Here is a 114281-nt window from a genome sequence, read left to right as displayed (position 1 = left end):
CAGGAAGGCCGAGGACTGGAAGCCCGAGGCTTCGCCGAAGACCGAGCGGAAGGCGTTGAACTCCTGCGGCGTCATGGTCGCCAGTAGGCCCCAGGACTCCACCAGCACGTCCTGGGCGTGGGTGCCCCGGCGCAGCGCGGCCAGCGCCTGCGGCAGGTCGTCCTCGCGCAGCGCCTGCTGGGCCAGCGTCCACTCGTGCCGCAGCAGGCCGAAGAGCAGTTCCATCACCTGGGTGGTGACGATGAACGACAGCTCGGCCGGCACCTTGCTGCGCGGGTTCTGCAGGCTGTGCAGTTCCGACAGCCGGGCGTAGCGCGCGTACGGGGTGCCGTGACCCGGCTCGCCGCCCCGAACGAACGACAGGTTGGGTGTCTCCACCGAGTCGTGCCCCATCCCGATCCCTCCTGATGACCCCGTCCCATGCGGGGGCCCCATTGTGCGGCGGTCACGGCCTGCTCTTGAATGGGTTCCGGGCACGGCAACCGCGCCCGAACCTGTCGTTCGCGAGGTCTTCTGGCCGATCGGCTTTACGATCGTGAAATCGCCGCCGGACGGCCGCTCCGACGGCCGCCGGAGCCCCGCGGACCTGCACCGAGAGGCCGGCCGGAGCGCCGGCCGGCCGAGACCTTCCGGGAGCCGCCATGGACGCCGTCGACCGCCGCCTGCTGGCCGAGCTGCAGGCCGACGCCCGGCTCTCGTACAACGAACTCTCCCGCCGGGTGAGCCTCTCCGCACCCGCCGTCGCCGAGCGGGTGCGCCGTCTGGAGGCCGACGGGGTGATCACGGGCTACCACGCGCACGTCGACCCCGCCCGGGCCGGGCTGCCGATCACCGCGCTGGTCCAGCTCCAGTGCTACGGGCCGCGCTGCGTGTTGCGCGATCCCGAGGTCGCCACCTGGCCGGAGGTGCTGCAGCTGCACCGGGTGACCGGTGGGGCCTGCTGCATCCTGCTGGTCGCGGTGCCCGCGATGGCGGCGTTCGAGGCGCTGATCGACCGGCTGGGCGCCCACGGGCAGCCGGCCAGCTCGATGATCCTCTCCAGCCCGGTGCCCTGGCGCCCGGTGGTCGCGCCGTAGCCCCGCGGGCGCCGTTCAGTGGCCCCCGTTCGACGGCCCCCGTTCAGTGGCCCCCGTTCGACGGCCCTCGTTCGACGGCCCGGTTCAGTGGCCCTCGGCGATGTGCACGCCGAGACCGGCCAGGCCGTTCAGGAAGAGCTCGACGCCGACCGCCGCGAGCAGCAGGCCGAGGAGCCGGGAGAGCACCTCCAGCGAGGTGCGGTGGGCGCGCTGCATCAAGGGCGCGAGCGCCGCCACGCAGAAGTAGTTGATCACCACGACCGCGACGTAGGCGCCCACCACGGTGGTCCGCCAGCCCCAGTCGTCCTTGAAGAGCGAGGCCACCAGTACCGCGGTGATCGCCAGCGGGCTGGCGATGTAGGGCAGCAGCAGTTCGCGGAGGCCGTCCACCATCGGGTTGCGCAGGTGCTCGTCCTCCTCGTCGTCGCCGGCGCCCAGGTGGATGCCCAGGACCAGCGCGACGGCGTAGATGAAGAAGATCACGCCACCGGCGAGCTGGAGCGACTGGTCGCTGATGTGGAACAGCGAGGTGACGAAGTCCGCGGTGTAGGCGAGCACCAGCCCGATCACCGCCGAGATCACGGTGGACCAGGCCGCCAGCCGGCGCAGTTCCCGGGTGGTGCGGGTGCCCGCCAGCCGGGCGAAGGAGAGCAGGACCTTCGGCGGTCCCACCACGGCGAAGAAGGCGATGAAGGCGCTGCTCAGGTTGAAGACGAACATGTGCCAAGGATGGCCGGGATGATCATCGGAGCTGGACTGCCACGCCCTCGGAGCGCAAGGTGGCCAGGATCGCGTCGAAGTAGTCGAGCCGCCGCTCGCCGATGACGACGCTGCCGGTCAGGTGGCGCCGGGCCGTCCCGGCGTCCTCCCAGACCAGCGTGAACGGGGGCGCGGGGCCGAAGCCGCCGTGCAGGCAGTCGGCGAGGGCGTCGAGGTTGGAGCCGTAGTAGCCGCCGGGGCCGTTCAGCGCGGAGCCGAGGGCGGTGTAGAAGGCGGCGCGGTCGGTGATCCCGCTGCCGTCCAGGACGTAGACGGGCGGTTCGGGCCGGGTGACGCTCATCGGCTCGCTTCCTGGTTGCGGCGGTATTCCTCGATGACTCGATGTTCGCCCGGATGGCGGTCCCGGGTCGAACCGGCACGCCCTTTCGGCTGCTATGGAAACCGGATCACCCTCCGCTGGAACGAGGATTCGACATGTGTCTCAACCGTAAGGACCTGGGCCTGCTGGCCCTGCGCGGCGCCGTCGGCGGGGTGCTGATCGCGCACGGCACCCAGAAGTTGTTCGGCTGGTTCGGGGGCGGCGGCCTCGACGCCACCGCCCAGGCGATGGAGCACATGGGCTTCCATCCGGGGCGCCAGAGCGCCGTCGCGGCGGGCCTCGGCGAGGCGGGCGGCGGCGCCCTGCTGGTGGTCGGGCTGGCCACGCCGGTGGCCGGCTCCGTGGTGGCCGGGACCATGGCCGGCGCCGTCGCGGTGCACGCCCCGGCCGGCTTCTTCGTGACCTCCGGGGGCTACGAGTACCCGGCCTTCCTGGGTGCGACCGGCCTGGCGCTGGGCCTGGCCGGTCCGGGACGGTACTCGCTGGACCACTGGAGCGGGCACGCCTTCGACCGCCCGTGGCTGGGCGCGCTGGCCTTCCTCTCCAGCGCGGCCGGGGCCTACGGCGTGGTGGCCCGGCGCCGGCACGTGATGCGGCTGCGCGAGGAGCGGGCCGCCGTGGAGTCGGAGGCGCAGGAGGGCTCCGGGCTGTCCTGATGCCGCCCCGGAGGGCGGGGAGGCCCCGGACGGGCTCCGGGGCCTCCCGCACGGTCCTGTCCGGCCGGACAGGACCACGTCCCCGGCCGGTCCGCCGGGCCGCCTCACCCGGATGCGCCGCCCTGCTGGCGGACCCGGCCGGGGGCCCCGAGGGTGGGGCGGGAGGCGTGCCGGGCACCCCCGGCGCCGAGCAGAGACGAGGACCCGATGGACCGCCAGCCGGACCGCCAGACGTTGACCGGGGCGCCCCGCCCCGCCCGCACCACCGTCGCCGACGTGACCGCCCCGGTGGTCCGCCGCCCGCGGCGCGCCGTGGCCGGCGTGCTGGCCGCCGCCGTGCTCGGCGCCGCGGCGCTGGCGGGCTGCTCCTCGGACGGCAAGGCGAGCAGCGCCGTCTCCTCAGTCGCCGGCGCGGTCGAGTCCGGCCTGTCCGCCGCCGCGTCGGCCGCCGCCTCCGCCGCGGCCTCGGCGGCCTCCTCGGTGGCGTCCTCGGTGGCGAGCGGGCTCTCCTCGGCGGCCGCGTCCGCGGCCGCGTCGGCCGAGGCGGCGGCCTCCTCGGCGGTCGCGAGCGTCAAGGGCGGGCTGGACGCCAAGGGCGACGTCACCGCAGGCGCGGTGACGATCGGCTCGGACGGCAAGGCCTCGGTGCAGCTCACCGTGAAGAACAGCGGGCAGCAGGCCAACCGGTACGTGATCCAGGTCAACTTCACCGACGGCTCCGGCAACGTGCTGGACGCGACGGCGGTGACCGTTCCGGACGTGGCGGCCGGGCAGAGCGCCCAGGCCACCGCGACCAGCAACCGCAACCTCACCGGCACGGTCAAGGCGGAGGTGGCCAACGCCGTCCGGTACTGAGCCCGGGAGCGGTGGAGACCCGGTGCGGTACCGGACCCGGCGCGGTACCGCACCGCAGGTCGGCGGGGGGGCCGGGGAGCGGGGCGGGGGAGCGGGCCAACCTTAAGGGCGGCTCAAGGCGGACCGGCACCCCTTGACGGGGTAGTTGGTCTAGTCCATTTTAGTGCCCAGGTGCAGGGAGCCCCTGAACCGGCGTCAGCGGTCCGCCGCCGGCGCCGGTTCGGCATATCCCGGTGTCCGTCAAGGCATGTACCCGCTCGATTCCCTCCCCCGTTCTGTCATGTCCTGGTCGTGCGGCCCCACCCCGTACGTGTCCCCCAGGGCCGACGGAATCCCCCACAGACCAGGAGTCACGCACCCATGCTCCGTTCACGCATCGACCGGGCCGGCAGCCCGGCCCCGGAGCCCGGCCGCCGCCGGCGCCCGAAGAGCCTGGCCGCCCTCGCGGCCGGGACCACCGCCTCCCTGCTGCTCGGCGCAGGCCTCGCCCTCGGCGGGGGCGGCGCGGCCAACGCGGCCGTCACCAACTCCACCGGCGCGCCCGCCACCAGCGGCGGCATCAAGGTGGCCTACTTCGACCAGTGGTCGATCTACGCGAACGCGTACTACCCCAAGACGATCCAGGACACCGGCGTGGCCGGGAAGCTGGACTACCTGATCTACTCGTTCGCCAACATCCACCCGACCGACCTGGGCTGTTTCGAGGCCACCAAGGCCGCCAACCAGGACGACAACAACCCGAACGCCGGCGACGGCGCGGGCGACGCCTTCGCGGACTACCAGAAGAGCTTCGGTCCGGACATCTCGGTGGACGGCGTCGGCGACGTCTGGGGCCAGCCGATCGCGGGCAACTTCAACCAGCTCAAGAAGCTGAAGGCGAAGAACCCCAACCTCAAGATCCTGATCTCGCTGGGCGGCTGGACCTACTCCAAGTACTTCTCGGCGGCGGCCGCCACGGACGCCTCGCGCAAGCACCTGGTCTCGTCCTGCATCGACATGTTCATCAAGGGCAACCTGCCGACCGACGCCGGCTACGGCGGCCCGGGCTCGGCGGCCGGCGTCTTCGACGGCATCGACATCGACTGGGAGTACCCGGGCGGCGGCGGCCACACCGGCAACCTCTCCAGCCCGAACGACAAGCAGAACTTCACCCTGCTGCTGAAGGAGCTGCGCGAGCAGCTCGACGCCCAGGGCAGGGCCGACGGCAAGACGTACGCCACCGCGGCGGCGGTCGGCGCCGGCCAGGACAAGATCCGGAACGTCGAGACCGACAAGATCGGCCAGTACCTGACGTTCCTGGACATCATGACCTACGACATGCACGGTGCATGGGACGCCAAGGGGCCGACCAACCACCAGGCCCCGATCTACTCCGGCCCGGACGACCCGATGACCCCGGCCGCGCCGGGCCACGGCAAGTACTCGGTCGACGCCGCGATCAAGGCCTACACCGCCGGCGACGCCGACTACGGCATCCCGGGCGGCTTCCCCGCGAAGAAGATCAACGTGGGCGTGCCGTTCTACTACCGCGGGTGGACCGGCGTCCCGAACAACGGCCGCAACGGCCTCTTCCAGTCCGCCACCGGCCCGGCCGCCGGCGCCTCGATGTCCGGCAGCGTGCCCGGCATCCAGATGTACAAGGAGCTGGCCGGCTTCGTCGACAACCCGGCGAGGACGTTCTGGGACGACACCGCGAAGACCACGTACTTCTACGACGGCACCACGTTCTGGAGCGGTGAGGACGCCCGCTCGATCCAGGCCAAGGTGGACTACGCCCACTGCAACGGCCTCGGCGGCTCCTTCGCCTTCTCGCTCTACGACCTGGGCACGAAGACCGCGCTGTTCGACAAGATGGTCGAGGCGACCAACGGCTCCGCCGCGGGCTGCCCGGCCGCCCCGACCACGCCGCCGACGACCCCGCCGACCACCCCGCCCACCACGCCTCCGACCACGCCTCCGACCACGCCTCCGACGACCCCGCCGACCACGCCGCCGACCACCCCGGCCGGCTGCGCCGGGGCCCCGGGCTGGGACGCGGCCGCCACCTACGCGACCGCCGGCACCAAGGTCTCCTGGAAGGGCCACTACTACACGAACAAGTGGTGGACCAAGGGCGAGGACCCCACCACCACCGGCCAGTGGGGCGTCTGGACCGACAACGGTTCCTGCTGACGCGGCACTGAGCCGATGAGGGCCTGACGGACCCTCGCACCGAACGAGTCCGGCCCGCCGGGGAGCTGCTCCCCGGCGGGCCGGACCGCTGTCGTCCCCGGGCTCCGCAGCGTCGCCGGGGTCGGCCCCGGCAGGACGGTCAGTCCAGGTCCGCGGTGCGCCCGAGGGCGTCCGGCTGGGACTCCTCGATCCGCCGCAGCATCCGGGCCAGCTGGTGGGAGAGGACAGCGCGCTCCTCGCCGGCGAGGTCCTGGAGCAGCTCCTCCTCGAAGACGGCGGCCATCCGCATCGACTCCAGCCACTTGTCGCGGCCGTTCTCGGTCAGCTCGATGATCACCCGGACCCGGTTGGTCTCGTCGCGCTCCCGGGTGACCAGGTCCTCGGCGACCATCCGGTCGATCCGGTGCGTCATCGCCGCCGGGGTGAGCCCGAGCCGCTTGGCCAGCTCGCCCGGACCCAGCCGGTACGGGCTGCCGGCGACCACCAGGGCCTTGAGCACCTCCCACTCCGCGGAGGTGATTCCGAGCACAGTCAGCTGCCGGTCGTAGGCGACGCCCATCCGCCGGGCGACCCGGGAGAGCGTCTGCACGATGGTCTCCACCTGCGGGTCCACGGTGGGGAATTCCCGCTGGTAGACGGCCACCTGCTCGGCGATGCCCAGCTCTCGGGCGGTGGCCGGCGCGGGCTTCTCTGCAGTCATGCGGACCAGTGTCGCACGCGGGGTGCACCCCTTAAGCCTTTGACTCCTCACTCTTCCGGTGCTAAGACTATATCTCGCAAGACTTTAGCTCTTAAATCTTCTGGTCTTAAGAGTGTCCAGTGAAACAGTGAAGGGGTGTGCACGGTGGCCGGCACGGTGAAGCAGCAGAGGCAGCAGACGCGCGGGGCGGGCCCGCTGCGCCGCGTCCAGATCGGGAACGCACTGAGCGCGTTCGGCAGCGGGTTCACGATGCCGTACATGTTCGTGTACGTGGACCAGGTGCGGGGGCTGGGCTCGCTGGCCGCGGGGATGGTGTTCACCGTCTTCGCGCTGGCCGCGCTCGTCGTGCTCCCGTTCACCGGCCGCGGCATCGACCGGTACGGCCCGCGCCCGGTGCTGCTGGCCGGCGCCGCCCTGGCCGCCACCGGTGCGTTCGCCTTCGGCCACGCCACCGGCACCCCGGCCCTGCTGGTCTCGTCCTTCCTGTTCGGCGCGGGTGTCACCACCTGCCAGCCGGCGCTGGCCACGATGATCGTCCGCTGCTCGACCGCGGCGACCCGCGCGCACGCCTTCGCGCTGCAGTTCACCCTGGTCAACCTGGGGATGGGCATCGGCGCGCTGGTCGGCGGCCAGATCGTCGACGTCGCCGACCCGGCCAGCCTGACCCGGCTGTTCACCATCGAGGCCGCGACCTTCCTGGGGCTGGCCCTGGTCACCGGCACCGCACGGATCCCCAACGCCGCCCCCGTCCTGGTCCAGGAGAAGGCGGACGGCCCGCAGGGCCTGCGCGCCCTGGTCGCCGACAAGGCGATGCTGCGGCTCTGCGTGCTCGCCGGTCTGATCTTCTTCACCTGCTACGGCCAGTTCGAGTCCGGCGTCGCGGCCTTCGCCACCGACACCGTCGGCACCGCGCCCTCCACCCTGGGCATCGCCATCGGCGCCAACGCGCTGACCATCGTGGTGCTGCAGATGTTCATGGTGCGGATCACCGCGCGCCGCCGCCGCACCACCGCGATGGCCGCGGCTGGCGTGGTCTGGCTCGGCGCCTGGGCGATGGCCCTGGTCGCCGGCCTGATCCGGACCGAGACCATGGCCGCCACGGTCGCGATCGTCTCGATCTACGCCCTGTTCGGGGTCGGCGAGTCGCTGCTCGCCCCCACCATGGGCCCGATCGTCGCCGACCTCGCCCCGGCCCGCCTGCTCGGCACCTACAACGCCGGGTACGCCCTGGTGAAGCAGATCGCGATCGCGGTCGGCCCGGCCGTCGGCGTGCTGCTGGTCGGCTCCGGCACCTGGCCGCTCTACCTGGCGGCGATGGCCGGCTCCACCCTGCTGGTCGTCGTCCTGGCGCTGCGCCTGCGGCCGCACCTCACCGCGGCCCAGGACAACGCCCCGGCCCCGGCCCCGGCCCCGGTCCGCGCCCTCCCGATCCGGGAGCTGCAGACCGCCGCGTGACGGCCGCCGCGCCACGCCCCGTACGGCAGTGCGACGGGCGCCCACCAGGTCACCTGGTCGGCGCCCGTCGCGCTTGGTTTCCCGACGAGCGGCACATAGTGTCGGTTGCTGTTGACCGCCCGGCCCCGGCCGGCACAGGCGAGACAGGCGAATCGGCGAGGCAATGACGCAAGCGGCGCTCACGCACCCACCCGCACCCCCGGCCCCCGCAGCCCCCGTACCGGCTCCGCGGGGGCTGCTGCGCCGGGCGGCCGACTGGTCCGGCTGGCTCGGGCCGATCGGGGTGGCGCTCTTCGCCGGACTGCTGCGCTTCTGGAACCTCGGCTACCCCAACGCCTTCGTCTTCGACGAGACGTACTACCCCAAGGACGCCTGGTCGCTGCTCCGGCAGGGCTACGAGGGCACCTGGCCGGACAGCGCCAACGCCGACATCCTCGCCGTCCCGCAGCAGATCCCGCTCACCTCCGCGCCCGAGTTCATCGCCCACCCGCCGCTCGGCAAGTGGGTGATCTCGCTCGGCGAGTGGGCGTTCGGTCTTCACCCCTTCGGCTGGCGGTTCATGACCGCCCTGCTCGGCACCGTCACCGTGCTCATGCTCGCCCGGATCGGCCGCCGGCTCTTCGGCTCCACCCTGCTCGGCTGCACCGCCGCCCTGCTGATGGCGGTCGACGGCCTCCAGCTGGTGATGAGCCGGATCGGCCTGCTCGACGGCGTCCAGATGTTCTTCGTGCTCGCCGCCTTCGGCAGCCTGCTGATCGACCGCGACCACACCCGCACCCGGCTCGCCGCCGTCCGCGACGGCCGCGGCGGTGACACCGTCCGGCTCGGGTGGCGGCCCTGGCGGATCGCCGCCGGCGTCCTCATCGGCGCCGCCGCCGCGGTCAAGTGGAACGGCGCCGTGGTGCTGGTCGCCTTCGGACTGCTCACCGTCCTGTGGGACCAGTCCGGCCGCCGCTGGGCCGGCGCCCGCCGCCCCTGGCGCTCGATGCTGCGCCGGGACGCGCTGCCCGCCCTGCTCGCGGTGGCCGGCTCGGCCCTGGTGGTCTACGTCGGGGCCTGGGCCGGCTGGCTGGCCACCACCGGCGGCTACGACCGGCAGTGGGCCGACGACCGCGCCGGGCTCTCCCCGGCGAGCTTCCTCGGCGTCCCGCTGCCGCAGGTGCCGATGACCTGGGTGCCCGCGCCGCTGCGCAGCCTCTGGCACTACCACTCGCAGATGTACGACTTCAACACCGGGCTGAGCACCCCGCACACCTACCAGTCCAACCCGTTCAGCTGGCTGGTCCAGGGCCGCCCGGTCTCCATGTACTGGGAGCAGGTGCCGGCCGGCCAGCAGGGGTGCACCGCCTCCGGCGGCTGCGCCGCGCAGATCCTCGGCCTCGGCACCCCGCTGCTCTGGTGGACGGCCTGCTTCGCCCTGGCCTACCTGCTCTGGCGCTGGTTCTTCCGCCGGGACTGGCGCTCGGGCGCGGTGCTCTGCGCCGTCGCCGGCGTCTACCTGCCGTGGTTCCGCTACCAGGAGCGGACCGTCTTCTCCTTCTACATGGTCGTCCTGGTGCCGTTCCTCTGCCTCGCCGTCGCCCAGATGCTCGGGGCCATGCTCGGCCCGGAGGGCTGCCCGCCGCGGCGGCGGCGGATCGGCGCGGCCGGGGCCGGGTTGATCGTGCTCGCGATCGTGGGCTGCTTCGCGTTCTTCTACCCGCTCTACACGGCGGAGGTGATCCCGATGTCGTCCTGGCAGGACCGGATGTGGTTCACCAGCTGGATCTGACCGCCGTGACCCGGTCGGCGGCCGACCAGCTGCTGCCGGTCACCCCCGGGCTCGCGGTGGTCACCGCCGTCCTGCTCGCCGCCGCCGTGGCGGTGGCCGGCCGGGGTCTGCTCGGCCACGGGCACGCGGTGCTGCGGGCCGGGCTGCGTGCGGTGGTGCAGCTGGCCGCCGTCGCGCTGGTGATCACCTGGGTGGTCGGTTCGCTCTGGTGGTCGGCGCTGTTCGTCCTGCTGATGTTCGCGGTCGCGGTCCGGACGGCGGGGCGGCGGATGACCCGGGGGCCGGCCTGGGTCTGGGCCGCCGCACCGATCGCGGCCGGGGTGGTCCCGGTCCTCGGTCTGCTGCTGGCCGTCGGGCTGCTGCCCCCGAAGGGCCTGTCGGTGATCCCGGTCGCCGGCATCCTGATCGGCGGCGCGCTCACCGCGACCTCGCTGGCCGGCCGGCGCGCGCTGGACGAGCTGCGGCAGCGCCACGGCGAGGTGGAGGCGGCACTGGCGCTCGGCTTCGAGGAGCGCGACGCCCGGCTGGAGATCTGCCGCACCGCGGCCGCGACCTCGCTCGTCCCGGCCCTCGACCAGACCCGGACGGTGGGCCTGGTCACGCTGCCGGGCGCGTTCGTCGGCATGCTGCTCGGCGGGGCCACCCCGGTGCAGGCGGGTGCGGTGCAGCTGTTCGTGCTGGTCGCGCTGCTCGCGGTGGAGTCGGCGGCGATCGTGGTGGTGCTGGAGCTGGTGGCCCGGGGCCGGGTGACCGCCGGACCGCCGACCGGCGGGAGGCCGGGCGGCATCGGGTAGGCTGGCAGGCGTTGAAGGGGAGTAGCCCTCCACCGGACCGTCGACATACTGGCCCCCGCGCGGGGCCCGGCGCCCGGGGCACGCGTCTTTCGGGGCGGTGCCGGCGAGACCTTCGGCCGCAGTGCTGTGACTTCTGACCAGTGCTGTCGGGCCGGAGCGACCCCTGACGGAGCTGCCGAGGCCGGACAGCCCGACCGAGGGATACCGATCTCCCCATGAGCCTGACCGTCGCCGTCATCACGTTCGGCATCGTCTTCCTGGCCGAACTGCCGGACAAGACCGCACTGGCCAGCCTGATGCTCGGCGCCAAGTACCGCGCGAGTCACGTCTTCGCCGGCATCGCCGCCGCCTTCGCCCTCCAGGTCGGCATCGCCCTGGTCGCCGGCCACCTGCTCTCGCTGCTGCCGCAGCGCTGGGTGGAGGGCGTCACCGGCGTGCTCTTCCTGGCCGGCGCGGCCATGCTGCTCTTCCACGGCGGCGGGGACGAGGACGGGCACGCGGCCAAGGAGCCGTCCTCGAACGGCTTCTGGAAGGTGGCCGGGGCCAGCTTCGTGGTCGTCGCGGTGGCCGAGTTCGGCGACCTCACCCAGATCATGACCGCCAACCTGGCCGCCAAGTACGCCGACCCGCTCGCCGTCGGCCTCGGCGCCTGGCTGGCGCTCTGCGCCGTCGCGGGCATCGCGATCCTCGGCGGTCAGAAGCTGCTGAAGCACGTCCCGATGAAGGTGATCATCCGGGTGGCCGCCGGCGTGATGATCCTGATGGCCGGGGTCAGCATCGTCCGCGCCGTCACGGGCTGACGCCCGCTCGACGGTCTCCCGGGGCGCTCGGCAGTCGCCCGCTCAGCAGTCGCCCGGGTCGCTCTCCAGGGCGGCCCGGGTCTTGGGGCCGTAGACCGGGGAGCCGGCGCTGACCTCGCCCTTGATCTTGTAGCTGCGCTGGAAGTCGGCCAGCACGTTCTGCGTCCACCAGTCGAAGGTGCCGGTCGCGATCGATTTATCGACGAATCCGCAGGAGGCGACGGAGAGCCGCAGCTGCATGTCCTTGACGTCCGGTCCGCTCATCCCGCGCTCCAGCACCCGGGTGGTGGGCGTGGGGGTCGGCGTCGGGGTGGTGGCGGTCGGTGTGGGGGTCGGCGTGGGGGCGGGCGCCGGCGGGGTGGTGGGGGCCGGCGCCGGCGGAGCCGCGGGGGGAGCCGCGACCGTGGTGGGGGTGGCCGCCGGGGTCGCGGTGGCGGTCCTGCTCGGCTTCGCCGTCCTGCTCGGGGTCGGGCTCGGCGCCTCACTGCTGGACGGCGGCGCGCTCGGGCTCGGGGGCGGCGCGGGCGTGGTCGGGTCGACCGGCGCCGGGGCCAGGGTGCGGGACGGCAGCGGCTGCGCCTGCCGCTCGGGCTCGCCGGATGGCGTCACCGCGTAGGCGAGGCCGACGGTGACCGCCAGCAGGCCGGCGCCGGCCGCGACCACCAGACCCCGGCGCCGGGTCAGCGGGCTCCCCGCGGCCTGCTCCTGTGCGCGCCGGGCGGCCCGGCCGCCGGTGCGGGCGGAGCCGCCGTGGGCGTCGGGGGTCGCGCCGGCGAAGGCGAACAGGCCGATCTCGTCGCCGCCGTCCGCCGCCGGCTCCTCCGCACCGTCGTAGGGGTGCTGCGGGTCGTGCGGGTGCGGCGCGTCGTAGCCGTGCGGCTCGTCGTAGGGCTGCTGACCGTACGGCGGCTGCTGACCGTACGGCGCCTGCCCGCCGTGCGCCTGCTGACCGTACGGCGGCTGCGGTACGGGCGGGGCCTGCTGAGGCACCGACATCACCGGGGGCAGCACCGTGGTCGCGTAGGCGTCCGCGTCCGGCCCGGCCGGCGCCCGGGTCGGCGCGGGCTGAGCCGGCGGCAGCAGGGTGGTGGCGAACGGATCCGCCGTGGCGCCGACCGCCGTGGCGCCGACCGCCGTCGCGCCGGCCGTCGGGGCTTCCGCCACCTGACCGGCGGCCAGCGGCACGTACGGGCGCACCAGCGGCGGGCCCTCCAGGTGCGGCAGCACGGCCGTCTCGGTGAGCGCCGGGTCGGTGAGTGCCGGGTCGGGGAGGCACCTGCACCCGGCGGAGCGTGCGGTCCCGCACGTCGGGCAGTGCTGGTCCGGCATCGGCCGGCCCTCCTCGGTCTCGGATCTGGCCCCGTGTGGTGTGCTCGGACGCGTGTTCCCGGGGGCGAACGCGCCTGATTATGCAGGACGTCTCTGTGGGTGGACAGGGGCGTCCGGCCCGGTCCGGGGGTGTTGTGCCGGTTGGTGGTGTTTGTTGCCTGATGAACGGTCGGTGCTCCGGGGGCGTCCCCCGGGCGGCGGCCGGAATGACGTTCGGCTCAACTGAACGGCGCAAACCAGGGCATTTCTGACAGCATGGTGAGTCGGGAGTGATCGTCCGCACGGACCCGGGCCCGACCGGGGCCCGCGACCCCTACGGAGACCCCATGACGGATCCGATCGCCGCGTCCGACCGGAGCCCGGCGAGCGAGCCGGGTCCGCCGCAGGTCACCGTCCACAACCTCTGGGTGCCCATCAGCGCCCTGCTGCTGGCGATGCTGCTGGCCGCGCTCGACCAGACCATCGTCTCCACCGCCCTGCCCACCATCGTCAGCGACCTCGGCGGCCTGGAGCACCTCTCCTGGGTGGTCACCGCCTACCTGCTCGCCTCGACCGCGGCCACCCCGCTCTGGGGGAAGCTCGGCGACATGTACGGCCGGAAGCGCTTCTTCCAGGCCGCGATCGTGATCTTCCTGGTGGGCTCGGCGCTCTGCGGCGTCGCCCAGAACATGGGTGAACTGATCGCCTTCCGCGCGCTCCAGGGTCTCGGCGGCGGCGGGCTGATCGTGCTCACCCAGGCCATCGTCGGCGACCTCGTCCCGCCCCGGGACCGCGGCAAGTACCAGGGCCTCTTCGGTGCGGTCTTCGGCGTCACCAGCGTGCTCGGGCCGCTGCTCGGCGGCGTCTTCGTCGACCACCTCAGCTGGCGCTGGGTCTTCTACATCAACCTGCCGATCGGCGTGGTGGCCCTGGTGGTGATCGCCACGGTGCTGCACGGCGTCGAGGTGAAGCGACGCCACCGGATCGACTACCTCGGCACCGTGCTGATCGCCGCGGTGGCCACCTGCCTGGTGCTGATGACCTCGCTCGGCGGGACGACCTGGGCCTGGAGCTCCTGGCGGATCATCGGCCTGGGCGTGCTGGGCGCGCTGCTGCTGGTCGCGTTCGTGCTGGTCGAGCGGACCGCGGCCGAACCGGTGCTGCCGCTGCGGCTGTTCCGTTCGCGGACGTTCAGCCTGGTCGCCGTCATCTCCTTCGTGGTCGGGTTCGCCATGTTCGGCGCCCTGACCTACCTGCCGACCTTCCTCCAGGTGGTCATGGGCGTCTCGCCGACCCTGTCCGGCATCCACATGTTGCCGATGGTGCTCGGGATGCTGGCCACCTCGATCGGCTCCGGCCAGGTCGTCGCCCGGACCGGCCACTACCGGGCGTTCCCGATCGCCGGAACGGCCGTCACCACCATCGGCCTGGTGCTGCTCTCCCGGCTCGACGAGAACACCAGCACCTTCGAGATGAGCTGCTACTTCCTGGTCTTCGGCCTCGGTCTGGGGCTGGTGATGCAGGTGCTGGTGCTGATCGTGCAGAACTCCGTCGGCTACCAGGACCTCGGCGTGGCCACCGCCGGCGCCACCTTCTTCCGCTCCATCGGGGCGTCCTTCGGCGTCTCCGTCTTCGGGGCGGTCTTCGCGAGCGGCCTGACCGACCGGCTGCGGGACGCCCTGGCCGGCGTGCCGCTGCCGCCCGGCTTCGACCCCGGGGCGATCACCGCCGACCCGCGCGTGATCGACGGGCTCCCGGAGGCCACGCAGAACGCGGTCCTGCACGCCTACGCCGAGTCGATCACCCGCGTCTTCCTCTACGCGGTGCCGATCGCGGCCCTCGCCTTCGTGCTCTCGCTGTTCCTGCGCGAACAGCGGCTCCGGGAGACGGTGACCGCCCCCGACCTGAGCGAGTCGATCGGCGTCAACCCGGTGGAGCGCTCCTCGCTGGACGAGATCGCCCGCGCGCTGTCGGTGCTGAACAGCCGTGAGGCCCGGCGGGACCTCTTCCGCCGGATCACCGCCACGGCCGGGCTCGACCTCAAGCCGGCCTCCAGCTGGATGCTGCTGCAGATGTACCACCACGGCTCGGTCGAGCCGGCGGAGCTGGCCGAGCGCCGGATCGTCCCGTTCGCGGTGATCGACGAGGCCGTCCGAGAGGTGGAGGGGCGCGGTCTCGCCTCCCGCACCGGCGGGCTGCCGCTGCGTCTGACCGAGCCGGGCGAGGCGGTCGCGCTCCAACTGGTCGCGGCCCGCCGCAAGCAGCTCGCGGAGCTCCTCGGCGACTGGGACGAGAAGCAGTTCGACGACCTCGCCGCGCTGCTGACCCGGCTCTCCGCGACGCTCTGCGCCGACCGCCGGGACCGGCCCGACCCGACCGGCCCGGAGCCCCCGTACCGGGGCGAGGGCCGTTCGTTCTGACGCCGCGGGGGAGCCCGGCCGGGGCGCGGCCGCACCGGCGGTCGGGGTGTGACGCCCGGGGCCACTGAGGCCGTTCGGGTTCGGGAGGTGCCCGGGGCCCGTGGGGCCGGAGTCGACCGGTGTGGCGCAAGTCATAAGCATGGCCCGGCGTCCATCGGGGGAGAGAGTGCATGACAATGCGTCGGCGACGCCGACCGGTTCACGACGCGGGCTCAGGACGATTGCTAAGCCATCCCGGCCGGATTCTCATCGACGGCACCCCGGGAGTCCACCAGGATGGGTGAACAGTTGTTCGTCGAACCTTTGGGGGAGGTTCGCTATGACCTGCACATCATCGTGGACCGTGCGCGGACCGGTCGCGGCGGTCGCCGCGGCGGCGGTGCTCACGGGTGGTTCGGTGGCGGAGGCACAGCCTGCCGCCGCCGGTGACGCGGTGCCGGTGGTCGAAGCGGCGGTGCCGGCGGCCGAAGCCGGGGCGGGCGGCGGCCTGAGCGCCGTGGCCCACTTCTACGGGGCACTGAGCACGGGGAACACCGGCCTGATGGCGCGGGCGGTCAGCCAGGACTGGGTCGACATCCCGGCCCACCCGGGCCTGGGCACCGGCGTGGCCGGGGCCCAGCAGCTCGTCCGTGAGATCCGGGCCGTCTTCCCCGATCTGGTGGAGGCCGTCACCGGCATCACCCGCAGCGGCGACCGGATCCACGTGTCGCTGCAGCACTGCGGTACGCACGCGGCGGAGTTCGCCGGCGTCCCGGCGACGTACAAGTACGTCTGCTTCCGCGGCGAGGAGACCCAGACCGTCAGGAACGGCCTGATCTCCACCACGGAGCACTGGGAAGACATCGACGGATTCCTCAAGGAGGTCAAGAAGTGACCGCGGACATCACCCCGCGCCGGGCGGACGACTCGGGCGACCTGAAGAACTACGTGCTGGACAGCACGGACCTGGTGAAGATACCCGGCCTGGTCCGCAGCGAGACGGTCAGCCAGGAGGAGTGCTACCGCCTCATGGTGGAGGGCACCAAGGAGACCTACTCGCACGAGGAGGTCTTCGGCCAGTACTGCTCGCTCGGCGAGTACATCGACGTCCCCTACGACGTCGTGTTCGAGTACGCGGCCAACGTCCACTCGATGGAGGAGTGGACGTTCAGCGTGCGGGACCTGCGCCACGTCGGCGGCGGCCTCTACCGGGGCACCGAGGCCATCCAGCCGAACACCGAGATCTTCATCCGCGCCGACGTGATGAAGGGCCCCGAGCACGGGCTGGTGTTCTACCCCTGCGCCTGGGACCAGGGCAAGGAGCTCTGGATGCGCTACTACTTCACGTTCATCGACGCGAACAAGACGCTCGGCCGGCCCGGCACCGTGGTGCTCTGGACCAACTGCAAGCACCCGTACTACGACCGGTCCGTCACCGACGTCCCGGACTACATCGCCGAGGGCCGCGCCCGCACCGACCGCTACTGGGTCGGCGACATCTGGCCGAACTTCGACGCCATCCACCGCATCGAGACGGCCAACCTCAAGCGGATCCTGGAGCACCGCTTCGGCAACGGCCGGGCCAGCGGCTGACACCATGACGACGGAACCGATGGGCCGCACCACCGGCCCGCAGGCACAGCTGATCGACGTGGTGAACCTCCTGCCCGAGCGCGTGGTCTCCAACGCCGGCGGCCCGGGGGCCGAGGACGACCTCGGCGACCACGAGTTCTTCCGCGGCGTCGCGGAGCGCAGGTTCGCCTCGCCGGACCAGACCTCGGCCGAGCTGGGGGCGGCGGCCTGCGCCAAGCTCCTCGACCGCACCGGGCTGGCCGCCGACGAGGTCGACCTCATCATCTACAACTGCATCTTCAACGACACCTTCTGGCCCGGGATCGGCTCGGCGGTGCAGTCGGCGATCGGGGCCACCCGGGCCACCGTGCTCCAGCTCGACACCAGCTGCTGCTCCTGGCTCTCGGGGCTGCGCACCGCCAAGGCGTTCGTGGAGTCCGGCATCCACCGGAACGTCATCGTGCTGACGGTGACCAACTTCGTCTCCCGGCTGCCGGAGTTCCAGAGCTCCAAGCGCTCCCGGGTGCTCGGCGACGGTGCCACCGCCACCCTGGTGGCACCCGGCCGTCCGAGCATCCTCTCCACCTACGAGCGCTCGCACGGCGAGAACTACGGCCTGCTGCGGTTCGAACCGGAGCTGGTCGACGGGGTGTTCCGCAACTACTGGGAGCGCGGCTGCGGGCCGATCACGGTGAACTTCACCAAGGAGCGGCTGGCGGCCATCCGGGAGAACTCCATGTCCCTGGTGCCGGAGGCGGTCGCCGCCAGCCTCGCCGAGGCCGGTCTGACCAGCGACGACGTCGACTACCTGATCACGCACCAGCCGAACGAGGACTTCCTCTCCGAGTGGCGCAAGCGGTGCGGGATCGAGGAGTCGCGGACGCACGACACGCTGGCGAAGTACGGCAACCTCTTCGCCGGCTCCATCCCGGTGACGGTCGCGGACGCACTGGACCGCGGCCTGATCAAGGACGGCGACATCCTCGCCTTCGGGACCTTCGCCAACGGCGGGGACCTGGTGAGCGCCATGACCGTCCGCTGGCACGCGGGCCGGTGACGGGCAGCGCCGCCCGGCCGGGGGCGTGATCCCCGGGGCGGCGCGGAACGGAGCGGGACGGCCGGCCGGACCGGTGGGGACACGGGGACGGCCGGCTGTTCCGGCATGCACGGGAAACGACGGGGGAGGCCGGCCGGACCGGCCTGACGGGGGACCAACGGGGAGAGAAGGCAGGGGGAGAGATGGCAGGGGCAACGACGACAACGGGGGCCGCGGCGTCGGACCGGGCCGGGTCGGCCACGGCGTCGGGCCGGGTCGGGTCGGCCGCGGCGTCGGAGCAGGCGGGACCGGCCGCGGCGGCCGATCGGGCCGGGGCGACCGCGTCGACGGTCGCCGACGCGCTGGTCACGTCGCTGCGCGACTGGGGCGTGCGGTACGTCTTCGGCGTCAGCGGCGCCAACATCGAGCATCTGCACGACGCGGTCCACCGCCTCGGCCGCGGCCGGCTGGCCTCGGTGCTGGCCCGCCGCGAGGACGGCGCCGCCTTCATGGCCGACGGGCACGCCCGGGTGCACCGCACGCTCGGCGTCTGCTGCTCGACCTCCGGCGGCGCGCTGGTCAACCTGGCGGTCGGGCTGGCCGAGTCCTACGCGGAGTCCGTCCCGGTGCTCGCACTGGTCGGACAGCCGCCGCAGGCGCTGGCGGGCAAGGGTGCGTTCCAGGACGGCTCCGGCATCGGGCGGACGGTGGACTCGGCGCTGCTGCTGTCCGCCGTCACCAAGCGCACCGTGACGCTGACCGACCCGGAGCGGCTCTGGGAGGAGCTGGCGGAGGCGGCCCGCACCGCGCTGTCCGGGCGGCCCGGGCCGGTGGCACTGCTGGTGCCCCGGGACGTCTTCGAGCGGCCGGTGCCCGAGCGGCCGGCCGACTGGCCGTCCGCGCCCGAGGAACTGGTCGAGCGGCCCGAGGTGGACGAGGACGAGGTGCGGGCCCTGTTCGACGCGCTGCGGGAGGCGAAGCGGCCGGTCGTGCTGCTGGGGCACGGCGTGCGCCGCAGCGCGGACCGCGACGCGGTGGCGGAGTTCGTCCGGGAGGCGCGCATCCCGGTCGCCACCACGATGTCGGCGCGCGCCGAGTTCGCCAACTCGGACCCGCTGTTCCTCGGCGTGGCCGGCGTGGTGGGCCACCCCTCCGCGCACGCCGCGGTGCAGGACTCCGACCTCGTCGTCGCGATCGGCGCGGGCCTGAACGCGATGACCCGGGGCCCGCTCGGCGATCTGCGCGGGGACCGCCTCGCGGTGGTCAACATCGACCCCGGGGAGGCGTCCCGCGCGGCCTCGCCCGGGCTGGTGGTGCGGGCGGACGCCGGCGCGGCGGCCCGGCGGCTCCTGGAGCTGCTGCGCAAGGAGCCCTTCCAGGCCGAGGAGTTGGCGGGCTACCGGCGGACCAGGTTCCGGCCGCGGCCGGCACCCGGGCTCGACCCGGCGCCGGTCGGCGGCAGCCTGCTGCAGAGCGAGGCGATCGCCGCGCTGACCGCCTTCCTCCCGGCCGAGGGGCACCTGGTGCTGGACGCTGGCAACTGCGCGTCCGCCGCGATCCACCTCAGCGACGTGCCCGACGGGGCCAGCTCGACCATCGCGCTGGGCGCGGGCGGCATGGGCTACAGCCTCGGCGCGGCCGTCGGCGCCCAACTGGGCTCCGCCGCCGGCTCCCGCACCGTGGTGATCCTCGGCGACGGCGCGTTCCTGATGAACGGCCTGGAGGTGCACACCGCGGTCGACCTGCGACTGCCCGTCCTGTACGTGGTGTTCAACAACGCCATGCACGGGATGTGCGTGACCAGGCAGCAGACCTACTTCGACTCCCGGATCGAGTCGGTGCGCTACGCGCCGGTGGACATCGCCACGGTGGCGCGTGGTCTCGGCGGCCCGGACCGCCTCTGGGTGGCGAGCGCCGACAGCCGGGAGGAGCTCGACCGGGCCCTCGCCGAGTACGCGGCCCGGAGCGCCGCAGCCCCCGACGGGACCGGCCTGCCGGGGCTGCTGGAGCTGCGGCTCGCCCGGGAGGAGGTGCCCCCGTTCACGCCGTTCCTGCCGCTCGACGAGCCGACCTACTACGTCGACGAGGCGGCGCCGGCGGAGGTCACGGTGCCGGCACCGCGTTCGGCGGCGGCGGACCGGCCGGCAGTGCCGGGCCGGGCGGGGGTGTCCGCGTGAGCGGGGGAGCCGGCGGGGGCGGGACCGGGAGCGCCGGGGGCGGGGGCGAGGGAGCCGGCGGGACGGGTGGGCTGACGCGGGCCGAGCTCGACGCCGTCCCGTCCTACGTGGTGAACCCGATCCCCGAGCGGAAGATCAACCTCAGCACCAACGAGGTCCCGTTCGGCCCGCTGCCCGGCGTGGCCGAGGCCGTCGCGGCGGCCACCGCCAAGGTGCACCGCTACCCGGAGATGGCCGCGACCGGGCTCCGCGACGCCCTGGCCGCCCGGTACCGGGTCGCCCCGGAACGGCTGGTCACCGGCGCCGGATCCGCCGCGCTGATCGAGCACCTGGTCCGGGCGACGGCCGCCGGCGGCGGCGAGGTGGTGCACCCCTGGCGCTCCTTCGAGGCCTACCCGATGCTGATCGCCGGGGGCGGCGGGCGCTCCGTCCCCGTCCCCTGCACGCCCGACCACCGGCACGACCTCGACGCCATCCTCGCCGCGGTGACCCCGGCCACCCGGATGATCCTGCTCTGCCACCCCAACAACCCCACCGGCGTGGGCCTCACCGGTGCCGAGCTCGCCGCCTTCCTCGACGCCGTGCCCCCGCACCTGGTGGTGGCGGTGGACGAGGCGTACCGGGAGTTCGTCACCGACCCGGCGCTGCCGGACGCCCTCGTCGAGCACGGGCATCGCCCCAACGTGGTGGTGCTGCGCACGTTCTCCAAGGCCTGGGGGCTGGCCGGGATCCGGCTCGGCTTCCTGGTGGCGAGCGCGGAGGTGGCGACGGCCGTCCGCAAGGTGGTGACCCCGTTCTCCACCAACGCCCTCGCCCAGGCGGCGGGTCTGGCGGCCCTGCGGGCCGAGCCGGAGATGCTGCGCAGGGTCGGCCTGGTGGTGTCCGAGCGCGACCGGCTGGCCAAGGCGCTGTCCGCGTGGATCGACGGGATTCCGGCCGCCCAGGCCAACTGCCTCTGGCTGCCGGTCGGGGAGCGGGCGGTCGAGCTCGCCCGGGCCTGCGAGGAGCGCGGGGTGCTCGTCCGGCCGTTCGCGGGCGAGGGCGTGCGGGTGACGGTCGGGACCGGGGAGGAGAACGACGCCTTCCTGGCGGCGATCGCCGAGGTGCTCGCCTGATCGGTCCGCGGGATCCGGACCGAGGTGGACCGGTGGGGCCGGTTGGACCGGTGGACCGGTGGACCGGTTGGACCGGTTGGACCGAACCGAGCTGAACCAGCTGAACCGTACTGAACCGAGCTGAACCGAACCGATGTCGACCCGACGCGATCCCGCGGCCGGTCGGCTCACTCTGCCGTGAAACTGTGAAGGGAAGGAACGAGGAATGACTGTTCTTGTCATCGGCGCGACGGGGTTCCAGGGCGGTGCCGTGGCCCGGCTGCTCGCCGAACAGGGCCGGCCGGTGCGCGGCTTCGCCCGGACCGCCCCGACCGCGGACAAGGCCGTCCCCGGTGTGGACGTCGTCACCGGCGACCTCGGGGACGCGGACTCCGTGCGCAAGGCCTTCGCGGGCGTCACCCGCGCGTCCGTCGTGATCCCGCAGGTCTACGACCGCGACACGGTGGTGCGCTTCGCGCGGAACGTCGCCCGGGCGGCCCGCGAGGAGGGCGTCGAGCGGCTCGTCGTGAACGGCAACACCCGCGTCCCCGTACAGCGCACCGAGTTCACCGGCTTCGAGACCCGACGGGAGGCCGAGGAGATCCTGCTGGAGTCCGGTGTGCCGACGACCGCACTGCGTCCGCCGATCTACCTGGACAACCTCTACAGCCCGATCGCCGGGCCGTCGCTGGTCAACGACGGCGTGCTGGCCTTCCCGGTGCCGCCGTCGGTGCGGATCGCCTGGCTCTCCCACGAGGACCTCGCCAAGGCCACGGTGGCCGCCCTGACCACCGCCGACCTGGCGGGGGAGACGATCGACCTGGGCGGTGCCGAACTGCTGACCGGCCCCGAGCTGGCCGAGCGGTTCTCCGCCGGCCTCGGCCGCGAGGTCCAGTACATCCCGCTGCCGCCCGAGCAGTTCGAGGCCGGGCTGGCGCAGGCCTTCGGCCCGGAGGCCGCGGCCGGGATCGCCGGCGGCTACCACTGGGTCGCCACCGAGGAGGGGGCCGGCCTGCTGGAGTCCGACCCGGCGGCGGTGGAGTCGACGCTGGGCATCCGGCTGACTCCGGTGGCCGACTGGATCGCCGCCCGCGACTGGCAGGTCTGGGCGGCGCGCTGAGGCGCATGGAGGCGAGCTGAGGCGCACGGAGGTGCCCGGACGACCCGCGGACCCCGAGCACACCGGTGCTCGGGGCCCGCGGGCCCTTCCTCCGGGCGGTCACTCGCCCCTGGGGCCCTTCGTCGGCTGGGCATGAGTCCTGCACCGTACCTGCACAAGGCCGGGGCCCGTACGGGAGCCCGGACGGTGCGGGGAGCCCCGGTCAGGACACCGCGCAGACCGCCGGTCCGTGGAGGCCGGGCCCGCGGTGGCCGGGGCGACTGTCCCGGTACTCGCCCGGCGGCATCCCGAACCACTTGCGGAAGGCGAGGTGGAATCCGACGCTGCTGCGGTAGCCGACCGCCTCCGGAATGACGGACAGCGCCCGGTCGGTCTCCGTGAGCAGCCGGGCCGCCTCCCGCATCCGGCGCGCGGTCAGATGCCGGCCGGGGCTCTCGCCGACCAGCTCGCGGAAGGCCGCGGTGAACGCCGTCCGGGACATCCGCGCCTCGCGGGCCAGTCGTTCGACCGTCCACGGCTCCCCGAACCGGCCGTACACGGCGAGCAGCGCGCGGCTGATGCCCGGGTGGTTCAGCGCCCGCATCGCCGGATAGTCGTCGGCCAGGCGCTTGGCCGCCTCGCCGCGCAGCGCCAGCCCGAGGGCCAGCACCAGCGCGGTCTCGAAGCCGCGCACGCTGATCAACCGCCGTTCGCCGGGGTCCCCGTCGGGCTCCGCGGACAGTGCGGCCAGCGTGTGGTGCAGCAGCGGCTGGCGCCGGACGAGGCTGCGGTCCAGCACGATCATCGGCGGCAGCGCCCGGTACAGCGCGGACTCGCCGACGGAGTTGTAGGACAGGCCGCCGCAGAGCATCCGGGTCTCCGGCCCGGGTCCGGGCAGCCGCACCACGCCGAACCCCTCGGACGCCCCGGGCGGCCGCGGGGTGGCCGGGGCCGCGGTGGCCCCGGCCGCCGTGGCGCGCCCGGTCGCCCGGCCGGCCAGGACGGTCGGCAGCGGCACGACCTCCCGTCCGGGCCGGTCGCTCAGTGCGTGCGGCGCCCCCCACGGGAAGATCGCCAGATCACCCTCGCGCAGCACCGAGCTGCGCAGATGGAGTGCGGCGCCGGGCAGTTCGACCTCGTCGGCGAGGGTCGCCCAGCACGAGCCCTCGACGATGTAGTGCAGCACCGCGCAGTTCTCGGCCGGGCCGCGGATGCCCCAGGGCGCCCGAACGCGCCAGTGGGTGTGGAACGCCCCCTCCAGACGGAGCGAGCCGAGCAGTTCGCCGAGTACGTCGTCCATGAGTCCAGTCCCCCCGGCCACAGGCTACTGCGGTCGGGGGCCGCTCCTCATTGCGGAGGCTTTAAAACCCGGCCTGCGCGGTGTTGCGAGATGTGACATAACGTCAAATCGGCTCACCGGAGCGTCTATTGCCGCCACGGAGTCGCTGCTGGTCCGGGGTTGTGCTCCGGGGAGCGCCCCGGGAGCGCGCCCGCCTGCACCGCGGCGGGGTGCCGCGGTGCAGGCGGTTGTGGTGCAGGTGCGGGGTGCCGCCCGGCCGACCTCAGTCGAGGCGGACGTGGCCGCCGCGGTTCAGGTAGTCGACCATGCCCCAGGAAGCCTCGTTGTTGCGCAGGTTCGAGGTCAGGCTGCCGCCGCGGCCGGCCGGGACGTAGTTGGCGTCGCCGTAGAACCACGGGTAGACCCAGACGCCGATGGTCCCGCTGCTGGCGTTCTCGACGGAGGCGGCGTTGTTGCGCACCTTCTGGCCGTAGCCGGCCGAGCCGTACTGGTCCTTCTTCCAGAAGGTCTCGTCGATCTGGCCGTCCTGGAGGCTGTACTCCATCGTCATCGCGCCTTCGGCGCTCGGCGAGTAGTAGATGCAGAAGGTGACGCTGGCGCCGTTGCTGTCCTGGCAGCGGACCGGCGAGGACCAGGTGCTCCACCCGTTGATCCAGGTGACGCTGTCGGCGTTGGCCTGGCCCGCGCCGGTGAGCATGGTGGTGCCGGCGACGGCGAGGGCGGCCGCGCCGGTGGCCAGGCGGCGGCCTGCGGACTTGAGCTTCATCGGTGTGTGGCTCCTTCACTCGGTGGTGGTGTCGGACGGTCCGCGGAATCGTTCCGCGGGCCGGGAAAGGTGGTCAGAGGGTGGGCGGCGCGGGGGAGGACCAGTCGTGGTCCACCAGCCGCCCGAGCGAGCGGACCTCGGAGTCGAGCGCCGCCTTGACGGCCGCCAGGTCCTTGGCGTGCCGGCCGATCGCGGCGTTCTGCAGGGTCGACTCGGTGGCGAACCAGACGCCGGTGAGGTTGGTGCGGCGCTTGCACTCGACGTCCGCCACGGCCTGGGCGATCTCCGTCGCGCTCGGCACCGGGTCCTTCATCGACGGCACGGCGGCGGGCGCCTGCAGCGGATCCGGCAGGTCGAAGCCGTGGTCCTTCATGCAGCCGGTCCAGGCGGCGATCGCCGCGGCCACCTCCGGGGCGGACTTCGACTCGGTGAAGCTCCCCGACTTGATCTCGGTCACCGCACCCTGCGGGCCGTTGCCGGGCCCCTGCGGGCCGCCGGCCGCGCCCGGCATGATCCGGTCGAGCTCCGCGAAGCAGCCGCCCTCCGGCAGCGGCTTGCCCTGGTACGAGGTCGCCCGGGTGCCCTGCGCCTGGTCGACGCCGAGCAGGACGGTCCGCGTGGCGGCGGGCAGTGCGGACAGTGAGGCCGGCTGTTCGCCCGCGGCGGGCGCGGCCGCCGTCTGGGGGACGTGGTAGCCCCAGCGGGCGGCGCCGTCCGGGTCGGTGATGCCGTAGCGGCGGTTCATCGGGGTGTAGGTGCGGACGGCCGAGCTGTCCGGCCCGGGCTTGGCCGGCACCGGGTAGTCCAGCCCGTACCGCTTCATGCAGGAGCCGGTGGCGGCCTTGCGGACCCATTCGAACTGGACGGACTGAAGTGGCGTCAGCATGTACTGTTCAATGGGAAGATGGAGCTCGTCCACGCCGGTGCCCGCCGACGGCGTCGCCACCGGTGTGGTCGGCGGCACGACGATCGGCGCCGCCGCGGGCGGGCCGCCCGCGCAGCCGCTCAGCGTGGTGAGTGCGGCGAGGACGGCGAACGTCGCGAGCAGCCCGGTGCCCGGGCCGACGGCGCCCGGCGCGCGGCCGGACGTCCGGCCGCGGGCAGTCCTTCCGCTGCGGCTCAAGGGCATGGCGGATCGCTCCTCGGTTCTGGGGGCTGGGGTGCGGCCGGGCGCGGCTCGATGCGTCGCGACGCGGCGGGGCCCGGCTCGACGCCGGGCGGTGGCCCAGCCTAGGTGCCCGATCGGGGCCGATCGCCGCGTTCAATCCCGTGGGACGGACCAGACTTCGTCCCACCGCCGTGACCAGCACTTTGAGACGTCACGCAGCTCCGAAGTGGAGACGTCCCACGGTCGTCGGCGTCAGGTGTAGGAGACTGCTCGCATCTCTGCACGTCACTCCGATGGGTGAACGATGGAAGGCTGCGGGGTGAGTGATCGGAGATCGGCGCCCTAGGAAGTGTTTGAGATGTGCTCGTAGAGGCTGATGGGGTCTGGCTCGGTGCTTCCCACCCTGTGCGGGTGGTCATCGGGTGTGGCGGTTACCGTTCCCTCGTGGCAGAGGAACCGATAACCATCAAGTTCACGCGCGATCAGGCTCTTGTGCTGTCGGACTGGCTCTATCAGGCGACGTACCAGTCCGATGTGCTGGATGACCTGTTGAAGACGGACCGAGCGGTCTGGTCTCCGATTTACACGATCTCTGGGGCGCTGGAAGCGACGCTAGCTGAGATCTTCATGCCGGACTACGACGAGCGCCTCAAGGCGGCGCGGCAGCGTCTGCTGGTCGAGATGTACGGCTCGGATGAGGAAGCAGGGACAGGGGGGACAGCGTTCTGAGACGGGATTGAGCGGTCGGCCATGCTCGTGGAACGATCTTGGTGTGGCTCGTGGGGATCTGACGGATAAACAGCGGGAGCGGCTGGAGCCGCTGTTGCCGCCGGTACCGAGGATGGGGCGGCCGCCAAGGGGTCACGTCCGCTGGAGTGGTGTATCGACGGCCACTCGGTGATCCGATTTCAGGCTATGCGGTGAGTGCGGTCGGGATGGTCTCGTCGGGGGTTTCTCCCTCGATCGGGTGGAGGCGGCAGCGGCCGAGGATCTCGGAGCCGATGTAGCGGCGCTGTTCGGCCCATTCGTCGCTCTGCTCGGCCAGGACCGCGCCGATCAGGCGGATGACCGAGCTGCGGTCGGGGAAGATCCCGACGACGTCGGTGCGGCGCCGGATCTCCTTGTTCAGTCGCTCCTGCGGGTTGTTCACCAGATCGACTTCCAGACCGTCCGGGGGAAGACGGCGAAGGCGAGCAGGTCCTCGCGGGCGGCCTCCAAGTGCTCTGCGGCTTTGGGGAACTTCTCGTCCAGTGCGGCGATCACCGACGCCATCTGTTGCCGGACGGCCTTCGCGTCGGGCTGTTCGAACACCGTCCGCAGCAGGGTGGCGACCCAGGGCTGGGCGGACTTCGGGACCTGCGAGAGCAAATTGCGCGCGTAGTGCGTTCGACACCTCTGCCACGACGCGCCGGGCAGCGTCGCGCCGACCGCGTTGACCAGGCCGGTGTGGGCGTCGGAGACCACCAGCTTGACGCCGGTCAGCCCACGGGCGACCAGGGAGCGCAGGAAGGCGAGCCAGCCGGCGCCGTCTTCCGTGGTGGCGACGTCCAGGCCGAGGACTTCGCGTTGGCCCTCGTTGTTGACGCCGACCGCAACCAGGCAGTGGACGTTGACGACGCGGCCGCCCTCACGGACCTTCTGGGTGAGCGCGTCGACCCAGACGAACGTGTAGGGGCCCTGGTCAAGCGGTCGGTTACGGAACTCGGCGACGCGCTCGTCCAAGTGCTTGGCCATCTCGGAGACTTGCGACTTCGACAGCTGGGTGACGCCGAGGCTCTCGGCGAGCTTCTCGACCCTGCGCGTGCTGACGCCGAGGAGGTAGCAGGTGGCGACGACGCTGATCAGGGCCTGTTCGGCCCGCCGTCGGCGCTCCAGCAGCCAGCTCGGGAAGTAGGTGCCGGAGCGGACCCTGGGGATCGCCAGGTCGATCGTGCCGACCCTCGTGTCCCAGTGCCGATTGCGGTATCCGTTGCGGGAGTTGACTCGGTCCTCGCTCGGTCGGCCGTACTCGCCGCCGCAGGCCCGGTCGATGTCGGCGGACATCATCGCCTCGGCGAAGGTCTTCACCATCGCGCGCAACAAGTCGGGACTCGCCGAGGCCAGGTTCTCCTCCAACAGGGCGGCGAACGGCAGACTGTCGGGTGCGGTCATCGTGTTGGTCTCCTCTTCGTGACGTCAGACATCTCGAAGGATCAACCGGTGGCCGTCTTACGTTTCAGGTGACACCCGCTACCGGGACGAAACCCCCGGAACGGGTGGAACCCGTACACCACTTCCCTGGACGCAACCTCTCACGGGTCGGCAACTGGCCGAGTACCTGGGCTGGACACTGTCCAAGGTCAGCAAGTTGGGGACCCGCAGGCAGACCTCCGTCCACGACGGCCTCAGGGCGTGGGCAGCGGGTGTCGGTCAGCCCGGCTCGGCATCCGACTCGCCGAGACCCACACCACCGCTCTGCTCCGGCCCACCGCCAGCTGCCCGCCTACCACCGGTTCATTCGAACCATCCAGCCCCCACCAGACACAACTTGAGCCCTGACATACCCGCGTCCGTAGCACCAGCCAGGCCAATAGCAGCGAGCACCTTCAGCCACGCTGGATGCCTACCGTCTCCTCCAGAACACCGCGCAGACCCTCTTCGGTCTGTACAAGTAGGCCACCAGCCACCTCCGCAACAGCCAGGTACCAGGAACCCGGGGCGAGTTCGACGCCGGAAGGACCGCCGTCCTCCCCCTGGAGCGCTCTCTGACACGGCACAGCAAACCAGAACGGGGTAAACGTACTGTCACCCACTTCATCCTGCTCGTTCCGGATGGGGTGGTGCAGTCCGGGGGACGAAAGAGGATACCCCGGTTGAGCTGCCATTGCAGCTGGTCCTATGTCTCCAAGGAAATATGTGGCCCGGTCAGTCAAGTACTTGCTCAGGCGTGTGGCGGCACGGTCCGCATCATCGGCGATGGCGCGAGAGGTCTCGCGTGTGAGTTGATCTCCGACCAGTACTTTCTCTCGGAGGTCAGCCGCGACGGCGTGGATGTCGCGGACAGCCGAGCCCTGTTCCTCAGCCTGGCCAGATGGCCTACCGAGCTTTCGGTGGACTTCCTCTTCGGAGGGCATGCCTAACCGGCCGAGGTTGTAAACCGCTTCGGTCAAAGCCTGCAGAGTCGGGCTCATGACGGCGTCGTAACTCTCCAGACTCATCGGCAAGGAAAAGCTCATGCCCTGAGCGATCTGGGTCGTAAGAGTGAGCCAGCTGCGGCAGCTCAGCCGTGCCCGAGCGATCGCTTCAAGCAACTCCTTCTTCTCCACCTCCACCGACGTCGACCGTTCGTCGGTGCGCCTTCGACGATCCGCGTAGATGCCTCCTGCCGCTCCAATGAGTGCGCCACCGATACCGCTGATGAGCCCGAACAGGGCAGAGGGATCTGACATGACATCACTCTCGCCTGCCCAGCGCCCTCGTCACTAGGAAGTGTTTGAGATGTGGTCACAGCGACTGCCGTATCAGGGTGAGTTGGATGGTCGCCTCGTAGCGGACGGCGAGTTTGTCGTATCTAGTGGCCACGGTTGCGTCCAGGGAAGTGGTGTACGGGTTCCACCCGTTCCGGGGGTTTCGTCCCGGTAGCGGGTGTCACCTGAAACGTAAGACGGCCACCGGTTGATCCTTCGAGATGTCTGACGTCACGAAGAGGAGACCAACACGATGACCGCACCCGACAGTCTGCCGTTCGCCGCCCTGTTGGAGGAGAACCTGGCCTCGGCGAGTCCCGACTTGTTGCGCGCGATGGTGAAGACCTTCGCCGAGGCGATGATGTCCGCCGACATCGACCGGGCCTGCGGCGGCGAGTACGGCCGACCGAGCGAGGACCGAGTCAACTCCCGCAACGGATACCGCAATCGGCACTGGGACACGAGGGTCGGCACGATCGACCTGGCGATCCCCAGGGTCCGCTCCGGCACCTACTTCCCGAGCTGGCTGCTGGAGCGCCGACGGCGGGCCGAACAGGCCCTGATCAGCGTCGTCGCCACCTGCTACCTCCTCGGCGTCAGCACGCGCAGGGTCGAGAAGCTCGCCGAGAGCCTCGGCGTCACCCAGCTGTCGAAGTCGCAAGTCTCCGAGATGGCCAAGCACTTGGACGAGCGCGTCGCCGAGTTCCGTAACCGACCGCTTGACCAGGGCCCCTACACGTTCGTCTGGGTCGACGCGCTCACCCAGAAGGTCCGTGAGGGCGGCCGCGTCGTCAACGTCCACTGCCTGGTTGCGGTCGGCGTCAACAACGAGGGCCAACGCGAAGTCCTCGGCCTGGACGTCGCCACCACGGAAGACGGCGCCGGCTGGCTCGCCTTCCTGCGCTCCCTGGTCGCCCGTGGGCTGACCGGCGTCAAGCTGGTGGTCTCCGACGCCCACACCGGCCTGGTCAACGCGGTCGGCGCGACGCTGCCCGGCGCGTCGTGGCAGAGGTGTCGAACGCACTACGCGCGCAATTTGCTCTCGCAGGTCCCGAAGTCCGCCCAGCCCTGGGTCGCCACCCTGCTGCGGACGGTGTTCGAACAGCCCGACGCGAAGGCCGTCCGGCAACAGATGGCGTCGGTGATCGCCGCACTGGACGAGAAGTTCCCCAAAGCCGCAGAGCACTTGGAGGCCGCCCGCGAGGACCTGCTCGCCTTCGCCGTCTTCCCCCGGACGGTCTGGAAGTCGATCTGGTCGAACAACCCGCAGGAGCGACTGAACAAGGAGATCCGGCGCCGCACCGACGTCGTCGGGATCTTCCCCGACCGCAGCTCGGTCATCCGCCTGATCGGCGCGGTCCTGGCCGAGCAGAGCGACGAATGGGCCGAACAGCGCCGCTACATCGGCTCCGAGATCCTCGGCCGCTGCCGCCTCCACCCGATCGAGGGAGAAACCCCCGACGAGACCATCCCGACCGCACTCACCGCATAGCCTGAAATCGGATCACCGAGTGGCCGTCGATACACCACTCCAGCGGACGTGACCCCGTGAGACCGCCCTCGGCGCGCAGCTCGCGAAGCCGCAGGGCCGAGGGCGATTCGAGCCTGTTGGAAGTCGGAGCTGACAAGCTGGACGGTACCTCAGTGCTGAACGTCCGACACCCACCGCCCGATGGACCGATGTGGCGTCTCCGGTCTCGACGTCCTCGTAGAGCGTCGGGCACCCGTTGGTCCCCGAGTTGCTTCTGATGTACCGCAGTCGTCGGCTCACAGCTGTTCCTCTCGCTGTCGGTCAGGCTGAATCAGGATGGCGCGAGACCGGTCCGAGGTGCGCGCTGATTCTCGAACATTCTCCCGAGACGACAACGGCCCCCGCCTGCCCTCGACCTGCCGATGTCCTCGAAGTGTCCGGCGTGGTCCCGGCCCAGGGCCGCATCAAGGCTTCGGTCTTCGTACGCTGTGCGTCGGGCGACGTCTTCGGGTCGTCCTCACGTTGAGGTCGCCGATCAGGCCGACCGTTGATGTTGAGAGGTGTCATGTGGGTAGCGTGGTAAAGATCAACGTGCTGACCGTTCCGGCCGAGCAGCGGGCGGAGCTGGAGAAGCGGTTCGCGTCGCGGGCCGGGGCCGTCGAGAACTCGGACGGCTTCGAGTGGTTCGAGCTGCTGCGCCCGGTCGAGGGGACGGACCAGTACCTGGTCTACACCCGCTGGCGCAGCGAGGAGGACTTCAAGGCCTGGATGGAGGGCCCCATGCAGGCGGCTCACCGCCAGGGCCCGCCGGCCGCCGAGGGCGAGGCGCCCAAGCGCCCCGCCGCGTCCGGCTCCACCCTGTGGTCCTTCGAGGTCGTCCAGTCGGCCGGCCCCAAGGCCTGAGGCTCCACCCCACCGGCGCGCCCCGGACACCCGTCCGGGGCGCGCCGGCGTCGGTTCGAGGAAGGGGCGGCCCGACGACCGGCACGATCAAGCTTCTCGCTCTGGCATCGTGACCAGGATCTGGAAGTGGCCGAGCGACATCCGCGCGGCCATCGAGATCAGCGACCATCACAAGGAGCTGCTGTGACCGTCACCTCCCCCGAGTTCGTGGCCGGCCTGGCGGCCGACGCCGAAGCCGCCGGCATCACCGGCTTCGTCGCTGCCGCGGTGATCAAGTGCGACAGCCGGGTCCTGCTCCTGCGTCGTAACCCCGACGACTACATGGGCGGGATGTGGGAGATTCCCTCCGGAACGGTAGAGGCCGGGGAAACCATCCTGGACGCCCTTCACCGGGAGACGGCGGAGGAGACCGGCCTGGCCATCGAGCAGGTGACCGGCTACATCGGGCACTTCGACTACCGGAACAGCCGGGGTGGCACCACCCGCCAGTTCAACTTCGCCGTCACCGTGGAGAAGACCGAACCGGTCGTCCTCACCGAACACGACGCCTGCCGGTGGGCACTCCCGGCGGACCTCCCCGAGGTCAGCGACGCAGTCCGCAAGCTGATCGCCTCCTGACCCCGAGCCGCACCCCGGAAGCTCTGCGGCGCGGCCCGTCTCTCGGCGCTCCGAGAGTCGGGCCGCGCAGGTGTCAGTGGCGGCGTCCAATTGAGGGCACCTACGTACCACAACGGCCAGGCACACAAGGCGCGTTGTCACAAGCGCCCTTGATCACATTCAGCACCCGTCTCTGGCGAGGCCATATGCGCTGGTCGGTGTGGGTGGCGCGTGCTCCCGGGTGGCCGGGCCGGTTCACTGACCCGGCCACCCCTTGCGGTTACCTGGCGGCGAGGAGTTCCCCACGCTCGACGGCGTTTCGCAGGACGGCCGCGATCTCCTGGGGCAGCAGGTTGACCGCGTCGAGGGCGTCGGCGGTGAGGGGGATCTCCTCCAGGAGGTATTCGCCGCGGTCCTCCTGGCTGAACTCGGGGCCGGTGCGGTCCTCGAAGCTCCACTTCTCGATGGTGGCGAGGTAGAAGTCCTGGCGCTCGTCGGAGTCCTCGATGGTGTGGAGGACGCTGACGATCTCGGCTTCGCCGGCGATCTCCTCACGGACCTCACGCCGCAAGGCGTCCTCGGGGCTGGCGTCGGTCGGTTCGATCTTGCCGCCGACGATCACCCAGTACGGGTCGATGCCGGGGCGGATGCGCTTGATCAGCAGCATGGTGTTGTTCGGGGTGAGGAGGACGGCGCGGACGCGGTGCTGCATGGTGGTCTGTCTCCTGTTCGGTGGGACGTGACGGTCAGTGGAGGAGCCGGCCTCCGTCGACGTGCGACGACTGGCCGGTGATGAAGGACGCGCTGGGACCGGCGAGGAAGCGACCGCGGCGGCGACGTCCTCGGGCCGCCCCCGGCGCTGGACGCACTGGCGGCGGATCTCGCCCTCCGGGCGTGCGCGGCGGTGGGCGGGCAGGTCGTTCTCCGCCTCGACCTGGATGGCTCCGGCTACGACAGTGTTCACGCAGATCCCGGCCGGTCCAAGTTCCGCCCTTCACCGGGAGACGGCGGAGGAGACCGGCCTGGCCATCGAACAGGTCACCGGTTACATCAGGCACTTCGACTACCGGAACAGCTGGGGCGGCACCACCCGCCAGTTCAACTTCGCCGTCACCGTGGAGAAGACCGAACCGGTCGTCCTCACCGAACACGACGCCTACCGGTGGGCACTCCCGGCGGACCTCCCCGAGGTCAGCGACGCAGTCCGCAACCTGATCACCCCCTGATCCAGAGCCGCACCCCGGAAGGTCTGCGGCGCGGCCCGTCTCTCGGCGCTCCGAGAGACGGGCCGCCGCCGTTGCCCGAGCCCGGGCCGGGTCCCCGTGCGGCTGGAAGCCCAGCGCATTCGGCGGACGGGTACTCAAACGGCGCGCCCCCGGTCGACCGTCCGGGGGCGCGTCAGTGTCAGGGGCGGCGTCCAATTGAGGCACGCACAACTTCTCGTCTGCACAAGCTGGCGCCTCGCCGATGCCTATTCCTTCCGGCCCTGGCCGCGCAGGGCCGGAGCGACTTCTCAGCCGGATTGGCGCTTGTAGTGGAGGCGCGGAGCGCGGTCAAGGTCCAGGATGAAGCCAGCGGGGATGGCGTCATCTCCAGGCCTCAACTGGAGGGTCAGTCGATAGCCTGGTCCGGTGTAGCTTCGCGATCCCGACGGGACCAGTGAGTCACTTGCGCCTCGGCGCCAGAGACGCAGAACTGTATTGCTACGGCTGAGCCGGAGCACCCCGGGCACGTCCGGGCAAGCGAAGCTGCCGAGATCGGTGCCGCAATCGGGGCCGGTCAGGGTCTCCTTGCATCTATCGCGGTTCGACTCATTTGGTCTCGCTGAACCGGTTCGTAAGGCCTGGGCGAGTGAGCGCTCCAAATTCGCGGTGGGATTCTGCAGGACTCTGGTGATGAGCGTCGCGGCGATGCGGTCGCCGATTGCGTGATTGTTGGAAAGGCAGATCACCCGCGTGCCTGTATCCACCATGTGGACTGCCGCGGAGAAGCCCTGCTCGTGGCCAAGGTGGAAGACGATGCGTTGCGCGCTCCTGAAGCCCCCGTACAGGCCGGCCCCGTATAGGTACGGAGCATGGTCGGCAGCTTGATACGGCACGACGTTCTGATCGGGCAGCTCGAGATCGGCCCGCTGCCAGCGATCGTGTAGGTGGCCGAGCCACCGATCGAGGTCGGCCGGGGTGGTCCAGAGGGAGCCGGGACCGGGCAGGCTGACGGGCTCGGCACTGTGCTGCCAGCCGCCGGAAGTGAGGTGGTAAGCGCTGGCGGCGCACGGGATGAGTTGTCGAGGATCAGACTTGAAGTGCGTGGCGTCCATGCCCAGTCGGTCGAAGAGACGTCTCCGGGCGAGGCTGGCCAGGTCCATTCCGTGGACGGTTTCGAGGAGCTTGGCTAGCAGGAGGTAGTTGGTGTTGCTGTAAAGGAACTGGCCTTCGGGGACTGCTCTCTGCCGCTGCCAGCAGGCAAGGCTGACCAGGTCATCGGCGGTGTAATGGTCGAGGTCACGGAGGCCAGCAAGGGAGACCAAGGACTCGGCGTCGCGAAGGCCGGATCGATGGGTGATCAGGTCGCTGATGGTGAGATCGTGGACTTGGAGCTCAGGGAGCAGCTGGTTCGCCTGTTGGTCGAGCGCGAGCATGCCATTCTGGGCGGCGAGCAGAACGAGGTGTGCAGTGATCTGCTTGGCGACTGAACCGACGTTGAATGCGGTGTTGGCGTCGATCGGGACTGCATGTTCGAGGTTGGCCAACCCGAAGTGCAGTTGGATGGCGTCTTCGCCAGGGCGGCGGAGCAGAACCGAGACTCCGGGCTCCGTCGCTCGCAGTACGCCGAGCCGGTGGCCGCTCACAGGGCGAGAGCCTGCAGGTATACGGAGTGCAGGCGAGTGCGTAGCCCGTCGTGGGTGATCAGTCGCAGGGCGCGGGCGTGCGAGATGGCGGTGTTGGCGAGTAGGCACCGCTGTTGGTCGAGATAGGCCGTGAGGTAGTCGTGGCGATCGCCGTCTGTCCGGGCGAGGACGCGAGCGGTGTAGATCATGGTGAGGGGGAAGGCCCAGCAGGCATGGAGGAAGCCGAAGGCCGGTCGATCGATCTGCTTCCACGGAGAGTAGAAGTGCTCGGCGTCACTGAGCTTGCACGCTGTCGCGGTGAGGGCGTCGTTGAGCCAGTTGTGGCCAGCCTCGTGGATCAGGTCCCGGGCGAGGACGATCGGGTCGCCGACGTGGTCGACGTAGATGGTTCCGGGCAGACGGGTAATGGTCCAGCTGTCCAGAGTGTCGCCGAGTCGTTTCGTGTGCAGCAGGCAGGCAACGACGGCGTGTCCCGCGAGGAGGTCGGCGAAGCCGTTGCCAGCGGCGATGGAGTAAGCGGAAACAGCGAGGCTCCTAAGGCCGAGCGGGGCCTGGACTGCCTCGGGCCGCAGGACGTAGTACGGGGTTTCGGAGATCGGTGAGCGTGGCAAGTCGGCAGGGTCGGGGCTGAGGATGACGCGCGGGCCGACGATGGTGGGGGTGAGCTTGCTGGTGGCTCCGGCATCGGGGTTGGCCGCGTACCAGTCGAACAGGGCAGAGTCGTTGCTGCGGGCTGCTGTCTCGGAGCCTTCGAGCACGTGGTGAGCCAGGCAGTAGTCGAGTGCGGCGTCGCCGATCGGGGCCGGCCGCACCGTCGGGTGGGTGACGCTGTGGATCTTTGTGATGCGGCTGCGGTGAAGGCGATTGATGGGCGGGAAGTCGAAGGCGACGGGTGCGTCCACGGGGTTCTCCTCGTCGGGTCAGGGCCCTGGGGCCGGTCCGGTCGGCCCAGCCCCAGGGGTGTTCACTGCCGGTGCTCGGAGCTCCGGCGGCTGGGTGATCAGGCGACGTCGCCCTCGTCGGTGGTCGGCCAGCCCTCGGCCGAGACGCTGGAGGTGTGCGCGGTGGTGCGGACGGTCTCGTCCTCGCCGCGCAGGTCCTCGACGGCGGCAAGGAAGTCACTAATGGGGGTGTCGATGTCCATGGAGTGCCTCTTTGGGTTGTTGGAGTGGAGTGGAAGGTGCTTGGGTTCGGGGCGGTGCTCTAGCCCTGTGCATTTCGGGCCCTTCTGGAGTAGGTGGGTCAGCTGCGGCTGGCTCGCCTGAGCGCGTCGCGCAGTTCGTCCATGGCTGGCCGGTCGGCCGGCGCATGGGCGAGGGCGGCCGCGACGATGGTCCCCAGGTCACACGGGCTGTTGGCGTGTTCGTGTGGTGAGCCGAAGCGGGGGATGTCCGCGCGTAGGTACCGGTAGGCGAGGACGCCGAGGCTGAAGACATCGGCAGCAGTGGTCGCGTGGTGGTAGCCGGTGGCGTACTCGGGCGGCCAGTGGACCTCGGGTCCTCGGGAGGTCGGTCCACGCGGGGTATCGGTGTGACGGGCTGCGCCGAGGTCGGTGATCAGCCCTCGGCCCTCGTGGATGAGGATGTTCTCCTGGTAGACGTCCCGGTGCACAATGCCGCGACGATGGAGTTCGCAGAGGCCGTCTGCGACGTCGGCGAGGATCCCCAATCCCTCACCGGACGGATCACCTCCCAGCAGCGCCTGGAAGTTGCCATCCGCGCAGTGCGGCATGGTGTACCAGTCGAAGCGTTCGCAGCTGCCGCGTTCCAGCATGGGAACCACGTGATTGGTTCCGCTGGCGGCCCGGGTGAGTTCGGTTTCGTGGAGGAAGTCGTAGCGGGCCAAGGCACGTTCGGCGTCGGTCAGTCGGGCGTACCAGTAGAAGCCGTATGCGGCCGGCTTGGCCGTGTCGTCGAGTTCGGCGAGGACGTGGTTGCTGCCAAATCCGGCCTTGAGGACGACGGGAGCCTGGCCGAGGCAGCTGACCTCGATGATGGTGCTGGCTCGGGTGAAGGCAAGAAGGTCGTGGACTTTCCAACCGGCGTCTCGGACCTGGTCAAGGACCCATGCTGCGGGGTGGAGGGGGTGCAGGTTCATCGGCTGTTTCCTGGATTCGGGGCGGCGGGAAGACGCTCATGCGGAGCCATTCGAGACAGGCGGAGGCCAGGTGGTTGAGGTCCTGTGTGGTGGCGCAGGAATGCCGCAGGACAGGTAGGCCGGTGGTCTCGGTCCATGCGTTGGCAGCCTGCTCGTACAGGTCAGCCAGCCGGTGGGAGGTGCCCAGGTCCTCGGCGAAGCGCCGGGCTGTCGCCCGAGCGGCAATTCGTGTGTTGCAGGTCTCGGGTGGTGTCGTGAGCAGAACGGTCAGCTGTGGCCAGGCAGTGGACTGTTCGGCGAGGCGTCCGACGAGCGTGCGGACCGGCTGCTGGTGGAGGAGGGCGAGCAAGGCGACGGTGGAGAGGATGAGCCGGTCGGCGATCACCGGGCCGAGCGTCAGGGCGGGAGTGAGGTTGAAGCGGGCGTGGAGGGCGAGGTCCCAGCAGGCGGCTTCCGACGCCTCGTCTGTGCTGTCGGCCGGATGGCCCGCACGGAGGCGGATGAGGGTTCGGGTGGCGGTCGGTGCGAGCCAGGAGAACTGGCCGGTGTGGCTGAGGACGATGCCGTCGGCGTGGGCGTCGAGGAGTAGACGGTCGCGCAGGGTGCTCTTTCCGGCACCTGCGATTCCTTCCAGGGCCAGCAGCACCGTGGTCACCTCCGGTCATCGATGGCGGAATCCGGGGCGGGATCGGCGATCAGCCAGCTGATGAATTTGGCGGCACGGCCGTGGAGGACGGGGACCGTGCCGTGGGTGAGTTGGGAGCCGTAGAGCAGAGCGGTGCCGGGGCCAGGCTCGACGTTCCAGCGGGTGCGGGGCATCTGCTGGAACCAGGTGGCGGAGTTGTCGGCGCCGTCGTGGGCGAGCCACATGCCGTCTGCGTAGCCGTAGTGGGTGGCGTCGGTGAGCCGCGTGTGCCAGAGCTGGTCGCTGGAAGCGGTCTCGACGTAGAAGCCGCCGCCGGCTTCGGCAGGGGTGATGACGACGCTGATACCGGCGATCTGGCGGGGCCAGTTGAGAGGGTCGGGGGCGATGCCGTCGAGGTGGGAAGTGATGTGTTGGCCGGGGCCGTACTCGACGTAGGTCCAGGGACGGCAAGCGGTGATGGAGGGCATGACACGGGCGAGAACCGGGCGGGCGCGCTCAAAGGCGTGCTGGAGCGCCACCTCGGCCTCGTCGGGGATGTGCGGGACCTCGATCCGACCGGCGGGCTCGTAGACGGCCATGACCTGCTCGGCGGTGTGGTCGGGGATTTCGTGGATGGAGACGTGGCGGTCGCTGCCGAAGCAAGCGCGGTCCCGGGCGGCCAGGAAGTCGTTCATCAGGGCGGTGAGGTGGCTCTGTTCGGCGAGGTCGATGAAGTTCTCGACGCTGCCGAAGCCGACGGTCTCGGCGATGTGGATCATTGCTGGCTCCTCTTCGTCTCACGTACGCGGTGCACGTCGTCCAAGGCGGTGCAGTGGTTGAGCCAGCTGACTACCGGGTGGCGGGCTGTGGTGAGGGGGGCCTGCCACAGGGCGAGCAGTTCGCCGATGAGCGGAAGGTTCTCGGCGGCGGGAGGCGGAGGGCTGCCGACGGTTGGGATGAGCGATGTGAGGGCGGAGCAGGCAGCGGTGTGCTGGGCAGCGAAGATGTGGGCGAGGCGGGCGGCAGCTGCTGTGCGGCACACCTGACGAAGGTGCTCGTCGGGCTGGGGCCGGCCGTAGGCGCGGTGTTCAGTGACGATCCAGGCGTCGGCGATGGCCGCGCCCGCGGTGGCGACCCGACAGGTGGCACAGCAGCTGTTATTCCGGCGAGGACACGGCACGTGGTGTCCGGACAAGGTGGCAGCGATCTCATCGAGGGCGATCCAGGCGGTGGTCGCGAGGAGGCCGTAGGCGGTGCGCCGGTGGGCGTCGGAGCCGTGGTTGCAGCACGCCTCGCCCCGGTCGTGCTCCTCGATAGGGGTGAACGCGGGCTCGATGAAGAGGCTGTGGAAGTAGACGATGCGACCGAGTAGCTGGTGCAGCGTGACGTCGTCGAGGCCCGTGGTCATGACCGTGTCTCCTCGGGCGAGCAGGCGCTACGTCCGGCTGGGACGGGGCAGGAACATGCAGGGCCGCGGCTCGGGTGTTCGTCGCGCAAAGCCAGGGCGAGCACGACCGTGGCGTCGTCCAAGTGGGCAAAGTAGTCATCCCAGCTGTGGCCGGCCCCCGGTTGGAGGGCGAGGTCGAGAACGGGCTCCACTGCCCCGGTGGTCTCGCAGGTCAGCATTGAACGGCCGAGCGTGACGGTGATGGCTGGCGGCAGTGCGGCTGCGGCCGCTACGGCGGCGCGGCACAGGGCAGAGGCGGCATCGGCGTACTCGTCCTGGTCACGGGCGAGGATGCCGACCTTGCGGACGGCGGGCTCCAGCTCGAGGTCCGTGTAAGCGTGTCCCTCGCAGCTGTCGTACGTGATGAGGTTCCAATGGCTGGTCACGGTGTGGACCAGGGACCAGACCCCCGGTTCGATAGCGTCGCGCCACTGAGGGTGAGAGGGGTCGAGGTCGTCGGCCTCGTGGACTCCAGGTCGCCCGATGGTGTTGATGTTGCCCTGGGAGCTGGTGCGCAGCCTGACGGTGTTGTGGGGTGGGGTGCGGTCGTCCCAACGGGCGGCGAAGCCAGCCACGTCTCGCATGCTGTTCGGGCTGCGGGGGCGCCAGCGCAGTGTTCGGCACCAGGCACCGTCGGGGTGGGCGGGCTGTGCGAGCAGGGCAGCCACGCCGTCGATCACGCGCATGCGGTGGTCGCAGTAGGCGTCCTGCCCGTCGACGAGGTTCATGCGCCAGTGGGTGGCGACGCACCCTCCGCCACAGGTGCTGCGGTAGTCGCAGGTCGTGCACCTCTGCATAAGGGCCTTGCCCTGGTTGAGGAGGGTGGAGCTCCGCTGGGCCCTAGCGACCTCGTGTTGGTCGTTCGTCGTGTCCAGGAGAGTGAGCTGGGCCTGAGGCCAGGGCAGTTCGTCGCAACTGCCGAGGCGGCCGTCGGGGTAGAGCGTGAGTACGTGGTCGCACTTGAGGTCGGAGAAGTGGCAGAAGCCTGTCCCGAGTCCGCGGAGTCGCCGGATGGCGGAGACGGCCGGTTCGAGCTTGAGATGGGCGAAGTAGCCGGCGCGGATCCAGCGCGCGGTGGCGGCGAGTACGAACTCGGCGTACTCATCGGGGTGGATCGCCCAGGCTGGTCCTCCGTCCGAACCCATGGCTGCTTGTTGGAGCAGGCGGCTGGCCGGGGCACGCCGACCCGTTGCCGCAGTGGGCCGGCGGATGGCGGTGTCGAAGCAGGGCACGAAGCTGACGGCGTTCACCGAGCCGAAGCCGGCGAGATGGTCAAGGACGGCTTCGGCCCGTCCCAGCACGGCCGGGGTCACAGCGGCGATCACTCCGACGCTGCGGCCCCGATCGCTCAGCAGGTTCAGAGCTCGGGCGATCCGAGGGTAGATCGGCCTGCCGTCGTAGCCAACTCGCCAGGTGTTGCCCTGGGCGTCGCCGTCCAGCGAGACGCCCACGTGCAGTGTCGGGCACAGATCCTCGAAGAGGTCCAGCCAGCCCTCGTCGAGCAGGACGCCGTTCGTTTGCAGGGTGATCCGAACAACCCTGGGCAGGGCGGAAAGCTCGCGGAGTATCTCGGCGATGTGTTCCTTCCCGGCGGTCAGCGGCTCACCTCCGTGGATCTCCACGGCGAGAGGGCGGCCTCGGAAGAGGGTGGCCAGGCGCCCGATCTGAGCGGCGTTGACCCGGGCACCTCCGGGCGCCTCCTTGCGCTTCTCGTAGCAGTAGAGGCAGTCGACGTTGCAGGTCTCGCCGCGAACCTTGACGATGACCGACACCGCGGTGCTGGTGTCGTCGGAGTCCAGGCTCCGATAAAGCCGTTCAATCCCGTGGTGGTGCCGTTCGATGGTGCGGTGCATCGGTTGCCTTCTCACTGCCGTGGTCGGACTGGGTCAGTCGGACAGACGCCCCAGGAGGGCACCCTGGCCGGACTGGAGGATGTGTGCGGCCTCTAGCGGGATCCAGAAGCACTCGAAGTGAGTCGGATCCTGCTCGCCATCGTGGTCCTCCTGGCTCACCCACCGCTCGGGGGTGGGCTCGGTGAGCTCCAGGTGAAAGACGTGCCGGTGTTGGATCTCGAACCGGTACGGACTGATGTCGTACTCGGTCTCGCCGAGCTTGCGCACGATCTTGAAGTCGGTCAGACCGGTCTCCTCTCGGGCCTCACGGAGGGCGGCCATCTCGGGGGTCTCCCCGGGGCGGATGCTGCCGGCGGGGACCTGGATGCCGACCTCCTCGTAGGTGTAGTCGGTGTGCCGGAACACCAGCAGCCGTCCGTCACGAACGACGTAGACAAGCACCTTGTCCTTGGTGACCTTCTCAGGCATGGATGTGCCCCTTTCTTGGTGAAGGGTGATTGGGGCCGGGCGGTCCGGCTGTTGTCCCCGATTCGGATGCCGACCCGCCGGGATCTCCGGGGATCAGCAAGTCTGTTTCGCTGAATTGATCGTCAATTCAGAGCGACTGGAGCCGATAGGGCATGGGTGGTTCTCGCTCTTGCGCCGGCTTTCGGTCGACCTCGGACGGCATGATCACGGCCTGCTCGCGTGGCGGGATAGAACTGCCAGCGAGGACCGTGACTCGTTCGGCGGTCAATGCGATCAGTTGTCCCGGTCGCATCGGTGATCCTCCAGGCGGAACGAGATCCTCTTGCCCAACGGGATGGATACCGTGGTGAGTTCATTCACCAGGGCGCTCAGGAGGACCAGGCCACGGCCACCTTCGGTGTCGTCGGCTGGCTTCTGGATGGTCGGCATCGTGTCGTCGAAGTCCGTGATGGCGACGAGGATGCCATCAGGTGTCTCCTCCATGTGCAGTTCGCAGTCGCCAGCGGTGTGCTTGCAGACGTTGGTCAGCAGCTCGGTCACGCAGAGTTCGGCGATCTCGGTCAGCTCGACCTTGTCCCAGAGGCGAAGGTGTGCTCGGACGATCTGTCGAAGCAGCCCCATTGCCTCGGGCTGGATCCCTGGCAGTGCAGCCCGGTAGTGCCGCTTCAACCTCGCTTCCGTGACAGGCATTTGGTTCCCCTCGGCCGATGTAGCGTGATGTGACAACCTTCGGCTGCTCTCACTTCAATGTGCGTCCCGCAAACCGGCCCGCAACCCACCGATGGCGGTGTGTAATGAGCGCGGAACGCTGTGGAACCATTCAGCACCCTGGCAGGGCCCGGAGGCCAGCCCGGCATGCGGACAACCAGCGTTGTCCAGATCAGCCGGAAGAGGGAGGGAGCGATGCCGCAACGACCGAGGGCGCTGGAGCCGTCCAGATCCGCCCGCGACTGGTTCGGCGCCGAGCTGCGTCATTGGCGCAAGGCTCGGCGGTTGTCCCAAGACGCGCTTGGTGCCTCGGTGCACGTCAGTGGGGATCTGATCGCGAAGATTGAGAAGGCTCAACGCCCTTGCAAGCCGGGCCTCGCGGCCGCTCTCGACGCTGTCCTGGGCACCGGTGGGGTCCTCGCACGTGGCTTGGAACATGTTGGCCGCGATGCGGACAATCGGGGGTCGGATGTGGACAGGCCCGACATGTCCAGGGGCGCATCGCATCCGGCGAAGTCCTCAGCCTCTTCACTGCCCATGGTCGAGGCCGGCGAACGCAGATCGGTCGGGAAGCAGATTGACGCGGCCGCTCTCGGCTCGGCGATGACACTGATGAACGGCGAGGTGCGGGTCGCCTGTCGCGCATCGGACGGGAGAGTCACCTTCGTGACAATGCCGCGCCGGAAGCTCCTTCGAGGCGTCACCGCTGCCGCCGGGGCCACGCCGCTTCAAGCTCCAGGCCTGTCGTTGAGCTTGCCGCCGACCAAGCCAGTGTCGGCTGGGCTCCTTACTTCAAGCATGCATCCGGTGGAGAACTTCCGGGCCCTGCGGCGTTCGCTGGTTGAGTGCGACAACTTTCTTGGCCCTCGGAACGTGGTCACCGATGTTCAGGACCACATTCGCCGGGTGCAGCAGCTTCGCCAGGAAGCGTCCGGGCGGGATCGGCAGGACCTGATGCAAGTCCAGGCCGAATACGCCGAGTTCTGCAGCTGGCTTTACCAGGACAGCGGAGACTTCCGTGCTGCCCAGTACTGGGCCGACCGAGCCGTCGAATGGTCGACCGTGGCCGGCGCCCTCGATCTGACGATCTATACCATGGCCCGCAAGGCGCAGCTCGCCGGTGACATGCGCGACCCCCTCGACACCATCGACCTCGCTGAAGCCGCCCAGCGGATAGCGCCGCCGCGAAGCCGCCTCAGCGCGATGGGTGCCATCTACGGCGCTCATGGTCACGCTCTCCGCGGTGATGAACGGGCCAGCCGGAACGCCTACGACCAGGCGCTGGAGGTCGTCATGGGCCCCGACAACGACGGGATCACCCGTGGCCGCTGGTTGGACGCCGCCTACGTGGAGGCGCAGCGAGCCCGCTCACTCCTGGCCCTTGGCAACCATCAGGACGCTGCGGCCGGCTTCGAGCGCGCCGTCTGCGCACTGCCCACGTCGTACCGTCGTGACCGCGGCGTCTACCTGGCCCGCGCAGCCGTCGCCCAGCTCCACGCAGACGGACCCGAGACGGCTGCTGCCAGCGGCTCGGCGGCGCTGGTTATCGCCACGGCGACCGGCTCGGCCCGGATCTTCACCGAGCTCGCGGTGCTCGACGCGAAGCTGCAGCGCTGGGTGTCAGTGACCGAGGTCGTGGAGTTCCGGGAAGCCCTCGACAACGTCATGCTCCATGACGTCTGATCACAATAGGCAGTCGTCCAACCGCCCCACCATGCGAAGGAACCGAGATGGCCGAGCGTCCGTACGTCCTCCTGAGTGTCGCCACGTCCGTGGACGGCCACATCGATGACACGTCACCTCAGCGCCTGCTGTTGTCGAACGCTGAGGACTTCGACCGCGTCGACCAGGTTCGGGCGGAGTCCGACGCCATCCTGATCGGTGGAAACACGCTCCGCAGCGACAACCCGCGGCTGCTCGTCAACAGTGAGAAGCGCCGTGCCGACCGCGTCGCGGCCGGTAAGTCGGAGTACCCGCTCAAGGTGACGATCACCGCCAGCGGCGATCTCGGCCGGGACCTCAAGTTCTGGCACTTCGGCGACCAGAAGGTCGTCTACACCACCGACGGCGCGGTCACGAAGCTCCGCGAGGAACTCGACGGCCTGGCCGACGTGGTCAGCACCGGTCCGACCATGGACTTCGAGGCCGTGCTCGACGACCTCGGTAGCCGCGGCGTTGAGCGCCTCATGGTTGAAGGCGGCGGACAGATCCACACGCAGTTCCTCGCGCAGAACCTCGCCGACGAGGTACACCTCGCCATCGCCCCGTTGCTGGTCGGCCAGGCTGCGGCCCCGCGCTTCGTTCATCCCGCCGAGTACCCCGGTGGCAGCACCAGCCGCATGAAGCTGCTCGACGCCACGACCGTCGGAGACGTCGTTCTGCTGCGTTACGCACCGAAGCAGCGCACCGCCTGAGGATGAGGCGCGCCCCTGGGTGCTGGCTGCCGGGGTGCGCCGCTCGGGTTCTGGGTGCGCGCCGGGTGGGGTGCGCTTGCGCCGCCTGATCGGGTGACATGAAAGGGAATTGGGGGCCCGGCGACGGCATTACGGTGACGATTGCGGCACGAGCGCTCGGAACGGCGCTCGGTGTTCGACAAACAGTGAGCCCCGGCGGTGCTGGAACACCCCGGGGTATGGCACCCAGGAACGAGAAACCCGAATGCACATTCATCGTATCCCTCAGCACCCACCCGGGTACACGATCCTGGACAACGGGCATGTCGTCCGGAAGCACTCGCTGAGTTGGGCCGCGCGCGGGCTGCTCGGCTACCTGCTCAGCCTGCCCGACGGCTCGCGCGAGGACGTCCGCACGCTCGCCGCGAAGAGCGTGGAGGGGCGCGCGACCGTGGCTCGCGCGCTGCGTGAGCTGGAAGAGGCCGGCCACTACATTCGCCGGACGCACCGCGACCCGGTCACCGGTCAGGTCCGGACGGTGGTCTCCGTCCACGAGGTGCCCATGACGGGCAAAGCGGTGCACGCGATGCCGCCGCTTCCCGTACCCCCGGCCGACGGTCGGCCCGGAGCTGGGCCGACGGGTGGCGGGAACGCGGGAAGCCCTTCCGTAAAGGAAGCGGTGAAGGATGCGGAAGAACCTTCCGTCCCTCCGTCCGAGAGGTTGACGGTGAAGATCGCGCCGCCTCGCCCGCAGCGCGCAACGGAAGGCATGGCGCTACTGCTCGAACTCGGCCGCCGCAACCCTCGGTTCGCTCTGGCCGGTAAGCCGTTGAACGATCAGGCCGCCCGGGTGGAGGGCCTGCTCGCGGGCGGCTGGACCGCGGACGCGCTCACGAGCATCCTGGCCGCGCCACTACCGGAGAGGATCACCCACAGCGTCGGGGCGATCGTCTCGGCGAGGCTGTCGGCGGTGCCGCCGGTCCCGAGAGGCGAGCGCATCGCCACCACGCACAGCCCGAGCGCCGTCGGCCATGAGTGTCCCGGGCGGGACGGCCTGTGCGGGCGGCCGGTGGCCATGGCCGGACGGGTGTGTCCTGCGTGCCAGGCGGGTTAGCGCCGTAGGCGGGTCGGTCGAGGCGTCGATCACTCATTCAGCCAGCACAGGTCTTCCGGCCTCACTACACTGGGTAGGCCTGACTGACAGTCAGGTTGTGTCCCGGGGCGCTGGCCCCCTTGAGTCGGCGCGGGCCGAGTGAAGGAGTGCCATGCCACACTGGCAGAGCTTCCTGTGTGGAGCTGTGGGCGGTGGGCTGATCTTCCTCGTCTCCCTCTACCGCCACCTTCAGACCAGGCGACAGTGGCCTTGGCACGTCAAGAACGGCCCTACATTCGGGATATATCTCACCGGCGAACTGATTCGCATCGTCCTCGGCGCAATTGTCGCGTGGGGGCTGGCTGCGTCAGGTCCGCTCGGAACGCTGGGCGCACTGATGGCTGGGGCGGGTGCCCCGGCCATCCTCGAACAGTGGCAGCGCATGGGTCCACAGGTGGCGGCCGCCAGCCAGCGGGATGGCGATGCTCCTGCCAGGACTCCCCGTCAGGCTACGAGGACGTCGCGAGGGCGAAGGCCTGCAGCAGAGTCCCCCGAGAGCCTGTCCACATCGGTATCCGAAGGTGGTGCGTGAAATGACTGCGAAGCTCTCCGATGCCCTGGCAAGGCGTGGGCCCGGCTACGAGTTCGATACCGCGGACAGCTGGTCCATGCCGCGGAATTCTCGAATCGGGCGCGTCCTCGACGCCGTCACACACAGCGGTCCAGGGTATTCGCCGGCCTCGGCACAGGAACTTCTTGAGAGTCTCACCGCAGAGCGGCAGGCCAAGGCGCACCTGGCAGAGTTCCTGGCGGAGTCCGTCAAGAGACTTCTCGCGTTACAGGAACACATGGAGGGGCGGCAGTCCAGTGACGCCCAGCGGTGTGAATTCCATCGGGGTAAGTTCGGGGAAGGACTCCGCAATCTCTCTCTGTTCTTCGACCTCGAGTTCCAGTCGATCCTTCGCGAGATGAGAGAGAGTGCGGGCCCGCTCGACCTCCGGCAGCGCTACCTGATCGCGCGGTTCTCCAAGCTGCACCGGAAGACGAGTGCGCTGATCAAGGATCTCGAAGACGAACTGCAGAAGCAGGAGAAAGCCCCCGACTGTCCCGCCGTACCGATCGGCGGGGTTGCCGGACGAGTCCCCCCTCGCCATGGCTCTGTGAGCGCAACCAGGCAGGTCAACCGTTCGCTCGCGAGCCTTCTGAACTCGGCGGTCAGATAGCGCACCGAGAAGGTGCGCCCCGGCCCGTTCGGCCGCCGCGGCGCACCCCCTCACGCCTCCGGCGGGTTGAAGGTCGCCGGGGCGTTGAAGGCGGCGCGGCGGGTCGCCCGGCGCAGGGCGCGCAGGACGGACGTGCCCAGGGTGAGGCAGAGGACGACGGTGAGCGCCGCCCGGGGCAGGTCCCAACCGAGCGAGGTGGCCAGGCAGTAGGCGGCGAACCGGACCAGGTTGGCGCTGACCGGGTCGCCCGGGACGAACGAGATCGAACCGGAGAGGCCCGCGATGTAGGGCCAGCCCTGGAGGTTCATGATCGTGCCGTAGAGGACCGAGGCCACGGCCCCGTACCCGGCGAGCATGGCGAGCTCGCCGCGGCCGCGCAGGGTGGCTGCGCCCGGGAGCAGACCCGCGCCGAGGCAGACCCAGCCCATGGCGAGCATCTGGAACGGCAGCCACGGCCCGACCCCGCCGGTCAGCAGCGCGGACGCGAACATCGACAGCGAGCCGAGCACGAAGCCGAAGCCCGGCCCGAGCACTCGCCCGGCCAGCACCATCAGGAAGAACATCGGCTCCAGCCCGGCCGTCCCGGCGCCGAGCGGCCGCAGTGCGGCACCTGCGGCGGCGAGGACGCCGAGCAGGGCCACCGACTTGGCGTCCAGGCCGGGCGCACCGCCGCCCGCCGACCGCCCCTCGGAGATCTGGGCCACGACGACGGCGAGCAGGAGGGGCAGCAGGAGGGCGAACAGCCACGGGGCGTCGGTCGAGTGGCCGACCAGCGCGGAGTCGGTGGCGGCGAGCAGCGGCCAGCCGAAGCCGGCCACGCCGACGAGGGAGGTGAGCGCCAGGACGGCGATCGAGCGGCGGCCGAGCGGGACGGGGCGGGCGAGCCGGCGGCGGGTGGTGGTGAGGTCGTCCGCAGCGGGGACGGCCTTCGGGTCGACGGCGGTCACGACGGCTCGACCTCCGCCAGGGCTCGTTCGACCTGGCGGACGGTGAGCCAGGGGCCCGGTGCGAGCACCTTGGCGACCTGCGGCGCGAAGGCCGGGGAGGAGACCACGACCTCCGGGGTCGGGCCGTCCGCGACGATCTCGCCGTCCGCCATGATGACCGTGCGGTGGGAGAGTTCGGCGGCCAGCTCGACGTCGTGGGTGGCGAGCAGGACGGTGTGGCCCTCGGCGGCCAGCGTGCGCAGGATCTCGACCAGCCGGGCCTTGGCGGCGTAGTCCAGGCCGCGGGTCGGCTCGTCCAGCAGCACCAGCGGCGGGCGCGCGGTCAGCACGACGGCCAGCGCGAGGGTGAGCCGCTGGCCCTCGGAGAGGTCGCGCGGGTGCGCGGCGTCGGGGACGCCGGGCAGCAGCCGCTCGACCAGGGCGCGGCAGGTGCCCGGGGCGGCGCCCGCGTCAGTGTCGGCGGCGGCGCACTCGGCGACGACGCTCTCCCCGTACAGCAGGTCGCGCGGGTCCTGCGGGACGAGGCCGACCTGGCGGATCAGCTCGGCGGGCCGGGTGCGGTGCGGCGTGCGGCCGCCGACCCGGGCGCTGCCGGACGCGGGGGCGTGCAGGCCGACGAGCGTGCCGAGCAGGGTGGACTTGCCGGCGCCGTTGCGGCCCATGAGCGCGGTGATCTCGCCCGGGAGGAGGGTGAGGTCCACGCCGCGCAGGGCCGGCACCGGGCCGCGCCTGACGACGAGGCGCTCGGCCTCCGCGACGGGGGATGCGGCGGGACCGGGTGCGGCGCCTCCCGCCGCATCGACCTCCGGTGCGGCAACGGGCCGCAGGCCGTCGAGACGCGTACGCAGCGCGCCGGCCTTGCGGCGGGCGTCGCGGACCGAGAGCGGCAGCGGACGCCAGCCGGCCAGCCGGCCGAGGCCGACGACGGGCGGGTGGACGGGGGAGTGGGCCATCACCTCGGCGGGCTCGCCGAGGACGGGCGGCTCGCCGGGGCCCAGCAGCAGGACCTGGTCGGCGTACTGGACCACCCGCTCCAGCCGGTGCTCGGCCATCAGCACGGTGGTGCCGAGGTCGTGGACCAGCCGCTGCAGCACGGCCAGCACCTCCTCGGCCGCACCCGGGTCGAGCGCGGAGGTGGGCTCGTCCAGGACCAGCACCCGCGGGTGGGCGGTGAGCACCGAGCCGATGGCCACGCGCTGCTGCTGGCCGCCGGAGAGCGAGGTGAGCGCGCGGTCGCGCAGGTCGGCGAGGCCGAGCAGGTCCAGCGTCTCCTCGACCCGCCGCCGCATCACGTCCGGAGCCAGGCCCAACGACTCCATGCCGTAGGTGAGTTCGTCCTCGACGGTGTCGGTGACGAAGTGTGCGAGCGGGTCCTGGCCCACCGTGCCGACCAGGTCGGCGAGGTCGCGCGGCCGGTGCTCCCGGGTGTCGCGGCCGCCGACGGTGACCCGGCCGTGCAGCACGCCGCCGGTGAAGTGCGGGACGAGACCGCTCACCGTGCCCAGCAGGGTGGACTTGCCGGAGCCGGACGGGCCCACCAGCAGGCAGAGTTCGCCCTCGGGGACGGTCAGGTCGACGCCGCTGAGCGCCGGGGCGGCGGCGTCGGCGTACTGCACGGAGACCTGCTCGAAGGTGATCACGAAACCCTCCGGGGCGGATGCGGGGCGGCGAACGCCGGGACCAGGCCGATCAGGACGGCGAGGACGGCGGCCAGGGGCAGGGCGGGTGCGGTCGGCGGCACGACGGTGGGGGCGAAGGCGGCCGGATCGACGCCGGCGAGCCAGATCGTCGACGCGGCCACCGCGGCGCCGGATCCGGCGGTCAGCCACTCGGGCAGCGCCCACGGATCGGGGCGGTAGCGGGTCCGGACCGACCGGCGGCTGCCGAGCAGCAGACCGGCGAAGGCGGCGGCCAGGCCGAGCAGCAGGACCGGCACGGCCCAGCCGGCACCGCCGGCCGTCAGCAGTCCGTACGCGGCGAGGCAGATCCCGAGCAGGCCGGCCAGGGTGAGCGCGGCGGTGGTGCGGGCCAGGGGCCGCGGGACGTCGGCGGTGCGGCCGAAGCCGCGGGTGTCCATGGCGGCGGCGAGCGCCACCGAACGCTCCAACGCGCCCTCCAGGACGGGAAGTCCGACGCTCAGCACGGCGGCGATGCCGCGGTCGGTGCGCCCGCGCAGGCGGCGGGCGGCGCGCAGCCGGCGGACGTCGGCGACCAGGTTGGGCGCGAAGGTCATCGCCACCACGACGGCCACGCCCGCCTCGTAGAGCGCGCCGGGGAGCGTGCGCAGCAGCCGGGCCGGGCTGGCGAGGGCGTTGGCGGCGCCGACGCAGACCAGCAGGGTGGCCAGCCGCAGGCCGTCGTAGAGCGCGGCGAGCAGGCCCTCGACGGTGACCCGGCCGCCGATGCGCACGCCTTGCGCCCAGGCGGGCAGCGGCACCTCGGGGAGGGTGAAGAGGACGTGCGTGCCGGGGATCGGTGAGCCGAGCAGCACGGCGAAGAGCAGGCGGATGCCGAGCACCAGCAGGCCGAGCCGGAGGAACGCGCCGTAGGAGCGCGACCACGGTGCATCGCCGCGCCGGGCCGCGACGACGTAGCCGGCGACGGCGGCGAGCAGGAGCAGCAGGAGCGGGTTGGTGGTCCGGGTGGCGGCTGCGCCCAGGCCGAGCGCCCACAGCCACCAGGCCCCGGGGTGCAGCTGGCGGGGGCCGGCGGGCGGGCGTCGGGTGGCGCGGGGCGGGCCGGAGGCGCGGGGTTCGGTCACGGGGGAGCGGTCCAGGGTCGGGGGCGGGGCGGGGCGGGGCGGGGCTGGGCTGGGGCCGGGGCGGGCGGGGCGGTGCCGGCTCCGGCGCAGGAAGTCGGGCGGGCCGACTTCCTGTGCCAGGAGGTCGCTCCAGCGGTCGGGCGGTGGTCGCCGCTCAGCGCCGGCGGCGCGTCTGCCGGACCGCGCCTGCGGCCAGGACGGCCACCAGAGCGGCTCCGGCGATCAGGCCGATGTCGGGGCCGGCGCCACCGTCCCCGCTGCCGGCCTCGGTGCCGCCTCCGCTCCCCGGGCCGCTGCCGTCGGTGACCTGGGCGGTGGGCTGGGCGGCCGCGCCGAGCCGGTCGCCGCAGCCGGACTTCGGGTAGCCGGCGATGGCGCAGAGCAGGCCGTTGGTGTCGTACCGCAGGGGCGGGGCGACGGTGGCCAGCACCTCGGCCGAGGTGGCGTTGGCGGGGACCACGGCGCACGCCGTCCGGCGCTCGGGCGGGGTCTCGCCGGCGGCGTCGGCGGCGGTGCCGAAGTCCAGGACCACGGCGATGCGCTTGCGCCCGGACTGGTCCGGCGTGCTGCCGCAGATCGTGGCGAAGTCCCCGGAGCCCCCCGGCCGGGCGGCGTCCCGGCCACCGTCGGGGCTGACCGCGAAGCGCCACCCGTCCACGCCGCCGTCCCGCGGGACGTACACGGCCGGCCCCTGCTGCTGGTACGCCCAGGTGCCGTCGGACCACTTCCAGAACGACCAGTACCGGTACCCGGCCGAGGCCCCGGCACGTGCCCCGGCGGCCCGGGCCGGTGCCGCCTGAGGCGCTGCCGCCCGATCCGTCGCCGCCCGATCCGGTGCCGCCTGGGCCGGGGCGGCCGCGAGCATCAGCAGGATCAGCAGCCCGGTGATCACTCCGGCGGCGAACCGGACGACCGCGGGCGCCACCCGCCGACAGCGCTGCGGTTCCCCGGGTGCCGACGGCTCACCCGCCACGCCCGGGCGGGACGCCGCACCCGGGCCGGACGCGACGCCCGGGCCGGTCGTGGCGTCCGGCCCGGGGGTGGCGGGCCCGGTCACAGCTTCGGGCCGCGCTTGCGCTGGAGGCTGAGCACCAGCCCGCCGCCGATGCCGATCAGCAGGCCGACGCCGATCAGCCACCACTGCCCGATGCCGCCGTCCTTCTTCTCCTCCTTCGCCGGCGCCGACGACGCCGCAGCGGACGAGGCGGACGTGCCGGACGCGGCCGAGGTCGCCTTGGGCGCCGGGCCGAGGGCGGTCAGCTGCGCGACCAGGTCGCCGCCGAACGAGGCCGGGTCGCGCTGGGCGGCCTGCGCGACCATCAGCAGCGTGGCGGTGGCGGAGGCGTCGGTGCCGCCCTTGGTCCAGGTGCCGCCCTCCTTGGCGAGCCAGTCCACCGCGCCGGCGGCCTGCTGCGGGTGGCCGCCCTGGATCAGGCCGAGCGCGGCCCAGGCGGTGGCGGTGTAGTCGGGGGTCGGGGCGGCGCCCGGGGTGGTCAGGGTGAGGTGCTGGCCGCCCGCCGCGAGCTGCGCGGTCAGGTGGGCACCGACCGCCTCGGCGGAGTCGGCGTGGGGGACGGTCGTCGCGCCCGCACCCTCGGCGCACGCCAGGGCCTTGGGCGCGGCGTCGGTCCGGTTGGTGTTGGTGACCGGCAGCTTCCCGCCGGCCGCGGCCAGCGCGGCCTGCGCGGTGGCGAGCGCGTTCGCGTCGAGCGCGCCGTCCGGCTTGGGCTGGTAGGCGAAGGCGCCGCGCTGGTCGGCGGGGGCGGCGCAGCCGAGCTGGAAGAGCGCCAGGCCGTCGAAGGCGTTCTTGCCGGCCTTGGCGACGCCGGCCGGGTCCGCCTTGGCGGCGAACAGGGCGTTCACGGCCAGGCCGGTGGAGTTGGCGTCGCCGGGGCTGCCGGGGTTGTAGGCCCAGCTGCCGTCCGCGTTCTGGTTCGCCTTGAGCCACTGGACGCCCTTGTCGACGGCGCCCTGGTGCCCGCCGAGCGCGATCAGGGCCTGGACGGCGACGGCGGTCGCGTTGCTGTCCTCGGTCTTGGCGTCGCACGCGGCCGCGGTGTCGGCCCGGAACGACGGCCAGCCGCCGTCCGCGCACTGCTGGCCGGTGAGCCAGGAGACGGCCGAGTCGGCGGGCGTCGCCTTGGCGCCGGCCAGTGCGGTGAGGGCGAGCGACTGCCGCCACACGCCGTCGTAGGTCGGGTCGCCCTTGCCGTACAGGCCCTCGGGGGTGGCGGGTGCGGCGCTCGGGGACGGGCTGTCGGCGAGGGCCGGTGCGGCGGCGGTGCCGGTCAGCAGCGCAGCGGTCAGGGCGGCGGCGCCCAGGCGGGCGGCGGTGAGCATGGTCGGTTGAGCCTTTCGATGAGCGGTGTGGTGGCCCGTGGGCCGTTCCGTAGTCCTCGACGGTGCCGGGCGCTGCTCCTGCCCGGACTGGCCGCTCGCTTCGCCCCGGGCACTCCGACTCGCCCGGCCGTCCGGCGCCGGGCTCACGGTTGCGGGTCAGTGCCGGATTCGCACCGGCTTTCCCCGGGGGAGAAGCGGGATGGAGTTGTCCTGCCCGTCGACTTTAGCCGCCGCGCGGAGCCCGTCGGACCGACGTGGGCGAGAACACGTTCCACTTGCGGACCCGCGCGGGCCGGCCGCCGGCGCGGCCGCGGCCGCGGGGGCGTTCGAGACCCCGCCCGGGCGCCCCGGGACGCCGGGGCCGGACGGTGGACGGGCGGGGAGGCCCGGGGGAGAGTCGGCGGAGGCCCGGGGGAGACATGGTGGAGGCCCGGGGCGCGGGAGAGCCCCCGAATCGGCGTGGACGACCCTGACGGGGCGCGGGGCGGTCCCGGCGCGCCCTCCTCAGGGCAGGGTGAGCAGTTGTGCCGCCGTGTGGAGGTCGGCGCGGACCTCCGCGATCGAGGCCCGGCCGGACAGCCACGACACCAGGGCCGAGTGCCAGGTGTGCTCGATCACCCGGACGGCGGCACGCTGGCTCTCGGTGGGCGGACCGGACTGGCCGATCGCGTCCAGGATCAGCTGCCCGGTGGCCGAGCTCACCAGGTCCACCTCGGCGCTCACCGAGCGGTCGGCGAAGGAGAGCGCCCGGACCATCGCCTCGGCCAGCAGCGGCTCGCGCTGGAGCGCGTGGAACGCCCGGGTGAGCGTCTCGGCGACCCGCGGCGCCGGCTCCCGCTCGGCCGGCGGATGGCGTCTGACCTGCTCCTGGAGGCCCTGGAGCTGTTCCAGCATCACCGCGACCAGCAGGTGCACCTTGGACGGGAAGTACCGGTAGAGGGTGCCGAGCGCGACCTGCGCGCCCTCCGCGACCTCGCGCATCTGCACCGCCTCGTACCCGCCGCGGGCGGCCAGGACGGTGGCCGCGCGCAGGATCCGCCGGCGCCGCTCGGCCTGGCGCGCGGTCAGCGGCGGATCGGTGGCGAACGACCCGGACGGAGCAGTGGGGGGCGGTCCGGACGGCGGACCGGAGGGGGCCCCGGCCGGCGGGGCCGCCGCCGCCCCGGCCGGGGGGACGGTCGAACCCGCGGCGTCGGCGGCGGAAGCGGCGGTGGGCGCGGGCGTGGCGGACGACGGCAAGGATGCTCCCGGGGCGCGAGAGTGGCGAGGTGTCCAACATGGTTGCGACGTGGTTCCGAACCGGTCCGGAACCGGTCCGGCGGAGCCGCTCCGGCGGGCCCGGCCGGGTGGTCCGGCGTGGCGTGAATCACCAGCCCTGGCGTCTGACGGAATGCTACGGGCCGGTATCTTCGAGGTCTCTCATTGTTCACATGGTCACTGGTGAACTCCACACCACACTGAAACCTGATCTACTTTAGCGACCGGCAGCACACCCGGCAGCCGACCGGTAGCACACCTAGCAGCAGAGATGGGGGCCGACGATGACCGCGCAGCCGCTGCGGATCGCCCTGTTGTCGTACCGCGGCGACCCGTTCTGCGGTGGCCAGGGCGTCTACGTACGTCACCTCTCCCGTGAACTGGCCCGCCTCGGGCACCACGTGGACGTGATCGGCGCTCAGCCGTACCCGGTGCTGGACGCGGTGGAGGGCCCCGGCTCGGTCCGCCTGGTCGAGCTGCCGAGCCTGGACCTCTACCGCGCCGACGACCCCTTCCGCACCCCCGCCCTCGCCGAGTACCGCGGCCCGGTGGACGTGCTGGAGGTCGCCACCATGCGCACCGGCGGCTTCCCCGAGCCGCTGACGTTCTCGCTCCGCGCCCGCCAGTACCTGGCCCGGCACAAGGGCCGCTACGACGTGGTGCACGACAACCAGACCCTCGGCTACGGCCTGCTCGGGCTGGCCCGGCACGGGTTCCCGCTGGTCACCACGATCCACCACCCGATCACGGTCGACCGGCAGTTGGAGCTGGACGCCGCCACCACCCGGCTGCGCCGGCTCTCGCTGCGCCGCTGGTACGCGTTCACCCGGATGCAGCGCCGGGTCACCGCGCGGCTGGACCACATCGTCACCGTCTCCGGCTCCTCGAAGCGGGAGATCGTCGAGCACCTGGGTGCCGCGCCCGGCGCGGTCTCGGTGGTGCCGATCGGCGCCGACACCCGGCTCTGGTCGCCGTCCGAGCGGATCGCCCGGGTGCCCGGCCGGATCGTCACCACCTCCAGCGCCGACGTCCCGCTCAAGGGACTCGTCCACCTGGTGGAGGCGCTGGCGAAGGTCCGCACCGAGCGGGACGCCCACCTGGTCGTGGTCGGCAAGCCGCAGAAGGAGCAGGGGCCGGTCTCCGACGCGGTGCGGCGCTTCGGGCTGGAGCAGCACATCGAGTTCCGCACCGGGCTGACCGACGAGGAACTGGTCGACCTGTACCGCTCGGCCGAGGTGGCCTGCGTGCCGTCCCTGTACGAGGGCTTCTCGCTGCCGGCCGCCGAGGCGATGGCCACCGGCACGCCGCTGGTCGCCACCACCGGCGGGGCGATCCCCGAGGTGGCCGGGCCGGACGGCGAGACCTGCCTCGCGGTGCCCCCGGGCGACGCGGGCGCGCTGGCGGCCGCGCTCGGCCGGCTGCTGGACGACCCGGAGCTGCGCCGGACCCTCGGCGAGGCCGGTCGGGAGCGGGTGCTGGAGCGGTTCACCTGGCGGCGGGCCGCCGAACTGACCGCGGAGGCCTACCGGGAGGCGATCGCCACCGGGACGGGGCGGCGGGCCCGCTCCGGTCCGGGCTGGCGCTATGTCGCCTGACGGCGCGCCGGACCGCTCTGTCCGCTCCGCGCCGGGCCCGGCCCCGACGCGGGTCGCGGCGGCCGGTCCAGGTCGGCCCAGGCCGGTCCAGGTCGGCCCGGGACCGGCCCGGGCCCGGCTCGGGGCCGGAAACGTTTGGTACCAAAGGAATGGGAGCCCGCAGTGCTGACCGTTGATTTCTCGCGCTTCCCGCTCGCCCCTGGCGACCGGGTGCTCGACCTGGGCTGCGGCGGGGGGCGGCACGCGTTCGAGTGCTACCGGCGCGGGGCCAACGTGGTCGCCCTCGACCAGAACACCGAGGAGATCGCCGAGGTCAGGAAGTGGTTCGCGGCCATGGAGCAGGCCGGCGAGGCCCCCGAGGGCGCGTCGGCGGTCGCGATCGAGGGCAACGCGCTGGCCCTTCCGTTCGAGGACGAGTACTTCGACAAGATCATCATCTCCGAGGTGATGGAGCACATCCCGGACGACAAGGGCGTGCTCAACGAGATGTTCCGGGTGCTCAAGCCCGGCGGCCTGCTCGCCGTCACCGTGCCGCGCTGGCTGCCGGAGAAGATCTGCTGGGCGCTCTCCGACGAGTACCACGAGGTCGAGGGCGGCCACATCCGGATCTACCGGGGCGACGAGCTGCTCGGCAAGCTCAAGGACGCCGGCCTGGAGCCCTACGGCACCCACCACGCGCACGCGCTGCACTCGCCGTACTGGTGGATCAAGTGCGCGGTCGGCGTGGACAACGACAAGGCGCTGCCGGTCAAGGCCTACCATCAGCTGCTGGTCTGGGACATCGTCGGCACCCCGGTGATCAGCACCCTCACCAAGGCCGCCGAGAAGGCGCTCAACCCGGTCATCGGCAAGAGCTTCGTCGCCTACGCCTCCAAGCCGAACCGCGCCCCGGGCGGGGTGGCGTGACCGCCGCCGTTCCCGAGGCGCTGCTGCTGGACGGGGTGCTCGACGCCGAGCAGGCGGCCGGCACCGTCCGCAGCATCCTCGCGGAGCAGCAGGGCGACGGAGCCATACCGTGGTTCACCGGGCACCACCTCGACCCGTGGGACCACACCGAGGCGGCGATGGCCCTGGACACGGCCGGCGAGCACGCCGCCGCCGAGGCGGCCTACCGCTGGCTGGCGGACCGCCAGAACGCCGACGGCTCCTGGTACGCGGCCTACGGCTACGGACACGGCGGCCCGGACGGCGAGGTGGTCAACGCCGCCAAGGAGACCAACTTCTGCGCGTACGTCGCGGTCGGCGTCTGGCACCACCACCTCAGCACCGGCGACGACGCCTTCCTGGAGTGGATCTGGCCCGTCGTCCGGCGCGCGCTGGACTTCATCGTCGGCCTGCGGCTGCCCGGCGGGCCGATCGCCTGGCGGGTGGCCGAGAACGGCGAGGCGACCGACGAGGCGCTGCTGACCGGCTCCTCCAGCATCCTGCACGCGCTGCGCTGCGGCCTGGCGATCGCCGACTACCTGGAGGAGCCGCAGCCCGACTGGGAGCTGGCGGCCGGCCGGCTGCGGCACGCGATCGCGCACCACCCGGAGCGGTTCCTGGACAAGGACCGCTTCTCGATGGACTGGTACTACCCGGTGCTCGGCACCGCGCTGCGCGGCCCGGCCGCGCTGGAGCGGATCGAGCGGGAGTGGGACCGCTTCGTCGTCCCGGGCCTCGGCGTCCGCTGCGTCAGCGACCGCCCCTGGGTGACCGGCGGCGAGAGCGCCGAACTGGCCCTGGCGCTCTGGGCGGTGGGCGAGTCCGACCGCGCGGTGGACATCCTGCGGTGGATCCAGAAGCACCTGCGGCACACCGACGGCTCGTACTGGACCGGGTACGTGTTCGAGGACGACGCCATCTGGCCCGAGGAGCGCACCACCTGGACGGCGGGGGCGCTGCTGCTGGCCGTCGCGGCGCTCGGCGGCGACCCGGCCACGGTGGCCGTCTTCGGCGGCGACGACCTGCCGACCGGGCTGGTGGTCCAGGACTGCTGCTGAGCGGCCCGGCGGGGCCGCGGGCCGTCGCGTTCCGCGGGGCCGGCGCCAGGGCCGAGGGAAACGCCGAAGGGGCGGGACCGGAGAGATCCGGTCCCGCCCCTTCGGCGTGGTGCGTCCGTCGTCCGGACGTCAGCCGCGCTGGATGCCCGTGGTGTCGGCCAGCACGCCCTGGGTGCCGTCCTGGAGCTGGGCGACCAGCGCGGTGCCGCGCTGCTCGACCGCCAGGTACCAGGTGCCCGGGATCAGCTCGCCGACCGGACCGCCGGCCGGGTTGTCCTTCGAGCCCAGCTGGCGCGGCGCCGGAACGGCGAACCAGAACGGCGCGAAGTCGGCCGCCGGGGCGGCCGGGGCGGGCTGGGCCTGGGCGGCCGGAGCCGGCTGCGGGACGGCCTGGGCCGCCGCGTCCTGCGGCTGGCCGGGCTGGCCCGCCTGCGGGGCCGGGTAGCCGTAGCCGCCGGGCTGGCCGCCGAAGGCCGGGGACTGCGCCTGGAGCGGGTCCTGGCCCTGGGCCGGGTAACCGTACTGGCCGGGCTGACCGGGCTGGCCCGGCTGCGGGGCCGGGTAGCCGCCCGGGAAGCCCTGCGGGGCGGCCGGCTTGTCGCTGACCAGCGGCGCCTTCAGCGCGGGCACCAGCGGGCCGGCGGCGGCCGCACCGGCGAGCACGATCAGCGCGATGACGGCGAGCCAGGCGCCGAAGCCGTGGTCCAGGCCCTTCGGGCCGCCGCCCAGCGCCCAGATCGAGGTCCAGAGCGCGGTGACGGCGAAGGCGATGCCCCACTGGTCCAGCCGCAGGCCGAGCACCTGACGGTTGGTGGCGGCGGCGCCCTGGAAACGCTGCACCAGGATCAGCGCGGCGGCGATGATGCCGAGCAGGAAGACCGACGGCAGGATGGGGAACAGGTCGCTGTCCCAGGCGTTCGTCGAGGTGTCGCCGCAGTACCTGCCGCTGCAGTCAACGGTCCAGTACGGCAGGAAGGATGCGATGAAGAGCAGGACGGCCGCACCTGCGACGGCGGCGTCTCCCCTGGTGAGAGCGCGCAGATTCACTAACGTTCCCCTCGTTGGTGTGTCGTGGTCGGCGGTTTTGCGTGGTCGGCTTGGCCGGCCCGGAAACTCCGAACGGACCAGAAGCCTAGGGCCAACCGCCTCGCGGGTGCACAGCGGGCTCGGGAATGGGGCGAAGTCGTTGCAAACTGCGCGCGTCCGTCCCCCTGCCGTCCACCATCGGGTCGGACGGTTCCTTCCCACCCGGACGCGGTCCCGATCCTGTCCGCCGCCTACCGCGTGGTCAGAAACGTCGTCAGCGCGTCGGCGATCCCCTGGGCTGCCTGCTGGCGCCACTGAGGGTCCGTCATCCGCTTGGCGTCGGTCGAGTTGCGCATGTTACCGCACTCGATGAACACCTTGGGGACGGTCGAGAGGTTCAACCCGCCGAGGTCGGAGCGGGTGTCGAGGCCCTGACTCGCCGTGTAGTCCGCGTACGGCTCGCCGGTGGCCGAGCGGAAGCCGTCGCGCAGCAGCAGGCCGAGCCGGTGCGAGGGCGAGACGATCGCCGAGGTGTCCGCCTTCCCCGCGACCACCTTGGCGGGCATGATCACGTGGAAGCCGGTGCCGCCGGCCGGACCGCCGTCCCCGTGCACGGAGACCGCCGCGTCGGCGTGCGCCGCGTTCCCGGCCCTGGCGCGCTCGTCGATGCACGGGCCCCACGGCCGGTCGCCGTCCTGGACCAGCACCACGGTGGCGCCGCGGGCGGTGAGGATCGCCCGGGCCCGGCGGACCACGTCCAGCGTGAAGTCGGCCTCGGTGTAGCCGGCATTGGTGGAGGTGCCGGTGGTGTCGCACTCCTTGCGGGCGTTGCCGATGTCGACCTGGCGGTTGATCTCGGTGGTGTGGGCGAAGTTGCCGGGGTTGTGACCCGGGTCGAGCAGGACGGTTCGGCCGGCGAGGGCCGTGGCCGAGAACGTTCCGGTGGCCGCCGGGGCGGCGGGCGCCGAGGTGCCGGGCCCGGCGGGCGGGGAGCCGGCCGGGGTCGAGGCGCCCGGGGTGGTGGGCACGGCCTCTGCGGGGGCGGCGGCGGAGCTCGCAGCGGCGGAGCTCGGCGGGGCCGCCGCCGTGCCGGTCCCGGTGGCGCCGGCGGCGTCCGGGCCGGCCGTCCCCGACCCGCTCGCCCCGCCGGGGGTGCCGGCCGCGCCGGCGGGTGCCGCGCCGTCCGCCCGGTCGTGGCCGCCGACGCTCTGCCAGCCCAGCCAGCCGGCCAGGCAGAGCGGCACCACGACGCCCACCACGGTGGTGGTGCGCAGCAGCAGGGAACGGCGGGGCCGGGCGTTGTCGTCGGACGTGTCCGGGGTGGTGCGGGTCACGGGCGGTTCAGATCCTGTCCTGGGTGCGCGTGGTCAGGCCGTAGGTGTCGGCGATCGGCTTCCACTTCGCCACGAAGTCCTTCTTCGCCTGCGTGGCCTGCGGGTTGAGCTCGTCGGCGCGCTTCTTGTCGGCGGTGTTCGGGGCGGAGCCGGAGCAGCCCTGGGCCGACACCGCGCGCGCCCAGCTCGCGTAGGCGCGGTCGATGTCGGCGGACAGCTGCCAGGCCGACTTCAGCGTGGCCACCGCGTCCGCGCCGCCGGGCAGGTCGGTGACGGACAGGGCGGCGAGCTTGGTGAGCAGCTGGTCGCGCTGCTTGGCCCCGCTGTCGAAGACCTGCGCCGAGCTGTCGATGTCCGCCTTGGCGGGGCAGCTGTTCACCTTGGCGACCGCGTTGCCGATCGGCGCCTTCGCGCTCTCGCCCTGGGTCAGCAGCTCGTCCAGCGCCTTCGCCTGGCTCTGCGCGTTGGGGCCGGCCGCGCCGGCCGTCGGGCTGGCGGACGCGCCGGGGGAGGCGGTGTCACCGGCGGTCGGGCTCGGTGCCCCGGCCGCGTCGGTGGGCACCGGGGCGGGCTGCGGGCTGCCGGAGCCGGTCGGGGCGGCGGCGGTGGCGGACGGGGCCGGGGCGGCCTGGTCGGCGGAGGAGTCCTTGTCCTTCACCGCCCAGAGGATGCCTCCGCCGAGCGCCAGCACGAACAGCACGGCGAAGGCGAGCAGCAGCGGTGCGCGCTTGTGGCCGGGGCGGTCCTCGTCGTCCAGGTCCTCGTAGCCGGTGGCGTAGTCCGGCTGTCCGTAGGGCTGCCCGTACGGCTGGGAGCCGTAGGGCGCGGCCTCGTACGGCTGCTGGTACGGCTGCTGGGGGTGGGCCTGCGGCGGGTACGGGGCGCCCTGCGGAGCCTGGGGCGGGGCCGCGGGGTAGCCGGGGGCGCCGGCCGGGGGCTGCGGGGCGCCCGGGTACGGGCCCTGGCTCTGCGGGGCCGCGTGGTCCGGGAAGCCCGCGCCGGGCAGGGCGGCCTGCGGCGGGGCGGACGCCGGGAAGGCCGCCGCGGTCGGGGCGTCGTGGCCGGGGGCCGCGGACAGGTACGGGCGCGCGCCGAGCGGCGGGCCCTGGTCGCCGACGGCGCCCGGCGCGGGCGCCTGGGCCATCGGCGAGTGGAGCGGCTGCGGGGCCTGCGGCGGGTACGGCTGGGGCGGCTGTGGCGCCGGGGGTGCTCCGGCGGGCGGGGCCGGGGGTGCGGCGGGGTTCGGCGCGGCCGCGGCGGCAGGCTGCTGCTGCGGGCCGCGGACCCAGCCGCCGGCGCCGCCGCGCGCGGTGGGGTCCCAGACCGCCGGAGCGGTGTTCTGCTGGTCCGTCATTGCGCTAGCCCCCACCGTCCGCCGGATGCTCTGCCTGGTGTCGTGTCGCCGCGTGCCCGTGCGGCCGGTCCTGGTGGCTGCCCGGTCGCCCGCCGCTCCGGCCGAACGGCCGCGCGGACACCGTATCGTTCGAACCCCCGCCCGACAGCCCCGGCACGACGTTAGAGCATCCGTGATCGCCTGTGGGGGCGGTCCGTGGATCCACCCCGGGGTGCGGGAAGCGCGGGGGCGCGGGCGGGCGTCGGGGGCGGCTTGAGCGGGCGGGCGTCGGGCCGCGTGGGCGTGGGTGGCGTCGGTCCGTCGGGGCGACTTGTGGGGTGGCGGCGGTGCGGTCAGCCCGCGGTGCGGCGCAGCACGCGCAGCGAACCCGTCACCGAGATCTCCTCGAAGCCCTCGGCGAGCGCCCGCAGGTACACCCGGTACGGCGCCTGGCCGCCGTCCGCCGGGTCGGGGAAGACGTCGTGCACGACGAGGAGGCCCTCGGGGGCGAGGTGCTGAACCCAGCCCTCGTAGTCGCCGGTGGCGTGCTCGTCGGTGTGGCCGCCGTCGATGAAGACCAGGCCGAGCCGGCCGCCCCAGAGCGCGGCGATCTGCGGCGAGCGCCCCACCAGCGCGACCACGTGCTCCTCCAGCCCGGCCGCGTGCAGCGTGCGGCGGAACCGCGGGAGCGTGTCCATCAGGCCCACCTCCGGGTCCACGAGCTCCGGGTCGTGGTACTCCCAGCCGGGCTGCTGCTCCTCGGAGCCGCGGTGGTGGTCGACGGTGAGCGCCACCGTCCCCGTCTCCCGGGCCGCCCCGGCCAGCAGGATCGCCGACCGTCCGCAGTAGGTGCCGATCTCCAGCACCGGCAGCCCGGTGCGCCGTGCGGCCGTCACGGCGGCGGCGTACAGCGCGAGCCCCTCGTCGACCGGCATGAAGCCGGTCGCGCCCTCGAACGCCGCCAGCACGTCGGCTCCGGGGTGGGCGGTCTCCAGGAGGTCGGACATGCGGGGGCTCCTTGCCGGGGGTGGTCGGTGCGGCTGTTCGCCGTCGACGTGCAGTGGCGGACGTGCAGTGGCGGACGTGCCGTGTCGGACGAGCAGTGTCGGCGTCCGTGGCGGACGTTTGCCGTCGGACCCTACTCGACGGTACGGCCCGCCGTCGCCCCCCCGGCCTCGGGCGGCCCGGCCGCCGTGCGCCGCCGCTGACCTGCAACGCCTTCGACCTGCCCGCCTGTGTCGGGCACCGTCGCGCCCCCGGGCGCCCGCCCCCGCGGGTGGAACGTGTTCTACTCCGCGAAGGCGCGTCGTGCCAGAATCGGCCCCGACCCACCGATCCGAGGGGACGGGAGCAGCCCCATGCGCGCAGCCATCCTGCACAAGACCGGCCAGGACACGCTGGACGTCCGCGACGACGTGGCGGCGGTGGGCTTCGGCCCCGGAAAGGTGCGGGTCCGCCTGCGGGCGGCCAGCCTCTGCCACTCGGACCTCTCGGCGATGAACGGCGTCCTGCCGCAGCCCGCGCCGTTCGTGCCCGGGCACGAGGGCGCCGGGGACGTCGTCGAGGTCGGCGAGGGCGTGACCGGCGTCGCGGTCGGCGACCGGGTGGTGCTCTGCTGGATGGCCCCCTGCGGCAGCTGCGCGCACTGCGAGCGCGGCCGCGGGCACCTCTGCGTGACCAGCCTGCGCCGGCTCGGCGCGCCGGGCTTCCGCTTCGACGAGGACGGCCCGGGCGGCCCGGTCGAGGCCTCCGGCTTCTACGGCACGGGCTCGTTCGCCGAGGAGGTGGTGGTCGAGCGCGACGCCGTGATCAAGGTCCCCGCCGACCTCCCGTACGAACTGGCCGCCCTGATCGGCTGCGGGGTGACCACCGGCATCGGCGCCGCCGTCCACACCGCGCGGGTCGAGCCGGGCGCCTCGGTCGCGGTGATCGGGGCGGGCGGCGTGGGTGTCGCGACCGTGCAGGGCGCGCGGGTCTGCGGGGCCGGGCGGATCGCGGTGGTGGACCCGGTCGTCTCGCGGCGGGAGCGGGCGCTGGCCTTCGGGGCCACCGACGCGCTCGCCCCGGAGGAGCTGAAGGGCTTCGCGAAGGGCCTGCCGGGCGGCGGGTTCGACTACGTCTTCGAGGCGGTCGGCCGGGCGGCCACCGTCCGGGCCGGGTACGACGCGGCGCGGCGCGGCGGCGCGGTGGTGGTGATCGGCGCCGGGGCGCAGGACGACCTCGCGCAGTTCACCATGGGCGAGCTCTTCTTCAACGAGAAGCGCCTGCTGCCCTCGCTGTACGGCGGGGCGCCGGTGCCGCGCACCGTCGCGCTGGTGGTGGACCTGTGGCGGGCCGGGCGGATCGACCTCGCCGGGATGGTCACGCACCGGGTCGGCCTGGCGGACGTCAACCGGGCCGTCGCGCAGATGCGCAGCGGCGAGGCGCTGCGGACGGTCGTCACGCTGGGCTGAGCCGCCGGGGTGTCCGGGCGTCGTCGGGGCGGGTGTCGTCCGGGCCGGGCGCCGTCGGGGGCGGGCGTCCTGGACGAACGGAAGGGCCCGCCGGGGTGACCGGCGGGCCCTCGACGTGACGTGGCGCCGGGGTTCAGTTCTGCGCGGCGGCGGCGCGGTGCCGGCCGTGCGGGTCGGCCTCGGGCCTGTCGTCGCTGGCGGAACGGCCGCGGTGGCGACCGTGCGACGCGGTGTCCTCGGCCGTGGTCTCGTCGGCGTCGGTCCCGTTGGCCGCGGGTCCGGTGGTGTCGGTGAGGGTGTCGGACATCAAGATCGTCTTCCGTGGGAGGGTGCGGATGCTTCGGCGCCTGGCTGGCACCACGGGCGCGAGCGAGTGCGTGAACGGCGTGACCGGCATGGCCGGTACGCCGACGTGACCGGTACGGCCGGCGTGACCGGTGCGATCGGCCGCGTGGGCCGCGCCGGAGCCGGTGATCACGGCCCGTGCCCCGGCCACCATAACCGCCGGGGCCGACAAGATCCTATCGAGATCACGACGGACTCCCGGGGAGCGGCCCGGCGTGATAATGGCCGACGCGAGGGCTGGCGCGAGGGCCGGCGCGAGGGCCGGCCGACCCCAGCCGGTGGCCGACCAGTTCGCGGTAGCGCGGGGAGAGCACCTGCAGGTCGCCGTGCCGGGCGAGCACGGCCCGGCCGCTACCCCGGTCGCCACTCCGGCCGTCTCCCGACCGCGGCCGCTACCCCGGCCGGCCGGTGCGCAGGAACGCCGCCAGCAGCTCGTGGAGCACGGCGGCACCGTCCTCCGCCAGCACCTCGTGCCCCGAGCCCGCCGCCTCCACGTAGCGGAAGTCCGCGCCCTCGGTGCGGCCGATCCGCAGCAACTCGTGCCGCAGCGAACGGGACTGGCTCACCGGGACGACCTCGTCCCGGTCCCCGTGCACCACCAGTAGCGGCGCGCTCAACCGGTGGGCGAGCTGCAGCACGTCGCGTGGTCCGCGGGCGTCGGCGATCGGCTCGCCGCCACCCAGCCGCGTGGTCAACGCCCGCACCGGGGCCGCTGCTTCCGCCAGCAGCCGGGCGCCGGACAGGAACGGTGCGACCACCGCGCAGCGGGCGACGTGCTCGGTCGGCGCGTGCGCGGCCGCCAGCAGTGCGAGGAACGCGCCGTAGCTCACGCCGAACAGGGCGGGCGGCTCCAGGCCGAGCGCCGCGCGCTGGCCCGCGATGCCGTCCAGCAGGTACAGGATGTCGTCGAGGTCCGGCCCGCCCCAGGAGCCGCGGATGGCCATCGCGTGCGCCACCCCGTAGCCCGTGGAGCCGCGTTGGTTCGGTGCGACCACGGCGAGCCCCTCGGCCGCCATCCGCTGCAGGGCGGGGTCGAACTCCAGCCGCCAGGCGTCCGCCGGGCCGCCGTGCAGGGCGAGGACCAGGTGCGGACTGCTCAGCCAGGCCTCGCCGCCGTACACCACGGCCTCCAACGGGCCGGCCGGGCCTGCGAGTTCGAGGCTCTGTGCCGGGTGCCAGCGGCCGCCGTCCCCGGGCTGGGTGGAGCCGTCGAGCTGCCAACCTGGCGGCGCGGTACGGGGGGTGCGGGTACCGCCGGACTGCCAGGGCAGGACGGTGTCCCGCCCGGGGCCGGGCAGGCCGGAGCCGAGCGGGGCCAACTGCAGGGGCAGCGGGGACGGTCCGGACTCGGGGGCGGCCGGTCCGTGCGCCAGCAGCGCGTCCACGTCCAGGCCGGCCAGGGCCGCCGGATGGTCGGGAGCGGAGTACGGCATCCGCAGCGCCGCGTCCGACCAGTGCGCGACCGCGCCGAGCCGCCCGGGCGGCACCGGCAGCGGGTCGAGGCGTCCGGCGGCGGGCCGCCAGAGCGCGAGCGAGGAGCCGGCGCCGTGGTCGATCTGGATCGCGACGCGGACCCCGTCCGCGGCCGACCGCAGCGCCACCGGGCGCAGGAACATGCCCGCCACGTGCAGGCGTTCGGGGAAGCGCAGCGGCTCGCCGCCGCCCAGCACGCCCCAGCCCAGCCGGTCGCTGCCGGGGGCGTCGCTGCGCACCATCGCGAAGCGGCTGTCGGGGTCGAACAGGGCCAGCCGGTCGTTGCTGCGCTCGCCGATCTCCAGCAGCGGGGTGACCGCGCCGCTGCGCAGGTCCAGGACGACGCTGCGGACGATGCCGTCGGCCACCCGGTCCAGCGCCAGCAGCGCGCCGGTGCGGTCGAGCCAGACACCGCCGCCGTGCAGCCCCGGGACCTCGGCGACCTGCCGGGGCTCGCGCCCGTCGCCGTGGACCAGCCAGACGGTGGTGGCCGGCCGGGTGTCGCTGCCCAGCGCGACGGCGACCGGTGCGCCGGGGCCGGCCGGGGCGTCGGAGGGGAGCGGCAACAGCCGCAGGCCGGGGCGCCGGAACGTGGCCAACGGGATTTCCCGGGTGGCCGGTTCGGCGCCGGGCGGGGCCGCGGTGAGCTTCACCAGCTCGTGCCGCTCGCCGTCGTGCCGGCCGACCAGGACCGAGCCGTCGGGCAGCGCGACCAGTTGGGAGCGGAGGTGCTCGGACCGGTTGCCGGGCAGTGCCAGGGCGGTCGGGACGGCGGGGCCGGTCGCGGGCAGCCGCCAACTCTCCGCGTACCAGCCGCCGTCGGCCGCGGAGGCCAGGCAGGCCGCGTGGCTGCCGTCGGCCGCGAAGGTGAAGCTCAGCCGGCGCAGCGCCTGCGTCGCGGCCCGGATGACCACGTTCATGTCGTCCTCACCCCACCGGTCCGGGGCCGGGGTTCACCCGGCCGGCGCGGTGCCCCGGCGGCGCCGCGCGGCCCGTCGTCCGCCCCGCGCGGTACCTCCGCGGCGTCGTACGGTGCGTCGTCCGCCGGGGCCGTCCCTCCGGCCGCCGGACGGTGCGCGGGGTGCGCCGGCACCGGGTCCACCCAGAGCCGTGGGCCGCCGTGCCGGAGCCGGAGCAGGAAGGCGAGCGCGCCCGCCGTCCCGGTGCCGTACGCGGCGGCGCAGCCGGTGCCGGTCTCGTCGGGCAGGACCAGCAGGCCGTCGCGCAGCGCCGACCTGGCCGCGATCAGGTGCGCCAACTCCTCGGCGCTCCTGCGGAATTCCGCATCGCCGGTGGCCTCCGCCAGGTCGAGCAGGTACTCGCCGTTGCCGGCCAGCCCGTGGCACGCGCCGGTGCCGCAGTGCCAGCGCCCGGCCAGCACCGCGCGTCCGGCGGCGACGGCGAGCCGGTGCGCGGTGGCATCGCCGGTCACCTGCCAGAGCCGCAGCAGGAAGGTGCCCACACCCGACGCCCCGCTGCACCAGTGGGCCGGCCGGATGTGCTCCGGGTCGTCCGCGCCCTGCGGCCACCACGCACCCGCGGACCCGCCGCCGACCTCGCCCTGCACGCCCCCACCGCCGTACGGGTCCCCGGCGCCGCGCGCGTGCGGCGCCTCTCCTCCGGACGCGGCGCCGTGCTCCCACCGCACCGTGGCGGCGAGCGTGCGCCCGGCCTCGGCGGCGCCGGCCAGCAGCGCCCGGTCGCCGGTGGACTCGGCGGCGGTCAGCAGGAAGGCGCCGACCCCCGCGACCCCGTGGGCGAACCCGAGATGCGTGACCCCGGCGAGCGCCGAGTCGAAGTCCTCCGGCACCGGCCAGACCGTGCCGTGGGCGGTGGTCCGGCCGGCGGCCAGCAGGCCGTGCCCGCAGCGGACCGCACGGTCCAGGAAGTCCTGCGCCGACTCCTCGCCCAGGTTCTCTGCCGCAAAGCGCAGTTGGAGGAAGCCGGCGCCGGCTGCGCCGTGGCAGACGTCCGGGTTGGGCCACTCGACCGCTATCCGGCGGGCCAGTTCGGCGGCCCGCTCGGCGAGGGCGTGGTCGCCCAGCGCCCCGGCGGCGTCGAGCAGCGCCCAGGCGGCGCCCGAGCGCCCGAAGTGCAGCCCGGGCAGCACGACCGGCTCGGCGGCGCAGCGGCGCTCGATCCAGTCGGCGGCCGTCCGGGCGGTCCGCCGGGCCTCCTCCCGGACCTCGATGGGCAGGCCGTCGGTGGACGCGGCCCGGGCGAGCACGGCCAGCACGCCGGCGGCGCCGTGCTGCACGTTGCAGGGGTCGGACTGCTGCCCGGCGGGGACGGTGGGCCAGAGCCGGTCGCGCCGCCGCGGGGTGGCGGTCACGGCGAGGTGCCGCAGCCCGTCGTGCAGGACGCGGTCGAGGACGGCCGTGCCGCCCGCGGTCGCGGGGCCCGCCGAGACGGCATCCGCCCAGGTGCGCCCCGCCGCCTCGGCGCCGACCGCACCCCGCCCCTCACCTGCGGTCGCCCGTCCGTCGTCCACAGCGTCCGGCGTCTCGTCCACGGCACCCGGTGTCTCGGTCACGGCCTCCGCGCCTCCGGTACCGGCCCCCGCCTCGGGGACGTCGCCCCGCGCCGCCTCCGCCAGGGCGTCCCGGACCCGGCTCAGGCTCCATCGCAGCTCCGGCTCCTCCGCCCGCAGCCCCAGCACCATCGGCGCCAGCCGCCGCGCGGTGTCGCCGGAGCGGGCGGCGAGGGCGAGCCAGCGGCCCAGCCGGTCGGCGACCGGGCGGGCGTGCGGCAGGTCCTCGGGCAGCAGCGGGTCGTGGCCGGTGGCGAGCAGGAAGAACAGTCCGCCGAGCGCGTAGAGGTCGGCCGCCGGCTCCGCCGGGCACAGGCCGTCCGTCACCCGGCCGCGCGAACCCGCTCCGGCAGCCGTGCCGACCAGGGCCGGGCCGACCAGGGCCAGCCGGCCCGGCCCCTGCTCGGGGGCCCGGTACCCGGGGGTGCCGGCCGAGCCGGCCCGGCGGCCGGCCTCGGCGGCCAGCTCCAGGTCGACCAGCCGCAGCGAACCGTCCGGCTGCACCAGGACGTTCCCGGGCGAGAGGTCGCGCAGGACCAGCCCCAGCTCGTGGACCCGTTCCAGCAGGTCGAGCAGCAACCGTGCCATCGGCCCGGCCTCGGCCCAGTCGACGTCGGGACTGCCGTCGCGGCGCAGCCGGGCCGCGACCCAGCTGCCCAGCGGTTGGCCGGCGATTCGTTCCTGCACGAGGAAGAGCGAGTCGTCCTGCTCGACCAGTTCGACCGGGTGCGGCGCCAGCCCCAGCCCCTCCAGCCTGGCCAGCAGGGCGGCCTCGTGCCGCAGGGCGGCCCGGGCATCGGTGCCCACGCGGTCCACCTCGATGTGCGCGCGGGCCTGCTTGACCACGACCTCCGCGCCGCCGTCGGTGTCCCGCCCCAGGAAGACGCCGCCCTTGGCGCTGTGCCGGATCGCCCCGGTGACCACGTACCGCCCGGCGAGCAGCACCCCGCCCGCGCCGCGCCGGGCGGCGGTGGGCCTGGTCGCTCCGCGGCGGTGGCCCGCGCCGCCACCTGCACCCGCGCCGCCGCCCCCGCCCCCGCCCCCGGTCTCGGCCTCGGGCCCGTGGCCCGGGACCCCGGCCGACCCCGCCGGCTCGCGCAGCGGATCGCGCGCCCACGGCGGGCACCGGTACGACGCCCCGCGCACGTCCTCCACCCGCTCGCCCCCCGGCCCGTGCAGCATCGAGCGGTACCCGCCGTCGTTGCCGAGCTCGACGCGCGCCGCGAAGGCGCCGTACCGGTAGTGCACCAGGCTGCCGGGCCGGTACGGGCGGTCCGAGAGGATCACCGGGCCGGGCAGGCCGTCGGTCGCCAGGTGCAGGGCGGCGGCCAGCCGCCGGAACTGCTCCTCGCCCGCCGGGTAGACGGTGATGAACTTGCCGGCCGAACCCCGCTCACTGTTGCGCGAGTTGAGCTCGTGCAGCTGCTCCTGCCCGGCCGCGAACTTGAACGCGCACGGGTCGTCGGCCAGCGTTTCGACGACGGCGGCCAGCACCGCGCCCCCCACCGCGGACGCCGCGCTGACGTGGATCTTCCAGCCCTCCCCGGCCAGTTCCCCCGCAGTCGGCCTGGCCGTGCACCAGAAGCCGTCGACGGTGACGTCCCAGTCCCCGCCGCCTCCCCGGCTCCCGGCGCCGGCCAGGGCCGACCGCGCCACCTCCGGCCACGCGCCGACCGCACGCGGCGCGTGATCCGCCGATCCCGTTCCCCCGGCCGTCCGAAGCGATGTGCCTGCCCCCATCCGCTTTCACATCCCTTCGTCTCGGCCGCCGCCCGCGGGTGCACACTGCTCCGGCACCCGGGCGCCCGGCCACGGCCTGATCGGTTTCTCGGAAGCGCGGAAGCGCCGCCCCGGCCGCGTCCGCCGCGGAGCCGGTCCGAGCCGGTGGTCCCCTGCGGCGGAGCGCCCTTCCGACCCCCCCGGTCGGGGCAACTCCCGTTCGCGGAAGTGAAGTTACTTTCGGTTTCGGCACGTCCTCAACGCGCGGCGAGTCACTTCACTCGTAAGGGTGATCTGCGCGCGATTTCGAATTCGTGCGAGCCGATCGGTGTGCGCGGGGGCGCCCGCGCACACCGGCGGCAGGGGCGCCCGGACGGCTCGCACACCGGCTCGGAACGGCGCGCGGGGACGGTCCTCCGGCACCCGAACGCCGCTCACCGCAGGTTGACGCGCACCTGTGCGTCCCGTCCCCCACACCGTCGACCCGCGCCGCGGACCCGCACCAGGGCCGCCCCGCGCACCCGCCCGCCCGCGGCATCCGGGCTCCCGCCCCGACCGCCGCAGCCGCCCGGGCGGCCCGGACGCCCCTGCGCGCACGGTAGTCTCGACAGGTGCCGAATCTGTCCGACGTCATCACCGCACTCGAAGAGGTCTACCCGCCCCAGTGGGCGGAGTCCTGGGACGCCGTCGGCCTGGTCTGCGGCGACCCCCGGGCCGAGGTCCGCCGCGTGCTCTTCGCCGTCGACCCCGTGCAGACGGTCGTCGACGAGGCCGTGGAGTGGGGGGCCGATCTCGTCGTCACCCACCACCCCCTCTACCTGCGTGGCACCACCAGCGTCGCCGCGACCACCTTCAAGGGCCGGGTGGTGCACACGCTGATCAGCAACGGCATCGCCCTGCACGTGGCACACACCAACGCCGACCACGCCGACCCGGGCGTCTCGGACGCCCTGGCCGAGGCCGTCGGCGTCCGCGTCACCGGTCCGCTGGTGCCGGACCCGACGGACCCGCTGGGCCGGCGCGGCGGCGGGCGGGTCGGTCTGCTGGAGCCCCCGCTCACCCTCTCCACCTTCGCCGCGCAGGTCGCCAAGGGTCTGCCGGCCACCGCCGCGGGGGTGCGCGTCTCCGGCGACCCGAACCGGCTGATCAGCCGGGTCGCGGTCTGCGGCGGCTCCGGTGACAGCCTCTTCGCCGAGGTGCGGGCGGCCGGCGTCGACGCCTACCTGACCGCCGACCTGCGCCACCACCCGGCCTCCGAGGCCGCCGAGGCGGCCCCGGTCGCCCTGCTCGACGCCGCGCACTGGGCCACCGAGTGGCCCTGGCTCGCCCTGGCCGAGCGGGCGCTGCACGGTGCCGCCGAGAAGCGCGGCTGGGCCGTGGAGACCAAGGTCTCCCACCGGGTCACCGACCCGTGGACCGCGCACGCCCCCATGTCCTTCACCGCCTGACCCGATTCACAGGAGCTCTCCGCTTGAACGCCGCGCCCGCCGACCAGATCCGCCTGCTCGACCTCCAGGCCATCGACTCGAAGCTCGACCAGCTGGCCCACCGGCGTCGCAGCCTGCCCGAGCACGCCGAGATCGACAAGGCCACCGCCGACCACACCGCGCTGAAGGACCTGGTCGTCGCCGCCCAGGCCCAGCAGGGCGACACCGCCCGCGAGCTGACCAAGGCCGAGCAGGACGTCGAGCAGGTCCGCGCCCGGGCCGCCCGCAACCAGCAGCGCCTGGACTCCGGTGCGATCACCTCGCCGAAGGACCTGGAGAACCTCCAGCACGAGATCGGCTCGCTGGCCAAGCGCCAGGGGGACCTGGAGGAGGTCGTGCTGGAGATCATGGAGCGGCTGGAGGCCGCCCAGACCCGGGTCACCGAGCTGAGCGCCCGCCTGGAGCACTCCACCGTCGTGCTGACCGAGGCCGAGGGCCGCCGCGACGCCTCCTTCGCCGAGATCGACGCCGAGGCCGAGAAGGTCAAGCGCGACCGCGAGACCGTGGCCGCCGTCATCCCGGCCGACCTGCTGAAGATCTACACCAAGCTGCGCGAGCAGCAGGGCGGCGTCGGTGCGGCCCGCCTCTACCAGCGCCGCTGCGAGGGCTGCCGCACCGAGTTCTCCATCACCGAGCTGAACGCCATCAAGGCCGAGCCGGCCGACAAGGTCGTCCGCTGCGAGAACTGCTCGCGGATCCTGGTCCGCACCGCCGACTCGGGCGTCTGACCAGGTGGCCGGGCGCAGGCTCGTCGTCGAGGCCGACGGCGGCTCCCGGGGCAACCCGGGGCCGGCCGGTTACGGCGCGGTGGTCCGGGACGGCGACACCGGCCGGATCATCGCCCAGGCGGCCGAGTTCATCGGCCACGCCACCAACAACGTGGCCGAGTACAAGGGTCTGATCGCCGGCCTGAAGGCGGCCCGGGAGATCGACCCGGACGCCTCGGTGGAGGTCCGGATGGACTCCAAGCTGGTGGTGGAGCAGATGTCCGGGCGCTGGAAGATCAAGCACCCGGACATGCAGCCGCTCGCCGCCGAGGCGCGCACCGTCCTGCCGCGCGGCCAGGTCGAGTACACCTGGATCCCGCGCGAGCGGAACAAGGACGCCGACCGGCTCGCCAACGAGGCGATGGACGCGGGCAAGGCCGGCCGCGCCTGGGAGGCCAAGCCGCTCGTCGGGGCGGCGGCCGAGCCGAGGGCCGCCGGCCCGGTGGCCGAGCCCGCGGAGCCCGCGCCGGAGAAGGCCGTCCCGAAGGCCGGCTGGGCCGCCCCCGCGGACCTCGGTACGCCGACCACGTTCGTCCTGCTCCGGCACGGCGAGACCCCGCTGACCCCGGAGAAGCGGTTCTCCGGCAGCGGCGGCAGCGACCCCGCGCTCTCCGAGAAGGGCCGCTGGCAGGCCGAGCGCGCCGCCGCGGCACTGGCCGCGGCCGGCTCCGTCCAGGCCGTGGTCAGTTCCCCGATGCGCCGCACCCGGGAGACGGCGGAGACCGTCGCGGCGCGCCTCGGCCTGGAGGTCCGCTACGAGGACGGGCTGCGCGAGGTCGACTTCGGCGCCTGGGAGGGGCTGACCTTCGCCGAGGTGCAGGAGCGCCACCCGGACGACCTCGACGCCTGGCTCGCCTCGCCGAAGGCCAGGCCGACCGGCAGCTCCGAGAGCTTCACCACCCTCACCCACCGGGCCGGGGTCGCCCGCGACAAGATCCTCGCCCGCTACCCGGGCAGGACGGTGCTGGTGGTCTCGCACGTCAGCCCGATCAAGACGCTGGTCCGGCTGGCGCTCGGCGCCCCGCCCGACTCGATGTACCGGATGGAGCTGTCGGCCGCCTCGCTCTGCGCCGTCCAGTACTACGCGGACGGCAACGCCTCGGTGCGGCTGCTCAACGACACCGGGCACCTGCGCTGACCGTCGCGGCGGGCCCCTGACCGGGGCCCGCCGGCGGTCGCAGGCCGCCCGCCAACGCGGCGCCGTGCGCGCCTCCCGCCCGCCCGCCAAGGCCGGAGGGGCCGTCCACGCAGGTCAGTGCACCCGGTCAGTGCACCTCGGTGACCACCACGTCCAGCTGCCACGGCTTGCGGGCCGTGCCCTCGGCCGCGACCTCCACCCGGTGGCCCAGCTCCCGCAGCGCGTCCACCAGCTCGCCCGGCGTCTTCGGCTCGGCGCCGGCCACCAGCAGGTCGCGCACCAGCCGGCCCTTGGTCGCCTTGTTGAAGTGGCTCACCACCGTGCGCCTGCCGTCGCGCTCCTGCAGCACCCGGACGGTCGCCGTCCGGGACACCACCTCGCCGGCGGGCTTCCACGCCGCCGCGTAGGCCGAGCTGCGCAGGTCCAGCACCAGCCCGTCCGCCGCCTCCGGCAGCACGGACGCCGTCGCGCCCCGCCAGAACGCCCCGAGCGCCCCCAGACCGGGGAGTTTCACGCCCATCGAGCAGCGGTACGGCGGGATCCGGTCGCCGATCCGCACCGCGCCCCAGAGCCCGGAGAAGACCAGCAGCGAACGCCCGGCCCGGTCGTACGCGGCCTCGTCCAGGGTGGCCAGGCCGAGGTTGTCGAACAGCACCCCGGTGTACACCTCACCGGCCGGGAACGCACCGGCCGTCGGCAGGCCCGCGTTGCGGGCGATCTCGCCCCGCAGGCCGGGGCTCAGCCCGAGCACCTCGGCGGCGGTGTCCTCGTCGCCCCGGCAGAGCCCGACCAGCGTCTCAAGCACCTGCGTCCGCGCCGCCGTCAGCCCGGGCAGCGAGAGCCCGTCCAGCGCGACCGGCACGCCGTCCCCGGACGCGGCCTTGCCCTCCGAGGGCGGCAACAGCACCAGCACAGCGGACTCCTCAACATTTTGTGGCGGACGCGGTCCCCGCCACCCTACGCAACCCGGTCCGGCTCCCGGTAACCCGCGACCGCCACCGCCCCGGCCCCCGCGCCGAGGGCCAGGCAGAGCGGCGAGTAGTAGCGGGCGTCGAGCCGCCGGAACCGCGCCGACTGCTCGCCCAGCCCCAGGGCGGACACCAGCAGTCCGCCCGTACCGCGCGCCAGCAGCACCGCCGAGACCGTCCGCACCCCGGCCCGCCGCACCCGCGCCGGCCCCGCCGCCGGGAGCACCCCGGCCTCCGCCCCCACCAGGTACGCGGCCGCCCCCAGCGCCCCGGCCACCGCGAGGCACGCCGCAGGCGGCGGCATCTCGTCACCCCGGCCGACCACCGCGTCCGCGAGCTCCGCCGGCGTCCGCATCGGCCACGGGGAGACCGCCCAGACCGCGTGCAGCACCCCCACCCCCGCCAGCACCCCGGCCACCACGGCCCCCGCCGTCCTCACCGCGCCCATCGCCCAGCCCCCTTCGCCGCACCGATGCTCCGCTCCTCACGCTACGGCCCCTTACACGCCCTGCCCCACCCACCCCAAACCAGTGGCCCCCACCCCCCACCCCGCCCTACCGTCGAGCTGAACGAGGAGAGTGACGCGATGACCCTGAACCCCCTGGACCTCGCCTCCGGCGGCGACGCCGTGGAGGAGTCCCTGCCCGTCCGGCTGCCCGCAGACCTGCCGCCGGAGACCCGGCAGGCGCTGGAGTTCGCGCTGCGTGCGGCCGCCCAGGCCGTGCTGGCCGGCCGCGTCCGGGTCAGCGGGGCACCGGGTGCGGACCGTGCGGAGCTCGCGTTCGAGGTCCGCCAGTCCGAGCTGCCGGACGCCCTGGTCGAGCCGGTCCGCGCCGAGCGCCCGGACCGCGCCGCACGCCGCGCCGCCATGGTCGGCCGGATCCGCGAGGCCAACGCGGAGACGCTGGAGAGGCTGAAGGACCTGTGAGCGGGCCGGGGGGAAGCCGGATCGAGTACCTCGACCTGGACGACGTCACCTACCTGGCCGGCGGGCCGGAGAACATCCGCGATCCGGGGGCCCTGCTCTCCGCCCTGGGCCGGCCGCAGGCGAGCCTGTTCGGTGCGGACGCCTACCCGGACCTCTGGTCCAAGGCGGCCGCGCTCGGGCAGAGCCTCGCCCGCAACCACCCGCTGGTCGACCGGAACAAGCGCACCGCCTTCGAGGCGATGCTGCTCTTCCTCGACTACAACGACGAGCCCTACACCGACCCGTCCCCGGACGCGGCCGTCGCCTTCGTGCTCCGGCTCGCCACCGGCGGCTACGACGACAACGTCGCCCTCGCCGCCAAGGACCTCCGGGAGCTGCTGGGGCGCTGAACCCGCCCTCCGGACCGGACGTCCGGAGGGCGCCGCCCGCGGTGGCCCCGCCACCCGGACGGTCGGTTCCGCACCGGCCCGGAAGGGCCCGCATGGGAGGATCGGACCGTGTCCGCACCCGCCTCCGCGGCGTCCGCCGCCGTCCCCGCCTCCGTGGCTCCTGCCCCCGGCCGGCGCCGGAGGCTGCTGATCCTGGCGATCTGCTGCCTCAGCCTGTTCATCGTCGGCCTCGACAACACCGTGGTGAACATCGCGCTCCCGGAGATCCAGAAGGACCTGGGCGCCCAGGCCTCCGGTCTGCAGTGGGTCATCGACGCCTACACCCTGGTGCTGGCCTCGCTGTTGATGCTGTTCGGCTCGGTGGCCGACCGCTTCGGGCGGCGCCGGGTGTTCCAGACCGGCCTGCTGCTCTTCGTGCTCGGTTCGCTGCTCTGCAGCCTGGCGCCGAGCCTGGAGTGGCTGGTGGTGTTCCGCGCGCTGCAGGCCGTCGGCGGCTCGATGCTCAACCCGGTGGCGATGTCGATCATCACCAACACCTTCACCGAACCGCGCGAGCGGGCCCAGGCGATCGGCGTCTGGGGCGGCGTGGTGGGCATCTCGATGGCGCTCGGCCCGCTGCTCGGCGGGTTCCTGGTGCACGGGGCCGGCTGGCCGTCGATCTTCCTGATCAACGTTCCGGTCGGCCTGGCCGCCTGCCTGCTGACCGCCCGTTACGTGCCCGAGTCGCGCGCACCCCGGGCCCGCCGGCTGGACCCGGTCGGGCAGCTGCTGATGGTGGTCATGCTCGGCTGCGGCACCGCCGCGATCATCGAGGGCCCGGAGCACGGCTGGACCTCCCCGCTCATCATCGGGCTGGCCGCCGCGGCGCTGGCCGCGCTGGTCGCCTTCCCGCTCTGGGAGCGGCGGGTCGCCGAGCCGCTGGTCGATCCGCGGTTCTTCCGCAGCGCGCCGTTCACCGGCGCCACCGTGACCGCGGTCTGCGCCTTCGCCGCGCTCGGCGGGTTCCTCTTCCTCAACACCATCTACCTGCAGGACGTCCGCCGCTACAGCCCGGTCGAGGCGGGCCTGTGGACGCTGCCGATGGCCGGGATGATGCTGGTCTGCGCCCCGGTCTCGGGCCGGATCGTCGGCAGCCGGGGCCCGCGCGGCCCGCTGGTCGCGGCCGGCCTGGGCCTCGCGGCGAGCGGCGTGCTGCTCACCCGGCTGTCCGCGGACTCCCCGGCGGCGCTGCTGCTGGTCGCCTACGCGCTCTTCGGATTCGGCTTCGGCATGGTCAACGCGCCGATCACCAACGCCGCCGTCTCCGGGATGCCGCGCGCCCAGGCGGGGGTGGCCGCGGCGGTCGCCTCGACCAGCCGGCAGGTCGGCCAGTCGCTGGGCGTCGCGGTGATCGGCACCGTGGTCACCTCGGCCGTGATCGGCCCGGTGCTCACCGGCTTCGCCCCGGCCAGCCACGCGGGTTGGTGGATCGTGGCCGGACTCGGTGCCGCCATCCTCGTCCTGGGCCTGGTCACCACGACCGCCTGGGCGACCGGCACTGCGGCCCGGGTGGCCGCCCGGCTCGGCGGCGAGCCGCCCACCGCCCGGCCCGGCGTACGGGAGGCGCCGCCCGAGCGGCTACCATGACCACTACGGCGGAAGAGCCGGCCGGGCGGTCGCGACGGGTCCCAGGACCCGCCGAGGAACGTCCGGGCTCCACAGAGCAGGGTGGTGGGTAACGCCCACCCGGGGTGACCCGCGGGACAGTGCCACAGAAAACAGACCGCCCGCCGCTTCGGCAGCGGGTAAGGGTGAAACGGTGGTGTAAGAGACCACCAGCGACCGGGGTGACCCGGCCGGCTCGGTAAACCCCACCTGGAGCAAGGTCAAGATCGGTGCCCTCGGGCACCGTGCGCGGATGTCCGAGGGCTGCTCGCCCGAGTCCGCGGGTAGACCGCACGAGGCTGTCGGCAACGGCAGCCCTAGATGGATGGCCGCCTCCCCGGGCCGCGCAAGCAACCCGGGAGACAGAACCCGGCGTACAGGCCGACTCTTCCGCCCCCTCCCCCCGACTGCCCGTCAGGACGGGTGTGCGCCGACCGCGTCGCGGATCTGGTCGCCGAGGCCGCCGTTGACGCGGGCGCAGTTGGCGCAGCAGAAGAACCGGCCGGCCACCTCCACGCCGTGGCCCACGATCCGGACCTGGCACTGTTCGCAGCGGGGCGCCAGCTTCTCCATCGCGCACTCGAAGCTGTCGAAGGTGTAGGTGTCGCCGGTGATCGTCTTGATCTCGAAGGCGAGCCAGTAGTCGTTGCCGCAGGTGACGCAGATGGCCATGGTGGCCGTCTCCCTTCCGGTGTGGGGCTGACCGACCGGGTGGGCGCTCAGCCCTTCCCAGTGTCGGATCGGCCCCCGGGACCGGCCACTCGGAGCGCGCCCGCGGGCGGATGCCCCCGCCCGGCCCGGCCGGCCGTACTCCCCGAGCCCGGCGCGGCTCAGCCGGACACGGCCGAGAGCTCCTCCAGGGCCGCGACGGCCCGCTCGGCGTCCTCGGCGGCGACGAACAGGTGGTCGTGGTGGAAGCCGGCCACCACGTTGCAGCTGATCCCCACCTCGGCCAGCCGGCCCGCCACGGCGGCGGTCAGGCCGACGGCCTCCAGTGCGGAGTGGATCTGCAGGGTGATCCAGGCGGCCACGTACTCGTAGCGCAGGCCGAGCGAGTCGGCCTCCTCCTGCGCCACCACCACCGTCACGCCCTCGGGCTCGGCGACCGTCACCACCGGCCGCATCCCGGCGGGCACCTTCGCCGGGAGCGAGCAGTAGACGTACCGCCCCGGGTTGAGCAGCGGGCGCATCCCGCGCAGCAGCGTCGCTAGATCTCGTTCACCGGCCATGCCCGCCACCGTAGCGGCCGACCGCCCGCGCGCCGGGTTGTCGGGCGGCTGTGTCGGAAACCGTTGACGAGCGATAGTCACCGATATATCGTCGAGTTATCGAGACAGTTACTCGACTGTCCGGGCGACTGCCCGGTGCGCGTCGAGGTCCCGATGACCGACAGGTCGGCCGGCGGGCGCCGGTCGACGATCAGAGACACAACGGAGGTGAGCGTCATGCGCTCAGGACGTTTTCGTGAGGAGGGCCCCCGTGGCGGACGGCGCCGCGGCCCGGGGCCGGAGTTCGTGGGCATGCCCGGGGAGGGCTTCGAGGGTCGGGGGGCGTTCGGCCCCTTCGGGCCGCCGCCGTTCGGGCCCGGGCGCCCGATGGGCGGGCCGTTCGGTCCCGGCTTCCGCGGGCACGGCGGGCGCGGCCACGGGCCGCGCGGCCGGCGCGGCGGGCGGGCGCGGCGCGGCGACGTGCGCGCCTCGCTGCTGGCGCTGCTCAAGGAGCGGCCGATGCACGGCTACGAGATGATCGCCGAGATCACCGAGCGGACGGGTGGCGCCTGGCGGCCGAGCCCCGGCTCGATCTACCCCAACCTCCAGCTGCTGGAGGAGGAGGGCCTGATCACGGCCGAGGAGGTCGGCGGCAAGCGGCTGGTCTCGCTCACCGAGGCGGGCCGGGCCGAGGCCGAGGCGGGCCCCGCGGAGCCGTGGGCGGAGGCCGGCCGGGAGGTCGACTGGGAGGCCGTGCAGGAGGTCGGCCAGGCGCTCGGCGCCGTCGACCACGCGATCCGGCAGGTGATGACGACGGGCACGGAGGCGCAGCGCGCCAAGGGCCTGGCGGTGCTCAACGAGGCCCGCAAGAAGCTGTACCTGATCCTCGCCGAGGACGAGTGACGGCCCGAGGGGGGATTCGCAGGACCCGGCCGCGGGTGCGGGCGGCCGGCGGCGCGGACGGTGCGGCTGCTCAGGCGCGGATCGCGAACAGCGCCGCGCACGCGAGCAGCAGCACCGTCCAGCCGAACCAGAGCCAGCCGTTCGGGCCGATCACCGCGCTGTAGAGGCTGACCACCACGAGCAGGGCGCCGGTGACGGCGGCCGCCTGCCGGTTGTGGTGCCTCGCCGCCGCGGACCGGCTCCTGGACTGCTGGTGGCGTGCGGTCCTCGCCATGGCCGTCCTCCCGGGGGGAGCGGCGGTCGTCACCCGGAGGCGCGGGCGGTGGCCGCCTCGTCGTACTCGTAGCGCCAGAACCAGCGGACGCCGTCCAGCTGCTTGGCGCGGACGTACACCAGTGTGCGCGCGGGGGTGTCCCCGTGCGCGGGGACCGGCACCTTGTAGGTCTTGGGCACGCCGTACATCGGCCCCAGGGGGATCGGGAGGATCCGGCCGTCCAGGGGGCCGCCGACGAATGCGGTGTCCGTGCTCTTCACCCCACCAGGGTCTCACCCCGCCCGCGCGAACGGTCGCGAGGCGGTCCGGGGAGGGCCTGTGCCGCCCGGGGGAGGCCTTGTGACGTGGGCGTGCCGGGAGTGTGACCGGAGAGGCACCGCCCCCGGTCATCCGGAGGCCCCGCGCACCCTTATCCTTCCTGTACGCCCTCGGGGTTCACCCGGGTCAGCGGGCCCCGTACGGGCCGGGTGAGGCGCACGTCCGTGTGCCCGTCGGGCCGCCGAGCCGCCGCCTGCGTGCTGCCGCGACTCCGTACCGTGACCCGGGCGTCGGCCGTCCGGCAACCCCGGCTCCGGCCGACAGGGCGCGGACAGCAGGGCCGAGCACCGCCCCGGGAAGCAGCGGGGGGCGCCGCGCGTTGCGTCGGAGTGGTACGTCGAATGCTGTGTCACACCAGGCACGGCAATGCGCGGAAGGGGCCCGATGGAAGCCGGCGGCAGGTGGACGACCTGGTGGCAGAGGCGTGATCGTCAGCGGGCCCGGTCGGCCGACGCGGACAGCCCCGCAGCCCGACTGGACCAGCTGCTGGGCGCCGTGCGCGCAGGCTTCCCGCTGGCACCGGCCGCACATCCGGCCGGCCACCGGTGTTCCTGTGACCGCGTCGCCTGTCCGGCGCCGGCCCAGCACCCGGTCTCCTTCGCCTGGCAGACCCAAGCGACCACCGACCCCGAGCAGGTCGCCCGCTGGCTCTCCCGGGACCCCCAGGCCAACTTCGTCACCGCGACCGGCCGCGTCCACGACGTGCTGGACGTGCCCGCCGAGGCGGGCCGGCTGGCGCTGGAGCGGCTGACCGCGCTGGGCGTCGAGGGCCCGGTGGCGGCCGTCGGCGAGGACCGCTACCTCTTCTTCACCGCGACCCGGGGCACCCCGGTGGACGAGGACGAGTGGTGGCCGAGCGCCCTGGACTCCACCCCGGACACGATGTCCGAGCACCCCGGGCTGCGCTGGCACTGCCGCGGCTCGTACACCCTGCTGCCGCCGGCCGCGCTGCCGGACGGCTCCGCGGTCCGCTGGCTGCACGGGCCCGACCAGCCGCTGCCGGACCCGCTGCGGGTGCTGGACGTGCTCACCGACGCCTGCACCGAGGTGGGCGCGGTGGCCGAGGAGCAGTGGCTGATCGGTTGACCGTCCGATCGGCCGGCCGGCGTGGTCCTGCACTCAAGGACCCGCCGACGGAATCGAGAAGGCCCGGGCGGGAACGACCGGGCCTTCTCGTGTTCGTGCAGCCGCTCGCCGCCCGCCGGTCGGCTACGGCAGGGTGAGGATCTCCGCGCCGTCCGCCGTGACGACGAGGGTGTGCTCGAACTGGGCGGTGCGCTTGCGGTCCTTGGTGACGACCGTCCAGCCGTCGGCCCAGATCTCGTAGTCGTAGGTGCCCAGGGTCAGCATCGGCTCGATGGTGAAGGTCATCCCGGGCTTGATCACCTCGGTCGCCCGCTCGCTGTCGTAGTGCGGGACGATCAGGCCGGAGTGGAACGACGTGTTGATGCCGTGCCCGGTGAAGTCCCGCACCACGCCGTAGTCGAAGCGCTTGGCGTAGGACTCGATCACGCGGCCGATCACGTTGATCTGGCGGCCGGGCTTGACCGCCTTGATCGCCCGGTTCAGCGCCTCGCGGGTCCGCTCGACCAGCAGCTTGGACTCCTCGTCCACGTCGCCGCAGAGGTAGGTGGCGTTGAGGTCGCCGTGCACCCCGTGGATGTACGCGGTGGCGTCGATGTTGACGATGTCGCCGTCCTGGAGGACGGTCGAGTCCGGGATGCCGTGGCAGATCACCTCGTTGATCGAGGTGCAGATCGACTTCGGGAAGCCCCGGTAGCCGAGGTCGGACGGGTAGGCACCGTGGTCGCACATGTACTCGTGGGCGACGGCGTCCAGGGCGTCCGTGGTGACGCCCGGCGCGATCAGCTTGGCGGCCTCCTCCATCGCCCGGGCGGCGATCCCGCCCGCGATCCGCATCTTCTCGACGGTCTCGGCGGTCTGCACCTCGGGCCCGGTGTACGGCGCCGGCGCGGGTCGTCCGACGTACTCGGGGCGGACGATGTGCGCCGGGACCTTGCGGGTGGGGGACTGGATGCCGGGTTCGAGAGCCATGGCCGCGAGTCTAGCCGCCGGGTCCCGCCCCGCCCGGTGGTGTGCGGGCGGCCCCGCTCCGGGGAATGATCGGTACGACCGATCGGTTCGGCCGGTCGGTGCGACGCACCCAACGGACGGGAGACCGCCATGCCCCTCGGGTTCCACCGCAAGCCCACCGGCAAGCCCGGCGAGTGGTTCTACTGCATCAAGCACGCCAAGGTGGAGGAGGGCCCCGAGTGTCCGGCCAAGGACCGGCTCGGGCCGTACGCCAGCCGGGAGGAGGCCGCCCACGCGCTGGAGATCGCCGACGAGCGCAATCGCGAGTGGAAGAACGACCCGCGCTGGAGCGACCGGCCGGCGGCCGACGACGGCACCGAGTAGTGGCTCGGCCCCGGGGCGCCCGTCCCTCGACCCTCCCCCCGGCGAGAAGGCGTGCCGGCGAGAAGGCGTGCCGGCGTGCTGACGAGCCGACAGGCTGACGGTCCGACCGGCCCGGGTCCGAGCGGCCGTCAGCCGGACTGCTCGCCCCGGTACGTGGCGCTGGTCAGCGGGGCGATCACCCGCCAGCCGAGAGCCGTGTAGAGCGCGTGCCCGTCCGGGGTGCCGGCCAGCACGCCGGTCTGGGCGCCCTGCTCGTACGCCGCGGTGGCCAGCGTCCGGATGACCAGGCTGCCCAGGCCGCGGCGCCGGTGCTCCGGCGCGGTCTCGATCTGGTCGACGACGGCGGTGGCGCCGGTCGGGGCGATCTGGCCGCGGGCCGCCAGCGCGCCGTCCGCCGCGGTGACCAGGGTGCGGACCACGCCGCCGCGGGACCAGGTGCGCAGCCGGTAGCCGTCCGGGGCGGTGAGCCGGTGGGCGGGCGCCGGGGCGAGCGGGGCGGTCATCAGGTAGCCGGGCTCGTCGTCGATCCACCACTCCGGGCCGAGCCAGGGCGAGGTGACGGCCGGGTCCGCGAAGATCTTGAGCCAGGTCCCCTCGGCGCGGACGGCGCCGGCGACCTTGCGGACGTCCTCCTCCCGCACGGCGTCGCCGACGGCGTCGAACACGTGCCGCGTGACGTGGCCGCTGAGGCCGACGTCGACCGTGTAGCCCCACGGCTCGACGACGGCCGGTGCGGCGGCCCGTGAGGATATCCATCCGTCGACCCAGCTCCGGACGACGTTCTCCGACGTGATCTCCAGCACGGCCATCCCTCCCGTTCGACGGCCCGGACGCCCGGGCCGAGGAACAGTGTAATAACCCCAGCCGCTAAGTGTCACTTACTTTCCGGGAGGGGTGACCGGTCGGCTACCAGCGACCGACCGTCGGCCCCGCCGTCAGCCGGCCGGCCAGGTCGGCCAGCCGGGCGAGCGTCGAGCGGCGCGCCGGGGAGTGCCCAGCGGCCGTGCTGACCAGGTGCTGGGCGAGGTCGAACGGCTCCTCCTCGGCGGTGCCGACCGCGAGCCGCTCGTGCGCCAGGGCCGCCAGCTCGGTCGGCCCGGCGGCGCCGTCCAGGGCGAGCACGGTGGCCCCGCCGCGCCGGGCGTCCTGCACCCGCTCCAGCAACTGCTCCCCGGCCGCCGCCGGGGCCACCACCAGCACCGTCGATCCGCGCCCGGCCGCGGCGAGCCGGCGCAGGCCGTACGCCAGATGGGCCGGGGCGCGGGCCGGCACCCGGTGCCGCAGCAGGGTGGGTGCCAGCCGGGGGGCGTCCGACCAGGCGGCCTCGTCCGCGAGGTGGGCGGCCAGGTGCCAGGGTTCGTACGCCTCGGTGCCGACCAGCAGCAGCCCGGCGGAGCCCCGCCGGTCGACCGCGTGGCGCAGCGATCCGGCGAAGCCGCCGGCCGCCTCCAGCCAGCCGGTGCCGGCGAGCCGCTCACGGAGTGCCGAAACTCTCACCGCGTCCATGGGCGACAGAATGTCGTGGCCCACCCGCGGTTTGGCAGGATCGGCCCATGACTTCCCTCGATTCAGCGACAAACCCGGCCCACGAGCTGCCCGACGTCTCGCAGCTGGTGGTGGGCGTCCTCGGCGGCACCGGCGACCAGGGGCGGGGGCTCGCCCACCGGCTGGCCAAGGCGGGCCAGCAGGTGATCATCGGCTCCCGCGACGCGGCGCGCGCCGAGGCCTCGGCGGCCGAACTCGGCCTCGGCGTGCGCGGCGCCGACAACGCCACCACCGCGCGCGAGAGCGACATCGTGATCGTCGCGGTGCCCTGGGAGGGGCACGCCGCCACCCTCACCGCCCTCCGCGAGGAGCTGGCCGGCAAGATCGTGGTGGACTGCGTCAACCCGCTCGGCTTCGACAAGCAGGGCGCGTACGCGCTGGTGCCGGAGGAGGGCAGCGCCGCCCAGCAGGCCGCCGCGCTGCTGCCGGACTCCCGCGTCACCGCCGCCTTCCACCACCTCTCGGCGGTGCTGCTCCAGGACGAGTCGATCGAGCGGATCGACACCGACGTGATGGTGCTGGGCGAGGAGCGCGCCGCCACCGACGTGGTGCAGGCGCTGGCCGGGCGGATCCCGGGGATGCGCGGGATCTTCGCGGGCCGGCTGCGCAACGCCCACCAGGTGGAGTCGCTGGTGGCCAACCTGATCTCGGTCAACCGCCGGTACAAGGCCCACGCCGGCCTGCGGATCACCGACGTCTGAGGCCGGTCCCGCCCGCCGTCCGAGGCCGGTCGCTCCCGCGCCGGGCACCCAGGGACGGCGGGTCCCGGCGACGCGCCGGCCGCCGACCTCACCCCTGGACCCGTTCCGGAGGTGAGGTCGGCGACAATGGGGGCCGACCGTCAGCCCGCGCTAGGAGCCAGCCACCATGCCCCGCACGTCCCTCTTCGCCGCGATCGTCGTCGTCCTCGCGCTGGCCGCCGCGGTGATCTCCGTGGTGAAGGACAACTACTGGGGCCTGATCTGGCTCCCGCTCGCCGGCATCGCCAGCAACGTGGTCTGGATGAACCTGCGCCGCGCGAAGCTGGCGAAGGCCGCCGCCGAGCAGGGCTGAGCCCGGCCCGGCTGGCGGCCTTCAGGCCCCCTGGGGGTGCCTCCGCCGGACAGGTCCCTAGTCCTGCCAGAAGCGGAACAGGTCGTGGCCGAGGGCGGCGAAGGCGTCGTCGCTCACGCCGAAGAGGTGCATCAGCCCGTACACGGCGTCGAAGAAGAAGCGGTTCACCTCGGGCTGCCAGAGCAGCGCGAACACCGCCAGCATCCCGTACGGCGCGAACGGCTCGACCGCCCGCCGGGTCTTGTACGACAGCCACGGCTCGACGATGCCGTAGCCGTCCAGGCCGGGCACCGGCAGCAGGTTCAGCAGCGCCGCGCTCAGCTGGAGCAGGCCGAGGAAGGCGAAGGCGCAGGTGAGCGGCGAGTACGGCATCCCAGCCAGCGATGCGCCGTGCCACTCGACCGGGGTGGCCGGGTCGTCCAGCCAGCCCGCGCCGACCGGGACCAGCAGCAGCGCCGCGCAGACCAGGTTCACCAGCGGGCCGGCCGCCGAGATCAGGCTGTGCTTGAGCCGCCCCTGGATCCGGTGCCGCTCGATCCAGACCGAGCCGCCGGGCAGACCGATGCCGCCGAGGATCACGAAGACGATCGGCAGCACGAAGCTGAGCAGGATGTTGGCGTACTTGAGCGGGTTGAGCGTCAGGTAGCCCTTGGCGCCGACGGTGAGGTCACCGCCGTGCAGCGCGGTGCGGGCGTGCGCGTACTCGTGGAGGCAGAGCGAGACCATCCAGCCGGCCACCACGAACAGGAACACCCCGAACCGGGCGTTGCCGTACCCCGAGTAGACCGCCCAGCCGGACGTGCCCAGTATCGCGAGGAGCACCCAGAACACCGGACTGATCCGGCGGTCCTCGCTGCGCGAGCGCTGCGTTGCGGCGAAGGTCATGAGTGGGTGCTCCGGGGTCTGGGGGAGGGGGCAGGGACCGATCATGCCGGGCCGGCCGGTCGCCGGACAAGCCGTCCCGGGTGAACGTACGGCGCCCCGCGCGGGGTTCCGCGCCCCGGTGGGGCCCGGACAATTGTGCGTGCCGGCCGCGCCCATCGACCAGAATGGGCGGGTGCACTACGGCATCCTCGGCACCACCACGGCCCACCACGACGACGGCACGCCGGTCCCGCTCGGCGGGGCCCGGCTGCGGGCGCTGCTCGCGGCGCTGGTCCTGCGGCAGGGACGGCCGGTGGCGGTCGACCTGCTGGTGGACGAGGTCTGGGACGCCGAGCCGCCGCAGGACGCGTCGGCCGCCCTGCAGACCCTGGTCGGCCGGCTCCGCCGGACCATCGGCCGCGACCAGGTCGGCTCCGGGCCGGCCGGCTACTGGCTGACCGAGCCGTGGACCGACCTCGGCGAGTTCCAGCGGCTGGCCGGTGAGGGGCGCCGGGCGCTGGAGGAGGGCGACCACGGGCCCGCCGCCGAGCGGCTGCGGGCCGCGCTGGCGCTCTGGCGCGGCCCCGTGCTCGCCGACCTGCCCGACCGCAGCGGCCCGGCCACCCGGCTGGAGACCCAGCGGGAGGAGGTGCACCGGCACCGGATCCTCGCCGACCTCGGCCTCGGCCGGGCGGCTGAGCTGGTGGCCGAGCTCGCCGAGCTCTGCGACCGGCAGCCGTTGGACGAGCCGGTGCAGTACCTGATGGTCCGGGCGCTGCACGAGAGCGGGCGCACCGCCGAGGCGCTGCGCCACTACGAGCGGACCAGGCGCACCCTCGCGGAGGAGCTGGGCGTAGACCCGGGCCGTCAGCTCCAGGCCCTCTACGCGGAGCTGCTGGCCCCCGCGGACCACCCCCCGGCGGCCCGACCGGCCCCGGCCGCGCCGACCGTCCCCGGGCCCGCCGCCGCGCCGCAGTCGCCGGCCACCGTCGCCACGGCCACCGCCGCCGCCCCGGCCGCCGCGCCGCAGCCGACCCGCAGCACGGGCAACCTGCGCACCCGTCTGACCAGCTTCGTCGGCCGCGAGGACGACCTCGCCGCCCTGCGCGGCGCCCTGACGGGCAGTCGGCTGGTCACCCTGACCGGCCCCGGCGGCTCCGGCAAGACCAGGCTCTCCGTCGAGGCCGGCCGTGCCGAGCAGGCGGCCGGTCACTGGCCGGACGGCGTCTGGCTGGCCGAGCTCGCCCCGCTGGAGAGCCCGTCCGCGGTGCCCGCCGCCGTGGTCTCCGCGCTCGGCCTGCGCGAGACCGTGCTGCACACCGGCGGCATGGTCGCCGAGGTCATCGAACCCCGCTCGGAGGACCCGCTGCGCCGGCTCGTCGAGTACTGCGGCCACCGCCGGATGCTGCTCGTCCTGGACAACTGCGAGCACCTGATCCAGGCCGCCGCCGACCTCGCCGACCGGCTGCTCGCCGAGTGCCCCGGCCTGACCGTCCTCGCCACCAGCCGGGAACCCCTCGGCGTCCCCGGTGAGACCGTGCTGCCGGTGGAGCCGCTGCCCGACCCGGTCGCGCTGCGCCTGCTCGCCGAGCGCGCCGCCGCCGCGCGCCCCGGGTTCGACCCGCAGCGCGAGCCCGAGGCCTGCGCCGAGATCTGCCGGCGGCTGGACGGCCTGCCGCTCGCCATCGAGCTGGCCGCCGCCCGGCTGCGGGTGATGACGGCCCGGCAGATCGCCGACCGCCTGGACGGTCGGTTCGCGCTGCTCACCGGCGGCAGCCGCACCCTGCTGCCCCGCCAGCAGACCCTGCGCGCGGTGGTCGACTGGAGCTGGGAGCTGCTCGGCAAGCGGGAGCGGGCGGTGCTGCGTCGGCTGTCGGTGTTCGCCGGCGGCTGGACGCTGGAGGACGCCGAGGCGATATGCGCCGACGACGTCGAGGTGCCCCGTGAGGAGGTCGCCGACCAGCTGCTCTCGCTGGCCGACAAGTCCCTGGTGGTGGCCGACCTGGGCGGGGACGGCTCGTCCCGCTACCGGATGCTGGAGACCATCCACGAGTACGCCGAGGAACGGCTGGCCGAGGCGGCCGAGCGGGCCGAGGTCGAGCGCCGCCACCTGGTGCACTTCCGCGAGCTGGTCCGCACCGCCGACCAGCACGTCCACGGCCCGGAGCAGCTGCGCTGGCTGGCGGTGCTGGAGCGCGAGCACGACAACATCCGGGCCGCGCTGCGCAGGGCGGTGGACCGCGGCGAGGAGCAGGAGGGGCTGGCCCTCGCGCTCGGGATGAGCTGGTACTGGTCGCTGCGCGGCTTCAGTCTGGAGGCCCGTGGCTGGTACGACGCGGTGCGCGCGCTCGGTCCGGACCCGTTCGACCCGGCGGGCCCGCGGCCGGAGCCGCTGGAGCGGCAGGTCCTGGAGTACGGGGTGCCGATGCCGCCCGGGGTGGCGGCCGAGGCGCGCCGGCAGCTGGAGATCTTCCGGCTGGTCGGGCTCTTCGAGGGGAACCTCGACGTGCTGGCCGACCGGGACGCGCTCCGGGTGTCCCGGCAGTTGCTGGAGGCCTACACCCCGGACCTCCCGCAGAGCTACCGGTTCCCGGGGGTGATGCGGGTGTTCGCCGCCTTCCTGGCCGGCCGGCTGGACGTGATGCGCGATCTGATGGAGGAGGCCGTGGAGGGCTGTCGCCGCCACGGCCGCGCTGTCGACCTGGCGTTCGTCCTGCAGATCCGGGCCAAGACGATGAACGACTGGCCCGGCGGGCTGGAGCAGTCGCTCCGGGACGGCGAGGAGTCGCTGGAGCTGTACCGGGGGATCGGCGACCGGTGGGGGATGTCCCAGGCGTACGCGGCGCACGGCGAGGCGCTGGCGAACAAGGGCCGGTCCGTGGAGGCGGTCGCCGCCTACCAGCGGGCGATCGAGCTGGCCGAGGAGCTGGACGCGCCGCAGGAGGTGCCGATGCTGAGGGTGCACCTCGGCAGCGCGATGCTCGAACAGGACCTCGAAGCCGGCGAGCGGTACATCCGCGAGGCCCTGGACATGATCGATCCCGGCGAGATCCAGGCGGCCAACGGCGCACTGCTCTTCGGGCACCTGATGCTCTGCGGGATCAGCGCCCAGCGCGGTGCCTACGACGACGCGCTGGCCGAGCTGGACCGGGTGAACTGGACCAGAAGCCGGATCGGGACCTTCGCCCCCGACCTGGTCGGCGGGATGCTGACGGTCACCCGGGGCTGGATCACCGCGCGGGCCGGCGATCCGGACCGGGGGCTCGAAATCCTGGACGAGGGGCGGCGGCTGCTGCGCGCGGTGCCGCCCGAGGGCAGCGGCTTCGCGGAGCAGCTGTCGGTCATGCTGGTCCCCCCGGCGGCCGGGGTGCTGCGGGTCTTCGCCGAGCGCGACCACGACCTCGTCGCGGCCCGCAAGGCGGCCGTGCTGCTCGGTGCGCACACCGAGTTGAACGGGCCGAAGGGCGGCTACCTGGACCGGGTCGAGCTGACGGCCGCCGAGGCGAGCCTGCGGGCCCTGCTCGGTGACGAGGCGTTCGAGGTCGCCTACGCGGAGGGTGTGCGCCTGTCGCTGCCGCAGACCAGCTCCCTGCTCGACAACCTGCTGGCCTGAAGACTGACGTACTGACGTACTGCCGGCCTGTCGGCCCGCGGGTGGGCCGGCCGAAAGCCGGCCGGCCGACCCCCCGTCCCCAGGGGCCGGCCGACCGGCGGTTCCGGTGGCTGCGACGGCCGGCTCAGGTCCGCTTGCGGAACCGGGCCACCGCGAGCGGGGCGAAGACCAGGGTGACGCCGACCGACCAGCCCAGCACGATGAGCACCGGGTGGGCCAGCGCCCCTTCGCCGTTGAGCAGCGAGCGGCAGGCGTCGGCGAGCGCGGAGAGCGGGTTCACCTTGGTGAAGGACTGCAGCCAGCCCGGCATGGTGTCGGTCGGCGCGAAGATCGAGCTGCCGAACTGCAGCGGCATCAGGACGAGCATGGCGACCCCCTGGACGGCCTGGGCGCTGCGCAGCGCCATGCCGAGAAGCATCGAGATCCAGACGATCGACATGCCGAACACCAGCGAGAGCCCGATCGCGGCCAGGACCTCCAGCGGTCCGGTCTTCACCTCGAAGCCGAGGATCAGCGCGAAGCCGATCAGGATGGCGAAGGAGAGCAGCGCCCGGCAGGTCTCCGCGGCGATCTTGGAAAGCAGGACGGCGGCGCGGCCGATCGGCAGGGTGCGGAAGCGGTCCATCACCCCGGTCTGGAAGTCGCTGTTCAGACCGGTGCCGACGGCCATCGCCAGGGTGATGCCGGTCTGCCCGAGCAGGCCGGGGATCATGTACTGCTTGTAGGCGTCCTGGCCGCCGGAGATCGCGCCGCCGAAGACGTAGACGAACAGCACGGTGAAGATGATCGGCATCAGCACGGCGTCGAACATCGACTCCGGGTCCGCCTTGATCCGCATCAGGTTGCGGCGGGTCAGCGCGCCGATGTGGCGCAGGTGGCCGGCCAGGTCGATCCGGGAGTCCTCCACCCGGGTGGCGGCGGTGGCGGTGGTCATGCGACGGGCTCCTTGGCGAGGCTCGGGGCGGGCACCGCGGCGGCCGCGGACTTTCCGGTGATGGTGAGGAAGACCTCGTCCAGGCTGGGCACCTTGGTGTCGATCCCGGCGACGGCGAAGCCGCGGGTGCCGAGCACCCGGATCACCGCGGTGAGCTGCTCCTCGCCGGTGATGGGCACCGAGAGCAGCCCGGTGTCCGCCGAGAAGGTGGCCTCGGCGATGCCCGTCCCGTGCAGGCAGCGGGCCATCTCGGGCAGTTCGGCCCGGTGGACCGGGCGGATCTGCAGGGTCTGGCCGCCGACCTGGGCCTTGAGCTCGGCGACGCCGCCGGAGGCGATCACCCGGCCCTTGTCGATCACGGTCAGCTCGTCGGCGAGCTGCTCGGCCTCCTCCATGTACTGGGTGGTGAGCAGCACGGTGCAGCCGTCGGCGACCATCCGCTGCACCTCGTCCCAGACCTCGTTGCGGGTGCGCGGGTCCAGGCCGGTGGTGGGCTCGTCCAGGTAGAGGACCCGGGGGCGGCCGATCATGCTGGCGGCCAGGTCGAGCCGGCGGCGCATGCCGCCGGAGTAGGTCTTGGCGACCCGCTTGGCGGCGTCGGTGAGCGAGAACCGCTCCAGCAGCTCGGCGGCGCGCTCCTTGGCGTCCTTGCGGGAGAGGTCGAGCAGCCGGCCGATCAGGTAGAGGTTCTCGTAGCCGGAGAGCATCTCGTCTACGGATGCGTACTGGCCGGTGAGGCCGATGGTGCGGCGCAGCTGCTTGGGCTGGCGCAGGACGTCGTAGCCGCCGACGTACGCGGTGCCGGCGTCCGGCTTGATCAGGGTGGAGAGGATGCGGACCAGGGTGGTCTTGCCGGCGCCGTTGGGGCCGAGCACGCCGAGCACGGTGCCCTCGCGGACGGTGAGGTCGACCCCGTCGAGGGCCTTGGTGGTGCCGTAGTGCTTGACGATGCCGCGGACCTCGACGGCGTTGCCGGCGGTGCGCCCCCGGTCGTTCGGGGCGGTGGCGATTGGTGTCATGCCCTCAGGTTGTCCGGCCCGGCTGTCAGCGGGCTGTCACCGCCGGGCGGGGGCGGGCGGGGCACCGGCGGCGCGCTGTCACCTCGCTGTCATCCCGCTGTCGGGGCCCGGAGACGGTGGGCCCTCGGCGCGGCCCCGGGCGAGGCCGGGCCCGGACACGACGGGGCCCCGCCCCCTGGGAGGGGAGCGGGGCCCGGTCCGGCGGTCCGGGGACCGTCAGTGGAAGGTGTGCTCGGGCGCCGGGAAGGCACCGGAGCGGACGTCCTCGGCGAACTCGCGGGCGGCCTCGCCGAGCACGGCCCGCAGGTTGGCGTACTGCTTGACGAACTTCGGCACCCGCCCCGCGGTCATGCCGGCGAAGTCGGTCCAGACCAGCACCTGGGCGTCGGTGCCCACGCCCGCGCCGATGCCGACGGTGGGGATGGCCAGCTGCTCGGTGACCTGGGCGGCCAGCTCGGCCGGCACGGCCTCCAGGACGACGGCGAAGGCGCCGGCCTGCTGGACCGCCTTGGCGTCGCGGAGCAGCTGGTGCGCCGCCTCGTCGCCGCGGCCCTGGACCGGGTAGCCGCCGAGGGCGTGCACGGACTGCGGGGTGAGCCCGATGTGCGCCATCACCGGGACGCCGGCCTCGACCAGCAGCTCGATCGACCGGGCGCTGCGCTCGCCGCCTTCCAGCTTGACCGCGCCGACCCCGGCCTCCTTCATCAGCCGGGCGGCGTTGTGCATGGCCTGCGCGGGGGACTCCTGGTAGGAGCCGAACGGCAGGTCGGCCACGATCATGGCCCGCTTGGTGCCTCGGACGACGGCGGCGGAGAGCATCACCATCTGATCCATGGTCACCGGGACGGTGGTCTCGTAGCCGAGGTGGCAGTTGCCGGCCGAGTCGCCGACCAGCAGCACGGGCGTGCCGGCCTCGTCGAAGACGCCCGCGGTGAGGGCGTCGTAGGCGGTGAGCATCGACCACTTCTCGCCGCGCTGCTTGGCGGCGGCGAGGTCGCGGACGGTGACGCGGCGGCTGGTGACCCCGCCGTAGAGCGTGGCGGTCGACGCCTGGTTCTGGGCAGGCGAGGGCGAAGAAGCGTTCATCGAACAGGCTCCTGAAGGGTTGTCGTCTCGTGGCGCCGTGTGGCGTCCCCGGATCACCTCCATGCTTGCACGCCCCGGCACGGGCGCAAAGAGGGGTGCCGCCGTGCCGGTGCGATCTGCGGCACACCGGGCGGCTCGGAGGTCGGCACACCGGGCGGCTCGGTGGTCGGCGCGCGGGTCGGCGCGGGGGTCGGCGCGCCCGACCGCGCGCCCGACCGCCGCTCGCCGGGGACGGCCCGTTCTTTGCTTACGTTTTACGAAACGGATTCGTCTCGTATCGAAAATGGCGCTAGGCTCCCTCCGGGGGTTACGAGACGCCATCGGCTCGGAAATACCCGCCAGTGTCACGCCACCACGGACGGGGAGACCGCCATGACCACTGCAGCCGCACCACCACGGGTGCCGGAAGCCATCCACCGCCGGCGCTGGGCGATCCTGGGCACGCTGGTGCTCGCCCTGCTCGTCGTCGTCCTGGACAACTCGATCCTCAACGTCGCGATGAAGACCATCGCGTCCCCGGCGCCCACCGGCATCGGCGCCAGCCAGAGCGACCTGGAATGGTCGATCAACTCCTACACCCTGGTCTTCGCGGGCCTGCTGTTCACGGCCGGCCTGCTCGGCGACCGGTTCGGCCGCAAGCGCGCCCTGCTGGCCGGCATGGCGGTGTTCGGGGTCGCCTCGCTGCTCTCCTCGCTGGCCGCCTCGCCCGGTGAACTCATCGGCTACCGGGCGCTGATGGGCGTCGGCGGCGCGCTGGCGATGCCGGCCACGCTGGCCATCATCATGAACGTCTTCGAGCGGGCCGAGCAGCCCAAGGCGATCGGCATCTGGGCCGGCGCGGTCGGCCTGGCCATCGCCATCGGCCCGATCACCGGCGGCGTGCTGATCGAGCACTTCTGGTGGGGTTCGGTCTTCCTGATCAACGTTCCGATCGTGATCGTCGCGCTGGTCGCGATGGTGCTGCTGGTGCCCGAGTCGAAGGACCCGAACCCGGGCCGGCTCGACCCGATCGGCGTGCTGCTCTCGATCATCGGCCTGGTCGCCCTGATCTTCGGCATCATCAAGGGCGGCGAGCTCGCCGACTTCACCTCCCCCGAGGCCTGGGTGCCGATGCTGGTCGGCGCCGCGGCGCTGGCCGCCTTCGTCTGGTTCGAGCGCCGCACCGCGCACCCGGCACTGGACGTCACCTGGTTCCGCAACCGGGTCTTCAGCGCCTCGGTGGCCGTCGTCGGCGTGGTCTTCTTCGCCCTGATGGGCGTCTCGTTCTTCGGCGTCTTCTACACCCAGAGCGTGCGCGGCTACAGCGCCCTCCAGGCCGGTGTGCTGATGCTGCCGCTGGCCGTCGCCCAGCTGCTGTTCGCCCCGCGGGCCCGGCTGGTGGTGGACCGCTTCGGCGTCCGGGCCACCTGCGCCGGCGGCATGGCGCTGATCGCGGTCGGCTTCCTCGGCTACCTGACGCTGGACACCGACACCCCGATCTGGGTGCTCGTGGTGCTCGGCCTGCTGATGGGTACCGGTATGGCGCACGTCATGCCGCCGGTCACGGTCGCCATCATGGGCTCGCTGCCGCGCGAGAAGGCCGGCGCCGGCTCCGCCATCAACAACACCTTCCGCCAGGTCGGCGGCTCGCTCGGGGTCGCCGTGCTCGGCGCGGTGCTCTCCACCGTCTACCGCGACGGCATCGCCGACAAGCTGGACGCGCTGCCGACCGAGGCACTGCGGGAGAAGGCCGGCGAGTCCCTGGAGGCCACCCTGGCCGTCGCCGGGCGGCTCGGCCCGCAGGGCGCCGGGCTGGTCGGCCCGGCCAACGACTCCTTCATCAGCGCGATGCACGTGGTGGCCGGGCTCTCCGCCGGCATCACGATGGTCGGCGCGCTGCTGGCCTGGTTCCTGCTCCCGGGCCGGGTGCCGGCCGCCGGACCGGGCGGCCCGGGCGCCGCGCCCGGCACGGCGCAGGACGGGCAGGCCGGACCCGTGCCGGCGGCCGACCTCGCCGAGAAGTCCCGTCCGGCGGCCCCGGCGCGCGCCTGACCAGCGGCTGCGCTGAGCGACAATGGGCCCTGCCCGTCCGGATCCCTCCGTGCGGGCAGGGCCGCGGTCGTACCGGTACTTCCCGGAGCCGGGGCCGCGGACGACAATCGGGAGGTTCGGGAGTGGGAGACGGCGCCGCGCGCACGCGAGCGGCCGGGCAGACGGGAGCGGCGATGACCACCGACACCACGGCCACGTCGGACTGCGCCGCCCCGCGCCGGGGCCGCCCCCGCAGCGAGGCCGCGGAGCAGGCCATCTTCGCCGCGGTCGAGGAGCTGATGGCCGGCGGCACCAGCCTGCCCGAGCTGACCATCGAGGGCATCGCCGCCGCGGCCGGCGTCGGCAAGGCCACCATCTACCGGCGCTGGCCCAACAAGGAGGCGCTGCTGGTGGACATGGTCAGCCGCCTGGAGGAGCCGCTCCCCTCCGCCACCGGATCGGTCCGCGGCGACCTGGTCGCCATGATCGAGTACATGCGGCTGCGCGGCCTGGCCAAGCGCTCCCGCTGGGTGCTCAAGGCCGCGCTCGGCCAGATGCACAGCTCGCCCGAGCTGCACGCCGCCTACCGCGAGCGGGTGATCAAGCCGCGCCGGCAGGCCGCCCGCGAGCTCGTCCGCCGCGGCATCGAGGAGGGGGAGCTCCGCTCCGACCTCGACGAGGACCTCGTCGGCGACCTGCTCGTCGGCCCGATCCTCGCCCGCAGCGTCCTCTGGGACGACTCCGACCTGGAGGACCCGGCGCTGGCCGTCAAGATGGTCGACGCCCTGCTCCAGGGCCTGGGCGGCCCGGCCGCCCGGGGCTGAGCCGCCGCCGCCTCCCGCCTCCCGCCGTGCGCCCCCGGCGCACCCGCCGTGGCGTGGCTCACCAAAGCGGGCCACGCCGGAACCCGCTCCACCGGACCGGCGTCTGTCCCGGCATAGGCTGAGCCGGGAATCCGATCAAACCGGCACCGGTCCGGCGCCCCGCCCGCCCCGTCGGCGGCGCAGCGGGCCGGACCGGCAGACGGCACGAACGACGGGAGCCACGGCATGGCGCAGGCGGACAGGGCGGACCGGGCGACGGCACCGGAGGCGGGGGGCAGCGGCCCGGCCGACGGTGGCTCCGGCTCCCGTCCTGACGGCCCGGGCGCCGACGGCGGCTCCGGCCCGCGTCCGGGCGGCCCGCGTCCCGGTCCCGACGGCCCGCGTCCGGACGGCCTGCATCCCGGTCCCGATGGCCCGCGTCCCGGTCCGGACGGCCTGCATCCCGGTCCCGATGGCCCGCGTCCCGGTCCGGACGGCCTGCATCCCGGTCCCGATGGCCCGCGTCCCGGTCCCGACGGCCCGGCCGCCGGTGGCGGGTTCCTGGGCCTGCGCCACTGGGGCCGGGACGGCCGGGGCAGCACCACCTGGCGGCGCGGCCTGGCGGTCGCCGCCCTCGCCCTGCTCACCGCGGCCCTGCTGGGCCTGCACGCCGACGTGCCCAACACCGTCGGCAACCTCGGCAGCCTGCTGGAGACCTTCCTGCCCTGGCTCGGCCTGGCCGTCCCGGTGCTGCTGGTGCCCGCGCTGCTGCGCCGCTCGGCGACCGCGCTGATCGCCCTGCTGCTGCCGACCCTGATCTGGTTCAACATGTTCGGCGGCCTGCTCAGCGACAAGAGCGGCGGCACCGGCGACTTCACGGTGGTCAGCCACAATGTGGCCGCGGCCAACACCGACGCCCAGGGGACGGTGAAGCTGCTCAAGGACTCCGGCGCGCAGATCGTCGCCCTGCAGGAGCTGGCCGGCAGGCCGCTGCGCGGGTACGAGACCGGGCTGGCCGACGCCTACCCGTACCACGCCGTCGAGGGCACCGTCGGCCTCTGGTCCAAGTACCCGATCAGCGGGGTCTCGGTGGTGGACATCAAGATGGGCTGGACCAGGGCGTTCCGGGCCCAGGTCGCCACCCCGCAGGGCCCGGTCGCGGTGTACGTGGCGCACCTGCCGTCGGTCCGGCTGAGGGCCGAGGGCGGCTTCACCGTCAGCCAGCGCGACGCCAGCGCCCAGGCGCTGGGCGACGCGATCGAGGCCGAGCAGCTGAAGAAGGTCCTGCTGCTCGGCGACCTCAACGGCACCATGAACGACCGCAGCCTGGCGCCGATCACCTCGCAGATGCGCTCGGCCCAGGGCGCGGCCGGCGACGGCTTCGGCTTCAGCTGGCCGGCGTCCTTCCCGATGGCCCGGATCGACCAGATCATGAGCAAGGGCGGTCTGAAGCCCACCGACTCCCGCACCCTGGGCCGGGACGGCAGCGACCACCTCGCGGTGGCCGCCACCTACCGGTACTGACCCGGCCGCGGGCTCAGCCCCGGCGCCACCGGTTGGTGATCGGGAGGCGGCGGTCCCGGCCGAAGCCCTTGACCGAGATCTTCGGGCCCGGCGGGTACTGCCGCCGCTTGTACTCGGCGGTGTCGACCAGGCGGACGACGCGGTCCACCACCGCCGGGTCGAAGCCGGCGGCCACGATCGCGTCCCGGCCCTGGTCGCCCTCGACGTAGAGGTCGAGCACGGTGTCCAGCAGGTCGTAGTCGGGCAGCGAGTCGGTGTCCTTCTGGTCCGGCCGCAGCTCGGCGGACGGCGGCTTGGTGATGGTGTTTTCCGGGATCGGAGGCACCTCGCCGCGCCGCTCGGCCTCCTCGTTGCGCCAGTTGGCCAGCCGGAAGATCAGCGACTTGTAGACGTCCTTGATCGGGCCGAACGCGCCGACCGAGTCGCCGTACAGCGTGGAGTAGCCGACCGCCAGCTCGCTCTTGTTGCCGGGCGCGAGCACGATGTGCCCCTCCTGGTTGGAGATCGCCATCAGCAGCGTGCCGCGCAGTCGGGACTGCAGGTTCTCCTCCGCCAGGCCGGTCAGCTCGGTGGCCGCCATGTAGGCGTCGAACATCGGGGCGATCGGCACCGTCCGGAAGTTCAGCCCGGTGCGGCGGGCCAGCTCGGCGGCGTCGTCCCGGGAGTGCTGCGAGGAGTACCGGCTCGGCATCGAGACGCAGTACACGTTCTCCGCGCCGATCGCGTCCACCGCGATGGCCGCCACCAGGGCCGAGTCGATGCCGCCGGAGAGGCCGATCAGCACCGAGCGGAAGCCGTTCTTGCGCACGTACGCCTGGGTGCCGGAGACCAGCGCGGCCCAGATCTCGGCCTCGTCGGAGACCCGCGGGGCCACCTCGGCGCGCAGCGGCCCGGCCGGGGCCGGCCGGGCCTCGCCGTCCAGCTCGGTGCGGACCAGGTGCAGGCCGTCGCTGAGCAGCAGCCCGTCGGTGTGGTCGCTGCTGGCGGCCGGCAGGTCCAGGTCGAGGACGAGCAGGTGCTCCTCGAACTGCGGGGAGCGGCCCAGTACCTCGCCGTCCGGGGCGACGACGATCGAGTCGCCGTCGAAGACCAGCTCGTCCTGGGCGCCGACCATGTTGACGTACGCCAGCGGGCAGCCCGCCTCGGCGGAGCGGCGGCGGACCAGCTCCAGCCGGACGTCGTCCTTGTTCCGCTCGTACGGGGAGCCGTTGATCACCAGCAGCAGGCCGGCCTCGGCCTCGCGGGCGGCGGTGACCCGGCCGCCGTCCTGCCAGATGTCCTCGCAGATCGCGAGCGCGACGTCCACGCCGTGCAGCCGCAGCACCGGCAACTGGTCGCCGGGGACGAACCAGCGGTACTCGTCGAACACGCCGTAGTTGGGCAGGTGGTGCTTGGCGAACCGGGTGACCACCTCGCCCCGGTGGAGTACGGCGGCGCAGTTCTGGGGCGAGCCGGCCGGGCGGCCGAACCGCGGCGAGGCCTGGTCGGAGCGGCCGAGGTAGCCGACCACGACCGGCAGCTCGCCCAGCCCCTCCGCGGCCAGCCGGGCGGCGAGCTCGACCAGCGCGGACCGGGACGCCTCGACGAACGAACGGCGCAGGGCGAGGTCCTCGACCGGGTACCCGGTGAGGGCCATCTCGGGGAAGGCGACCAGCTGGGCGCCGGCCTCGGCGGCCCGCTTGGTCCAGTGCACCACCTCATCGCTGTTGCGTGCGATGTCGCCGACCCAGGGGTCGGTCTGGCTCAGGGCGAGACGGAGATTGGGCATGGCCCCGAGTGTAATCGTCTATCTGACGCAATGTCCCGGGTGGGGGGTCACCACTGCCCCGCGGGGCGGGGATCCGCCATGATGGGGAACAGTCGCTCCCAGGTGGTTTCCGGGCGTAACACGAACGTAAAGAGCAGAGGTGAGACTGTCCCCATGGGCAAGCAGCAGGAGTTCGTGCTCCGGACGCTCGAAGAGCGTGACATCCGTTTCGTCCGGCTGTGGTTCACCGACGTGCTCGGGTTCCTGAAGTCCGTGGCGGTGGCGCCGGCGGAGCTGGAGCAGGCCTTCGAGGAGGGCATCGGCTTCGACGGCTCGGCGATCGAGGGCTTCGCCCGGGTCTACGAGTCCGACATGATCGCCAAGCCGGATCCGACCACCTTCCAGATCCTGCCCTGGCGCTCGGAGACGCCGGGCACGGCCCGGATGTTCTGCGACATCCTGATGCCGGACGGCTCGCCGTCCTTCGCCGACCCGCGCTTCGTGCTCAAGCGCACCCTGGAGAAGGCCTCCGAGCAGGGCTTCACCTTCTACACCCACCCCGAGATCGAGTTCTTCCTGCTGAAGAACCTGCCCGGCGACGGCACCCCGCCGATCCCCGCCGACCAGTCCGGCTACTTCGACCACACCCCGCGCGGTGTGGGCCACGACTTCCGCCGCCAGGCGATCACCATGCTGGAGTCGATGGGCATCTCGGTGGAGTTCTCCCACCACGAGGGCGCCCCCGGGCAGCAGGAGATCGACCTGCGCTACGCCGACGCGCTCTCCACCGCCGACAACATCATGACCTTCCGCCTGGTCATGAAGGAGGTCGCGCTGGAGCAGGGCGTGCACGCCAGCTTCATGCCGAAGCCGTTCTCGGACCACCCCGGCTCCGGCATGCACACCCACCTCTCGCTCTTCGAGGGCGACCGCAACGCCTTCCACGAGTCCGGCGCCGAGTACCAGCTCTCCAAGGTCGGCCGCTCGTTCATCGCCGGCCTGCTGCGGCACGCCGCCGAGACGGCCGCCGTCACCAACCAGTGGGTCAACTCGTACAAGCGGATCTGGGGCGGCTCCCAGCGCACCGCCGGCGCCGGCGGTGAGGCCCCGTCGTACATCTGCTGGGGCCACAACAACCGCTCCGCGCTGATCCGGGTGCCGATGTACAAGCCCGGCAAGCAGGGCTCCACCCGGATCGAGGTCCGCTCGCTCGACACCGGCTGCAACCCCTACCTGGCCTACGCCGTCACCCTGGCGGCCGGCCTCAAGGGCATCGAGGAGGGCTACGAGCTCCCGCCCGGCGCCGACGACGACGTCTGGGCGCTGACCGACGCCGAGCGCCGCGCCCTCGGCATCCAGCCGATGCCGCAGAACCTCGGCGAGGCGATCGACCTGATGCAGCGCAGCGAGCTCGTCGCCGAGACGCTCGGCGAGCACGTGTTCGACTTCTTCCTGCGCAACAAGCGCCAGGAGTGGGAGGAGTACCGCTCCGAGGTCACCCCGTTCGAGCTGCGGAAGAACCTCCAGGTGCTCTGACGCTCCCTCAACTGCCGGGTGGGCCTGCTCCGTTCGGAGTGGGCCCACTTTGCTGTCGCGGGCTCGGGAGGGCCGGGGTCGGCGACCGCGGCGAGTGGGGCGGGCTGCTCGGCGGCGTCCTCCGCGCACGCTAATTCGTTAGGCCTTTGCGGTTACACCCCAGCGGTGCGAACCGTGAACGGGTGACGGAGGGGCGTATTCAGAAGATCCGTTTTGCGGATCATCCTGGAGCGTCATGCGTACTCGAATCACCACCCTGGTCCTGTCCGGACTGGCCTCGGCCGCCCTCGTGTGGGGCGCCGACGGCACGGCCTACGCCTCACCCCTCGTCGACCACGGCGCAGCCACGGAATCCGTGGAGGCCCAGGGGGAATGGGTCGACAGCCTCCTGAGCCTGGCCGAGGAGGACACCGGCTCCACCGTCGGCACCTGGACCTTCAACGGTCGCAGCACCATTTACTCCACGCCGGTGGTCCGCCCGGCCCACCGGGCCGACACCGGCACCGCGGCCGACGACGCCCGGGCCGACGGCCCGGCGTGGGAGGTCGAGGGCTACGCCGTCGAGCAGGACGACCTGGCCCGGCTGGGCGAGGACGGCGTCGTACGCAGTCAGTCGACGGCTTCGTCGCCGGAGCTGGTGACCCCCGAGGGCCGGCCGACCGGCGGCGGGGGCGAGCACGGCGAGCACTGTGCCACGGACGGGCAGGGCCACAACGGCGGTCACGGGCCGTCCGACTGCGACTGCCAGCCCGGGGACCACGGCGACCACGGGGACCACGGTGGTCACGAGGGCCACGGCGGTCACGAGGAGCACGGGGACCACGGCGGCCACGAGGGGCATGGCGGCCACGAGGAGCACGGGGACCACGGCGGTCACGAGGGTCACGGTGGTCACGAGGGCCACGGCGACCAGGGGCAGGGCCAGGAGCAGGGCCAGGGGCAGAGCAACGAGCAGAACCAGGCTCAGGGCCAGAACCAGGGCCAGGAGCAGGGCCAGAGCCAGAGCGGTAAGCAGAACCAGGGCCAGGACCAGCACGTCCACGTGACCGTCGTCGTGAAGAACGACGTCGTCAACAAGCTCGACAACAGCGCGAACAACATCGCCGCCAGCAGCTCGAACAACTCCGCGAAGAACGCGGCGCACCAGTCGGCCTCGCAGGACAACAAGCTGTCCAGCAAGCAGAGCCAGAAGAACCAGCAGGCCTCGCACAACGTGAACAAGACGAGCTTCGTCGCGCAGGGCGGGAAGCCGGGCAAGGCGGTTCACCAGGGCGGCGGCGAGCACGGCGGAAAGCCCGCGCACCACGCTTCGGGCAAGGACCACCAGGCCAAGCCGCACGGCAAGGACACGGAGCACAAGGGCGGGCACCACCACGGGGAGCTCGCCGAGACGGGTTCCCAGGGGATGCCGATCATGATCGGCCTCTCGGCCGCGCTGCTCGCGGCGGGTGCGGCGGCGATGCGGCTCGGCCGGCGGCGTGCATGACCGGACCCGTCCCCCGGGGCGCCGGGTAAGCGGCGTACGGACCGCGCCGCGCGGTCGTCCGGCGAGGAGCCGTCCCGGCCGTTCAACGGCCGGGACGGCCGACGGGCCCGGGACGCACCGCGCACCCGCCCGGCGGCCGGCGGCCACGGCTCACCCCTGCGAGGCGCCCCGCTCCCGCAGCTCGGGAGGCGGCGTACGGGCGGCGTCCACCGGCTGCTCCCGGACCAGGCTGCCCCACACGGCCATCCGGTAGAGCGAGGTGTAGACCGGCGTGCAGGTCGTCAGGGTGATGTACCGGCCCGGCCCGGTGTAGGGGGAGCCGGTGGGCACCGGGGCGATGACGCCGGTGTCGTCCTTGGAGGTCTTCGGCAGCGTGGCGTCGACGCGGTACACGTACCAGCGGTCGCGGGTCTCCACGACCAGCGGGTCGCCGGGCTTCAGCACGTCCAGGTCGTGGAACTTCGCCCCGTGGCCGTCCCGGTGGGCGGCCAGGGCGAAATTCCCCTGGGACTCCCAGGGCATGGCGGCGGCGTACGGTTCCGTGTAGGCGCCGGCGACGCCCTCCGCGAGGGTCTTCTCGTCGGTGCCGGGCTTGATCAGCACCTGGTAGCCGGCGCCCATCGCGGGCACGTGCAGGAAACCGATGCCGTCGTCCTCCCCGAACGGGGCCGGGACGGCGGCCTCCGTGCTTCCGGTCGGTGGTGCGGCCGCCGGTGGTGCCGCCGGTGTCGCCGCCGACCAGCGCTGCCGCAGTTGCTCGGCGGCGAGATCCGCGTGCCGGGCGGCCGTGAGGTTCGTCCACCACAGGGAGTGGACGACCAGCAGGGCGAGCAGCACGCCCACGGTGAACAGCAGGTCGCCGAGCGCACCGACCGCGATCCGGCGCCGGCGCCGGCGTGGGGCTCGCTCCGCGGACGGGTGCGCGGTCGCCATGGGCTGTCCTTCGCTGAGCGTGGGGGAGAGGACGTCGGAGGCCGGCCCGGGGTGCGGAACGGCCCGCACGGCGCAGTGGCGGGCACACCCTCGCCCGGGACGTCCGGGCCGGTCATGGGCGTACTTCACCGCTCCCCGGACGGGCGGGCAAGCCGACACGCCACACCGGTGGCCGGGTGGGGTCCGGTCCGCGGTCATGCCCGGCGCTGCGCCGTGGGGGCGCGTAATCTGCTGAACGGAGGGATGGAGGGGCCATGGCGGTGGAGGAGCAGCGGGCCGGGAGCCGGGTGAGCCGGCCCGAGATCAGGCTGGTCCGGCGCGGGTTCACCGACCCGGCGCAGGCCGTCCGGCTGCTCGCCGGCCCCGGTCTGGAGGGCCTGGCCGACGACCCGGTCCTGCTGGACGCGCTCGGCGCCACCGCCGACCCGGACCTCGCCCTGCTCGGCCTGGCCCGTCTGCTGGAGGCCGCCGACGAGGCGGACCGGCACACCCTGCGCGACACCCTGACCACCTCCAAACCGCTGCGCGACCGGCTGCTCGGCGTACTCGGCGCCTCCACCGCGCTCGCCGACCACCTGGCCCGGCACCCGCACGACTGGCACGCCCTGGTCACCTTCGAGCTGCGCGACATGCACCCCGGCCCGGAGGACTTCCTGCGCGCCCTCCGACAGGCCGTCCGGGCGGACGGCACGGGCAGCCCGGCGGACGCCCTGCGGGTCGCCTACCGCCGCTGCCTGCTGGCCATCGCCGCCCGCGACCTCACCGGCACCACCGACCTGGCGCAGACCGCCGCCGAGCTCGCCGACCTGGCCGGCGCCACCCTGCAGACCGCCCTGGACCTCGCCGCCGAGCAGGACCCGGAGGCCGCCCGGTCCTGCCGGCTGGCCGTCATCGGCATGGGCAAGTGCGGCGGCCGCGAGCTCAACTACGTCTCCGACGTGGACGTCATCTTCGTCGCCGAGCCGCAGGAGGGTGCCGACGAGCACGAGGCGCTCAAGGCCGCCACCCGGCTCGCCGCCGCCCTCACCCGGCTCTGCGCCGACACCACCGGCGAGGGCACCATCTGGCCGGTCGACGCCAACCTGCGCCCGGAGGGCCGCAACGGCCCGCTGGTGCGCACCCTCGCCAGCCACACCGCGTACTACCAGCGCTGGGCCAAGACCTGGGAGTTCCAGGCCCTGCTCAAGGCCCGCCCGGTGGCCGGCGACGCCGAGCTGGGCGCCGCCTACCTCGCCGCGCTGGAGCCGATGGTCTGGCAGGCCGCGGCCCGGGAGAACTTCGTCGCCGACGTGCAGCAGATGCGCCGCCGGGTGATCGACTCCATCCCGGCCACCGAGCTGGACCGGCAGCTCAAGCTGGGCCCGGGCGGGCTGCGCGACGTCGAGTTCTCCGTCCAACTGCTCCAGCTGGTGCACGGGCGCACCGACCCGGCGCTGCGCAGCGGCAACACCCTGGAGGCGCTGGCCGCGCTCTCCCGGGGCGGGTACGTCGGCCGGGCCGACGCCGCCTCGCTGGACGCCGCCTACCGCTTCCTGCGCTCGATGGAGCACCGGATCCAGCTGCACCGGCTGCGCCGCACCCACCTGATGCCCACGGGGGAGGAGGACCAGCGCCGGCTGGCCCGTTCGCTCGCCCCGCTGATCAACGACGACACCCGGGCCGACCCGGTGGCCGCGTTGCAGCGGGAGTGGAGGCGGCACGCCGTGGAGGTCCGCCGGCTGCACGAGAAGCTGTTCTACCGGCCGCTGCTGGACGCCGTCGCCGAACTGCCGACCGGCGCGGCCGGCCTCACCCCGGACGCCGCGCGGGCCCGGCTGGAGGCGCTCGGCTACGCCGACCCGGCCGCCGCGCTGCGCCACCTCACCGCGCTCGCCTCCGGCGTCAGCCGCAAGGCCGCCATCCAGCGGACGCTGCTGCCGGTGCTGCTCGGCTGGTTCGCCGACTCGGCCGACCCGGACGCCGGGCTGCTCAACTTCCGCCAGGTCTCCGACGCGCTCGGCCGCACCCCCTGGTACCTGCGACTGCTGCGGGACGAGAGCGGCGCCGCCGAGCAACTGGCTCGGGTGCTCTCGGCCGGCCGGCTCGCCCCCGACCTGCTGCTGCGGGCGCCCGAGGCGGTGGCCATGCTGGGTGACCCGCAGGGCCTGGTGCCGCGCGGGCGGGCCGCGCTGGAGCAGGAGATCCTGGCCGCCGTCGGCCGGGCCGACTCCACCGGTGCGGGAGTCGCCGCGGCCCGTTCGGTGCGCCGGCGCGAGCTGTTCCGCACCGCGGCCGCCGATGTGCTCGGCCGGCTCGGCGACGACCCCGCCGAGGCCCTGGACGCCGCTGGGGAGGCGCTCACCGCGCTGAACGCCGCAACCCTCCAGGGGGCACTGCGGGCCTGCATCGCCGGCTGGGAGGCCGAGCACGGCGGCCTGCCGACCCGGATCGCGGTGATCGCGATGGGCCGGTTCGGCGGCCGCGAGCTCGGCTACGGCTCGGACGCGGACGTCCTCTTCGTCCACGAGCCGCTGCTCGGCTCGCTGGAGCAGGACGCCGCCCGGGCCGCCCAGGCGGTCTGCCACGAGCTGCGCACGCTGCTGGCCGCGCCGTCCACCGAGCCGCCGCTGCTGGTCGACGCCGACCTGCGGCCGGAGGGGCGCAACGGTCCGCTGGTGCGCACCCTCGCCTCGTACACCGCGTACTACCGGCGCTGGTCGCACGCCTGGGAGAGCCAGGCGCTGCTGCGGGCCGAGCCGGTGGCCGGGGACGAGGACCTCGGCGCGCGGTTCCGGCAGCTGATCGACCCGCTGCGGTACCCGGGGGTCGGAGTGCCGGAGCGGGACCTGATGGAGATCCGCCGGATCAAGGCCCGGATCGAGGCCGAGCGGCTGCCGCGGGGGGCCGACCCGACCACCCACACCAAGATCGGCCGGGGCGGGCTGGCGGACGTCGAGTGGACCGTCCAGCTGCTCCAGCTCCAGCACGGGCACGAGCTGCCGGGCCTGCGCACCACCCGGACCAGGGCCGCGCTGGCGGCCGCCGTCGAGGCCGGGCTGGTGGACGGGGAGGACGCGGCGGTGCTGGACACCGCCTGGGTGCTGGCCTCGCGGGTGCGGTCCGCGGTGATGCTGGTGCGCGGCCGGCCGGGGGACAGCTTCCCCGCGGACGCCCGCGAGCTGGCCGGGGTGGCGCGCTACCTCGGCTACGGCGCCGGGCACAGCGGCGAGCTGGTGGACGACTACCGGCGGGCCACCCGGCGGGCCCGGGCGGTGGTGGAGCGGCTGTTCTACGGCTGAGCCGCCCCCGGCGCCCGGGCGTACGGCGCCCGGGCGTACGGCGCCCGCCGGGCACCTCCGGCCGCGAGGACGCGAAGAGGGCCCGGTGAGTGGTCACCGGGCCCTCTTCGGGCGTATTCGGGTGATGCCGTACGGCGGTCAGCGGCGGGCGGTGCTCACGGCCGGCTCGCTCCACTGCTCCGGCACGGTGATCGGCTCCTCCGGCAGCTCCCGGGCCGGCACCCTGGGCAGTTTGTAGACCGAGGAGTGGTAGAGCCAGCGGGCGGCGAGGAAGCCCACCAGGAGGCAGACCAGGCCGCCGACCGCGTCCATCCAGAAGTGGTTCGCGGTGGAGACGATGACCACCAGGGTGGCCGCCGGGTAGAGCAGGCCGAGCACCCGGACCCACGTCCGGCGGGCCAGGAAGAAGAGGGTCAGGCCGCACCACATCGACCAGCCGATGTGCATCGAGGGCATCGCCGCGAACTGGTTGGAGACGTGCGTGGCCGGGCCGGAGGCCATCGAGCCCCAGGTGCCGTGCGTCTTCACGGTGTCGATGAAGCCGCCGTCGGTCATCAGCCGGGGCGGGGCCAGCGGGAAGAAGTAGAAGCCGACCAGGGCGATGCCGGTGGTGACGAACAACACCGTGCGGACCCCGACGTAGCGGCCCGGGTGGCGCCGGTAGAGCCAGACCAGGACGCCGATGGTGACGACGAAGTGCAGCGTCGCGTAGTAGTAGTTCATCCCGGTGATGAGCCACCCGATGCCGTCCATCGCGTGGTTCACCGAGCGCTCGAACGCGACGCCCAGGCTGTGCTCGAAGTCCCAGATCCAGGAGGCGTGCTTCTGGGCTATCGCCTCCTGCTCGGGCACCGCGTTGCGGACGAGGGAGTAGAGCCAGTAGCTGACCCCGATCAGCGCCAGCTCGAACCAGATCCGCGGTCGGGCCGGCGAGCGGCGCTGGTCGCGGACGCGGTTGCGCAGGGCGGCCGAGCGGGACTGGGCGACCCGGGTGGCTCCGTCGGGCATCCGGCCGGGCCCGGCCGGGGCCGCCGCGGGAGTGCCGGGTGCCGCGTCGGGCTGTTCGGCGCCGGGCTGCTGGATGTCGGTCGGTTCCCCCATGGACGAGAAGTCTGCCAGACGTCCCGTAGCCGTCTGCTCATCCTGTGGAAGTGGATTCTTCACCGGCTGTCCCCCTTGAGGGCTAGGGGGTCTCTCCCACCGGGGTAGGGGGTGCGGACGGGTCTGGTGCGAACCGGTGGGACGGGCATAGCTCCCATTGTCACGCCGCACCGATCGGCCGGCGCAATCGGGGGTCGGGAACCGGTACGAGGAGCGTATTTTCCCTGCGCGAAACCGTTTCTGCATCTTGCTGAAACAGATTGCAGCCCGCTAGCGTCCTCGCAACTCGATCACCCCTTTCCCCCGCAAGGGAGCCCTCCGTGGCCGATGTCACGCCCCGCCGCCGGCGGAGCACCACCCGTAGACCCGGCCGGACGGCGGTGCTGCTGGCCGCCTCGCTGATGGCCGCCACCCTCGGCACCGCCCCGGCCGCGTTCGCCGCCGCCCCGCCCGCACCCCCGTCGGACGCCGCGCTGGCCGCCACCGCCGGGCGGCACGACCTCACCCGCGAGCAGTTCTACTTCGTCCTGCCGGACCGCTTCGCCAACGGCGACCGGGGCAACGACACCGGCGGCATCACCGGCAGCCGGCTGGAGCACGGCCTCGACCCCGCGGACAAGGGCTTCTACCACGGCGGCGACCTCGCCGGCCTGATCCAGCGGCTCGACTACATCCAGAACCTCGGTACCACCGCGATCTGGATGGCCCCGATCTTCAAGAACAAGCCGGTCCAGGGCACGGGGTCGGACGTATCCGCCGGGTACCACGGCTACTGGATCACCGACTTCACCCAGGTCGACCCGCACTTCGGCACCAACGAGCAGCTCAAGGAGCTGATAGCGAAGGCGCACGCGCGCGGGATCAAGGTCTTCTTCGACGTCATCACCAACCACACCGCCGACGTCATCGACTACCAGCAGAAGCAGTACGGCTACCGGAGCACCGGCGCGTACCCGGTGCTGGACGCCGACGGCCGGCCGGTGGACGAGACCGCGCTGGCCGACGCACGGGCCGCCTGGCCGAAGCTGACCAAGGACTCGTTCCCGTACAGCCCGGTCTTCCGCAACCCGGCCGACGCCACCGCCAAGACCCCGGCCTGGCTCAACGACCCCGCGCTCTACCACAACCGGGGCGACTCGACCTTCGCCGGCGAGTCCGCCACCGAGGGCGACTTCTCCGGCCTGGACGACCTCGACACCCAGAACCCGCGGGTGGTGCAGGGCTTCGAGAAGGTCTACCAGCAGTGGGTCAAGGACGCCGGCGTGGACGGCTTCCGGATCGACACCGTCAAGCACGTCAACATGGCCTTCTGGCAGCAGTGGGCGCCGGCGCTCAAGGACTTCGCCGCCAAGCAGGGCAACAAGCGGTTCTTCATGTTCGGCGAGGTCTACTCCGGCGACCCGGCGATCACCTCGCCGTACGTCACCAAGGGCAGGCTGCAGGCCACGCTGGACTTCCCGTTCCAGAACGCCGCCCGCTCCTACGTCTCGCAGGGCGGTTCGGCGAAGACCCTCGCCGACGTGTACGGCCAGGACTACCGCTACACCACCGCCGACACCGACGCGTACGAGCTGCCGACCTTCCTCGGCAACCACGACATGGGCCGCTTCGGCTCGTTCCTGCTGAGCGACAACCCCGGCGCCGACGACGCCACCCTGCTGAAGAAGGACCGGCTCGGCACCGAGCTGCAGTTCCTCACCCGCGGCCAGCCCGTCGTCTACTACGGCGACGAGCAGGGCTTCACCGGCGCGGGCGGCGACAAGGACGCCCGGCAGGACCTCTTCGCCTCGCAGACCCCCTCGTACAACACCGACCGGGTGCTCGGCGGCACCGCCGGCTCCGCCGACCGCTACGGGGAGGGCGGCGCGCTCTACCAGGGCATCGCCGGGCTGGCCCGGCTCCGCCGCGACCACCCGGCACTCGCCGACGGCGCCCAGATCGAGCGGTACGCCGCCGACGGCGCGGGCGTGTACGCCTTCTCCCGGATCGACGCCGGCCAGCAGGTCGAGTACCTGGTCGCGGTGAACAACGCGACCGAGGCGAAGACCGTCACCCTGGACACCTTCGCCGCCGGGCAGGGCTTCGACCGGATCTACCCGGCCGCGGGCGAGAGGCTGACCGGCGGCGCGGACCGCAAGGTCACCGTGACCGTGCCCGCGCTCTCGTCGGTGGTCTTCAAGGCCGCCGGCCGGCTCGCCCCGGTCGCGGCCGCGCCGGGGCTGGCGCTCCGGCCGCCGGCCGACGGCAGCAGCGGCACCGTCACGGTCGGCGCCGACGTCGACGGGGGCGGTTTCAACCGGGTCACCTTCGCCGCCCAGGTCGGCACCGGGCCGTGGCAGACCCTCGGCACCGCCGACAACGGCTCCTACCGGGTCACCCAGGACCTCGGCGCCGTCGCGCCCGGCACCGTCGTCCGCTACAAGGCCGTGGTCCAGGACTCCAGCGGCCACCTGCGCTCGGCCACCGCGAGCTTCACCACCGGTGCCCCCGCGCCCAAGCCGGCGCCCAGCGCCGCCGCCCGCCCCTACGCCGTCGTGCACTACCAGCGCCGGAACGGCGACTACGACGGCTGGAACCTCTACGCCTGGGGCGACCTCGCCGACGGCGAGGGGACCCAGTGGCCGGCCGGGCACGGCTTCACCGGCCGCGACGCGTACGGCGCCTTCGCCTACGTGAAGCTCAAGCCCGGTGCCTCGGACGTCGGCTTCATCGTGGAGAAGGGCGGCGCGAAGGACGTGGACGCCGACCGCCACGTCGACGTCGGCGCGACCGGCGAGATCTGGCTCAAGGAGGGCGACCCGACCGTCCGGACCACCAACCCCGGACCGGTCGACACCCCGCCCGCCGGCACCGCCGTCATCCACTACAACCGCCCCGACGGCGACTACGACGGCTGGGGCCTGCACGACTGGACCGGCGCCGCCCACCCCACCGACTGGGGCAGCCCGCTGATGCCGGTGCGCCGCGACGCCTTCGGCGCCGTCTTCGAGGTGCCGCTCGCGCCCGGTGCGACCAGCCTCAGCTACATCCTCCACCGGGGCAACGACAAGGACCTGCCGAACGACCAGTCGCTGGACCTCGCCGGCACCGGCCGCGAGGTCTGGATCCTCGGCGGCCGGGAGGGCTACCTGCTGCCGCAGACCGCGGCGGCCTCCTCCCAGGTGGACCTCGGCTCGGCCAAGGCGCAGTGGATCGACGCCCGCACGGTGGTCGTCCCGGCCGGCTACGGCGCCGGCGACGCCGCCCTGGCCGGCGGCACCAGCGCCCAGCTCGTCTACGACCCCGAGGGCGGCATCACGGCCGACAAGGGCGTGCTGAGCAAGGCCGGGCAGTGGATCCGGCTCACCCCCGTCCAGGGCGGGCTGACCGACGCGCAGAAGGCGAAGTTCCCGCACCTGGCGGGCTACCGCGCCTTCACCGTGGACCAGCGGGACGCCGGGCGCGTCGCGCAGGCGCTCCGCGGCCAGCTGCTCTTCACCGAGCACCTGCCGAGCGGGGCCGCGCTGGCCGCCACCGGGGTGCAGATCCCCGGCGTCCTGGACGACCTGTACGCGCGCCGCACCGGCCGGGTGGACTTCGGTCCGGCCTACTACAACGGCAAGGTGGCGCTCTCGGTCTGGGCGCCGACCGCGCAGGAGGTCTCCGTCCAGCTCTTCGACGGGCCGGACGGCGGCACCCCGAAGACCGTGCCGATGAAGCTGGACGACGAGACCGGCGTCTGGGAGCTCGTCCGGGACAAGGCCGAGCTGGACGGCAAGTACTACCTGTACCAGGTGAAGGTCTGGGCCCCGTCGGTGCAGCGCACGGTGGTCAACACGGTGACCGACCCGTACTCGGTGGCGCTCTCCGCCGACTCGCGGCGGAGCCTGGTCGCCGACCTCGCCGCCCCGGGGCTGAAGCCGCAGGGCTGGGACGACCACGCCGTCCCGAAGGCCGTCCCGCCCGCCCGCGAGCAGATCCAGGAGCTGCACGTCCGCGACTTCTCGGTCGAGGACGCCACCGTGCCGGCCGCCGAGCGCGGCACCTACCTGGCGTTCACCGAGTCGCAGTCCGCCGGCATGAAGCACCTGCGCGAGCTGGCCGCGGCCGGGGTGACCACCGTCCACCTGCTGCCGACCTTCGACATCGCCACCATCCGGGAGAACCGGGCCGAGCAGAAGCTGCCCGCCTGCGACCTCAAGGCGCTGGCGGCGGACAGCGAGAAGCAGCAGGAGTGCGTGGCCGCCGTCGCCGCCCAGGACGCCTACAACTGGGGTTACGACCCGCTCCACTACAACGTGCCGGAGGGCTCGTACGCCACCGACCCGACGGGCACGGCCCGGACGGTGCAGTTCCGGCAGATGGTGCAGGCGATCCACGCGGCCGGGCTGCGGGTGGTGCTGGACGTGGTCTACAACCACACCGCCGCGAGCGGCCAGGCCGAGCACTCGGTGCTGGACAAGGTCGTCCCCGGCTACTACCAGCGGCTGGACGCCAACGGCAAGGTGACGACGGACAGCTGCTGCTCGGACACCGCGCCGGAGCACGCCATGATGAACCGCCTGGTGGTGGACTCGGTGACCACCTGGGCGCGCGAGTACCGGGTGGACGGCTTCCGCTTCGACCTGATGGGGCTGGACCCGAAGTCCACCATGCTGGACGTGCAGGCCGCGCTGCGGCGGATGACGCCGGACTCGGACGGCGTGGACGGGAAGAACGTCCTCCTCTACGGCGAGGGCTGGAACTTCGGCGCCGTCGCGAACAACGCCCGGTTCGAGCAGGCCACCCAGCTCAACATGGCCGGCACCGGCATCGCCACCTTCGACGACCGGATCCGGGACGCGGCGCGCGGCGGCAACTTCATGCTCTCCTCCGCCCCGCAGCAGGGCTTCGCCTCGGGCCTGTTCACCGACCCCAACGGCTCGCCCGCCAACGGCGGCCCCGAGGAGCAGCGGGCCCGGCTGCTCAAGCAGATGGACCAGCTCAAGGTGGGGCTCACCGGCAACCTGGCCGGCTACACCTTCACCGACAGCTCCGGACGGACCGTCACCGGCGCCGGCGTCGACTACAACGGCGCCCCGACCGGCTACGCGGCCAAGCCCGGCGAGGCGGTCGAGTACGTGGACGCGCACGACAACACCGACCTGTTCGACGCACTGGCCTACAAGCTGCCGGCCGGCACCGAGCCCGCCGACCGGGCCCGGATGCAGGCCCTGGCGCTCTCGCTGACCGTACTCGGCCAGGGGACCGGCTTCGCCCAGGCCGGCAGCGACCTGCTGCGCTCCAAGTCGCTGGACTCCAACGCCTACGACTCCGGTGACTGGTTCAACGCCATCCACTGGCCCGACCCGGTGACGGGGCAGGTCGACGGCAACGGCTGGGGCCGCGGCGTGCCGATGGCGGCCGACAACCGGGAGATGTGGCCGGCCGCCAAGTCCCTGCTGGCCAACCCGAAGCTGACGGTCGGCGCCGCCGACATCCGGGCGGCGAGCCTGCAGTACCAGGACTTCCTGCGGATCAAGCGGTCCTCGCCGCTGTTCTCGCTGCCCACCCTGGCCGAGGTGCAGCAGCGGCTCTCCTACCCGCTCTCCGGCACGGCCGGTGAGACGCCGGGGGTGATCACGCTCCACCTGGACGGCACCGGGCTGGCGGGCGCGGAGAAGGGCGTCACGGTGGTGTTCAACGCCACGCCCGGCGCGCAGAGCCAGACCGTGGCCGGTCTGAAGGGCACGGCGCAGGCGCTCCACCCGGTCCAGGCCGGCGGCGCCGACCCGGTGGTCAAGCAGGCCGGATTCGACCCGTCCAGCGGCACTTTCTCGGTGCCCGGCCGCACGGTGGCGGTGTTCGTCCAGCGCTGACGGAGCGCCCGGACCCGGGCCCCGCACCGCCTTTCGGGGCGGTGCGGGGCCCGCGCCGCTTTCCGGACCGGGCTGGGCGCCGGGTGGCCGAAAACCGTTGCTGGCACGGCCGGAACGGTGACGTGCCGTCGCCGCCCGGCGCTTCCGGCCCGGGCGCGGCGCGGACGGCCGATCCGAGTACTGGTCAGTGCCCGCCCGGGGTGGCCGAACCTTTCGGCGAAAATGAAAACGGTCGTCACGAGGTCTCGCGCCTGTAACACAGTCAAGGGGCCCACCGGTATACGGTTTCGATCGCTAATCGGCCATTCCGTGGCATGCATCTGTCATTCACGACGTGTTTGCTGCCACGATTCCTCCGGCTGCAGACGAGGGGGCCCCACCCCCCGGTGCGGCTGTCACAGGTCAGGAACAGCGCGCCCCTTCGGAAATCGTTCCACCCTGCTCCGCAACCGCACCCGCGCCGCACACCGGCGGCGGGGGCCCCCACTGCGCCGCAACCCTGCGGCCAGGTTCTCTCCACCGCACGCGAACCGGCGTCGGTCGGAAAAGGAGTCCGCATGTCCCGCTACACCCAGGCCCGGAAGGCAGCGGTTGTCATGGCCGCCACCACCGCGCTGCTGGTGACCGGCTTCCCGGTCATCGCGCAGGCGGCCACCCCGGACGCGCCGGCGGCCGTCGCCGCCCAGCAGGCCAGCCGCGCCGAGCTGCTCTCCTCGGCGGCCCAGCAGTCCGCCTCCCTCGCCCAGACCCTGGGCCTGGGCAGCGAGGAGAAGCTGGTCACCAAGGACGTCGTCCAGGACGCCAACGGCACCCGCCACCTGCGCTACGAGCGCACCCTCAACGGCCTGCCGGTGCTCGGCGGCGACCTGGTGGTGCACCAGGCCCCGGGCGGCGCGACCACGGGTGTGGACCGCGCCAGCAGCGCGGCACTCACCGGTGTCGGCACCACTCCGAAGCTGGCCGCGCCGGCCGCGCAGTCCGCCGCGCTGGCCGCCGAGTCCGGCTCCGCGCTGGAGAGCGCCCCGCGCCTGGTGGTCTGGGCCGCCGACAACAACCCGCGGCTCGCCTGGGAGACGGTCGTCTCCTCGACCGAGGCGGACGGCACCCCGAGCAAGCTGCACGTGGTCACCGACGCGACCTCCGGCCAGGTCATCCAGAAGTTCGAGGGCGTCAAGACCGGCACCGGCAAGGGCGTCTTCGTCGGCAACGTCACCATCGGCACCACGCAGTCCGGTTCGACGTACCAGATGAAGGACGGCGCCCGCGGTGGGATGTACACCACCAACCTGAACCACGGGACCTCCGGCACCGGCACCCTGTACAGCAAGTCCACCGACAGCTGGGGCGACGGCACCGCCGCCAACAGCGAGTCCGCCGCGGTCGACGCCCACTTCGGCGTCGCGGCCACCTGGGACTACTACAAGAACACCTTCGGCCGCAGCGGCATCCGCAACGACGGGGTCGGCGCCTACAGCCGCGTCCACTACGGCCAGAACTACGTGAACGCGTTCTGGGACGACGACTGCTTCTGCATGACCTACGGTGACGGTGACGGCAACACCCACCCGCTCACCGAGCTCGACGTCGCCGGCCACGAGATGAGCCACGGCGTCACCGCCGCCACGGCGAACCTCAACTACTCGGGCGAGTCCGGCGGCCTGAACGAGGCCACCTCGGACATCTTCGGCACCATGGTGGAGTTCTACGCCAACATCCCGACCGACAACCCCGACTACCTGATCGGTGAGTTGATCGACATCAACGGGAACGGCACCCCGCTGCGCTACATGGACAAGCCGTCCAAGGACGGCGCGTCCGCCGACTACTGGTCCTCCACCGTCGGCAACAAGGACGTCCACTACTCCTCGGGCGTCGCCAACCACTTCTTCTACCTGCTGTCCGAGGGCAGCGGCGCGAAGGTCATCAACGGCGTCAGCTACAACTCGCCGACCCAGAACAACATCGC

97 protein-coding genes, 1 other RNA gene, 1 pseudogene and 1 riboswitch (2 of these 100 cut by a window edge) are annotated in these 114281 nt (G+C 73.1%); of the genes and pseudogenes, 49 read left to right on the top strand and 50 right to left on the bottom strand.

The window, feature by feature from the left end; all coding sequences use genetic code 11:
- Nucleotides 1-393 carry the beginning of a tryptophan 2,3-dioxygenase family protein gene (locus tag RMN57_RS12810; RefSeq protein ID WP_313763530.1) on the bottom strand. 438 nt of this gene lie to the left of the window's left edge, so 393 of the gene's 831 nt are visible here — the first part of the coding sequence; its start codon is at nt 391-393; its stop codon lies beyond the left edge, outside the window.
- A gap of 248 nt (nt 394-641) precedes the next feature.
- On the opposite strand from RMN57_RS12810, the gene RMN57_RS12805 reads away from it, so the two are divergent.
- Nucleotides 642-1076: an Lrp/AsnC family transcriptional regulator gene (locus RMN57_RS12805; RefSeq protein ID WP_313763529.1), complete on the top strand. Its 435-nt coding sequence runs from the start codon at nt 642-644 to the stop codon at nt 1074-1076.
- 84 nt (nt 1077-1160) lie between these two features.
- On the opposite strand, the gene RMN57_RS12800 is transcribed toward RMN57_RS12805, so the two are convergent.
- Nucleotides 1161-1796 (bottom strand): MarC family protein, encoded by a 636-nt coding sequence (locus tag RMN57_RS12800; protein ID WP_313763528.1) that lies wholly within the window; start codon nt 1794-1796, stop codon nt 1161-1163.
- A gap of 22 nt (nt 1797-1818) precedes the next feature.
- On the bottom strand, nt 1819-2136 hold the full coding sequence (locus RMN57_RS12795; protein WP_313763527.1) for a barstar family protein: 318 nt from the start codon (nt 2134-2136) through the stop codon (nt 1819-1821).
- 134 nt (nt 2137-2270) lie between these two features.
- Here RMN57_RS12795 and RMN57_RS12790 point away from each other — a divergent pair, with 134 nt between their 5' ends.
- The 3 genes from RMN57_RS12790 to RMN57_RS12780 all read left to right on the top strand — a co-directional run bounded on the left by RMN57_RS12790 (nt 2271) and on the right by RMN57_RS12780 (nt 5858).
- The gene (locus RMN57_RS12790) at nt 2271-2831 is read left to right on the top strand and encodes a DoxX family protein (RefSeq protein WP_313763526.1); all 561 of its coding nucleotides are present in this window, start codon (nt 2271-2273) and stop codon (nt 2829-2831) included.
- A 207-nt stretch (nt 2832-3038) separates the two neighbouring features.
- Nucleotides 3039-3686: an FxLYD domain-containing protein gene (locus RMN57_RS12785; protein WP_313763525.1), complete on the top strand. Its 648-nt coding sequence runs from the start codon at nt 3039-3041 to the stop codon at nt 3684-3686.
- A 360-nt stretch (nt 3687-4046) separates the two neighbouring features.
- Nucleotides 4047-5858, top strand: coding sequence for a glycosyl hydrolase family 18 protein (locus RMN57_RS12780; RefSeq protein WP_313763524.1), 1812 nt, complete (start codon nt 4047-4049; stop codon nt 5856-5858).
- A gap of 139 nt (nt 5859-5997) precedes the next feature.
- On the opposite strand, the gene RMN57_RS12775 is transcribed toward RMN57_RS12780, so the two are convergent.
- Complete coding sequence (locus RMN57_RS12775; protein WP_313763523.1) at nt 5998-6558, bottom strand: MarR family transcriptional regulator; 561 nt, start codon at nt 6556-6558, stop codon at nt 5998-6000.
- A gap of 156 nt (nt 6559-6714) precedes the next feature.
- On the opposite strand from RMN57_RS12775, the gene RMN57_RS12770 reads away from it, so the two are divergent.
- The 4 genes from RMN57_RS12770 to RMN57_RS12755 all read left to right on the top strand — a co-directional run bounded on the left by RMN57_RS12770 (nt 6715) and on the right by RMN57_RS12755 (nt 11378).
- Entirely contained in the window at nt 6715-8013 is a 1299-nt protein-coding gene (locus RMN57_RS12770) for an MFS transporter (RefSeq protein WP_313763522.1), read from the top strand.
- Between the two features lie 163 nt (nt 8014-8176).
- Nucleotides 8177-9784: a phospholipid carrier-dependent glycosyltransferase gene (locus RMN57_RS12765; protein WP_313763521.1), complete on the top strand. Its 1608-nt coding sequence runs from the start codon at nt 8177-8179 to the stop codon at nt 9782-9784.
- Entirely contained in the window at nt 9763-10578 is an 816-nt protein-coding gene (locus RMN57_RS12760; RefSeq protein ID WP_313763520.1) for an ABC transporter permease, read from the top strand. The genes RMN57_RS12765 and RMN57_RS12760 overlap by 22 nt, the downstream gene beginning before the upstream one ends.
- A gap of 215 nt (nt 10579-10793) precedes the next feature.
- A complete protein-coding gene (locus RMN57_RS12755; protein ID WP_313763519.1) occupies nt 10794-11378 on the top strand; it encodes a TMEM165/GDT1 family protein in 585 nt (194 codons plus the stop codon).
- A gap of 42 nt (nt 11379-11420) precedes the next feature.
- Here RMN57_RS12755 and RMN57_RS12750 read toward each other — a convergent pair whose 3' ends face one another.
- Nucleotides 11421-12707, bottom strand: coding sequence for a peptidoglycan-binding domain-containing protein (locus tag RMN57_RS12750; RefSeq protein ID WP_313763518.1), 1287 nt, complete (start codon nt 12705-12707; stop codon nt 11421-11423).
- Nucleotides 12708-13033: 326 nt separating this feature from the next.
- Between RMN57_RS12750 and RMN57_RS12745 the strand changes: the two genes are divergently transcribed.
- From RMN57_RS12745 to RMN57_RS12715, 7 genes are all read left to right on the top strand, one after another.
- The gene (locus RMN57_RS12745) at nt 13034-15106 is read left to right on the top strand and encodes an MFS transporter (RefSeq protein ID WP_313763517.1); all 2073 of its coding nucleotides are present in this window, start codon (nt 13034-13036) and stop codon (nt 15104-15106) included.
- 319 nt (nt 15107-15425) lie between these two features.
- The gene (locus RMN57_RS12740) at nt 15426-15980 is read left to right on the top strand and encodes an ester cyclase (RefSeq protein ID WP_313763516.1); all 555 of its coding nucleotides are present in this window, start codon (nt 15426-15428) and stop codon (nt 15978-15980) included.
- Complete coding sequence (locus tag RMN57_RS12735) at nt 15977-16678, top strand: hypothetical protein (protein WP_313763515.1); 702 nt, start codon at nt 15977-15979, stop codon at nt 16676-16678. The genes RMN57_RS12740 and RMN57_RS12735 overlap by 4 nt, the downstream gene beginning before the upstream one ends.
- Before the next feature lie 4 nt (nt 16679-16682).
- Complete coding sequence (locus RMN57_RS12730) at nt 16683-17714, top strand: 3-oxoacyl-ACP synthase III family protein (protein ID WP_313763514.1); 1032 nt, start codon at nt 16683-16685, stop codon at nt 17712-17714.
- 182 nt (nt 17715-17896) lie between these two features.
- A complete protein-coding gene (locus RMN57_RS12725) occupies nt 17897-19870 on the top strand; it encodes a thiamine pyrophosphate-binding protein (protein WP_313763513.1) in 1974 nt (657 codons plus the stop codon).
- A 71-nt stretch (nt 19871-19941) separates the two neighbouring features.
- Entirely contained in the window at nt 19942-20985 is a 1044-nt protein-coding gene (locus RMN57_RS12720; protein ID WP_380236275.1) for a histidinol-phosphate transaminase, read from the top strand.
- A 205-nt stretch (nt 20986-21190) separates the two neighbouring features.
- Nucleotides 21191-22084, top strand: a complete 894-nt coding sequence (locus RMN57_RS12715; protein ID WP_313763511.1) for an NmrA family NAD(P)-binding protein — start codon at nt 21191-21193, stop codon at nt 22082-22084.
- A gap of 202 nt (nt 22085-22286) precedes the next feature.
- Here RMN57_RS12715 and RMN57_RS12710 read toward each other — a convergent pair whose 3' ends face one another.
- The 3 genes from RMN57_RS12710 to RMN57_RS12700 form a co-directional block, all read right to left on the bottom strand.
- Nucleotides 22287-23363 (bottom strand): AraC family transcriptional regulator, encoded by a 1077-nt coding sequence (locus RMN57_RS12710; protein ID WP_313763510.1) that lies wholly within the window; start codon nt 23361-23363, stop codon nt 22287-22289.
- A 262-nt stretch (nt 23364-23625) separates the two neighbouring features.
- Nucleotides 23626-24129, bottom strand: coding sequence for a hypothetical protein (locus RMN57_RS12705; RefSeq protein WP_313763509.1), 504 nt, complete (start codon nt 24127-24129; stop codon nt 23626-23628).
- Between the two features lie 73 nt (nt 24130-24202).
- Nucleotides 24203-25258, bottom strand: coding sequence for a hypothetical protein (locus tag RMN57_RS12700; protein ID WP_313763508.1), 1056 nt, complete (start codon nt 25256-25258; stop codon nt 24203-24205).
- Between the two features lie 423 nt (nt 25259-25681).
- Between RMN57_RS12700 and RMN57_RS12695 the strand changes: the two genes are divergently transcribed.
- Nucleotides 25682-25966, top strand: coding sequence for a hypothetical protein (locus RMN57_RS12695; protein ID WP_313763507.1), 285 nt, complete (start codon nt 25682-25684; stop codon nt 25964-25966).
- Nucleotides 25967-26150: 184 nt separating this feature from the next.
- On the opposite strand, the pseudogene RMN57_RS12690 reads toward RMN57_RS12695, so the two are convergent.
- A pseudogene (locus RMN57_RS12690) lies at nt 26151-27388 on the bottom strand (IS256 family transposase).
- Between the two features lie 434 nt (nt 27389-27822).
- Nucleotides 27823-28665 carry a hypothetical protein gene (locus RMN57_RS12685; protein WP_313763506.1) on the bottom strand — a complete coding sequence of 281 codons (843 nt, stop codon included), beginning with the start codon at nt 28663-28665 and terminating at the stop codon, nt 27823-27825.
- A 271-nt stretch (nt 28666-28936) separates the two neighbouring features.
- Here RMN57_RS12685 and RMN57_RS12680 point away from each other — a divergent pair, with 271 nt between their 5' ends.
- The 3 genes from RMN57_RS12680 to RMN57_RS12670 all read left to right on the top strand — a co-directional run bounded on the left by RMN57_RS12680 (nt 28937) and on the right by RMN57_RS12670 (nt 31675).
- The gene (locus RMN57_RS12680; protein WP_313763505.1) at nt 28937-30175 is read left to right on the top strand and encodes an IS256 family transposase; all 1239 of its coding nucleotides are present in this window, start codon (nt 28937-28939) and stop codon (nt 30173-30175) included.
- A gap of 546 nt (nt 30176-30721) precedes the next feature.
- Complete coding sequence (locus tag RMN57_RS12675; protein ID WP_313763504.1) at nt 30722-31057, top strand: antibiotic biosynthesis monooxygenase; 336 nt, start codon at nt 30722-30724, stop codon at nt 31055-31057.
- A gap of 183 nt (nt 31058-31240) precedes the next feature.
- The gene (locus RMN57_RS12670) at nt 31241-31675 is read left to right on the top strand and encodes an NUDIX domain-containing protein (RefSeq protein WP_313763503.1); all 435 of its coding nucleotides are present in this window, start codon (nt 31241-31243) and stop codon (nt 31673-31675) included.
- Nucleotides 31676-31934: 259 nt separating this feature from the next.
- Here RMN57_RS12670 and RMN57_RS12665 read toward each other — a convergent pair whose 3' ends face one another.
- Entirely contained in the window at nt 31935-32366 is a 432-nt protein-coding gene (locus RMN57_RS12665; protein ID WP_313763502.1) for an NUDIX domain-containing protein, read from the bottom strand.
- Nucleotides 32367-32610: 244 nt separating this feature from the next.
- On the opposite strand from RMN57_RS12665, the gene RMN57_RS12660 reads away from it, so the two are divergent.
- Complete coding sequence (locus RMN57_RS12660) at nt 32611-32880, top strand: NUDIX domain-containing protein (protein WP_313763501.1); 270 nt, start codon at nt 32611-32613, stop codon at nt 32878-32880.
- A 287-nt stretch (nt 32881-33167) separates the two neighbouring features.
- Here the strand turns inward: RMN57_RS12660 and RMN57_RS12655 are convergent, their stop codons facing one another.
- The 10 genes from RMN57_RS12655 to RMN57_RS12610 all read right to left on the bottom strand — a co-directional run bounded on the left by RMN57_RS12655 (nt 33168) and on the right by RMN57_RS12610 (nt 41682).
- Entirely contained in the window at nt 33168-34502 is a 1335-nt protein-coding gene (locus tag RMN57_RS12655) for a serine hydrolase domain-containing protein (RefSeq protein ID WP_313763500.1), read from the bottom strand.
- On the bottom strand, nt 34499-35404 hold the full coding sequence (locus RMN57_RS12650) for an aKG-HExxH-type peptide beta-hydroxylase (RefSeq protein WP_313763499.1): 906 nt from the start codon (nt 35402-35404) through the stop codon (nt 34499-34501). Before RMN57_RS12650 ends, RMN57_RS12655 begins: the two co-directional genes overlap by 4 nt.
- 98 nt (nt 35405-35502) lie before the next feature.
- The gene (locus tag RMN57_RS12645) at nt 35503-35646 is read right to left on the bottom strand and encodes a hypothetical protein (protein WP_313763498.1); all 144 of its coding nucleotides are present in this window, start codon (nt 35644-35646) and stop codon (nt 35503-35505) included.
- A gap of 98 nt (nt 35647-35744) precedes the next feature.
- Nucleotides 35745-36599 carry a protein kinase domain-containing protein gene (locus tag RMN57_RS12640; RefSeq protein ID WP_313763497.1) on the bottom strand — a complete coding sequence of 285 codons (855 nt, stop codon included), beginning with the start codon at nt 36597-36599 and terminating at the stop codon, nt 35745-35747.
- Nucleotides 36559-37254 (bottom strand): hypothetical protein, encoded by a 696-nt coding sequence (locus RMN57_RS12635; protein WP_313763496.1) that lies wholly within the window; start codon nt 37252-37254, stop codon nt 36559-36561. The genes RMN57_RS12640 and RMN57_RS12635 overlap by 41 nt, the downstream gene beginning before the upstream one ends.
- A complete protein-coding gene (locus RMN57_RS12630; RefSeq protein WP_313763495.1) occupies nt 37251-38003 on the bottom strand; it encodes a hypothetical protein in 753 nt (250 codons plus the stop codon). The genes RMN57_RS12635 and RMN57_RS12630 overlap by 4 nt, the downstream gene beginning before the upstream one ends.
- Nucleotides 38000-38632: a hypothetical protein gene (locus RMN57_RS12625; protein WP_313763494.1), complete on the bottom strand. Its 633-nt coding sequence runs from the start codon at nt 38630-38632 to the stop codon at nt 38000-38002. The genes RMN57_RS12630 and RMN57_RS12625 overlap by 4 nt, the downstream gene beginning before the upstream one ends.
- Complete coding sequence (locus RMN57_RS12620) at nt 38629-40524, bottom strand: radical SAM/SPASM domain-containing protein (protein WP_313763493.1); 1896 nt, start codon at nt 40522-40524, stop codon at nt 38629-38631. The genes RMN57_RS12625 and RMN57_RS12620 overlap by 4 nt, the downstream gene beginning before the upstream one ends.
- Before the next feature lie 33 nt (nt 40525-40557).
- A complete protein-coding gene (locus tag RMN57_RS12615) occupies nt 40558-40992 on the bottom strand; it encodes an NUDIX domain-containing protein (RefSeq protein WP_313763492.1) in 435 nt (144 codons plus the stop codon).
- A gap of 273 nt (nt 40993-41265) precedes the next feature.
- Nucleotides 41266-41682, bottom strand: a complete 417-nt coding sequence (locus RMN57_RS12610; RefSeq protein ID WP_313763491.1) for an ATP-binding protein — start codon at nt 41680-41682, stop codon at nt 41266-41268.
- Nucleotides 41683-41895: 213 nt separating this feature from the next.
- Here RMN57_RS12610 and RMN57_RS12605 point away from each other — a divergent pair, with 213 nt between their 5' ends.
- The 4 genes from RMN57_RS12605 to RMN57_RS12590 all read left to right on the top strand — a co-directional run bounded on the left by RMN57_RS12605 (nt 41896) and on the right by RMN57_RS12590 (nt 46409).
- Complete coding sequence (locus tag RMN57_RS12605) at nt 41896-43383, top strand: helix-turn-helix transcriptional regulator (RefSeq protein ID WP_313763490.1); 1488 nt, start codon at nt 41896-41898, stop codon at nt 43381-43383.
- A gap of 47 nt (nt 43384-43430) precedes the next feature.
- Complete coding sequence (locus RMN57_RS12600; protein WP_313763489.1) at nt 43431-44114, top strand: dihydrofolate reductase family protein; 684 nt, start codon at nt 43431-43433, stop codon at nt 44112-44114.
- 244 nt (nt 44115-44358) lie between these two features.
- Entirely contained in the window at nt 44359-45207 is an 849-nt protein-coding gene (locus tag RMN57_RS12595; protein ID WP_313763488.1) for a helix-turn-helix domain-containing protein, read from the top strand.
- A gap of 572 nt (nt 45208-45779) precedes the next feature.
- Nucleotides 45780-46409 carry a hypothetical protein gene (locus RMN57_RS12590; RefSeq protein WP_313763487.1) on the top strand — a complete coding sequence of 210 codons (630 nt, stop codon included), beginning with the start codon at nt 45780-45782 and terminating at the stop codon, nt 46407-46409.
- A 50-nt stretch (nt 46410-46459) separates the two neighbouring features.
- Here RMN57_RS12590 and RMN57_RS12585 read toward each other — a convergent pair whose 3' ends face one another.
- From RMN57_RS12585 to RMN57_RS12560, 6 genes are all read right to left on the bottom strand, one after another.
- Entirely contained in the window at nt 46460-47356 is an 897-nt protein-coding gene (locus tag RMN57_RS12585; RefSeq protein ID WP_380236050.1) for an ECF transporter S component, read from the bottom strand.
- The gene (locus RMN57_RS12580; protein ID WP_313763486.1) at nt 47353-48996 is read right to left on the bottom strand and encodes an ATP-binding cassette domain-containing protein; all 1644 of its coding nucleotides are present in this window, start codon (nt 48994-48996) and stop codon (nt 47353-47355) included. The genes RMN57_RS12585 and RMN57_RS12580 overlap by 4 nt, the downstream gene beginning before the upstream one ends.
- A complete protein-coding gene (locus tag RMN57_RS12575; RefSeq protein ID WP_380236052.1) occupies nt 48993-50117 on the bottom strand; it encodes a CbiQ family ECF transporter T component in 1125 nt (374 codons plus the stop codon). Before RMN57_RS12575 ends, RMN57_RS12580 begins: the two co-directional genes overlap by 4 nt.
- Before the next feature lie 154 nt (nt 50118-50271).
- Nucleotides 50272-51042: an SCO2322 family protein gene (locus RMN57_RS12570; RefSeq protein ID WP_313763485.1), complete on the bottom strand. Its 771-nt coding sequence runs from the start codon at nt 51040-51042 to the stop codon at nt 50272-50274.
- 128 nt (nt 51043-51170) lie between these two features.
- On the bottom strand, nt 51171-52457 hold the full coding sequence (locus RMN57_RS12565; protein WP_313763484.1) for a prenyltransferase/squalene oxidase repeat-containing protein: 1287 nt from the start codon (nt 52455-52457) through the stop codon (nt 51171-51173).
- A gap of 113 nt (nt 52458-52570) precedes the next feature.
- Nucleotides 52571-52635: riboswitch (cobalamin riboswitch) on the bottom strand.
- 326 nt (nt 52636-52961) lie between these two features.
- The gene (locus RMN57_RS12560; RefSeq protein WP_313767802.1) at nt 52962-53525 is read right to left on the bottom strand and encodes a TetR family transcriptional regulator; all 564 of its coding nucleotides are present in this window, start codon (nt 53523-53525) and stop codon (nt 52962-52964) included.
- 473 nt (nt 53526-53998) lie between these two features.
- On the opposite strand from RMN57_RS12560, the gene RMN57_RS12555 reads away from it, so the two are divergent.
- The 3 genes from RMN57_RS12555 to RMN57_RS12545 all read left to right on the top strand — a co-directional run bounded on the left by RMN57_RS12555 (nt 53999) and on the right by RMN57_RS12545 (nt 57291).
- Complete coding sequence (locus RMN57_RS12555) at nt 53999-55309, top strand: glycosyltransferase family 4 protein (RefSeq protein WP_313763483.1); 1311 nt, start codon at nt 53999-54001, stop codon at nt 55307-55309.
- 162 nt (nt 55310-55471) lie between these two features.
- A complete protein-coding gene (locus tag RMN57_RS12550; protein ID WP_313763482.1) occupies nt 55472-56215 on the top strand; it encodes a class I SAM-dependent methyltransferase in 744 nt (247 codons plus the stop codon).
- Nucleotides 56212-57291, top strand: a complete 1080-nt coding sequence (locus RMN57_RS12545) for a prenyltransferase (protein WP_313763481.1) — start codon at nt 56212-56214, stop codon at nt 57289-57291. The genes RMN57_RS12550 and RMN57_RS12545 overlap by 4 nt, the downstream gene beginning before the upstream one ends.
- A 129-nt stretch (nt 57292-57420) precedes the next feature.
- Here RMN57_RS12545 and RMN57_RS12540 read toward each other — a convergent pair whose 3' ends face one another.
- The 4 genes from RMN57_RS12540 to RMN57_RS12525 form a co-directional block, all read right to left on the bottom strand.
- Nucleotides 57421-58338 (bottom strand): hypothetical protein, encoded by a 918-nt coding sequence (locus tag RMN57_RS12540; protein WP_313763480.1) that lies wholly within the window; start codon nt 58336-58338, stop codon nt 57421-57423.
- A gap of 230 nt (nt 58339-58568) precedes the next feature.
- A complete protein-coding gene (locus RMN57_RS12535) occupies nt 58569-59651 on the bottom strand; it encodes an N-acetylmuramoyl-L-alanine amidase (protein WP_313763479.1) in 1083 nt (360 codons plus the stop codon).
- 7 nt (nt 59652-59658) lie between these two features.
- Nucleotides 59659-61005, bottom strand: coding sequence for a hypothetical protein (locus RMN57_RS12530; protein WP_313763478.1), 1347 nt, complete (start codon nt 61003-61005; stop codon nt 59659-59661).
- A gap of 332 nt (nt 61006-61337) precedes the next feature.
- Nucleotides 61338-61991, bottom strand: coding sequence for a class I SAM-dependent methyltransferase (locus RMN57_RS12525; protein WP_313763477.1), 654 nt, complete (start codon nt 61989-61991; stop codon nt 61338-61340).
- A gap of 351 nt (nt 61992-62342) precedes the next feature.
- On the opposite strand from RMN57_RS12525, the gene RMN57_RS12520 reads away from it, so the two are divergent.
- Nucleotides 62343-63437, top strand: coding sequence for an alcohol dehydrogenase catalytic domain-containing protein (locus RMN57_RS12520; RefSeq protein ID WP_313763476.1), 1095 nt, complete (start codon nt 62343-62345; stop codon nt 63435-63437).
- Between the two features lie 133 nt (nt 63438-63570).
- Here RMN57_RS12520 and RMN57_RS12515 read toward each other — a convergent pair whose 3' ends face one another.
- From RMN57_RS12515 to lanL, 3 genes are all read right to left on the bottom strand, one after another.
- Nucleotides 63571-63744 carry a hypothetical protein gene (locus RMN57_RS12515; protein WP_313763475.1) on the bottom strand — a complete coding sequence of 58 codons (174 nt, stop codon included), beginning with the start codon at nt 63742-63744 and terminating at the stop codon, nt 63571-63573.
- A gap of 430 nt (nt 63745-64174) precedes the next feature.
- Nucleotides 64175-66175: an alpha/beta fold hydrolase gene (locus RMN57_RS12510; RefSeq protein ID WP_313763474.1), complete on the bottom strand. Its 2001-nt coding sequence runs from the start codon at nt 66173-66175 to the stop codon at nt 64175-64177.
- Nucleotides 66172-69441, bottom strand: a complete 3270-nt coding sequence (gene lanL / locus RMN57_RS12505) for a class IV lanthionine synthetase LanL (RefSeq protein ID WP_313763473.1) — start codon at nt 69439-69441, stop codon at nt 66172-66174. The genes RMN57_RS12510 and lanL overlap by 4 nt, the downstream gene beginning before the upstream one ends.
- A gap of 674 nt (nt 69442-70115) precedes the next feature.
- Between lanL and RMN57_RS12500 the strand changes: the two genes are divergently transcribed.
- The 3 genes from RMN57_RS12500 to RMN57_RS12490 are packed head-to-tail and all read left to right on the top strand — an operon-like array spanning nt 70116 to nt 72896.
- A complete protein-coding gene (locus RMN57_RS12500; protein ID WP_313763472.1) occupies nt 70116-70952 on the top strand; it encodes a Nif3-like dinuclear metal center hexameric protein in 837 nt (278 codons plus the stop codon).
- 23 nt (nt 70953-70975) lie between these two features.
- Complete coding sequence (locus tag RMN57_RS12495) at nt 70976-71719, top strand: C4-type zinc ribbon domain-containing protein (RefSeq protein ID WP_313763471.1); 744 nt, start codon at nt 70976-70978, stop codon at nt 71717-71719.
- 4 nt (nt 71720-71723) lie between these two features.
- Nucleotides 71724-72896 (top strand): bifunctional RNase H/acid phosphatase, encoded by a 1173-nt coding sequence (locus RMN57_RS12490; RefSeq protein WP_313763470.1) that lies wholly within the window; start codon nt 71724-71726, stop codon nt 72894-72896.
- 127 nt (nt 72897-73023) lie between these two features.
- On the opposite strand, the gene yaaA is transcribed toward RMN57_RS12490, so the two are convergent.
- The gene (gene yaaA / locus RMN57_RS12485; RefSeq protein ID WP_313763469.1) at nt 73024-73809 is read right to left on the bottom strand and encodes a peroxide stress protein YaaA; all 786 of its coding nucleotides are present in this window, start codon (nt 73807-73809) and stop codon (nt 73024-73026) included.
- Between the two features lie 44 nt (nt 73810-73853).
- A complete protein-coding gene (locus tag RMN57_RS12480) occupies nt 73854-74312 on the bottom strand; it encodes a DUF3995 domain-containing protein (RefSeq protein ID WP_313763468.1) in 459 nt (152 codons plus the stop codon).
- Between the two features lie 138 nt (nt 74313-74450).
- Here RMN57_RS12480 and RMN57_RS12475 point away from each other — a divergent pair, with 138 nt between their 5' ends.
- The 4 genes from RMN57_RS12475 to rnpB all read left to right on the top strand — a co-directional run bounded on the left by RMN57_RS12475 (nt 74451) and on the right by rnpB (nt 77218).
- Nucleotides 74451-74792: a hypothetical protein gene (locus tag RMN57_RS12475; RefSeq protein ID WP_313763467.1), complete on the top strand. Its 342-nt coding sequence runs from the start codon at nt 74451-74453 to the stop codon at nt 74790-74792.
- A complete protein-coding gene (locus RMN57_RS12470; protein ID WP_313763466.1) occupies nt 74789-75181 on the top strand; it encodes a type II toxin-antitoxin system death-on-curing family toxin in 393 nt (130 codons plus the stop codon). Before RMN57_RS12475 ends, RMN57_RS12470 begins: the two co-directional genes overlap by 4 nt.
- A 153-nt stretch (nt 75182-75334) precedes the next feature.
- Nucleotides 75335-76807, top strand: a complete 1473-nt coding sequence (locus tag RMN57_RS12465) for a DHA2 family efflux MFS transporter permease subunit (RefSeq protein ID WP_313767801.1) — start codon at nt 75335-75337, stop codon at nt 76805-76807.
- Between the two features lie 13 nt (nt 76808-76820).
- Nucleotides 76821-77218, top strand: an RNA gene (gene rnpB / locus RMN57_RS12460) — RNase P RNA component class A.
- A 21-nt stretch (nt 77219-77239) separates the two neighbouring features.
- Here the strand turns inward: rnpB and RMN57_RS12455 are convergent.
- Together RMN57_RS12455 and RMN57_RS12450 are read right to left on the bottom strand one after the other, a co-directional pair.
- On the bottom strand, nt 77240-77497 hold the full coding sequence (locus tag RMN57_RS12455; RefSeq protein ID WP_313763465.1) for a Prokaryotic metallothionein: 258 nt from the start codon (nt 77495-77497) through the stop codon (nt 77240-77242).
- Nucleotides 77498-77655: 158 nt separating this feature from the next.
- Complete coding sequence (locus tag RMN57_RS12450; protein ID WP_313763464.1) at nt 77656-78054, bottom strand: ACT domain-containing protein; 399 nt, start codon at nt 78052-78054, stop codon at nt 77656-77658.
- A gap of 216 nt (nt 78055-78270) precedes the next feature.
- Between RMN57_RS12450 and RMN57_RS12445 the strand changes: the two genes are divergently transcribed.
- Nucleotides 78271-78936 carry a PadR family transcriptional regulator gene (locus RMN57_RS12445; RefSeq protein ID WP_380236069.1) on the top strand — a complete coding sequence of 222 codons (666 nt, stop codon included), beginning with the start codon at nt 78271-78273 and terminating at the stop codon, nt 78934-78936.
- Between the two features lie 70 nt (nt 78937-79006).
- On the opposite strand, the gene RMN57_RS12440 is transcribed toward RMN57_RS12445, so the two are convergent.
- Together RMN57_RS12440 and RMN57_RS12435 are read right to left on the bottom strand one after the other, a co-directional pair.
- On the bottom strand, nt 79007-79210 hold the full coding sequence (locus RMN57_RS12440; RefSeq protein WP_313763462.1) for a hypothetical protein: 204 nt from the start codon (nt 79208-79210) through the stop codon (nt 79007-79009).
- A 29-nt stretch (nt 79211-79239) separates the two neighbouring features.
- Nucleotides 79240-79470 carry a hypothetical protein gene (locus RMN57_RS12435; RefSeq protein WP_313763461.1) on the bottom strand — a complete coding sequence of 77 codons (231 nt, stop codon included), beginning with the start codon at nt 79468-79470 and terminating at the stop codon, nt 79240-79242.
- A gap of 442 nt (nt 79471-79912) precedes the next feature.
- Here RMN57_RS12435 and RMN57_RS12430 point away from each other — a divergent pair, with 442 nt between their 5' ends.
- Nucleotides 79913-80614 (top strand): bifunctional DNA primase/polymerase, encoded by a 702-nt coding sequence (locus tag RMN57_RS12430; protein ID WP_313763460.1) that lies wholly within the window; start codon nt 79913-79915, stop codon nt 80612-80614.
- Between the two features lie 123 nt (nt 80615-80737).
- Here the strand turns inward: RMN57_RS12430 and map are convergent, their stop codons facing one another.
- Nucleotides 80738-81583 carry a type I methionyl aminopeptidase gene (map, locus tag RMN57_RS12425; protein WP_313763459.1) on the bottom strand — a complete coding sequence of 282 codons (846 nt, stop codon included), beginning with the start codon at nt 81581-81583 and terminating at the stop codon, nt 80738-80740.
- Between the two features lie 129 nt (nt 81584-81712).
- Between map and RMN57_RS12420 the strand changes: the two genes are divergently transcribed.
- Nucleotides 81713-81946 carry a hypothetical protein gene (locus RMN57_RS12420; RefSeq protein WP_313763458.1) on the top strand — a complete coding sequence of 78 codons (234 nt, stop codon included), beginning with the start codon at nt 81713-81715 and terminating at the stop codon, nt 81944-81946.
- A gap of 128 nt (nt 81947-82074) precedes the next feature.
- On the opposite strand, the gene RMN57_RS12415 is transcribed toward RMN57_RS12420, so the two are convergent.
- A complete protein-coding gene (locus RMN57_RS12415; protein ID WP_313763457.1) occupies nt 82075-82749 on the bottom strand; it encodes a GNAT family N-acetyltransferase in 675 nt (224 codons plus the stop codon).
- 103 nt (nt 82750-82852) lie between these two features.
- Nucleotides 82853-83452 carry a hypothetical protein gene (locus RMN57_RS12410; protein WP_313763456.1) on the bottom strand — a complete coding sequence of 200 codons (600 nt, stop codon included), beginning with the start codon at nt 83450-83452 and terminating at the stop codon, nt 82853-82855.
- 47 nt (nt 83453-83499) lie between these two features.
- Here RMN57_RS12410 and npdG point away from each other — a divergent pair, with 47 nt between their 5' ends.
- Together npdG and RMN57_RS12400 are read left to right on the top strand one after the other, a co-directional pair.
- Entirely contained in the window at nt 83500-84192 is a 693-nt protein-coding gene (gene npdG, locus RMN57_RS12405) for an NADPH-dependent F420 reductase (RefSeq protein ID WP_313763455.1), read from the top strand.
- A 166-nt stretch (nt 84193-84358) separates the two neighbouring features.
- Nucleotides 84359-84544: a hypothetical protein gene (locus RMN57_RS12400; protein ID WP_313763454.1), complete on the top strand. Its 186-nt coding sequence runs from the start codon at nt 84359-84361 to the stop codon at nt 84542-84544.
- Between the two features lie 57 nt (nt 84545-84601).
- Here RMN57_RS12400 and RMN57_RS12395 read toward each other — a convergent pair whose 3' ends face one another.
- Nucleotides 84602-85429: a site-2 protease family protein gene (locus RMN57_RS12395; protein ID WP_313763453.1), complete on the bottom strand. Its 828-nt coding sequence runs from the start codon at nt 85427-85429 to the stop codon at nt 84602-84604.
- Between the two features lie 172 nt (nt 85430-85601).
- On the opposite strand from RMN57_RS12395, the gene RMN57_RS12390 reads away from it, so the two are divergent.
- Nucleotides 85602-89021: a BTAD domain-containing putative transcriptional regulator gene (locus RMN57_RS12390; protein ID WP_313763452.1), complete on the top strand. Its 3420-nt coding sequence runs from the start codon at nt 85602-85604 to the stop codon at nt 89019-89021.
- 124 nt (nt 89022-89145) lie between these two features.
- Here the strand turns inward: RMN57_RS12390 and RMN57_RS12385 are convergent, their stop codons facing one another.
- The 3 genes from RMN57_RS12385 to panB form a co-directional block, all read right to left on the bottom strand.
- A complete protein-coding gene (locus RMN57_RS12385) occupies nt 89146-89955 on the bottom strand; it encodes an ABC transporter permease (protein ID WP_313763451.1) in 810 nt (269 codons plus the stop codon).
- Entirely contained in the window at nt 89952-90974 is a 1023-nt protein-coding gene (locus RMN57_RS12380) for an ATP-binding cassette domain-containing protein (RefSeq protein ID WP_313763450.1), read from the bottom strand. Before RMN57_RS12380 ends, RMN57_RS12385 begins: the two co-directional genes overlap by 4 nt.
- Nucleotides 90975-91190: 216 nt before the next feature.
- On the bottom strand, nt 91191-92060 hold the full coding sequence (panB, locus tag RMN57_RS12375) for a 3-methyl-2-oxobutanoate hydroxymethyltransferase (protein WP_313763449.1): 870 nt from the start codon (nt 92058-92060) through the stop codon (nt 91191-91193).
- A 372-nt stretch (nt 92061-92432) separates the two neighbouring features.
- On the opposite strand from panB, the gene RMN57_RS12370 reads away from it, so the two are divergent.
- The 3 genes from RMN57_RS12370 (at nt 92433) to RMN57_RS12360 (ending at nt 96397) form a co-directional block, all read left to right on the top strand.
- Nucleotides 92433-94091, top strand: a complete 1659-nt coding sequence (locus tag RMN57_RS12370) for a DHA2 family efflux MFS transporter permease subunit (RefSeq protein ID WP_313763448.1) — start codon at nt 92433-92435, stop codon at nt 94089-94091.
- A 173-nt stretch (nt 94092-94264) separates the two neighbouring features.
- Nucleotides 94265-94894: a TetR/AcrR family transcriptional regulator gene (locus RMN57_RS12365; protein ID WP_313763447.1), complete on the top strand. Its 630-nt coding sequence runs from the start codon at nt 94265-94267 to the stop codon at nt 94892-94894.
- Between the two features lie 546 nt (nt 94895-95440).
- Complete coding sequence (locus RMN57_RS12360; RefSeq protein WP_380236088.1) at nt 95441-96397, top strand: endonuclease/exonuclease/phosphatase family protein; 957 nt, start codon at nt 95441-95443, stop codon at nt 96395-96397.
- Nucleotides 96398-96410: 13 nt separating this feature from the next.
- On the opposite strand, the gene RMN57_RS12355 is transcribed toward RMN57_RS12360, so the two are convergent.
- On the bottom strand, nt 96411-98165 hold the full coding sequence (locus tag RMN57_RS12355; RefSeq protein WP_313763445.1) for an NAD+ synthase: 1755 nt from the start codon (nt 98163-98165) through the stop codon (nt 96411-96413).
- Nucleotides 98166-98318: 153 nt separating this feature from the next.
- Between RMN57_RS12355 and RMN57_RS12350 the strand changes: the two genes are divergently transcribed.
- Together RMN57_RS12350 and RMN57_RS12345 are read left to right on the top strand one after the other, a co-directional pair.
- Nucleotides 98319-99680 carry a glutamine synthetase family protein gene (locus RMN57_RS12350; RefSeq protein WP_313763444.1) on the top strand — a complete coding sequence of 454 codons (1362 nt, stop codon included), beginning with the start codon at nt 98319-98321 and terminating at the stop codon, nt 99678-99680.
- A 235-nt stretch (nt 99681-99915) separates the two neighbouring features.
- Nucleotides 99916-101166 (top strand): hypothetical protein, encoded by a 1251-nt coding sequence (locus tag RMN57_RS12345; RefSeq protein ID WP_313763443.1) that lies wholly within the window; start codon nt 99916-99918, stop codon nt 101164-101166.
- Between the two features lie 150 nt (nt 101167-101316).
- Here RMN57_RS12345 and RMN57_RS12340 read toward each other — a convergent pair whose 3' ends face one another.
- A complete protein-coding gene (locus RMN57_RS12340) occupies nt 101317-102099 on the bottom strand; it encodes a class E sortase (RefSeq protein WP_313763442.1) in 783 nt (260 codons plus the stop codon).
- Between the two features lie 254 nt (nt 102100-102353).
- Between RMN57_RS12340 and RMN57_RS12335 the strand changes: the two genes are divergently transcribed.
- Nucleotides 102354-105377: a bifunctional [glutamine synthetase] adenylyltransferase/[glutamine synthetase]-adenylyl-L-tyrosine phosphorylase gene (locus RMN57_RS12335; protein WP_313763441.1), complete on the top strand. Its 3024-nt coding sequence runs from the start codon at nt 102354-102356 to the stop codon at nt 105375-105377.
- A 138-nt stretch (nt 105378-105515) separates the two neighbouring features.
- Here the strand turns inward: RMN57_RS12335 and RMN57_RS12330 are convergent, their stop codons facing one another.
- Complete coding sequence (locus RMN57_RS12330; protein WP_313763440.1) at nt 105516-106478, bottom strand: phosphatase PAP2 family protein; 963 nt, start codon at nt 106476-106478, stop codon at nt 105516-105518.
- A 320-nt stretch (nt 106479-106798) separates the two neighbouring features.
- Between RMN57_RS12330 and pulA the strand changes: the two genes are divergently transcribed.
- On the top strand, nt 106799-112315 hold the full coding sequence (gene pulA, locus RMN57_RS12325) for a pullulanase-type alpha-1,6-glucosidase (RefSeq protein ID WP_380236083.1): 5517 nt from the start codon (nt 106799-106801) through the stop codon (nt 112313-112315).
- Between the two features lie 557 nt (nt 112316-112872).
- Nucleotides 112873-114281 carry the 5' portion of a M4 family metallopeptidase gene (locus tag RMN57_RS12320; RefSeq protein WP_313763439.1) on the top strand. The gene runs 925 nt beyond the window's last position, so the window shows 1409 of its 2334 coding nt (coding positions 1-1409); the start codon lies at nt 112873-112875; its stop codon lies beyond the right edge, outside the window.

Source organism: Kitasatospora sp. CM 4170 (genome assembly GCF_032110285.1).
GTDB lineage: Bacteria > Actinomycetota > Actinomycetes > Streptomycetales > Streptomycetaceae > Kitasatospora > Kitasatospora aburaviensis.
The sequence above is the reverse complement of the archived record's forward strand: the minus strand, read 5'-3'. Positions and strand labels throughout refer to the sequence as shown.

Excerpts from the sequence above, each read along its gene's own strand:
- RMN57_RS12805 (WP_313763529.1), top strand. The coding sequence starts at position 642 with ATGGACGCCGTCGACCGCCGCCTGCTGGCCGAGCTGCAGGCCGACGCC.
- RMN57_RS12800 (WP_313763528.1), bottom strand. The coding sequence starts at position 1,796 with ATGTTCGTCTTCAACCTGAGCAGCGCCTTCATCGCCTTCTTCGCCGTG.
- RMN57_RS12795 (WP_313763527.1), bottom strand. The coding sequence starts at position 2,136 with ATGAGCGTCACCCGGCCCGAACCGCCCGTCTACGTCCTGGACGGCAGC.
- RMN57_RS12790 (WP_313763526.1), top strand. The coding sequence starts at position 2,271 with ATGTGTCTCAACCGTAAGGACCTGGGCCTGCTGGCCCTGCGCGGCGCC.
- RMN57_RS12785 (WP_313763525.1), top strand. The coding sequence starts at position 3,039 with ATGGACCGCCAGCCGGACCGCCAGACGTTGACCGGGGCGCCCCGCCCC.
- RMN57_RS12780 (WP_313763524.1), top strand. The coding sequence starts at position 4,047 with ATGCTCCGTTCACGCATCGACCGGGCCGGCAGCCCGGCCCCGGAGCCC.
- RMN57_RS12775 (WP_313763523.1), bottom strand. The coding sequence starts at position 6,558 with ATGACTGCAGAGAAGCCCGCGCCGGCCACCGCCCGAGAGCTGGGCATC.
- RMN57_RS12765 (WP_313763521.1), top strand. The coding sequence starts at position 8,177 with ATGACGCAAGCGGCGCTCACGCACCCACCCGCACCCCCGGCCCCCGCA.
- RMN57_RS12755 (WP_313763519.1), top strand. The coding sequence starts at position 10,794 with ATGAGCCTGACCGTCGCCGTCATCACGTTCGGCATCGTCTTCCTGGCC.
- RMN57_RS12750 (WP_313763518.1), bottom strand. The coding sequence starts at position 12,707 with ATGCCGGACCAGCACTGCCCGACGTGCGGGACCGCACGCTCCGCCGGG.
- RMN57_RS12745 (WP_313763517.1), top strand. The coding sequence starts at position 13,034 with ATGACGGATCCGATCGCCGCGTCCGACCGGAGCCCGGCGAGCGAGCCG.
- RMN57_RS12740 (WP_313763516.1), top strand. The coding sequence starts at position 15,426 with ATGACCTGCACATCATCGTGGACCGTGCGCGGACCGGTCGCGGCGGTC.
- RMN57_RS12730 (WP_313763514.1), top strand. The coding sequence starts at position 16,683 with ATGACGACGGAACCGATGGGCCGCACCACCGGCCCGCAGGCACAGCTG.
- RMN57_RS12725 (WP_313763513.1), top strand. The coding sequence starts at position 17,897 with ATGGCAGGGGCAACGACGACAACGGGGGCCGCGGCGTCGGACCGGGCC.
- RMN57_RS12715 (WP_313763511.1), top strand. The coding sequence starts at position 21,191 with ATGACTGTTCTTGTCATCGGCGCGACGGGGTTCCAGGGCGGTGCCGTG.
- RMN57_RS12710 (WP_313763510.1), bottom strand. The coding sequence starts at position 23,363 with ATGGACGACGTACTCGGCGAACTGCTCGGCTCGCTCCGTCTGGAGGGG.
- RMN57_RS12705 (WP_313763509.1), bottom strand. The coding sequence starts at position 24,129 with ATGAAGCTCAAGTCCGCAGGCCGCCGCCTGGCCACCGGCGCGGCCGCC.
- RMN57_RS12700 (WP_313763508.1), bottom strand. The coding sequence starts at position 25,258 with ATGCCCTTGAGCCGCAGCGGAAGGACTGCCCGCGGCCGGACGTCCGGC.
- RMN57_RS12685 (WP_313763506.1), bottom strand. The coding sequence starts at position 28,665 with ATGTCAGATCCCTCTGCCCTGTTCGGGCTCATCAGCGGTATCGGTGGC.
- RMN57_RS12680 (WP_313763505.1), top strand. The coding sequence starts at position 28,937 with ATGACCGCACCCGACAGTCTGCCGTTCGCCGCCCTGTTGGAGGAGAAC.
- RMN57_RS12665 (WP_313763502.1), bottom strand. The coding sequence starts at position 32,366 with ATGCAGCACCGCGTCCGCGCCGTCCTCCTCACCCCGAACAACACCATG.
- RMN57_RS12645 (WP_313763498.1), bottom strand. The coding sequence starts at position 35,646 with ATGGACATCGACACCCCCATTAGTGACTTCCTTGCCGCCGTCGAGGAC.
- RMN57_RS12640 (WP_313763497.1), bottom strand. The coding sequence starts at position 36,599 with ATGAACCTGCACCCCCTCCACCCCGCAGCATGGGTCCTTGACCAGGTC.
- RMN57_RS12630 (WP_313763495.1), bottom strand. The coding sequence starts at position 38,003 with ATGATCCACATCGCCGAGACCGTCGGCTTCGGCAGCGTCGAGAACTTC.
- RMN57_RS12625 (WP_313763494.1), bottom strand. The coding sequence starts at position 38,632 with ATGACCACGGGCCTCGACGACGTCACGCTGCACCAGCTACTCGGTCGC.
- RMN57_RS12620 (WP_313763493.1), bottom strand. The coding sequence starts at position 40,524 with ATGCACCGCACCATCGAACGGCACCACCACGGGATTGAACGGCTTTAT.
- RMN57_RS12615 (WP_313763492.1), bottom strand. The coding sequence starts at position 40,992 with ATGCCTGAGAAGGTCACCAAGGACAAGGTGCTTGTCTACGTCGTTCGT.
- RMN57_RS12610 (WP_313763491.1), bottom strand. The coding sequence starts at position 41,682 with ATGCCTGTCACGGAAGCGAGGTTGAAGCGGCACTACCGGGCTGCACTG.
- RMN57_RS12605 (WP_313763490.1), top strand. The coding sequence starts at position 41,896 with ATGCCGCAACGACCGAGGGCGCTGGAGCCGTCCAGATCCGCCCGCGAC.
- RMN57_RS12600 (WP_313763489.1), top strand. The coding sequence starts at position 43,431 with ATGGCCGAGCGTCCGTACGTCCTCCTGAGTGTCGCCACGTCCGTGGAC.
- RMN57_RS12595 (WP_313763488.1), top strand. The coding sequence starts at position 44,359 with ATGCACATTCATCGTATCCCTCAGCACCCACCCGGGTACACGATCCTG.
- RMN57_RS12590 (WP_313763487.1), top strand. The coding sequence starts at position 45,780 with ATGACTGCGAAGCTCTCCGATGCCCTGGCAAGGCGTGGGCCCGGCTAC.
- RMN57_RS12565 (WP_313763484.1), bottom strand. The coding sequence starts at position 52,457 with ATGCTCACCGCCGCCCGCCTGGGCGCCGCCGCCCTGACCGCTGCGCTG.
- RMN57_RS12555 (WP_313763483.1), top strand. The coding sequence starts at position 53,999 with ATGACCGCGCAGCCGCTGCGGATCGCCCTGTTGTCGTACCGCGGCGAC.
- RMN57_RS12530 (WP_313763478.1), bottom strand. The coding sequence starts at position 61,005 with ATGACGGACCAGCAGAACACCGCTCCGGCGGTCTGGGACCCCACCGCG.
- RMN57_RS12525 (WP_313763477.1), bottom strand. The coding sequence starts at position 61,991 with ATGTCCGACCTCCTGGAGACCGCCCACCCCGGAGCCGACGTGCTGGCG.
- RMN57_RS12520 (WP_313763476.1), top strand. The coding sequence starts at position 62,343 with ATGCGCGCAGCCATCCTGCACAAGACCGGCCAGGACACGCTGGACGTC.
- RMN57_RS12515 (WP_313763475.1), bottom strand. The coding sequence starts at position 63,744 with ATGTCCGACACCCTCACCGACACCACCGGACCCGCGGCCAACGGGACC.
- RMN57_RS12510 (WP_313763474.1), bottom strand. The coding sequence starts at position 66,175 with ATGAACGTGGTCATCCGGGCCGCGACGCAGGCGCTGCGCCGGCTGAGC.
- RMN57_RS12480 (WP_313763468.1), bottom strand. The coding sequence starts at position 74,312 with ATGGGCGCGGTGAGGACGGCGGGGGCCGTGGTGGCCGGGGTGCTGGCG.
- RMN57_RS12475 (WP_313763467.1), top strand. The coding sequence starts at position 74,451 with ATGACCCTGAACCCCCTGGACCTCGCCTCCGGCGGCGACGCCGTGGAG.
- RMN57_RS12455 (WP_313763465.1), bottom strand. The coding sequence starts at position 77,497 with ATGGCCATCTGCGTCACCTGCGGCAACGACTACTGGCTCGCCTTCGAG.
- RMN57_RS12450 (WP_313763464.1), bottom strand. The coding sequence starts at position 78,054 with ATGGCCGGTGAACGAGATCTAGCGACGCTGCTGCGCGGGATGCGCCCG.
- RMN57_RS12445 (WP_380236069.1), top strand. The coding sequence starts at position 78,271 with ATGCGCTCAGGACGTTTTCGTGAGGAGGGCCCCCGTGGCGGACGGCGC.
- RMN57_RS12440 (WP_313763462.1), bottom strand. The coding sequence starts at position 79,210 with ATGGCGAGGACCGCACGCCACCAGCAGTCCAGGAGCCGGTCCGCGGCG.
- RMN57_RS12430 (WP_313763460.1), top strand. The coding sequence starts at position 79,913 with ATGGAAGCCGGCGGCAGGTGGACGACCTGGTGGCAGAGGCGTGATCGT.
- map (WP_313763459.1), bottom strand. The coding sequence starts at position 81,583 with ATGGCTCTCGAACCCGGCATCCAGTCCCCCACCCGCAAGGTCCCGGCG.
- RMN57_RS12420 (WP_313763458.1), top strand. The coding sequence starts at position 81,713 with ATGCCCCTCGGGTTCCACCGCAAGCCCACCGGCAAGCCCGGCGAGTGG.
- RMN57_RS12410 (WP_313763456.1), bottom strand. The coding sequence starts at position 83,452 with ATGGACGCGGTGAGAGTTTCGGCACTCCGTGAGCGGCTCGCCGGCACC.
- npdG (WP_313763455.1), top strand. The coding sequence starts at position 83,500 with ATGACTTCCCTCGATTCAGCGACAAACCCGGCCCACGAGCTGCCCGAC.
- RMN57_RS12400 (WP_313763454.1), top strand. The coding sequence starts at position 84,359 with ATGCCCCGCACGTCCCTCTTCGCCGCGATCGTCGTCGTCCTCGCGCTG.
- RMN57_RS12395 (WP_313763453.1), bottom strand. The coding sequence starts at position 85,429 with ATGACCTTCGCCGCAACGCAGCGCTCGCGCAGCGAGGACCGCCGGATC.
- RMN57_RS12385 (WP_313763451.1), bottom strand. The coding sequence starts at position 89,955 with ATGACCACCGCCACCGCCGCCACCCGGGTGGAGGACTCCCGGATCGAC.
- RMN57_RS12380 (WP_313763450.1), bottom strand. The coding sequence starts at position 90,974 with ATGACACCAATCGCCACCGCCCCGAACGACCGGGGGCGCACCGCCGGC.
- panB (WP_313763449.1), bottom strand. The coding sequence starts at position 92,060 with ATGAACGCTTCTTCGCCCTCGCCTGCCCAGAACCAGGCGTCGACCGCC.
- RMN57_RS12370 (WP_313763448.1), top strand. The coding sequence starts at position 92,433 with ATGACCACTGCAGCCGCACCACCACGGGTGCCGGAAGCCATCCACCGC.
- RMN57_RS12365 (WP_313763447.1), top strand. The coding sequence starts at position 94,265 with ATGACCACCGACACCACGGCCACGTCGGACTGCGCCGCCCCGCGCCGG.
- RMN57_RS12355 (WP_313763445.1), bottom strand. The coding sequence starts at position 98,165 with ATGCCCAATCTCCGTCTCGCCCTGAGCCAGACCGACCCCTGGGTCGGC.
- RMN57_RS12350 (WP_313763444.1), top strand. The coding sequence starts at position 98,319 with ATGGGCAAGCAGCAGGAGTTCGTGCTCCGGACGCTCGAAGAGCGTGAC.
- RMN57_RS12345 (WP_313763443.1), top strand. The coding sequence starts at position 99,916 with ATGCGTACTCGAATCACCACCCTGGTCCTGTCCGGACTGGCCTCGGCC.
- RMN57_RS12340 (WP_313763442.1), bottom strand. The coding sequence starts at position 102,099 with ATGGCGACCGCGCACCCGTCCGCGGAGCGAGCCCCACGCCGGCGCCGG.
- RMN57_RS12335 (WP_313763441.1), top strand. The coding sequence starts at position 102,354 with ATGGCGGTGGAGGAGCAGCGGGCCGGGAGCCGGGTGAGCCGGCCCGAG.
- RMN57_RS12330 (WP_313763440.1), bottom strand. The coding sequence starts at position 106,478 with ATGGGGGAACCGACCGACATCCAGCAGCCCGGCGCCGAACAGCCCGAC.